The sequence below is a fragment of the Streptomyces sp. NPDC055966 genome (assembly GCF_042269865.1).
In the GTDB taxonomy this organism is placed as follows: Bacteria; Actinomycetota; Actinomycetes; order Streptomycetales; family Streptomycetaceae; genus Streptomyces.
In genome coordinates, this window is the sequence record NZ_JBHJYK010000032.1 from 1 (window position 1) to 96,694 (window position 96,694).

Here is a 96,694-nt window from a genome sequence, read left to right on the forward strand (position 1 = left end):
CGGGGTTTCTTTTTCTCCCGTTTGTGCTGGGTGTGGGGCGGGCTGGGGTCGCGCGCCGGGGGGGGGCTCCGCCCTTTCTCTATGACTTCTAACACCCGGGGGGGGGGGTTTCTTTTTTTCCCGCCACCCCCACCCCGTGAATGTTTCCTTACCGGATGCCTTGACAGTATCTGCGGGCAACCCGCAGGATCGTCACTCGTGAACCTGTCAGACAGCCAGACAGGTGGTCGGAGCCCCCGGCGCGTGAGCGCCATGGAAGCTGTACTCGGCCACCTCCGCGGCGCCATCGAACGCGGCGACTACGCCATCGGCGACAAGCTCCCCTCCGAGGCCGAGCTGTGCCGCACCCTTGAGGTGTCGCGGCCCGTGCTGCGCGAGGCGCTGCGGGCCCTGCAGACGATGGGCCTCACGGTCTCCCGGACCGGCAAGGGCACCTTCGTCGTCGCGAACGCCGTCGAGGACCCCACCTTCGGCGACTACGCGGCCAGCGACCTGCTGGAGGTGCGCCGGCACATCGAGATCCCGGTCGCCGGGTACGCGGCCCTGCGCCGCACGCCCGAGAACCTGGACCACCTGGCGCACCTGCTCGACCGCATGGAGCGGGAGACGGACACCACCGCGTGGGTCGCGATGGACACCCTCTTCCACCTCGCCGTGGCCGAGGCCGCGCAGAACCCGGTCTTCCGCCGGGTCATCGAGGAGATCCGCGACGCACTGGCGCGTCAGTCGGCCTTCCTCAACGAGCTGGGCGGCCGCCGCGAGCAGTCCAACCGCGAGCACCGGGAGATCGTCGAAGCGCTGATCGACGGTTCCGAACCCGACGCGGTGGAGGCGATGAGCCACCACCTGGACCGCGTCGAGACGACCCTCACCGACATCGTGCGTCCCCAGCGGACGGACGACCTCCCCACGGAAGGCGGACCCGAGGCGTGAGCGAGCAGCACCTCAAAGACGAGACGCGCCCCTCGTCCGGCCATGTCGACGCCGGAGACGCCGGCTACAGCAAAGGCCTGAAGCACCGGCACGTCAACATGATCGCCATCGGCGGAGCCATCGGCACCGGCCTCTTCCTCGGCGCGGGCGGCAGGCTCGCCGACGCCGGACCCTCCCTGTTCATCGCGTACGCCGTCTGCGGCCTCTTCGCCTTCCTGGTCGTGCGCGCCCTCGGCGAGCTCGTCCTGTACCGCCCGTCCTCCGGCGCCTTCGTGTCGTACGCCCGGGAGTTCCTCGGGGAGAAGGGCGCGTACACCGCCGGTTGGATGTACTTCCTGAACTGGGCCACCACTGGTATCGCCGACATCACCGCGGTCGCCACGTACACCCACTACTGGGGCATGTTCTCGGACATCCCTCAATGGTTGATCGCATTGATCGCGCTGGCCGTTGTGTTGACCGTCAATCTGATCTCGGTCAAGATCTTCGGCGAACTGGAGTTCTGGTTCGCGATCGTCAAGGTCAGCGCGCTGGTGATCTTCATGTGCATCGGCATCTTCCTGCTGGTCACCCAGCACCCGGTCGACGGCCACCAGCCCGGCCCGTCCCTGATCACCGACAACGGCGGCATCTTCCCCAACGGCCTGCTGCCGATGCTGCTGATCATCCAGGGCGTCGTCTTCGCCTACGCCTCCGTCGAACTGGTCGGCGTGGCCGCCGGCGAGACCGAGAACCCCGAGAAGATCATGCCGAAGGCGATCAACTCGATCATGTGGCGCGTGGGCCTGTTCTACGTCGGCTCCGTCGTCCTGCTCTCGATGCTGCTGCCCTGGAACGTGTACAGGTCCGGCGAGAGCCCCTTCGTGACGGTCCTGTCCCACATCGGCGTCCCGGCGGCCGGCGGCGTGATGAACCTCGTCGTCCTCACCGCGGCCATGTCCTCGCTCAACTCCGGCCTGTACTCCACCGGCCGCATCCTGCGCTCCATGGCCATGAGCGGCTCGGCGCCGAAGTTCACCGGGAAGATGAGCAGCAGTCAGGTCCCGTACGGCGGGATCCTGCTCACCAGCGGTATCTGTGTCCTCGGTGTGGGCCTCAACTACGTCGTCCCCGCCGACGCGTTCGAGATCGTCCTCAACTTCGCGGCGATCGGCATCCTCGCGACCTGGGGCATGATCATGGTCTGTCACGCGCTCTTCTGGCGGAAGACCCAGAAGGGCGAGCTGACCCGGCCGTCCTACCGGCTGCCGGGCTCCCCCTGGACCGAGATCGTGACGCTGGCGTTCCTCGTCTCCGTCCTGGTCCTCATGTACGCCGACGGCGGCGCCGGACGCACCACCGTGCTGTGCCTCCCGCTGATCGTCGCAGCGCTGGTCGCGGGCTGGTACGCCATCCGCGGCCGCATAGCGCGCTCGTCCACCGGCGCCGACGCGTGACCCGCGAACCGGCCCGCACCGACCCACCGATACAGGCAGTGATGTACAGCAGTTCCCCCGCCGACGCACCCGTCGTCCGCGAACCCCTCCACGCTCCCGTCGCCCACCTCGTCCGCGGCGGGGTCGTCGAGGGCATCCACTACGGCTCCGTCGTCGTCCTCGGCGCCGACGGCCGGGTGGAGTTCCAGCTCGGCGACATCGAGGCCGCCTTCTACCCGCGCTCGGCCGTCAAGCCGCTGCAGGCCGTGGCCATGCTGCGGGCCGGGCTGCCCCTCGACGGCGACCTGCTCTCGCTGGCCGCCGCGAGCCACTCCGGCGAGGAGCGCCACCTCGCCGGCACCCGGCGCATCCTCGAACTCGCCGGACTCACCGAGGACGACCTGCGCAACGTCCCCGACATGCCGTTCGACCCGGTCGTCCGGGACGCCTGGGTCCGCGAGGGCCGGCTGCCCTCCCGGCTCGCGCAGAACTGCTCCGGCAAGCACGCGGCCATGCTGTGGACCGCCCGGCTCAACGGCTGGACGCTGGAGGACTACCTCGACCCGGCGCACCCGCTCCAGCAGGCGATCCAGGAGATCGTCGAGGACCTGACCGGCCAGCGCGTCGCCCGCGTCACCGTGGACGGCTGCGGGGCGCCGCTGTTCTCCATCTCCCTGCACGGACTCGCCCGCGCCCTCGCCCGGATCACCTCGGCCGCGCCCGGCACGCCGGAGGCCGAGGTCGCCGACGCGATGCGCGAGCACGCCGAGATGGCCTCCGGCTCCGGCCGTGACGTGGCCGCGCTGATGCGGGCCGTGCCGGGGCTGCTCGCCAAGGACGGCTTCGAGGGCGTGCAGGTCGCCGCGCTGCCCGACGGCCGGGCCATCGCCGTGAAGATCGCCGACGGGGCGAACCGGGCGCGGATCCCGGTCGCCGCGGCCGCGCTCGCGCGCGCGGGCGTCGATCCCGGGCTGCTCACCGAGTTCGCGGGCGAATCGCTGCTCGGCGGCGGGAAGCCGGTGGGGTGCGTGCGCGCTGTCCGCGCACTGGACCCGGTTTCGCAGCCCGCGTGTGCGTAGTCCGCCGTCACTGAACCCCGATCACCCTCACCCCCTCAGAAACAGAGGACCTGAACCCTCATGACCGCCGCCACCCGCAGCGAGCACGATCTGCTCGGCGACCGTGACGTACCCGCCGACGCCTACTGGGGTGTGCACACCCTTCGGGCCATCGAGAACTTCCCCATCACGGGTACGCCGATCTCCGCGTACCCGCATCTGATCGACGCCCTGGCCGCCGTCAAGGAGGCCGCCGCGCTCGCCAACCAGGAACTGGGGCTGCTGGCGCCCGAGAAGGCCGGGGCGATCGTCGCCGCCTGCCGGGAGATCCGGGCGGGCGCGCTGCACGACCAGTTCGTCGTCGACGTCATCCAGGGCGGCGCCGGTACGTCGACCAACATGAACGCCAACGAGGTCGTGGCGAACCGGGCGCTGGAGCTCCTCGGGCACGAGAAGGGGCAGTACGCGTATCTGCACCCCAATGAGGACGTCAACCTGGGGCAGTCAACCAATGACGTCTACCCGACCGCCGTCAAGGTAGCGACGGTGTTCGCGGTACGTGGACTGCTCAAGGCCATGGCTGTACTGCAGGACTCGTTCGCCCGCAAGGCCGTCGAGTTCCGTGACGTGCTCAAGATGGGCCGTACACAGTTGCAGGACGCCGTGCCGATGACGCTCGGCCAGGAGTTCTCGGCCTATGCCGTCATGATCGAGGAGGACCGCAGCCGTCTCGCCGAGGCCGTCGAGTTGATCCATGAGATCAACCTCGGCGCCACGGCCATCGGCACGGGACTCAACGCGTCCCCGGGCTACGCCGAGGCCGCCCGCGGGCACCTGTCGACGATCACCGGGCTGCCGCTGGTCACCGCGGCCAACCTGGTCGAGGCCACCCAGGACTGCGGTGCCTTCGTCCAGATGTCCGGCGTGCTCAAGCGGATCGCGGTCAAGCTGTCCAAGAGCTGCAACGACCTGCGGCTGCTCTCCTCCGGACCGCGCGCGGGCCTCGGCGAGATCAACCTGCCGCCCGTCCAGGCCGGTTCGTCGATCATGCCGGGCAAGGTCAACCCGGTCATCCCCGAGGTGGTCAACCAGGTCGCCTTCGAGGTGATCGGCAACGACGTCGCCATCACGATGGCCGCCGAGGCCGGACAGCTCCAGCTCAACGCCTTCGAGCCGATCATCCTGCACTCGCTGTCCGAGTCGATCACGCACCTCCAGAGCGCCTGCCTGACGCTGGCCGAGCGCTGCGTGAACGGCATCACCGCCAACACCGAGCGGCTGCGCGCGAGCGTCGAGAACTCCATCGGCCTGGTCACGGCGCTCAACCCGCACATCGGCTACACGGCGGCGACCGACATCGCCAAGGAGGCTCTCGTCACGGGCCGCGGCGTGGCCGAACTCGTGCTGGAGAAGGGCCTGCTGCCCGCTGAGCGGCTGGCCGACCTGCTGCGCCCCGAGGTCCTCGCGGGCAGCGGAGCACCGGTCGCCTGACCTGCGGCAACGCACGCTCGATTACGCTCCGGGACCGGCTGGGAGGCACAATGGCGATCATGACAACGACGTCGTCCCACACCTTCCTGCCGGTCCTGGAGCGCATCGCCGAGGAGATAGGCCACACCCCCGGCCGCGGCCGTCCCGCCGACTACATCCCGGCTCTCGCCGCCCGCGATCCGCGCAGCTTCGGCATGGCGGTCGCCGAGCTGGACGGCACCGTGTACGGGGTGGGGGAGTGGCGCGAACCGTTCTCCACGCAGTCGATCACCAAGGTCTTCACGCTCGCCCTCGACCTGGCCCGCGAGGGCGACGAACTCTGGGAGCACGTGGGCCGCGAACCCTCCGGCAACCCGTTCAACTCCCTGGTCCAGCTGGAGTACGAGAACGGCATCCCGCGCAATCCCTTCATCAACGCGGGCGCGCTCGTCGTCACCGACCGCCTCCAGACCCGTACCGAGGACGCCGCCGGACAGCTCCTGGACTTCCTGCGCGCCGAGAGCGGCAACCCGGCACTGGACTTCGACCACGAGGTCGCCGCCTCCGAGACCGCCTACGGTGACCGCAACGCCGCGCTCGCCCACTTCATGGCCTCCTACGGCAACATCGACAACGACGTGACGGTGCTGCTCGACCAGTACTTCCGGCAGTGCTCCGTCGCCGCCTCCTGCGCCGACCTGGCCCTCGCCACCGGCTTCCTCGCCCGGCACGGTATCCGCGCCGACGGCTCCCGGCTGCTCACCCGCAGCCAGGCCAAGCAGGTCAACGCGGTCATGCTGACCTGCGGGACGTACGACGCGGCCGGCGACTTCGCCTACCGCGTGGGCCTGCCCGGCAAGAGCGGAGTGGGCGGCGGCATCATCGCGGTCGTCCCGGGCCGCTGCACGCTGTGCGTGTGGAGCCCCGGCCTGGACGAGCGCGGCAACTCGGTGGCCGGAGTGGCGGCGTTGGACCGCTTCACGACGCTGACTGGTTTGTCGGTGTTCTGAGCGGTTCGGGAGGTTCGGTTCGGGAGATCCGCGCTGGGTGGGGCACTGTTCCTCACACGCCGGACACGTCCGGGCCGCCCTTCGGTGGTGGGACCGTAGTCTTCCGGCCACCCGACGTCGACACGCTGACTCAGTGTTGGCCATGGCATTCCCCGTCGATCTCCGCCGCTGTCAGCTGCTCGGGCTGGCCGGTACCGCCTTCCTCGCGTTGGGCGGTGAGACCGCCGGTGCGCTGCCCGTGCAGGATCTGCTGGCCCCCGCCTCGGCGCAGGCGGCGCTCGGGCTGGTCGGCGTGTACTTCGGTGTCGTCCTGCTGATAGCGGCCTGGGTGCTGCTCGGCCGCCTGGTGCGCGGACCCCGGCCGCCCAGCCCGCGCGCCCTGCTGCTCGTCCTGGCGGTGTGGACGGCCCCGCTGCTGCTCGCGCCGCCGCTGTTCAGCCGGGACGTCTACAGCTATCTCGCGCAGGGCGCCATGGTCGACGCCCACATGGACGTCTACGCCCATGGCCCGGCCCAGCTCGGCGGCCCGCTCGCCGACGAGGTCGCGCCCATGTGGCAGCACACCGGCGCCCCCTACGGCCCCGCCTTCCTCGGGCTGGCCTCCGCGCTGTCCGGGCTGACCCGCGGCGAACTGCCCGCGGGCCTGCTGGGCATGCGTCTGGTCGCGCTGCTCGGCGTGGCGCTCATGGCGCTCGCGCTGCCCCGGCTCGCCCGGCACAGCGGCGCCGACCCGGCCGCCGCCCTCTGGCTCGGCGCCCTCAACCCGCTGGTCCTGCTGCACCTGGTGGCGGGCGCCCACAACGACGCCCTGATGCTCGGTCTGCTGGGGCTCGGCCTGGTCGCCGCGCGCGGCCGCCGGCCGGCCGCCGGGATCCTCGCGGCCACTCTCGTCACACTGGCCGCCCTGGTCAAGGCGCCGGCGGCGCTCGGCCTGCTCGCGGTGCTCGCGCTCCAGCTCCGCTCCGGCCGCCGCCCGCTGCCCGCCGTCCTGACCACAGCCGGCGCCGCTGCCGCGACGACAGTCGCCGCCACGGCCGTCGCCGGCACCGGCTACGGCTGGATCGGCGCGCTGGCCACCCCGGTCTCCCCGCAGAACTGGGCCCTGACGAGCCTGCTCGGCCGGGCCACCGGCGCACTGCTCCACCACCTCGGCAGCGGTCTGGCCCCGCTCGCCGTCCCGGCCTGGCACCTGCTGGGCCTCGCGGTCACCGCCGTGGTCGTCGCGCTGATATGGCTCCGGCTGCGCCTGAAGCCCGTGTACGCGCTCGGTCTGAGCCTGCTGACCGTCGCCGTCTTCGGCCCGGCGATCCGCCCCTGGTACCTGCTGTGGGGGCTGTTCCTCATCGCCGCCGCCGCGCCCGAGACCTCGGTACGGCACCGGGTCGCGGCCCTGGCCGGCGTGCTCGCTCTCGCCGTCCTGCCCAGCGGCGGCCCCGCCGACCTGGGGCAGCTGGTGCTCGCCGTCTCCGGCGGGGTCCTCGGCGTCGTCGTGCTGTGGCAGGCCCACCAGGCGGCGCAGGCCCCGGCCCCGGGACGTCCCGCATGAGCGCGCTGACCGGTCCGATCGGGCCGCGTACCCGCAGGGGCCGGCTGCTCCTGGTCCTCGCCCTCGCCGCGGCGGTCACCGTCTTCACCGCGACCGTGCCGCTGCTGCGCGACTTCTTCGACCTGCGCGTCTACTACGGCACCGTGCACACCTGGGTCCGCCACGGCGGCCGTATCTACGACTACCACGTGCCCGGCACCGCGTACGGCTTCACCTATCCGCCGTTCGCCGCCCTCACCATGCTGCCGCTGGCCCCGCTGGGCCGGACCGCCGCGATCGCCTTGTCCCTCCTGATCAACCTGGCCGCGCTGGTGGCGGTCCTGCGGATCCTCGCCGGTGCCGGCTGGCGACGGCACGGCTGGTACCGCTGGGCGCTGCTGCTCTGTCTGCTCGCGCTGTTCGAGCCGCTGCGGGACACCTTCAGCTTCGGCCAGGTGAACCTGGTGCTCCTCGCCCTCGTCCTCGCCGACTGCTGGCTGCTGGCCACCGGCCGGGGGCGCTGGGCCGGTGCCGGGATCGGGCTGGCCGCCGCCGTGAAGCTGACGCCCGCCCTGTTCATCGGCCTGCTGCTGCTCGCCGGGCGCCGCCGCGCGGCCGCTGTCGCGACGGCTGTCGCCGCCGCGGCGACCGCGCTCGCGGCCTGGGCCGACCCGCGGGCGTCCCACTACTACTGGACCGAGGCCCTGTGGGACACCAGCCGGGTGGGGCGGCTCGACTACGTGTCGAACCAGTCGCTCCAGGGCGTGCTGGCCCGCCTCGGCGAGACCGGCCGCCCGCTGTGGGCGACGCTCGTCCTGCTGACGCTGTGCGTGTGGGCCTGGCGGACCCGGCGGGCGGTGACGGCCGGCGACTGGACGGCGGCCTTCGCGCTCACCGGGGCGGCGGCCTGCCTGGTCAGCCCGATCACCTGGGTGCACCACCTGGTGTGGCTGCTGCCGTCCTTCGCCGTGCTGGTCCGCGCAGGGCGCCCGCGGATCGCGGGCGCCCTGTACGCGGTGCTGTGCACGAGCGTGGTGTGGCTCTGGTACGACGGCGCCTCGGGCGTCGGCGGCTTCCTCGGCAGCAACGCCTACACGTGGATCACGCTGGGCCTGCTGCTGGGGTTGCCGACGGGTCAGCGGCGCGCGGCCTTGTTCCTGGCCCGCCGCTGGAGCACCAGGGTCAAGGCGCCCGCGCCGAGCCCGGAGAGCCCCGCGATGACCGCCGTGCGCGGCCAGTCCACGCCGTCGCCCGGTGCCTGCGACGCGGCGGCGGCCACCGGTGCGGCCGGGGGCTTGGCCGGGCGGGACGTGACACGCAATCCGTCCAGCGAGCCGACCGGATCCACCCGCCCGGCCGCGTCGAAGCCCCAGTCCAGCAGTTCGCGGGCCTCGTCGTACACCGTGAAGCCGCCGCCCTGAGGGTTCATCACGGTGACGACGAGCGTGCGTCCGCCCCGGGCGGCCGCGGCCACCAGGGTGTTGCCCGCGTTGCTGGTGTAGCCGTTCTTGATGCCGATCAGGCCCCGGTACGGCTGCACGCCGTTCGCGCCGGTCAGCAGGCGGTTGGTGTTCTGGATCCCGAACGACCAGCCGTCGGCCGGGAATGTGGCCTGGGCGGTGGAGCAGTAGCGGGCGAAGTCGGGGTTGCGCAGTCCCTCCCGGCCGAAGACCGCGAGGTCGTACGCCGAGGACACCTGGCCGTCCGCGTCGTAGCCGTCCGGGGAGACGACATGGGTGTCCAGGGCGCCGACCGAGCGGGCCTTGGCCTGCATCCGCGTGGCCGTGGCGTCCCAGCCGCCGGCCATCGAGGCGAGCACGTGGACGGCGTCGTTGCCGGAGCGGAGGAAGACCCCGCGCCACAGGTCGGCCACCTGATAGGTCTGGCCCTCCTTGATGCCGACCATGCTGCTGCCCGCGCCGATGCCCGCCAGGTCCTCGTTCCGCACGGTGTGCCGCATCCCGCTCGGCAGCGTCGGCAGCACCGTGAGGGCGAACAGGGTCTTCAGCGTGCTGGCGGGCGGCAGTCTGCGGTGGGCGCCGCTCGCGGCCAGCACGTCCCCGGTGCGGGCGTCGGCCACCACCCAGGACAGCGCCGACACGTTCGGCACCTCGGGCGCGTCGCGGTGCGGCCGGACCTGTGTGCCGGAGCCGTAGAGCAGGGACGGTCCGGGCATCCTCGCCCGCGGGCCGGCCGGGGCCGGCTCCCCGGGGGACGGGACGGGGGCCGCGGCATGGTGCCGGGCGGAGGCCGCGGCCGGTGTGAGCGTCAGGACCCCCGCCGCGCACAGGGCACAGGCCGTGACGGCCGCCCGTTGAGAAAGTCCGTTGAACATACAGATCAACGTACGAATGGGGCTGCCGCTCCTCGCGCGCTGCGGTCCGTTCGGCCCATGCGAGCAACCCGGACGAGGCACCCCGGGCGGGTTCAGCCGGCGGGCAGGGTGGGCCGGATCTGCCGCAGGAACGTGGCGTTGTCCGGTGTGGCGCGCAGCCGGTCCAGCAGGGTCTCCAGGCCGGACGGACCGCCCTCGCGACCGCGCAGCACCCGGCGCAGACCGTGCGTGGCCGTCAACTCGGCCGGGGCGAGCAGGAGTTCCTCGCGGCGGGTGCCGGTCGCGTCGATGTCGACGGCGGGGAAGTGGCGGCGGGCGGCCGCCTCCCGGTCGAGCCGCAGCTCCATGTTGCCGGTGCTCTTCAGCTCCTCGAAGTAGTACTGGTCGGCACGTGAGCCGGTGTCCACCAGCACGGTGGCGAGGATGGTGAGCGAGCCGCCCTCCTCGGCCTGGCGGGCGGCGCCGAAGAACCGCTTCGGACCGAGCAGCGCGCCCGCGTCGACACCGCCGCTCAGGGTGCGCCCGCCGGCAGCGGAGGCGTTGTTGTGGGCCCGGCACAGCCGGGTGAGCGAGTCCAGCAGGACGACGACGTCCTCACCGGCCTCGACCAGGCGCTTGGCCCGCTCGACGAGCAGCTCGGCCAGCGCGATGTGCTCCCTGGGGCTCCGGTCGAACGTGGAGGCGTACACCTCGCCGCGCACCGAGCGGCGCATCTCGGTGACCTCCTCGGGCCGCTCGTCCAGCAGCAGGACCATCAGCCGGCACTCCGGGTGGTTGCCGGCCACGGCCGCGGCGAGCTGCTGGAGCAGCACCGTCTTGCCGGTCTTCGGCGGGGCCACGACGAGTCCCCGCTGGCCCTTGCCGACCGGCGCGAGGAGATCGGTGACGCGGCCGGCCAGCCCGGCCGCGGGGTGTTCGAGGCGGATGCGGTCGTGCGGGTGGAGCGGGGTGAGGTCGCGGAAACGGCGCCGCTCGCGCACGTCCGCCGGGGCACGGCCCTCGACGCGAGAGACCTCGGTCAGCGCCCGCTTCTCGCCCCGGACGCCCTCGACGAGGTCGCCCTTGCGCAGTCCGTGGCGGCGGATCAGGGCCGCCGGGACCTGGGGGTCGGCGGGGGTGGCCAGGAGGTTCACGGGCCGCAGGTGCCCCTTCCCCTGCGCGTCGATGTCGAGGACACCGGTGACGAGCCGGGCGGCCGGGGCCTGCGGGGCCACGGGAGGGTGTTCGAGTGTGGTGGTCATGGTGCGGAGTCCTTTCGCGGACGGAAGAGAAAGCGTGGGAAGGGGGGAGAGGCCGCGAACGGGAGGCGCGTACGGCGGGTACGGCATGCCTCCGGGCGGCGGGAACGGCACCTCGGGTACGGCGGAAACGCCCTGGTCACGAGGTGGTGCTGAGAGGAAGCCCGGGCCGGTCGAACGCCATGGCCGAGGGGCTGGCGGAGAAGTGCGCGACACCGGTGTCCGTACGACGGGACACGCACATGCGCTGATCGCACTATACCCGTGCGTCCGCTTCGGTCAACATGATGGCGTCCGCGTTCATTCCCGGCCCGCCCGACCGTCAGGAGAATCCGTGGAGACCCCTCCCGCCCGGCCCCCGTACCGTCTGGACCCCTCCGGCGGCTGCCCGCACGCCGTCAACGCGCGGCTGCTGGCCGACGGAGCCGTGGCCCCGGTCGAACTGCCCGGCGGCATCGAGGGGATGGCCGTGCTCGGGCACGAGGCGCTGAAGGAGTTCCTCCAGCACCCAGAAGTCGCCAAGGACGCACGGCACTTCACGGCCCTGCGGGAGGGCCGGATCGGCCCCGGCTGGCCGATGCTGACCTTCGCGACCGTGCGGGGCATGACCACCGCGGACGGCGACGACCACCGCCGCCTGCGGTCCCTGGTCAGCCGGGCCTTCACGCCAGGCAGGGTGGCCGAAGTCCGGCCTCGGATCGAGGAGTTGACCGAACTTCTGCTCGACGATCTCGCCCGCGCCGCCGACGCCGGTGACGGTGTCGCCGATCTGCGGCGGCACTTCGCCCTGCCGCTGCCGATGGCAGTCATCAGCGAACTCCTGGGCGTGGACGCCGAGTTCCGCGACCGGCTGCACCACCTCAGCAGCCAGGTCGTCGCCACCGACATCACACCCGCCCGGGCCGTCGCCGCCAACCGCGAACTCGTCGCCGTACTGGACCGGATCGCGACGGCGAAGGCAGCGCACCCGGGCGACGACCTCACCAGCGCGCTGATCGCCGCCCGCGACGAGGGCGGCGACCGGCTCAGTGACCAGGAGCTGATCGGCACCCTCGTCCTGATGATCGTCGCCGGACACGAGACCACCCTCAACCTCGTCACCAACGCCGTACGCGCCCTGTGTGCCCATCGCGACCAGCTCGACCTCGTGCGCGCGGGCAGGGTGCGCTGGGCGGACGCGGTGGAGGAGACGCTGCGCTGGGACGCGCCGGTCAGCTACTTCCCGTTCCGCTATGCGGTGCGGGACCTCACCGTCGACGGCACCCGCATCCCCGCGGGCTTCCCCGTCCTCGCCGGCTACTCCGCCGCCGGCCGCGACCCGGCCGCGTACGGTCCCGACGCCGACCGCTTCGACGTCACCCGCCCCGCCCGGACCGACGCCGTGCGCCATCTCTCCCTCGGGCACGGCGCGCACTACTGCCTCGGCGCGCCGCTGGCCCGGCTGGAGGCCGCTGTCGCGCTGGAGCGGCTGTTCACCCGCTTCCCCGGCCTCGAAGTCGCCGCGGCCGAAGCCGATCTGCTGCCGCACTCCGGCTTCGTGGGCAACAGTGTGCGCACCCTGCCCGTCCGGCTCGCCCCCGCCGGCGCCCGAGGGTGACCTCTACAACGGCGTGCGCACGGGCGGGAACATGGTCCTGGCCTTCGAGAAGGCGACCGCCGAGGGCGTGCTCACGCCGACCGTGCCTCCGCCTCCGCCTCCTTCACGATCCGGTCGAACCGCGCCCCCATGGCCTCCGCGAGCGCATGGGCGCCGGACAGCGGACGGACCATGACCATGAAGTCGTCGATCAGCCCGTCCTCGTTCACGTGGATGAAGTCGCAGCCGGTCAGCTCGCGGTCGCCCACCCGGGCCCTGAAGACCAGCGCGTGGTCGGCGCCGTCCGGGGCGCCGATCTCGCGGACGTACCGGAAGTCCTCGAAGACCTGGGAGACCGTGCGCAGGATCGCCGCGGTGATCGCCTTGCCCGGGTACGGCTTGAAGACGACCGGGCTGCTGAAGACGACGTCCTCGGCCAGCAACGCCACGGCGGCGTCGATGTCCCCGGCCTCCACCGCCTCGCGGAACGCGCGCATCGGATCACCTCGCATAATCAATTAATTGAATAGGTGCGGATGAGATTAATCAACGGCTGCTAGCCTGTCCACATGTCGCTCAAGTACGCCGTCCTGGCCGCCCTGCTGGAGGGCGAGGCCTCGGGCTACGAGCTGTCGAAGGTGTTCGACGTCTCGCTCGCGAACTTCTGGCCCGCCACCCCGCAGCAGCTCTACCGGGAACTGGAGCGCCTCGCGCAGGACGGGCTCGTCGAGGCCCGCACCGTGCAGCAGGAACGGCGGCCCAACAAACGGATGTTCACGCTCACGTCGACCGGCCGGGCCGAGCTGGGCGCGTTCGCCGCCGAGCCGCCGAAGCGGCCCACGGCCGTCCGCGACGAGCTCCTCATCAAGATCCAGGCCATGGACGGCGGCGACCCCGAGGTCACCCGGGCGCTGATCGAGGAGCGCAGGGGCTGGGCGCGCGGAAAGCTCGACCGCTACCGGCGGGTGCGCGAGCGCCTGCTGGACGGGCGCGGCGAGGAGGAGTACCTGCGCACCGCCGAGCGCGTCGGGCCGTACCTCACCCTCATGGCCGGAATCTCCTTCGAGGAGGAGAACCTGCGCTGGTGCGAGCGGGCCCTCGCGGTCCTCACGCGGCGGGTGAGCCTAGGCTGAGACGATGTTCGGTCCCGAAGGCCCCACCCTGCGCGAACTCGCGGTCCAGGCACTGTCGTCCGTCGAGCGGGGCTACGACCTGCTCGCCCCGAAGTTCGACCGCACCCCCTTCCGGACACCGGACGCGGTGCTGGAGTCGGTCGCGACGGCGCTCGCCCCGCTCGGCCCGTTCGCGGACGGGCTCGATCTGTGCTGCGGCACGGGTGCGGGAGTGGAGGCGCTGACCGGACTGTGCGACCGGAGCGTCACCGGCGTCGACTTCAGCGCGGGCATGCTGGACGTGGCCCGGCACCGGGTACGGCCGCCCGCCGGCGGGCCCGGGGTCGCCTGGGTGCGCGGCGACGCCCGTGCCCTGCCGTTTGCGGCCGCCTTCGATCTCGTGGTCTCCTTCGGCGCGTTCGGCCACTTCCTGCCGAGCGAGCTGCCGGGGCTGTTCGCACGGGTCCACGCGGCCCTGCGGCCCGGCGGCCGGTTCGCCTTCCCGGTGCTCGCCCCGCCCCGCCCGACGGGGCCCGGCTACTGGGCCCTGCTCGGCTTCGACACGGTGATGCGGGTGCGCAACGCCCTGTGGCGGCCGCCGTTCGTCATGTACTACCGGTCCTTCCGACTCGGCGACGTCCTGCGGGAGTTGGGGGAGGCCGGCTTCGTGACCGAACTGCGGGCCCTGCCGGAGTTCGGGCGGCGCGGCGACGGCGGCCCGCGGGTCCGGCTGGTGGTGGCCCGCAGGCCTCAGCCCGCGGCGGGCAGCGTGAACTCGTAGACCAGCATGTCCTGTTCGTTCACGACCAGGTCGGTGATCTCCAGCGGCCGGGCGTACTGGTCGTGCACCCGGCGGGTCACCCGCACCGAGGAGGCGTCGCCGACCTGGCTGATGGCGTCCCGGTGGTGCAGGGTCAGACCGGCCCTGCGCATCCAGTCGTAGGCCCGTCGCAGTTGCGCCGGGGTGGCCCCGTCGGCCCGGCCCCGGTAGCGGGCCAGCTCCGCGACCTCGGCCAGTGCCACCGCTGAGAACGACGTCACCGCGGTGCGCAGCGACCGGCCGTCCGGGGTGGCCGACCGGTAGCGGTGCACCAGCGTCGGCCGCTGCGGGGCGAGGCCCAGCGCCCGCGCGTGCTCCGGCGGCGGCGCCTCCCAGGTCACCGTGGCCCGGTCGACCGCACACGGGTCCGCCGAGCGGGCGCCCAGCGGGAAGACCGGGGTCCCCGGCGCCTCGACCGGCCGGCCGGGCAGCGTGACATGGCTGCCGCGCCGGTCGGTGGCGACCAGACCGCCCCGGCGCAGCACCTCCAGCGCCTGCCGGACGGTCTCCCGGCTGACCTGGTAGTGGGCGGCCAGGTGCCGTTCGCCGGGCAGCCGTTCGCCGGGCGGAATGGTGCCGGCGCGCAGTTCGTCGAGCAGCAGAGCCGCGATCCGCCCGTACAGGGGCCGGTCGTCGAGCCGTGCGGGTTCGTGGCTCTGCTCGGGTTCGTGCGGGGTGGTGCGGGCCATGCCGCGCCCTCCTGTGGTGACAAGACGTAGCCGTGCGGGCTCATTGCGCGACCACCATTGCATTGGTCTAAACCACAAGGGAAGAGCGGTATGGCGGTTCGGCCGAAACCCGCCCCGCGCTGTCAGACGGACGACGCGCCGTCAGGCGTACGACCGCAGCCAGCGCACCTTCGCCGCCTCGTGGAACGGCCCGCCGCCCTCGTGGTCGTTGAAGTCGTACACCTCGATCGCCTTGTCCTCCTGCGCCCAGGAGTTGAAGGCCGCGAACACCGTCGACGGCGGGCAGGTCTGGTCCTCCAGGGCGGCGGAGAACAGTGCCGGCGCCCGGCCGCGGGCCGCGAAGTGCACACCGTCGAAGTACGACAGGGTGCGCTGCACCTCCGCCGAGCGGCCGCGGTGCGTCTTGAGGAACTGGCCGATCTCCCGGTAGGGGTGACGATCCGTCAGCGTCGTGGCGCGCGGGAAGTCGCACAGGAACGGCACGTCCGGCGCGACCGCGACCAGGTCCGGGACCAGGCCGCCGACCGCCAGCGCGATGCCGCCGCCCTGGCTGGCGCCGAGCGCCACCGTGCGCGCGGCGTCGGCCAGCGGGTGCGAGCGGGCGGCCTCGACCGCGCGTACGGCGTCCGTGAACACCCGCCGGTAGTAGTAGTTCTCGGGCGCGTCGATGCCGCGCGTCATGAAGCCCGGGTACGCCGGTGCCGCGCCGACCGGGTCCGCCGTGCCGCCGCCCGCGCCCCAGGCGCTGCCCTGGCCCCGGGTGTCCATCGTGAAGTGCGCGCGGCCCGTCGACGCCCACAGCAGGTTCTCGTGCGGGAGCCCGCGCCCGCCGCCGTACCCGATGAACTCCACGACCAGCGACAGGGGTTCGGTGGCGCCGGCCGGCAGCCGCAGCCAGCCCTTGACGGGGTGGCCGCCGAACCCGGCGAAGGTCACGTCGTACACCTCGACCGTCGACAGCCCGGTGTCCACCGGCTCGAAGCGGGCGTCCAGTTCGAGCTCGCGCGCCTGCTCCAGGGTCTTGTCCCAGAAGGCGTCGAAGTCCTCGGGCTCGGTGGACTCGCTTCGGTACGCGTGCAGTTCGTCGAGGGAAAGGTCGAACAGGGCCATCAACAACCGCCTTGGTGAAGGGACAGTGCGTCGACTCACCGTACGTGGATGATCGGAGGACCGGCCAGGCCCAAGGGGGCATGCCCTACGGTTTCCTGATGGGCGACACGCCTGCTCACGCGATGAGTAAGCGCTTGCTCCAGGGTGGTCACGGTACCCCGGCCGGACACAGTGGTCGGGTCGCTGTCACGTCCTGGGCTGGGTCCACTTCGGCCCGGTGCGCGCCCACCCGCGCTCCCACTCCGCCATCCGGTGCCGCAGCGCGATCCGGCGCTCGATCGCGTGCCCGAGGAGCACGACGGCGGCCGCGCCGCCCGCCGCGCACACGCCGACGGTCACCGAATGCTGCACGATCGCCGCGTCGTCCGGCGGCGGGGCGACGTCCCGGCCCCGCGTGTCGAGCCACACGGAGACCGTGTCGCCGGCCCGGGTCCCCGCCGGCACCCGGGTCCACGCCGTCCGGGTCCCCCTGCCGGGTTCGGTCCAGCGCACCTGGGCGCGGTAGGGTCGCTCACGGTCGCCCTCCACGGCGGACACCCGGCGCGGCGGTTCGCCGATCACCCGGGCGCGCACCTGGTGCCGTTCGGCACGGGCCGCCGCGGCGAGCGAGCCGGCCTGGTCGTACGCGCGCAGGCCCGCGGCCACTCCGGCCAGGGGCACCACCACGAACAGCAGGACGGAGACGACCAGCACCGTCCACGCCTCCACGACGTCCGAGCGGCGCCGCAGCGGATTGCGCTGCCAGCGCCAGCCATGAACCCGGGTCCGCATGTCCACCTCCTCGCCCCGTAGGAGCCGGAGCGCCGGACGGACCGCTTCACGGGCCCGCCGTCCCCCATCGCTCACGCACACGAGCGTCCACACCCGTCTCGTACCCCGTACGGTGCCCCTCGCTCACGCCGCGAACCGCGAGTTCAAGCCCGCTTGGAGCGCGGAACGAGCCATGCGCCCCACGGTCGCGCGCCCGGCCCCGGCGCGCGACCCGGACAGGTGTTCCAGGCCTGCTCCCGACGGTGTTCCGGAGGATGTCTCGGGCCACGTTCCGGACCGTGTTCCGGACGGGGGGTCAGCCGAAGCGCTCGATGCGGATCCGCTCCACCGGCTGCCCTGCCGCGACCAGCAGCCGGGAGGCGTGCTCGGCGAACGCGTTGGACCCGCACACATAGGCCTCCCACCCACCGGAAGGCCGCTCGGCCAGGAGCGGCGCCACATGTGCCGCCGCCATACGTCCCACCAGCACCCCCTGTGGGGCGCTCCGCGTGAACACGGGCGTCGTCTCCGCGCCCAGTTCGGACGCGTAGATCAGCTCCTCGGGGCTGCGCGCGGACACCAGCAGGCGCAGCGGCACGTCGAGGCCGCGCAGCCGGTGGTGGCGCACCATCGACATCAGCGGTACGACGCCGGAACCGGCGCCGACCAACAGCGCGGGCCGGTCGCCCGGCCAGGCGAAGAAGCCGCTCAGCGGCCCGCGCACCTCGACCGTGTCACCGGGGCGGGCCACCGTGTGGAACCAGCCGGAGACCTCGCCGCCCGGGACGTGGTCCAGGGTCAGCTCGATGTGCCCCGAGTCGTCGGGCGCCGACGCGAGGGAGTAGTGGCGCTGCGCGATGTAGCCGTCCGGCGCGGTCAGCCGCAGCATCAGGTGCTGGCCGGGCAGATGCCCCGCCCAGGCGGGCACGGCCAGCCGGAAGGTGGCCGTCCGCGGCGTCTCGCGCCGGATCTCGGTCAGCGTGGCCGTCTGCCACACCGCGGCCGCCGGGTCGCTCACCTCGATCCGCCCCGGCACGGCGAACCGTGTCGCGGGGACGAGGGGGCCGCCGGCCGTGGCCGTCGGGTTCGTCGTCGCCGTCTCAGTCACCGGAGTACCGCTGCTCCTCCCAGGGGTTGCCGCGCCCGTGGTAGCCGTTGCGCTCCCAGAAGCCGGGTTCGTCGTGGTCGAGCAGCGTGAGACCGGCGATCCACTTGGCGCTCTTCCAGAAGTACAGATGGGGCACGATCAGCCGCGCCGGGCCGCCGTGCTCGGACGGCAGCGGCTCGCCGCCGTACTCCCAGACGATCCAGGCGCGCCCGCCGGTGAGGTCCGCGAGGGGCAGGTTCGTGGTGTAGCCGGTGTGGGAGTAGGCCACGGCATGGGTGGCGGACCCCTGAGGCCGCACCACGTCGAAGAACGCGTCCAGACTGACGCCGCCGAAGCGCACGCCGAACTTCGACCAGCCGGTCACACAGTGGATGTCGCCGGCGTACGCCGACTCCGGCAGCCTGTGCGCCGCGTCCCAGTCCCAGCTGTGCGGCCGCTCGACCAGGCCGTCGATACGGAAGGACCAGTCGGCCGGCGCGAGGTCCGGGGTGACCTCGGCGGACAGGACGGGCCAGTCCTCGCCCGCGTCGTACTGCCCGGGCGGCAGCCCCGGGTTGTCGACGCGCGGACGGCCCGTGAAGCCTCGCGTGACGTTCATGGTTCAACCGTACGCCGTCGTTCCGGGTGCTCCGTCCCAGGTCACCGCGTGATCATTGCGCCCGCATGAACTCTTTCGGGCCCCGGGAATAGCTCTGCGGCGCTTCTCCTTTGCGCTCGATGCGGGTGCCGGTACACCGGTGGGAGCGCGAGAGAAGCGAGGAAGAGAACATGCCCAAGGCGTATGTCTACACGCGGCACGGCGGACCGGAGGCCGAGGCGCTGACCGAACTGGACCGTCCGAGCCCCGGCCCCGGCGAGATCCTGATCGCGGTGCGCGCGGCAGGGGTCAACCCCGTCGACTGGAAGCTGCGGAAGGGCTTCCGGCGCCCTGGTGAGAGCGAGCGCCCCTTCCCCCGGGTCTTCGGCAGCGAGGCCGCGGGTGTCGTGGCGGAGACCGGCCCGGGCGTGACCGGCTTCGCGGTGGGCGACGAGGTGTTCGGCAGCACCGCCAGCGGCGGGTACGCGGAGTTCGCCCTGCTCACCGCCGACGTGACCGTCCACAAGCCCGCCGCGCTGTCCTACGCCGACGCCGCCACCCTCCCGGTCGCCGCGGCCACCGCCTACGACGGCATCCGCCAGCTCGACCTGCCGGGCGGGACGACACTGCTGATCACGGGCGCCGGCGGCGGGGTCGGCAGCGCGGCCGTGCAGATCGCCCGGGCCTTCGGACTGCGGGCCGTGGGCGTGGCGAGCGAGGGCAAGAGGGAGTTCGTGGAGTCGCTCGGCGCCGTCCACGTCCCCTACAGCCCCTCCGGTCCCGGCCTCGTCGAGCGGGTGCGCGCCGCCGTGCCCGACGGGATCGACGGGGTGTACGACCTGGTGGGCGGGCCGGTGCTCGCCGAGGCCGCCGAACTGCTCAAGGACCGCAGCAAGCTGGTCACCGTCGGCTCCCCGCTGGAGACCGTGGCCGAGCTCGGCGGTGCGCAGGTCCAGCGCGCCCGCACCGCCGCCGTCCTGGAGGCGGTCGCCGACCTCGCCGTGCGCGGCGAGCTGAAGCCGTACGTCACCCGCACCTTCCCGCTGGAGCAGGCCGACCGGGCGCTGCGCGCCGTCGAGGACGGCCACACCCTCGGAAAGATCGTGATCGAGGTGGCCGCGTGAGCCTCATAGCCGGACCGGGCGGCGGCGACCGGACGTCCGCCGCCGCCCCGCACGTCCTCGACCGCCCCGCCCTGGCCGCGCTGACCGGCCCGCACGCGCGCTTCGCCGAGTGGCGCGGCCGGGTGGTGCGCTATCCCGTCGACGTCACCCCGTGGCTCGCCCTGCCCGACGAGCCGGACGCACGGGACTGGGCGGACCTCGCAGCGCTGGCGGGTCCCGGCGCGGAGGTTCCGCTGCTGGGCTACCGTGGCGAGGTCCCCGACGGCTGGGAGATCACCTTCCGCGTCGAGGGCGTGCAGCTCGTGGACGACGGTCTCGACGCCGCGCCGGACCCGGAGGCGGTTCCGCTCGGCCCGGCGGACGTGCCCGAGATGCTCGACCTCGTGGCACGCACCCGGCCCGGACCGTTCCTGCCGCGCACCATCGAACTCGGCACCTACCTCGGCGTCCGCCGCGGCGGGGCGCTGATCGCCATGGCGGGGGAGCGGCTGCACCCGCCGGGCTGGACCGAGATCAGCGCGGTCTGCACCGACCCGGCCCACCGCGGCGAGGGCCTCGCGACGCGGCTGATCCGCGCTGTCGCCCACGGCATCCGGGAGCGCGGCGAGACGCCGTTCCTGCACACGGGCGCCCAGAACACGAACGCGATCCGGCTGTACGAGTCCCTGGGCTTCCGGCTGCGCCGCCGCACCGCGTTCGGCGCGGCCCGTGTCCCCGAGCGCCTGGCCGAGGACGACCACGCGGCGGTGCCGGTGGCGTAGCCGTAGCCGTCGCGGGAAACCGGCGTGCACCGCGCCGCCGCACCCGGAGTCTCACTCGGCCCCGGAGTCGCCCCGCCCCGCGTTGTACCGCTCCAGATAGGCCGCGAAGCGGACCAGGTCCTCCTGAGGCCAGTCGGCGAGCCGCTCGTGGAAGGCGGCCCGGCGGCTGCGGGTCACCTGGGCGAGGATCTCCTCGCCCGCCTCCGTGAGATGGAGCACCTGGACCCGGTGGTCCTCCGGGTCCAGCCGGCGCTCGATCAGCCCGGCCCGCTCCAGCGCCGCCACCTGCCGGCTCACCGTGGACTTGTCGAGGGCGTAGTGCGCCGCGAGGTCCGTGGCCCGGCAGCCGCCCTGCTCCTCCAGGTGGCCGAGCAGGGTGTACGAGACCAGCGACAGCTCGGGGTGCATGCGGCCCGCCGAGGCGCGGGCCCGGCGGGCGAAGATCGTCATCTCGCGCTGGATCGTCTCGACGGCCGACTCCGCTGAGCTCACGGGAATACCTCCTCAGGCGTTCTAGTTGTATAGTACAACTTGAAGCTGAAGTTGTATAAGCCAACCATTGGAGGTCGCCCGATGAGGTCACCGGCACTGCGTCACGTGCTCACGCACCTGATCACCCCGCTGCTGATGTGCATCGGCATGGGGCTCGCGTACATGGGGGCCTTCGTCACCCCCGAGCCGCACCACCTGCCGGTCGCCGTCGTCGGCACCACCCCGCGGGCGAAGGTCTTCGCCCAGACGGTCAAGGACGCCGCGGGGGACAAGCTCGACGTCCGTACGGTCGCCACCCGCGCCGACGCCGTCGAACTGCTGAAGTCCCGGGACGTGACCGGCGCCTACGTGCCGAGCGCCAAGGCGCCCGAACTGCTCGTGGCCAGCGCCGCCTCGGACATGGGCGCGACCGCCGTCGAGAAGGTCTTCACCCCGGTCGCCGCCCGGCAGGGCCTCCCGCTGAAGATCACCGACGTGGCCGAGCCGGTCTCCGACGACCCCACCGGCCAGGGCCTGTTCTTCCTGCTGATCGCGGTCAGCATCGGCTCCTACGCCTCGGTCGCCGCCCTCGGCGCCGCGGGCGGCGCGCTCCCGATGCGGATACGGGCGCTGCTCGCGCTCGGCGTCTCCGCCGTCGTCGGCGGCATCGGCACCCTGCTCGCCGGGCCGGTGTTCCACCTCGCGCACCACGACCTCGCGAGCCTGTTCGGCATGGCGTGGCTGTACTCGGCGGGCATCCTCCTCATCGGCGTCGGTCTGCACACCTTCCTCAAGCGCTGGACCACGCTGGCCATGATGGTGCTGTTCGTGATGCTCAACTTCACGAGCTCCGGCGGGTTGTTCCGCCCCGAGCTCCAGAACGGCTTCTTCGGCACCCTGCACGCCTTCTGGAACGGCGCCGGCTTCGTCGAGGGCATCCGCAGCCTGCTGTACTTCGGCGACGACGGCCTCGGGCGCAACGTGTGGACCCTCGTGATCTGGCTGCTGGCCGGCCTCGTGGTGACCGGGATCGCGGCCCTGTACGAGCGCCCCCGGCACGCCCGGCACGCGGCCGGCCACGGCGAGACCACCGCGGTCCAGCCGGCCACGGCGCCCGCCGCCCCCACCGCCCTCGCCGGGCCCGCCGCGCCGCGGACGCCGGCGGACCAGGCGAAGGCACAGGCCGAGGAAGAGATCGAGGAAGAGGTCGAGGAGACGGTCGGCGTCTGATCCGGCACCGGCCGCCGACGACAGGGAGCCAACCGCCCGGCCGCGGGCGGTGCCCCTGCCGGCGCCTCATCCCGACGCCGAGCCGATCGTCACCACCCGCGCCCACGCGGGCGGTGTGTCCGGCCGGTAGCCGGGATCGTTCTCGTCGTACGACCCGCCGGCCCGCGGGAACAGGCCCACCACCGTCCGGCAGGGCGGCCGTGCCTCGGGCCACGGAGTCTGGCCGTCCGTCAGGACCACCACCACGTCGGGCCGCATGCGCAGCGCCCGGGCGAACCCGGTGCGCAGGTCCGTCCCGCCGCCGCCCACCAGCTCGATGCCCTCCGTGCGGTACAGCGGCTGCACCGTCTGGGCCGCCGCGTCGCAGGACAGCACGGAGACCAGGTCCCGCCGCCCGCCCGACGCCCGGCAGATCGCGGCGACTTCCAGCAGTGCGCTGCCCAGTTCGGCGTCGCTGACCGAGCCCGAGGTGTCCACCACCACACAGACCCGCGGCGGACTGCGCCGCAGACTCGGCAGCACCACTTCGGGCAGCCCGGCCGAGCGCCGCGCCGGACGCCCGTAGCGGTAGTCCTCGCCCACGCCCGACGCCGAGACGGCCGAGCGCAGCGCCGAGCCCAGCAACTGGCGCCAGGGCTGCGGCGGATGGAACACCTCCTCGGCCCAGCGCCGCCAGCCCTGCGGGGCATTGCCCGGTGCGCCCCTGATGCCCTGGGCCACCCGGAACCGGACCGCGTCCCGCTCCTGCTCGCTCAGCCCGTGCGCGCCGCCGGGCCCCAGCTCCCAGGGCCGCTCCAGCCCGTCGGCGCCGCTGCCGCAGTCCAGCCAGGCCTGCCGTGCCAGGCGCGGCCCGAGCCGGAACTGCCGCAGGTAGTCCTCCATCAACTCGCCCGGGCGCAGCCCCAGTTTCCCCGGTGTCACGGCGTCCTCGGGGCACACCAGACCGTCGCCGTACACGTCGTCGTTGATCTCGCAGTCCGCGGCGATGTTCATCCGCAGCCGCTCCGCCGGACCGGTCAGCCCGCGCTCGCGGGCCACCCGGTCACCGCGCCCGTGATGGTCGCGCAGCAGATGCGCCACCTCGTGCACCCACACCGCCGCCAACTCCGCCACCGGGGTGCGGTCCACGAACGCCGCGGAGACGTAGCACCGCCAGTACCGGTCGACGCCCATCGTCGGCACCTGCCGCGACTCCACCGGGCGCAGCGCGAACAACGCCGTCGCCAGATAGGGCCGGACCCGGGCCGCGTGCAGCCGGGCCGCGAACAGCTTGCCGAGGTCCAGCGCCCCGGGCGCGTCCGCCGTCATCGCCGGGTCCCCGCGGTCCGCGCGGGGCGCCGGGCGGCCTCGTCGGCCCGCCGGGACAGCGACACCACCCCGGCCAGCCGCTCGATCGCCGCCGGCACGTCCCAGTCCTCCCGGCGCAGCGCGGCCAGCGTGGCCGCCGGGACGACCACCACGTCCGGCGCGCCGGTCTCCATCGCCCGCACCAGCAGCGCCCAGGCCGCGTCCCAGCGGGCCCGCTCCGGCCGCGCCCGCACCGCGGCCACCACCCCGTCCAGCGCGGCCTGGCGCAGATCCCCGCGCTCGGGCAGCACGGCACCCGCCGGGTCGGCCAGCAGCGACTCCGGGTCGGGCAGGTCCATCCGGTCCAGGCTCGCCAGCAGCTCCAGCCCGGGTCCGTCCCCTACGGTGCCGCGGACCAGCAGCGACAGCACGTCCCGCGCGGAACCGGCGGCGGTCGCGAAGGCGATCAGCCGCAGCGTCGCCTCCCAGCTCCGGGGTGACGGCCACGCCCCGCCCCGCCGGCCCTCCCCGTTCGGCAGCTTGTGCACGAGCCCCGGCCGCGCGCCGAGGAACGCGCACACCGCGCGCCGGGCGAAGGCCACGGCCTCGGGCAGCCGCGCCGGGTCGAGCCGGGGCAGGGCCGCGCGCGGCCAGGTCCCGCCGAGACCGCGTACGACGACCTCGTGGTCGTGGGTCCACTGCAGGTGCACGAACCGGTTGGCCAGCGGCGGGCTCAGCTCCCAGCCGTCGGCCGCCGAGGAGCGCGGGTTGGCGGCGGCCACGATCCGCACCCCGGCCGGCAGCCGCAGGGCGCCGATCCGCCGCTCCAGCACGAGCCGCAGCAGCGCCGCCTGCACCGCCGGGGGAGCGGTGGACAGCTCGTCCAGGAACAGCAGCCCCCGCCCGGCGCGCACCAGCCGCACCGCCCAGTCCGGCGGGGCCATCGGGACGCCCTGCACGGCGGGGTCGTCTCCTACGACGGGCAGCCCCGAGAAGTCGGACGGCTCGTGCACGCTCGCGATCACGGTGGTCAGCGGCAGGTCCAGCGCCGTCGCGAGCTGGGTCAGCGCCGCCGTCTTGCCGATGCCGGGCTCACCCCACAGCAGGACCGGAAGGTCCGCGGCCACGGCCAGGGTGAGCGCCTCCAGCTGGATGTCGGCGCGCGGCTCGGTGGTGGTGTCCCGGAGCAGCGTCAACAGGGTTTCGGCGACGTCGAGTTGAGGGGCGGGGGAGACGGAGACAGACATGTGTCATCACCTTGAGGGTTGTGAAGTCGGCTGGAAGGCAAGGGATGTTCGCCAAGTGGGCGTGGTGGGTGGGCGGTTCAGCGCAGCCTGTGGTGGGACTTCCGGTGCCGGGTGTGCTTGCGGTACGGGTCGGCGGGGGCGTGCTCCGGGCCGGTCAGGCTCGCGCGGTACAGGCCGTAGGCGATGCGCCGCTCGGCCGCGGCCGTCAGCTCGTCCCGCAGGGGACCGTCGCGCAGCACCGCGCCCGGACCGAGCAGCGCCTCGACCACGGCCAGGGCCCCGGCGCTGTCGCCGTGGTCCAGCCGTTCCCGGACGCCGGTGAGACAGTCCGGGCGCCGGTGCGCCTCGTCGATGGCCCGCAGACACGGCAGCACCGGGCCGCCGAGCGAGGCCAGCAGCTCCTCGCGCCGGATCTCGTCCGGTCCGTGGTCCAGCGGGACCAGGACGCCGTCGACCAGACCGATCCGGTGCCGTGCACCCCGGCAGTCCACGGCGGGTGCCTCCGCCACCGGATCGGCGCCGGGCGGCGGCCCGTCCGGCCGGTGCCCGGGGACCAGCGCGGCGGCCACCAGCGGATGCAGCCCGTCCGGCGTGAGCAGCCCGGCGCGGAGCAGCTCCAGGTCGGGCGGGATCCAGGTCGCCGCGTCGGGCAGCACCGGCACGGCCGAGAGGCCGCCCGGTACACGCCCGGTGACGATCCGCAGGTCCGCCCCGCCGACGTCGTCCACGACGGAGTACGGCCGGTCCCGGGGCCCGCGCCCGGACGGACCAGGGGGCCCGTCGGTCCGGTCGGCCGCGCGCAGGTGGCCGGCCGGACCGGGGACGTCGCCCCCGTCCGCGGCCACCGCCAGGACCAGCCGGCGCCCGCCGCCGAGCCGTACGGCGAAGGCACCGGCCGGCCGCCCCTCGGCCGCCAGCAGGAGGCGTGCCTCGGCCGCCCACCGGCCGACGGCACAGCCGTGCCCCGGCGGGGCCAGTCCCAGCGGATCGGCGTCCGGCGGCGCAGGCCCGCCGGCCCCCGAGCGGTCGCGCAGCTCGGCCGACCTGCGGGCGTCCCACAGATGCCGGTGCAGATCGAGCCGGTACCGCCGGCTCGGGCGCGGGTGCGGATGGCGGCTGGTCATGGCCCCGGCCGGATCCCACAGGGCGAGGCCGATCCGCTGGCCGGCATCCGCCCAGGCCGGCGGCGTGCGGACCACGAGGTGCAGCGGACCGGCCCGGCCGGACCCGTCGTACCGGGCCAGTGTGAGGGTCAGCCCGGGGCGCAGCAGGCCGTCGGGCGCGATCCTCGGCATGTGCCAGCGCAGCAGGTCGGGGGCGAGATGCCGGAGGTCGGCGCGGAGCCGGGCCGCGAGGTCGTGGCCGTGGGCGCGGGCGACGCGGCGCAGATCGAGGTCGACGTCGATCCGGGCGGCGGCACAGGCCCCCGCCCAGTCCCCGGCGGCACGCCGGGCGGTGGCCGGCTCGATCATGGACGGTGGCACGGCGTACGCACGCACGCGCTGCCACAGGGAAAGACGGGAATTCCCGTACGCGGTCGACGTGAGCATCAGCGCTCACCTTGCGCGGACGGGACCCCCAATCGCAGAGTCGGGTGAGTCGTCATCGCGGGGATCGTAACCACGGCCCGGGCGGCGCGTCACCCGCTTTTCCGCAGGGTCCGCCGGGGCGGCGCCGCGCGGCCGTTGGGGTAGGGTGGCCGTCCGGTCGCGAACGGTCGCGGCCCCGACGGACGAGGAGGTGGGACCCATCACCGCTGTGTCAGCCGGGGTGCTCTCTCCTCAGGACGGCGCGGTGCACCGCTAGCGGTGACCGCGGGGAGCGCCCACCGGTCAAGCGCTCCCGAAAGGCTCACGCCCTCCGTGCACTCTCCTTTTCCTCCTGACGCCGTTTCTCCCGATGCCGTTCCTCCTGAAGCCGTCGTCTCGGCGCTGCGCGCCGCCGGGTGCGTGTTCGCCGAGGACGAGGCGGAGTTGATCCTCGCCACCGCCCGGACCGACGCGGAACTGACCTCGATGGTGGACCGGCGCGTCGCGGGGCTCCCGCTCGAACAGGTCCTCGGCTGGGCCGAGTTCCACGGGCTGCGCATCGGCGTGGCACCGGGGGTGTTCGTCCCCCGCCGCCGCACCGAGTTCCTGGTCGACCAGGCGCTGGTCCTGGCGCCGCACGCGTCCGTCGTCGTGGACCTGTGCTGCGGCTCCGGCGCGCTCGGCGCGGCCCTGGCCGCCGCCCTGGACGGCGCCGAGGTGCACGCCGCCGACATCGCCCCGGCCGCCGTCCGCTGCGCCCGCCGCAACCTCGCCCCCTTCGGCGGCCGGGCCCACGAGGGCGACCTCTACGACGCCCTTCCCGCCGGACTGCGCGGTCGCGTCGACGTCCTGCTGGCCAACGTGCCCTACGTCCCCACCGCCGAGGTGCCGCTGCTGCCGGCCGAGGCCCGCGACCACGAGCCACTGGTCGCCCTGGACGGCGGTGCGGACGGCCTCGACGTGCTGCGCCGGGTGGCCGCCGAGGCGCCCGCGTGGCTCGCACCGGGCGGCCGCCTGCTGTCCGAGACCGGCGAACGCCAGGTCCCGGCCGCCCTGCGCGCCTTCGCCGACGCGGGTCTGACGGCCCGTCTGGCGGAGTCGGAGGAGCTGTACGCGCACGTCGTCATCGGCGAACGGCCGTAACGTCCGCCTCCGTTATGGCAGTTCCTGGGCCCGGGCGATGAGCAGGGCGACGTCGTCGTGGTTGTCGGGGTGGTGCAGGGTGCGCAGGAGGAGGTCGCAGGTCTCCTCCAAGGGGCGGGCGGGGTCGTCGAGCAGGGACAGCAGGAAGTCCAGGCGCTCGTCCAGCGAGTGGCAGCGGGTCTCCACCAACCCGTCGGTGTAGAAGACGAGTTCGTCGCCGGGCGCGAAGTCGACGGTGACGGTGGAGAACTCGATCCCGCCCACTCCCAGCGGTACCCCGGTCGGCAGGTCCAGCAGCTCCGGCGGCCGGCCGGGGCGGACCCGGGCGGGGGGCAGATGACCGGCGTTGGCGATCTGGCACTGCCGCAGATGCGGGTCGTGGACGGCGTACACACAGGTCGCGATGGAGTGGTCCAGGGCGGACGTCGTCTTGTCCAGGTGTTCCAGCAGCAGCGCCGGGTCCAGGCCGAGGGGGGCGAGCGTGGTGGTCGCCGTGCGCAGCCGGCCCATCGTCGCGGCGGCGCTGATCCCGCTGCCCATCACGTCGCCGACCACGAGCGCGGTCCTGCCGCCCTCCAGCGGGATGACGTCGAACCAGTCGCCGCCGACCTCGCTCGTCGCCCCGGCCGGCTGGTAGCGCGAGGCCACCTCCAGGCCGGTGGTGACCGGCGGATGGCTGGGCAGCAGGCTGCGCTGGAGCGTGAGGGCGGTGTTGCGGGCGTTCTGGTACCAGCGCGCGTTGTCGATCTGCACCGCCGCGCGGGCGGCCAGCTCGCGGGCGAGCAGGACGTCTTCCTCGTCGAACGGCGCGGGATTGCGGGTGCGTTTGAGGTCCAGGGCGCCGAGTACCTCGCCGCGGGCGATCAACGGGACCGCGAGATACGAGTGCAGGCCCGCCCGGCCCAGGAGCCCGGCGGCCTCGGGGGAGCGGGCGATGCGCGGCAGGTCCTCGTCCTTCACGTGCGGCACCAGGACCGCCTCGGCCGAGCGCACGCACTCGGTGACCAGCCGGTCGGGCTCGTACCGGGCGGTCGCGCCGGGCAAGTCCGCGGCCCGTACGGCCTCCGAGTCGTCCTGGGGGCGCACCGCGAGGGCCCGGATCACCGCCGGCTCCGTCGGGCCCAGCGTGCTGCGCCGGCCCTCCACCACCGTGTCCAGCAGGTCCACGGCGGCCACGTCGGCCAGCTCAGGCACCGCGACATCGGCCAACTCGCAGGCGGTGCGGTCCAGTTCGAGAGTCGTACCGATCCGGGCGGAGGCGTCGGCGATGACCGCGAGGCGGCGCCGCGCCGTCTCCGCCTCCACGGAGGCCCGGTGCTGCTCGGTGATGTCCATCACGGAGGCCGCGACGCCCAGCACGTTGCCCAGCGCGTCCTCCAGGCGGTACAGCGACATCGACCAGGTGTGGTCCTGCTCCGGGTCGGCCGACGTACGGCCGACCACGGGCCGGTCGATCACCGGCACCCCGGTCCGCAGCACCTGCCGGGCCTCCGCCTCCAGGGGCTCGGTCGCCAGCAGGGGCAGGACCTCGGCCAGCGGGCGCCCCACGTGGTCGGCGGCGGGCAGTCCGTTGATCCGCTCCAGCGCCGGGTTCACCGAGACGAACCGCAGCTGCGGGTCCAGGACGGCGAGGCCGCTCGGCGACTGCTCGACCATCCGCTCGGAGAGGGCGACGTCCTGTTCGAGGCGCCGCACGGTCGACTGGTCGGCGGCGAGACCGAGCGCGTACACGTCACCTCGGTCGTCCAGCAGCCGCATGTTGCGGAACTCCACCAGGCGGGTGCTGCCGTCCTTGTGCTTGATCGGGAAACCGCCGGCCCAGCTCTGCCCGGTGCGCATCACATCGGCGAAGAGCTTGCCGACCAGCTCGATGTGGCGCTCGTGGACCATCAGCCGGGCGGCGTACTGGCCGAGGGCCTCGTGCGCGCTGTACCCGAACAGCTCCTCCGCCTGCGGGCTCCACAGCACGATCCGGCCGGTGGTGTCCAGCACCACCGACGCCACGCCCAGCACGTCGAGCAGGCCGCCCGGCCGTACCGGCCCGCGGGCGGCATCGCCGCCCTGCGTCACCGGAGCCTCGGCTGCACTCATGCACTGCACCGCCTTCGCCCGTCGGCTCGGCACGTGGTCCCCCGTGCCGGCTGCCCTTGGTCCACCGCGTCACACCCGACTCCCCGGCGCGTTCGCCGGCTACCTCCACCATCTCTCACCGCGGCGGCACGCGTCCGCCGAAGCCGCCGTACCGGGTGCCTCCGCCGCGGCGGTGCGGCCTCCCGGACATCCTGCACGCGTTGTGCGCGCACCGGGAGTGTTCACGCTCATGTTGCTCGATTGGCCTGTACATGACTACGTGGCCGGGTCAGACTGTCCGCCGACCGAGTGCCCCCGTACGCAGCCCCCACCCCACCCGAGGAGTCGGCCATGCCCGTGTCCGCCTGGCAACGTTGTCACACAGTCCTCGCCGGACTCGTCACCCTGGCCACCGCCGCCGTGGTGTCCCTGGCCGCACCCGTGCCCGCCTCCGCGGCCGACACCTGGACCGAGACCGGTTCCGACCGCGCCGACCCGCTGACCGAGAGCCAGGGGCTGACCTCGGTGGAGGTGCCGGCGAACAGCCCCAACCACTACACCGGTATCGGCACCATCCCCCTCAGTGTCTCCGTTCGTGGCTGGAACCACGTCGGCGACCCCGACGCCTCGTACAACGGCTACTACGTCGAGCCCTACCAGCAGGACTCCGGCAACTCGAAGATGTACCGCGTGCAGGCGCCCGACGGCACCTGGTCGGAGTACGTGCACACGCTCAGCTCCGGCGAGGCCCTGAACAACTCGTGGGACGCGATCTCCCCCGACGGCCAGTGGATGCTCTCGGGCGAGTGGGGCACGATGAACCGCCTGCTGGTCTTCCCGACCCCCGGCGTCAACGCGAGCACCTCGCCCTCGGCCGACCTCCCGCTGGCCTCGAAGGTCGACCTGGACCACCCGGTCCGTGACGTCCAGGGCTGCGACTTCTCCGGCCCCACCACCCTGCTGTGCTCCTCGGACGACCCCGACGGCAGCCTGTTCGGCATGACCAAGCCGCTGCTCCAGATCGACCTGTCGGCCACCCCCGGCTCCTCGGACGTCACCGGCCACGTCACCGCCCTGCGCCAGCTGCCGCTGCGCAGCTCCTGCTCGGGCACCTTCGAGGTGGAGGGCATCGACTACGACCGGCGCACCGGCATCCTGCGCGTGATCGTGATGTCGCCCGGCTTCTGCATCCTCACGGACAGCAAGACGTACAAGTTCACGCGCGGCTGAACCCCGGCTGGGGGTGTGCTCACGGGCCCGTGGTGCTTTCCTGAGGGGGGACGGGGATGGGCGGGGCTCGGCGGGGTACCCCGTTCCACCGCAGCGCGGCCACGAAAGGAGCGATCAATGGCACACACGGAGCGGTCGCATCCGGAAACCGTCACGGTGGAGATCAGCGGCTCCAAGGAGGACGCCCGCATCGTCTTCGACGCCCTGAGGTCCTGCTTCGCGTCCGACCGGGGCGCCGAGGAGGTACCCCAGCAGTTGCACGAGGTCCGGCCGATGGTGTGGCTCGGCACCTACGACATCGCGGACGAGCATGTGCCGCACTGTGCGCCGGTCCACCTCGGCTCGCCCGTCCAGGCGGACGTCCAGGGCGGCTACTGGGCCGTGGACCGGTTCCGGCACACCCTGGACTCGATCTTCACCGTCCAGGAGACCTGCACGGCCTCCGGCGACCAGGAGCGGGATCTGCACCTGCGCCTGGAGAGCGCCTGACACCGATCGCGCAGCGTCACCGCAGCGCCCCGGCCGGCCCCTCGCCGTCCGGGGCGTACTGCGCCACGCCGTTCCCGAAGGACCAGTCGACGGACGCGTTCTCGGTGAGGGTGACGAGCACGTTCGCCGGGTCCGTGCCCGTGCGCTCGTGCACCAGCTCGGCGATCCGCCGGTACAGCGCGCGCTTGCGGTCCGGGGCGCGCCCGGCGCGCAGGGTGATCGCGACGAACACCACCGAGTCGTCCTTGGGCACGCCGAGGTGGGCGTCGTAGCGGAGCGTGCCGGTCACGCCGTCGTGGCCGGTCAGCACCTGGAAGCGGTCCTCGGGCGGGACGCCGAGCGTCTCCCCCAGGGCGTCCTGGACGGCCTGGCCGAGCGCGTCGAGCCGGGCGGGGTCGGTGCCGAGCGTGTCGATCCGGACGAAGGGCATGGCGGTCCTCTCGGAGGCGGGTGGCGGTCCGTGCTGTGCCGTGCGACTGTACATACTAGTAGGTACAGAGTGGTCGGTGTCACCCTCCCCCAGTTGTGCAACTAGTTGCACAAAGGCTCGGGTGTCCTCTACAACAAGGAGTGACGACACCCGTGCACGGAGGGCCCGATGAGCCGTTACCCGCATCTGATGACCCCGCTCGACCTGGGCTTCACCACCCTGCCCAACCGCGTGCTGATGGGCTCCATGCACGTCGGCCTGGAGGAGGCCGAGCGCGGCTTCGAGCGGATGGCGGCGTTCTACGCGGCCCGCGCGCGCGGCGGCGTCGGCCTCATCGTCACCGGCGGCATCGCGCCCAACGACGAGGGCCGGCCGTACGAGGGCGGCGCCAAGCTCACCACCGAGGCCGAGGCCGAGCAGCACCGGACCGTCACGGAGGCCGTGCACCGCGAGGGCGGCCGGATCGCGATGCAGATCCTGCACTTCGGCCGGTACGCCTACCACCAGGACCTCGTCGCGCCGAGCCCGCTCCAGGCGCCCATCAGCCCCTTCGTGCCGCGCGAGCTGAGCGACGCCGACATCGAGCGGACCATCGACGACTACGCCCGCGCCGCCCGCCTCGCCCGGCAGGCCGGCTACGACGGCGTGGAGATCATGGGCTCCGAGGGCTACCTCATCAACGAGTTCATCGCCCTGCAGACCAACCGGCGCACCGACCGCTGGGGCGGCTCCTACGAGAACCGGACGCGCTTCCCCGTCGAGATCGTCAAGCGGGTGCGCGAGGCCGTCGGCGAGGACTTCATCGTCATCTACCGGCTGTCCATGCTGGACCTGGTTCCGGGCGGTTCCTCGCTGCCGGAGGTCGTCACCCTCGCCAAGGAGATCGAGGCCGCCGGGGCGACGATCATCAACACCGGCATCGGCTGGCACGAGGCCCGCATCCCCACCATCGCCACCTCGGTGCCGCGCGGCGCCTACACCTGGGTCACCAAGAAGCTGATGGGCGAGGTGTCCGTCCCCCTGGTGACCACCAACCGCATCAACACCCCCGAGGTCGCCGAGGAGTTGCTGGCCGGCGGCTTCGCCGACATGGTCTCCATGGCCCGCCCGATGCTCGCCGACCCCAACTTCGTCGCCAAGGCCGCCGCCGGCACGCCCGAGGCCATCAACACCTGCATCGGCTGCAACCAGGCCTGCCTCGACCACACCTTCAGCGGCAAGATCACCTCCTGCCTGGTCAACCCGCGCGCCTGCCACGAGACCGAGCTGGTGCTCGCGCCGACCCGGCTGAAGAAGCGCGTCGCCGTCGTCGGCGCGGGACCGGCGGGCCTCGCCTGCGCCGTGAGCGCCGCCGAACGCGGACACGCGGTCACGCTCTTCGACGCCGCGAGCGAGGTCGGCGGTCAGCTCAACGTCGCCCGCAAGGTCCCCGGCAAGCAGGAGTTCGACGAGACCCTGCGCTACTTCCGCCACCAGCTCGACGCGCACGGCGTCGACGTACGCCTCGACACCTGGGTCACCGCCGAGACCGTCACCGGCTACGACGAGGTCGTCGTGGCGACCGGCGTCACCCCGCGCACCCCCGACATCCCGGGCGTCGACCACCCCCGCGTCCTCGGTTACCTCGACGTGCTGCAGGGCGGCGCCGCCGTCGGCGACCGGGTCGCCGTCCTCGGCGCCGGCGGCATCGGCTTCGACGTCGCCGAGTACCTCACCGACGGCGGCGACAAGGCGAGCGAGGACCCCGCGACGTACTTCCGCGGCTGGGGCGTCGACATGGACTACCGGACGCCGGGCGGCCTCGCCGCACCCGAGCGGCCCGCCCCGCCCCGCCAGGTCCACCTGCTCCAGCGCAAGACCAGCAAGGTCGGCGCCGGGCTCGGCAAGACCACCGGCTGGATCCACCGCACCGAGCTGAAGCACCGGGGCGTGACCATGGTCCCGGGCGTGCGCTACGACCGCATCGACGACGCCGGACTGCACATCACCGTCGGCGAGGAGAGCACGGTCCTGGAGGTCGACACGGTCGTCCTGTGCACCGGCCAGGAGCCGCGCCGCGACCTGTACGACGAGCTCGCCGCCGCCGGGCGCAGCGTCCATCTGATCGGCGGCGCGGACGTCGCGGCCGAACTGGACGCCAAGCGGGCGATCAAGCAGGGCACGGAGCTGGCGGCGGCGCTGTAGGGCGCCTGCCGCACCTGCCCGCCTCCCTAGGATGAGCCCATGTCACTCCCGCACGCGATCCTCACCGCCCTGCTGGAAAAGCCGTCGTCGGGACTGGAACTGACCCGCCGCTTCGACAAGTCGATCGGCTACTTCTGGTCCGCGACGCACCAGCAGATCTATCGCGAGCTGGGGAAGCTGGAGGCCGACGGGCTCATCCGCGCGCTGCCGGCGCAGGCGCCGGCCCGCGGGCAGAAGAAGAGCTACGAGGTCCTGCCCGCCGGCCGCGCCGAGCTGGCCCGCTGGACCGCGGCCGCGCAGGACCCCAAACCGCAGCGGGACGTGCTCCTGCTGCGGCTGCGGGCCGCCGCGGTGGTCGGCACGGCGGGTCTGGAGGCGGACCTGCGCCGCCATCTGGAGCTGCACCGGTGGCAGTTGGCCGAGTACCGGGGGATCGAGCAGCGGGACTTCCCGCCGGACCGGGACGCCCCCGAGGACCGGCTGCGCCACCTCGTGCTGCGGGCCGGCATCGACCTGGAGACCTTCTGGACCCAGTGGCTCACCCACGCGCTGAGCGAGCTCGCCGACCTGCCGGACGGCGCCTGAGCCCCGCGCGGGGCGGGCGCGCTGGTACGGCAGTGTCGAACCGGAACGGCGTCAACGGCGGCGCAGGTACCGGCCCGTGGCGGCCACCCCGCTGCCGACCAGGGCCGCGCCGATGCCCAGCGTCAGCGGGCCGTAGTCCCGGGCGGCGCCGCCGAGGCCGCCCATGATGCCGAGGGACGGCGCGGCCGAGGACGACGGGACGCGCACCGACCGGGTGCCCGCCGTGCTGCCGCCGGAGCAGACCACGACCACGGTGTACGTCCCCGGGCGCACGCCCGACCAGGTCGCGGACTGGCCGGCGGCCGTGCCCGCCAGGGCGCTCCGCCTGCCCGCCGAGACGTTCGTCTGCCGCCCGGTCAGCAGGGCGGCGCTGCCCCAGCTGCCGTCGGTCCGCGTGCACGCGCTCGTGACCACCGAGACGGTGGACCCGACGGCGCTGACGGAGATGCCCGGCTCCGCGACGGCCTGCCCGCCGGGAAGCGCGAGGGCGGCCGCCAGGACCGGTCCGGAGCGGAGCAGAAGACGCGTGCAGCACATGGCCGGCCTCCGGCGGCACGGTCGGCGGTGCGTCCCATGGGCCGCCGAGGGTCGGGTACGTCCGTGCGCCTGGGCAGCAGCCAAGGCGCCGGCGCGGGGGCCTGCATGCGGGAGGCGGCCGGTCAGGTGACGGTTTCCTCCGTGCGGCGCAGCATCGCCCGCTCGTCCGCCCCGATCACCGGTGTCAGGTGGTCACCGTTCGTTCCTGTGACCAGCCGCCCCAGGTGCCGTCCGGCAGCCGGGCCCGTAGCCGTACCCGGTGTTCCGCGCCGGGGCCGGTGCCGGAGCCGCCGTAGAAGCTGTAGCTCGACCGCCCGGTCGGCGGTGTGCCGCCCCACACCAGCGAGGTGGCCGCCCTGCCGTCGAGCTCGATCTGGTACTCGGTGATCACCCCGTCCGCGGCCGGCGGGTCCCAGGACAGATCGATGTAGGAGGCCCCGCCGGACCGGTGGGTCCCGGCGGTGAAGCCGGTGGGCGCGGTGGCGCGGCCGTCGTCGGTACCCGGCGTGGTGAGGCGGACCGGGCCGCTCGCGGGGGAGAGGTTGTCGGCCGCGTCCCGGGCCCGGACCGTGAAGACGTAGGCGGTGCCCGGGCGCAGCCCGGTGACCACGGTCGCCGTCCGGCCGCCGCCGACGGTGTGGATCCTCGCCCCGCCCTGGTAGACGTCGTACGAGACCACGCCCCGGTCGTCCCGGGAGGCGCCCCAGGACAGCTGGACCGCGCGGCTGCCCACGACCCGCCCGACGGGCGCCGACGGCCGGGTCGGGGCCGAGCGGTCGGCCGCCACCCGGGCCGGGGTCCGCGCCGGCACCGCGCGGCTCGGCGGACCGAGGCGGCCCTGGTCGTCCCGGGCCCGCACGGTGAAGGCGTACCGGGTGGACGGCCTGAGCCTGACGACGTCCACCATGTGCTGCGAACCCGGCACTTCGGCCGCCTTCGTGGTGCCGCGGTACACCTCGTAGATGCGGATGCCGGGACCGCCGGTCACCGCGTTCCACATCACGTGCACGCTCGTGGCGCTGCCCGCCAGCGCGGTGACCCCGGTCGGCGCGCCGGGGGCCCGGCCGTCGTCGGCGTCGTCGGCCCGGCTCCAGCCGCAGGACGCGACCAGCAGCAGGGCTCCGCAGACCAGAACGAGCGGCAGGGGTGCGCGTCGCACGGCTCTGCCTCCCCTCTGCCTCCCCGGGGACGGCATCGGCATCGACCTCAAAGGTCCGGACCAATATGCCCGGCGGGCGCGGCGGCGGCAAGAGGGTCGTACGGGGTGACCGGCGGGCGGGACCCGTGTTGGTGACCATCCGGGAGAGTTACGTATGCTGAGGCTCCCTGCGGCTGAACTGACCGAGAGGACACGGGAGTTCACGCCGCCGGCGCGGACACGCTGTCGTCGCCGGAGCCGCGCCGACGCGGGCGGCCGGGGGATCCGGGCCGGCTTCGTGCCCGGATCCCCGGCCCCCTGTGGTCACAGATAATCCTCTTGTCCCTCACGGGGCGTCAGAAGCGTGCTCCATACGGCCCCTTCGGAGCGGCCCGAACGGTCGCGGGCACGAACCCGCAGCACAGTGGCGCGGGTCCGCCCGTCCTCGACGAGAGGGTCCCCCATCGTGCGTGTCCAGTCGCTGACGCTGGCCGCGGCCGGCGTAGCCCTGCTCGCCCCGGCCGCGGTGCCCGCGGCCGCTGTAGCCGTCCCGCCGCGGGAGCGCCCCCAGGCCCGGAGCGAGGGCGCCGTCGCCGCCACCGAACTGCTGTCCCGGGTGGGCGAATGCCACCAGATCTCCCGGGGCCGCTATCGCACCGACGCCGACCGCCCCGCGACCGTACCCGTGTGCGGGACACGGGACGCCGTGTTCTGGAAGGCCGACCTGGACATCGACTGCGACGGCCAGAGCACCGCCCACTGCAACCGCGGCACCGACCCGGGGTTCGCCGCCACCACCGCCTACCCGCAGTCCAACGGCCGCGGCCTGAACGCCGAGACACTGCCCTACATCGTGATTCCGGCACCGAGCCGGATCTGGGACCACCGCGACGACGGCGTGCGCGGCGGCGCCGTCGCCGCCGTCGTCTACCGCGACCGGGTGCAGTACGCGGTGGTCGGCGACATCGGCCCGCGCGACCTCATCGGCGAGGCCTCCTACGCCACCGCCCGGGGTCTCGGCATCAGCACCGACCCGAACGACGGCGGCGCGCCCTCCGGCGTCACCTACATCGTGTTCAAGGACTCCCGCGTGAAGCCCGTCGAGGACCACGCGGCGGCGGTGGCGACGGGAGAGCGGCTGGCCCGCCTGTTCGCGACCGGCCAGTGACCGCCCCGCCCCTCCGCCCCCCGCCGCCCGCGCGGCCGTCATGCCTTGCGGTAGGTGTACGCCTCCGCCGCCGCGGCCTCCACCGCGTCCAGGCCCGCTCCCGCGGCGGCGGTGACCACCGCGGCCACCGCGCCCTCGACGAACGGCGCGTCCACCAGGCGGGTGCCGTCCGGCAGTTCGTCGCCCTCGGCGAGCAGTGCCTTCACGGTCAGCACCGCGCTGCCGAGGTCGCCGAGCACCGCGACCCCGGCGCCCCGGTCGACGGCGGCAGCCGCGGCGGAGATCAACTCGGCGCTGGTGCCGAGCCCGCCGTCCTCGGTGCCGCCGGCCGGGGCCACGAGCACCTCCTCGGCCCCGCCCGCGAGACCCTTCGCCAACTGCGCGACCGACGCGGCCACCTCCGCGCTGTGCGACACGAGCACGATCCCGACCAGCTTCTCGTCGCTCACGACCGGCCCCCCGCCGGCGAAGCGGCTGTTTCGAGTGCGGCGATCAGCAGCGCCGACGAGGTCGCGCCCGGGTCCTGGTGGCCGATGCTGCGCTCGCCGAGGTAGCTCGCCCGGCCCTTGCGGGCCTGCAGCGGTGTGGTCGCCTCGGCGCCCTGCTCGGCGGCGGTCCGCGCGGCGGCGAAGCCGTCCCCGAGCGCGGCCACGGCCGGCTCCAGGGCGTCGATCATGGTCTTGTCGCCGACCATCGCCCCGCCGAGCTGCTTCACCCCCTCCACCCCCGAACCCAGCGCCGCGGCCAGCTGCTCCACGCCGACCTCGGCGGCCTCGCCGAGCGCCTTGCCGGTCCGGCGCAGCAGCGTGCCGTACAGCGGCCCGGACGCGCCGCCGACCGTCGAGATGAGCTGCCGTCCGGCGAGCGTCAGGACCGCGCCCGGCGTGGCGGGCTCCTCCTTCTCCAGGGCGGCCGCCACGGCCCGGAAGCCGCGTTGCAGATTGCTGCCGTGGTCGGCGTCCCCGATGGCCGAGTCGAGTTCGGTGAGCCGCTCCGCCTCATGGTCGACGGACGCGGCGGTCACCGCCATCCAGCGGCGGAAGAAGTCGGCGTCGAGCACTGGATCTCCTTGCGTGGTGAGGGGGTTGAGCAGTGGAAGCCGGGGGTGGGAGGCGCTCACATGCCCCAGCGCAGCGCCGGGGTGCACACCGGTGCGTCCCACAACCGCAGGAGCTCTTCGTTGATCTGACACAGCGTCACCGAGGCGCCCGCCATGTCCAGGGAGGTGACGTAGTTGCCGACCAGCGTACGGGCCACCGCGACCCCGCGCTCCGTGAGCACCCGCTGCACCTCGGCGTGGAAGCCGTACAGCTCCAGCAGCGGGGTGGCGCCCATGCCGTTGACCAGCAACAGCACCGGGTTGTGCGGCGGCATGTCCTCCAGGATCGCGTTCACCGCGAAGTCGGCGATCTCCCCGGAGGTCATCATCGGCCGCCGCTCGCGGCCCGGCTCGCCGTGGATGCCGACGCCCAACTCCAGCTCGCCGTCCGGGAGATCGAAGGTCGGGGTGCCCTTCGCCGGGGTCGTGCAGGCGCTCAGGGCCACGCCGAAGCTGCGGGAGTTCTCGTTCACCCGGCGGCCGATGGCCTCCACGCGCTCCAGCGGCTGCCCCTCGGCCGCGGCGGCGCCCGCGATCTTCTCCACGAACAAGGTCGCGCCGGTGCCGCGCCGGCCGGCGGTGTAGAGGCTGTCGGTCACGGCCACGTCGTCGTTCACGAGCACCTTGGCGACCTGGATGCCCTCGTCCTCGGCCAGTTCGGCCGCCATGTCGAAGTTCAGCACGTCGCCGGTGTAGTTCTTCACGACGAACAGCACCCCGGCGCCGCTGTCCACGGCGGCCGCGGCACGCGCCATCTGGTCCGGCACCGGCGAGGTGAACACCTCCCCGGGGCAGGCGGCGGACAGCATGCCGTGGCCGACGAACCCGCCGTGCAGCGGCTCGTGCCCCGACCCGCCGCCCGACACCAGCGCGACCTGCCCGGCAACGGGAGCGTCCCGGCGGACGATCACCCGGTTCTCCACGTCCACGGTCAGATCGGGATACGCCGCCGCCATCCCGCGCAGCGCGTCCGCCACGACGGTCTCCGGCACGTTGATCAGCATCCTCATCGGTATCTCCTAGTGCGCCTTGCGGGTGGGCTCGGGACCTGCGGTTTCCGCCGCCGGGCCGGGTTCACTGGTGGTGCTGGAGGGATCATTCGGATGGAGCTAAGGGCAGTATCGACCTTGGACCGGACGAGGTCACGCGATCCGGGCGCACCCCGCGGCGGCGGGAGAGGCCGGCGCGGGAACTCCGGGTGCGCGCACCGCCCTTCGGAGCCTCCCTGCGGCCGCTGCCGGCCGGGTCCGCGCGGGGTGCGACACGCCTGGGGAAAATCGTTGCATCGGCGGCACGGGCGGAGCACAGTGAAGCCCCGGTCAAGACGCGGCTGGCTGATCCTTCTCCACCCAGGAAGCCCGATCCCATGGAAAACGGCCGGCCGTCCCGTGCCCGCGCCCGCCCTCGCGGCTCGGCCCCGCTGCTCGTGCAGACCGTGCACGAGCGACGCCCCGAGGTGGGCGGGATCAGCGTCCTGAAGGCCCGGGGCACGGTCGACGTCACCAACGCCGTGGAGTTCTCCGAGGCGCTCGCCGAACACATCGCCCACGCCGACCGGACGGCGGAACACCCCTTGCTGGACATGACCGAGATGTACCTCGCCTGCCCGGCCGCCGTGCGCTCCCTGGACCGGGCCACCGGTGCCCTCGCCTTCTCCGGCCGCGCCCTGCCCGTCGTACAGCCCCGCCCGCACGCCCGCGACGCGCTGCGCACCGCGGGACTGCCGGGCATCCGCGTGCACGCCACGATGGCGTCCGCGCTGGAAGCACTGGGAGCGCGGGGAGCAGGGGAAGCGCCGGGGACCCGTGCGGCGCCGGAGGCCCGCGGGGACGCGGTGGAGGTTCGCGACGACCGCGAGAGGGCCGGGAGCGGGCGGGACGCCCCGGCGACGCGCCGACGGGCCGGGCCATGAAGCCCGCCTCGGATTCCGACGCCGATTCCGACGCCGGCCCGTCCGCCCCGACGGGCTCGTCCGCCGACCCCGCCGTCTCCTCTCCTTCCGCCGCCGCGTCCGCCGCTGCCGGTCCCTCTGCCGTCCTGCCCGCCTCCGCCGTTCCGTCCGCCCCGGTCGTCCCGTCCGTCCCGGCCGTTCCCGTCGGCAGGCCGGCCCCGCTCCTGATCGAGTCGTCCGTCGTCGAGGGGCTGCCCGCCGAGGGGGCGGTGCTGCTGCGTATGTCCGGCAGCCTGGACACCGAGGGCGCCCAGGCCTGGTCGGCGCAGCTGCGCGGGCATCTGGAACAGGCGGATCTCGCGGGGCTGCGGCCCGTCCTCGACATGGCCCATGTGCAGCTCGGCGGCGCCGCCGTACTGCGCGCGCTCAGCGAGACGACCCGGGCCCGCACCGGCCGTCCGGACCTGGTCATCGTCCGGGCCCGGCCCGGGCTGCGCGAGGCCGTGCATCTCGCGCGTCTCGACGGCGTCCGGCTCTACGCCACCCTCGACGACGCCCTGCGCGAGCTGGCCCGGGCGGCCACCCACGGGGCGGACCTGCCCGCCTGGCGGTCGCAGATCTCCGATCCGCTGCGGCCCAGTTACGAGGACCTGCGCAAGGAGGTCCGCGCGCTGCGGGCCCGGGTGCGCTCCGCTCCCGTCATCGGTATGGCGCAGGGTGTGGTCATGGTCCGCTACGGCCTGCCGGACTCCGCCGGCGCCTTCCGGGTGCTGCGCGAGGTCTCGCAGCGGTTCAACGTGCCGCTGCGGGTGCTCGTCTCCGCCGTCGTCGTGGCCCGGCCGCCGGACGGCGCGGTCTGGTTCCCGGGGCGCCGGTCGCTGCCCGTGCCGCAGCTGCGGATCCTGGCCCGGGAGGGACGGGACCCGCGCTACCGACGGCAGATGATCGACGCCGTGCTGCACGAGGCGCTCGCCGCCGGGCGGGCCTGTGCCGGATACGTGCGGTGTGTCGACCCGGCCGTGAACGCGCTCGTGCTGGAGTCCGACCACGGCTGTGCGGATACGTTTCTGGACCACCTGGTGCGCGGCTGGGACGAGGGCACGCCGGACACGGTCGCCCGGCTGCTCGGCCGCCGGGTGAGCGTGCCCGACGTGGCCGCCGACACACTCCTGTCCGAGGAGTCCCGGCGGGTCCTGCTGGGCACCGGCACCCGCGCCGTGGACAGCGTCCCCGTACTGTCGCGGTCCGGGTCGTGCACCGGCGTGATCACGTTGCACTGGCCCGAGGCCGGGCACCGCCCGACCGGCGACCAGAGCCAGGCCCTCGCCCTGCTGGCCTCCGACACGGCGGCGTGGCTGAGCTGGTACCACCGCTCGGTGCTCCTCGACGCCCTGGAGGAGCTGCACCGGGAGCTGACCGGCCTGGCCGCGCGGCCCGACGACGCGCGCGGAGCACGGCACTCCCAGCACTCCTAGGCGGGCGTCACGCGCTTCCGGTGGAGCCGCTACGCTCGCCGGTATGCGGATCTCCGTCTCCTCCGACATGGACGAACCCGTCGCCCGGCTGCTCCTCGCCGAGCTGGCACGACGCGGCCACGAGGTGCGGGCGCACGGCGCGCTGCGCCCGGGGGCCGACCCGCAGTGGGCGGTCTGCTCGGAGGCGGCCGCCCGGGAGGTCGCCGAGGGCACGGCCGACCAGGCGGTGGTGTGCTGCTGGACCGGCACGGGCGCGTCCATCGCGGCCAACAAGGTGCCCGGCGTCCGCGCGGCCCTGTGCACGGACGCCGTGACGGCGGACGGCGCCCGCCGCTGGAACGACGCCAACGTGCTCGCGCTCAGCCTCCGTCTGACCTCCGCACCGTTGCTGAAGGAGATCCTCGACGCGTGGTTCGCCGCCGAGCCCAGCCAGGACGCCGAGGACCGGCAGAACGTGGCCCGCGTCGGCCGCCTGGACGCCGCCCGGAGGGACTCCTAGGGGCGTAGGGCGACCCGGCGCGGGCCGGGACTGCTGTGCGGGGTGGTGGCGGTGTGGTCCGGTCGGCGGGGTCGTTCGGGTCGGGGGTCAGTGGGCGCCGAGTCCGCCGCCGCCGAACGAGCCGCTGGACCCCCGGCTCCAGCGCGGACGTTCCTTCGACGCGCTCGGCCTGGTGTCCTGGTTGCTCAGCTCGTACGGGGTGAGCGGGCGACCGCCCTTGGGGATCACGGGGACGTCCTGGGATTCCCTGTTCTCCCGGACTTCCCGCACCGGTCCCTCCGGCGGCAGCGTGGGCTGCTCCTCGGGGCGGGGGCGGGGGGACTCGCGGTACTTGACTCGGGAGTTCATCCAGAATCCGCCGGCGAGCAGCGCGAGGACACCCATGGCCACGATGAACAGGACGAGGCTCATGAGGCCGCTCGCTGCGGCCAGCTGCGTCGATGCGGTACTCATAGGACAGGGATACCCCACTCAAACCCGGGCGAACCGGACACAATGCGTGACCGGTGATGGACGGACGGCGATGCCGCCGGCGCCGGGCCGCCGCCGGAATTCGTCCCGAGCGCGTCATTCCCTATTTCTGAAACACGTTCTACGGTGTGCGCCGTCAGGACCGCCCTTGGGGAGCCTGGAGGCGCCGTGCATCTCGACCACACGCCCGAGCAGCAGCGACTGCGCACCGAGCTGCGCGCCTACTTCGCGCAACTGGTGCCGGACAACGCCTACGCCCGGTACGCCGACCCGGCCGCGCAGAAGCGGTTCTACCGCGACACCGTCCGCCGGCTCGGCACCGACGGCTGGCTCGGCGTGGGCTGGCCGAAGGAGTACGGCGGGCGCGGCATGACGGCGATGGAGCAGTTCATCTTCTTCGACGAGGCCGCCCAGGCCGGCGTACCGCTGCCGCTCATGGCGCTGAACACCGTCGGCCCCACGCTGATGCGCTTCGGCACCGAGGAGCAGAAGGCGTACTTCCTGCCGCGCATCCTCTCCGGCGAGATCGACTTCGCGATCGGCTACAGCGAGCCCGACGCCGGCACCGACCTGGCCGCGCTGAAGACCAGGGCCGTACGCGACGGGGACGCGTACGTCGTCAACGGGCAGAAGATCTGGACGACGAACGGCGACACCGCGGACTGGGTGTGGCTCGCCACCCGCACCGACCCCGCCGCCCCGCCGCACAAGGGCATCACCATGCTGCTGGTGCCGACCTCCGACCCCGGCTACTCCTGCACCGTCATCAACACCCTCGCCTCGCACGACACCACCGCCAGCTACTACGAGAACATCCGCGTCCCGGTCTCCCGCCGCGTCGGCGAGGAGAACCAGGGCTGGCGGCTGATCACCAACCAGCTCAACCACGAGCGCGTCACCCTCGCCGCCCACGGCACGATGGCCATCCGCGCCCTGTACGACGTCCAGCGCTGGGCGCGCGAGACCAAGCTCGCCGACGGCCGCCGGGTCGCCGACCTGGCCTGGGTGCGCCGGCTGCTGGCCCGCACCCACACCCGGCTCGACGCGATGAAGCTCATGAACTGGCAGATGGTCACGGCCGTCCAGGAGGGCACGCTCACCCCGCAGGACGCCTCCGCCGTCAAGGTCTACGGCTCCGAGGCCCGCCGGGACGCGTACGCCTGGCTCATGGAGATCATCGCGGCGGCCGGACCCCTCAAGGAGGGCTCCGCGGGCGCCGTCCTGCACGGCGAACTGGAGCGCGGCTACCGCTCGGCGGTCATCTTCACTTTCGGCGGCGGCAACAACGAGATCCAGCGCGAGATCATCTCCTGGATCGGTCTGGGGATGCCGAGGGTGCGGCGTTAGCCTGCGGACATGGGCGATCCCGGGCTGTTCACGCCGAACTCCGTGACCTGGCAGATGCACGGCGACCCCATGATGTGGGTCGCCGGCGTCCGTGCGCTGTACCTCCAGGCGCTGCACCCGCGTGCGGTGCGCGGCGTGCTCCAGAACTCCACGGCGTTCGATCGTCAAAAGGGTGGCCGGCACGACGCCTGGGGCCGGCTCATGCGCACCGCCGGCTTCGTCGGCACGACGACGTACGGCACGACCGAGGCGGCGGAGCGGGCCGGCGCCCGCGTCCGGAGGATCCACGGCATGCTCGGGGCGACCGACCCGGACACCGGCGAGCGCTACGGCGTGGACGAACCCGCGCTGCTGCTGTGGGTCCACTGTGCGGAGATCGACTCGTATCTGCACGTCCTGCGCCGCTCCGGCTTCCCTCTCACCGACGCCCACGCCGACCGCTACATCGCCGAACACCGCGTCAGCGCACGCCTGGTGGGCCTCGACCCCGGGACCGTACCGGCGAGCCGCGCGGAACTGGCCGCGTACTTCGAGAAGGTGCGCCCGGAACTGGCCGCGGGACCCGAGGCGCATGTGGTGGACGACTTCCTCCTCCGCCCGCCGACGCATCCCCTCCTCGTACCGGCGCGTGACGTGCTCTGGCGGCGCGTGGCGCACCTGGCGTACGCCGCTCTGCCTCCGTACGCCCATGAGCTGTACGGCAGACCGGCCCCCGCACCTGCGGTCGTCACCCGCCGGCTGCGGGCCACGGGCAGGCTGTTGCGCGCCGTTCCCGCACGTCTGCGCTGGCAGTTGCCGCCCAAACACGTCCTGCGCGCGATGGCGAGGCTCGGCCCGGACGCGCGTCCGGCACCGTACAAACTTGGACGATAGGCCGCCATACTGGACGAGCAGGGGGGGTGTGGCGCGGATCGGGCCGGCGCGGTGCGGCCGGATGCGGTCCGGGCCGGTCTCCGGGGGGCGGGGGCGGACGGCGACGGGGCGGCGGATCGCGATGGGGGAGAACAGGCTCGTTCAGGGCCGGTACCGGCTGCTCGAACTGCTCGGGCGGGGCGGGATGGGCGAGGTGTGGCGGGCCCGGGACGAGTCCCTGGGCCGGCAGGTCGCGGTGAAGTGCCTCAAACCGCTGGGGCCTTACCACGATGCGGCCCTCTCCGGAGTGCTGCGGGAGCGGTTCCGCCGCGAGGCCCGGGTGGCCGCCGCGCTCTCGCACCGCGGGGTGACCGTCGTCCACGACTTCGGCGAGTGCGACGGTATGCCGTACCTGGTGATGGAGCTGCTGGACGGCCGCGACCTGAGCCGCATGCTGGAGGAGAACAAGGGGCATCCGCTGCCCGTGGACGAGGTGGCGGACATCGCCGACCAGATCGCCGCCGCCCTCGCCTACACCCATCAACGCGGCATCGTCCACCGGGACCTGAAGCCCGCGAACATCGTGCGGCTGGCCGACGGCACCGTGAAGATCTGTGACTTCGGCATCGCCCGCCTCGGCCAGGACATCGGCCTCACGGCCCGGCTGACCGGCACCGGCGTCGCCCTGGGCACCCCGCACTACATGTCCCCGGAACAGATCGGCGGCGGCGAGGTGGACCGGCGCAGCGACCTGTACTCGCTGGGCTGCGTGCTGTACGAAATCGCCACCGGGGCGCCGCCGTTCGACCTGCCGGACGCCTGGGCGATCCTCATCGGGCACCGGGACACCCCGCCGCGGCCGCTGCGCGAACTGCGTCCCGAACTGCCCGCCCACCTGGAGGAGATCATCCTCGACCTGCTCGCCAAACGACCGGAGGAACGGCCGTACGACGCCGGGGAGTTGGTCCGCCGGATCAGGGCGGGGCGCGTACCGGCCCGGGCCGGCGCACCGGAGGCGCCCGGAACGAGCGCGCGGTCGCGCCCGGCGAGCGGCGACCGACGCGTGGGCGCGACCGGCCCCGACGTCCCCGGCGGCCCCGACGCGCCCGTGGACGATCGACGGTCCACGACCACGACCCTCGCCGCGGAGCGCCTCGTTCGCGGCGGCCGTTTCACCGACGCGCTGGCGGCCTACACGGACGTCGCCGAGGCGAGAGCGCGCGTGTTCGGCGCCGACCACCCCGACACGCTCGCCGCCCGCCAGGAGACCGCCTACGTCCTCGGTCGGCTGGGCCGCCACTTCGAGGCCCACCAGGTGTACGCCGCCGTGCTGGCCGCACGGGTGCGGGCCATGGGCCCCGATCACCCGGACACGCTGCGCTGCGGGCACAATCTCGCCTGCACCCTCGGCAGACTGGGCCGCCTGGACGACGCGCTGCGCACGGCCCTCGACGTGGCGGCGGCGCGGGCGCGCGTGCTCGGTGCGGACCATCCGGACACCTTGGTCTCGCACTGCGAAGTCGCCTATGCGCAGGGGCAGTTGGGACGCTGGGAGAAGGCTCTCGCGCTGTACCGAGAGGTCGCCGCGACCCGGGCGCGGGTACTCGGTCCGGACCACGCCGACACCCTCGCCGCCCGCTACGAGACGGCGCTCAGCCTCGGCCGGCTGGGCCGCAGCACGGACGCCCTGCGGCTGTACCGCGAACTGATCGAGGACCGCACCCGCGTCCTGGGGCCGGACCACCCCGACACCCTGCGTGCCCGGCACGGCCTCGGGGTCAACCTCGGCCGGCTCGGCCGCTGGGAGGAGGCCCTGGCCGAGGCCCGCGACGTGTGCCTGCTGCGCGAGCAGGCCCTCGGGCCCGCCCACCCGGACGCGCTCGTCAGCCACCGGGAGGTCGCGGTGGCCCTGGGCTGGCTGGGCCGGTGGGGCGAGGCCCTCGCCGGGTACCGCCGGGTCGCCGCCGCCCGTGAGCGCGTCCTCGGCCCCGACCACCCCGACACCCTCGCCAGTCGCAACGACGAGGCCCACTGCCTGGAGCGCCTCGGCCGGGGCACCGAGGCGGGCGAGCTGTACCGCCGGGTCGCAGTGCTCCGCCAACGGCTCGCGCCCGGCAGTGCTTGACCTTCGACGACGCTTGGTTCCCGGGACGCTTGGGCTCTGACGGTGCCACCGGTTCGCGGGGAGTGCGTGGCTCCTGGCGGTGCTTGGTCTCCGGGGGGCTTGGTCTCCGCGAGTGCTTGGGCCCGGGTGGTGCCTGGCCTCCGGGGGGCCCGGGCTCTGGTGGTGCCCGGGCTCTGGTGGTGCTTGGCCTCCGCGGCGCCTGGTCTCCGGCGGTGCCGGAGCTCCGGGAGCGCGCGGTCTCCGGGGGAGCGTGGCTGTGGCGGCGCCTGGCTTGTGGCGGTGCCCGGTTTCTGGTGGTGTCCGCCTCCGGCAGTGCCAGGTCTCAGGGAGCGCCCGGGCTCTGGCGATGCCTGGTCTCCGGCGGCGCTTGACCTCCGGCTGCATCTGGCCGCTGACGGTACCTCCTCCCGGCCGTGCTTGATCTCCGGCCGTACTTGATCTCCGGCGGTGCCCGGACTCCGCCGTGCCCGGCTTCCGCTGTGCCCGCCCTCCGCCGTGCCCGTCCTCCGCCGTGCCCGGCCCCGGTGCGGCCGCGTCAGCCGGGCCTGACCTCGGCCGGAGCGTGCCTCTGGTCGCCGTGGATCAGTACGTGTTACGAAGGACCATGCCTGCCACCGAGGGAACCCGCAGCTACGACGCCGTCATCGTCGGCGGCGGACACAATGGCCTGGTCGCCGCCGCCTACCTGGCCCGGGCGGGCCGCTCCGTCCTGGTGCTGGAGCGGCTGGGACACACCGGCGGTGCCGCCGTGTCCACCCGTGCCTTCACCGGCGTCGACGCCCGGCTGTCGCGCTACTCCTACCTGGTCAGCCTGCTGCCGCAGAAGATCGTGCGCGATCTCGGCCTCGACTTCCGGGTACGCTCGCGCACCATCTCCTCGTACACCCCCGCCGAACGGGACGGCCGGCCGACCGGACTCCTCGTCGGCGGGGGCGAGGAGCGCACCCGGGCGGCCTTCGCCCGGCTGACCGGCGGCGAGCGCGAGTACGCGGCCTGGCAGCGCTTCTACGGCAGGACCGCCCGCGTCGCCGAGCGCGTCTTCCCGACCCTCACCGAGCCCCTGCCCACCCGGGACGAACTGCGCCGACGCGTCGACGACGAGACCGCCTGGCGCGCGCTGTTCGAGGAGCCGATCGGTGTCGCCGTCGAGGAGAACTTCGCCGACGACCTGGTGCGGGGCGTGGTCCTCACCGACGCCCTCATCGGCACCTTCGCCGACGCCCACGACCCGTCCCTCGTGCAGAACCGCTGTTTCCTCTACCACGTCATCGGCGGCGGCACCGGCGCCTGGGACGTGCCCGTCGGTGGCATGGGCACCCTCACCGACGCGCTGGCCGCGGCGGCCCGCTCGGCGGGCGCCGAACTGCGCACCGGGCACGAGGCGGTGCGCATCGCCACCGACGGTGAGCGCGCCGAGGTCGCCTACCGCACCGCCGACGGCGAGGGAGTCGCCGCCGCCCGGCACGTCCTCGTGAACGCCTCCCCGCAGGAACTGGCCACGCTCACAGGGGACTTGGCACCCGATCCCGCCGAGGGCGCCCAGCTCAAGGTCAACATGCTGCTCACCCGGCTGCCGAAGCTACGCGACCCGGACACCGACCCGCGCGAGGCGTTCGCCGGCACCTTCCACGTCGCCGAGGGCTACCGGCAGCTCGCCACCGCCCACGACCAGGCAGCCGCCGGTGAACTCCCCGACGCGCCGCCCTCGGAGATCTACTGCCACTCGCTGACCGACCCCTCGATCCTCGGTCCCGAACTCGCCGAGCGCGGCTACCAGACGCTCACCCTGTTCGGCCTGCACACCCCGGCCCGGCTCTTCGACCGGGACAACGACGCCGTACGCGAGGAACTGCTGAAGTCCACCCTCGCCCAGCTCGACGCCCACCTCGCCGAGCCGTTGGCCGACTGCCTGGCCACCGACGCCGACGGCCGCCCCTGCATCGAGGCGAAGACCCCGCTCGACCTGGAACGGGACCTCGGGCTGCCCGGCGGCAACATCTTCCACCGCGCCCTGTCCTGGCCCTACACCCAGGAGGGCACGGGACGATGGGGCGTGGAGACCGGGCACGCGAACGTCCTGCTGTGCGGCGCGGGCGCGGTGCGCGGGGGAGGGGTGAGCGGGGTGCCGGGGCACAACGCGGCCATGGCGGTGCTGGAGGCCACCACCCCGTGACCGTCCGGCAGTGAAAAGAATCTGACGGAACGTCAGAAAGCTCTTCCGTCGGCACGGCGGCTGCGGCATCCTGCGCCCATGCAGACGGAGCTGAGCAAGAGACTGGGAGTCGAGCACGCCGTCTTCGGCTTCACGCCGTTCCCTGCCGTCGCCGCGGCCATCAGCCGGGCCGGCGGCTTCGGCGTGCTCGGCGCGGTTCGCTACACCGCCCCCGACGACCTCAAACGCGACCTCGACTGGATCGAGGCACACGTCGGCGACCGGCCGTACGGGCTGGACGTGGTGATGCCCGCGAAGAAGGTGGAGGGCGTCTCCGAGGCGGACGTCGAGGCGATGATCCCCGAGGGACACCGGCAGTTCGTGCGGGACACCCTCGCGGGGCACGGGGTGCCGGAGCTGGCCGAGGGCGAGGCCTCCGGGTGGCGCATCACCGGCTGGATGGAGCAGGTCGCCCGCACCCAGCTCGACGTCGCCTTCGACTATCCGATCAGACTGCTCGCCAACGCCCTGGGCTCCCCGCCCGCCGACGTCGTCGCCCGCGCCCACGACCGGGACGTCCTGGTCGCCGCGCTCGCCGGCAGCGCCCGGCACGCCCGCAAGCACCAGGAGGCGGGCATCGACGTCGTCGTCGCCCAGGGATACGAGGCCGGCGGCCACACGGGGGAGATCGCCACGATGGTGCTCACCCCCGAGATCGTGGACGCCGTCGACCCGCTGCCCGTCCTGGCCGCCGGCGGCATCGGCAGCGGACAGCAGGTGGCGGCCGCCCTCGCGCTCGGCGCCCAGGGCGTATGGCTGGGCTCCGTCTGGCTGACCACCACGGAAGCCGATCTGCACGCGCCCGCGCTGACCCGCAAACTGCTCGCCGCCGGGTCCGGGGACACCGTCCGCTCCCGTGCCCTGACGGGCAAGCCCGCGCGGCAGCTGCGCACCGAGTGGACCGACGCCTGGGACGACCCGGCCGGCCCCGGCACCCTGCCCATGCCGCTCCAGGGGCTGCTGGTGGCCGAGGCGGTCTCCCGGATCCAGAAGTACGAGGTCGAACCGCTGCTCGGCACGCCCGTCGGCCAGATCGTGGGCCGGATGAACAGCGAGCGCAGCGTCCAGGCCGTCTTCGACGACCTCACCCGCGGCTTCGAGCGGGCCGTGGACCGCATCAACCGCATCGCCGGAAGGAGCGGCCGGTGACCGGCACACCCCCCGCGGGATCCAGCACACCCCCCGCCGGATTCTGGGCCCAGGCCACGCACGACCCCGGCCGCACGGCCCTGATCGCACCCGACGGCGAGGAGTGGACCGCCGGACGTCTGCACGCCGCGGCCAACCGGCTCGTCCACGGCCTGCGCGCGGCCGGCCTGGAGCGCGGCGACGCCTTCGCCGTCGTTCTGCCCAACGGCGTCGAGTTCTTCACCGCCCACCTGGCCGCCACCCAGGCTGGCCTCTATCTGGTCCCGGTCAACCACCACCTCGTCGGCCCCGAGATCGCCTGGATCGTCGCCGACTCCGGGGCGAAGGTGCTCATCGCCCACGAGCGGTTCGCCGACGCGGCACGCGCCGCCGCCGACGAGGCGGGCCTGGCGCCGACCCACCGGTACGCGGTCGGCGCGATCGAGGGCTTCCGGCCGTACGCCGGGCTCCTGGACGGGCAGCCGGAGTCGGCGCCCGCCGGCCGCGAGCTCGGCTGGGTCATGAACTACACCTCCGGTACGACGGGACGCCCGCGCGGCATCCGCCGCCCGCTGTCCGGCAAGGCCCCCGAGGAGGCCTACCTGGGCGGATTCCTCGGCATATTCGGCATCCGGCCGTTCGACGACAACGTCCATCTCGTCTGCTCGCCGCTGTACCACACGGCCGTCCTCCAGTTCGCGGGCGCGTCGCTGCACATCGGCCACCGGCTGGTCCTGATGGACAAGTGGACTCCGCAGGAGATGCTCCGCGTCATCGACGCCCACCGGTGCACGCACACGCACATGGTCCCGACCCAGTTCCACCGGCTGCTGGCCCTCCCGGACGAGGTGAAGGCCCGCTACGACGTCTCGTCCATGCGGCACGCCATCCACGGCGCCGCGCCCTGCCCCGACCACGTCAAGCGAGCCATGATCGACTGGTGGGGGCACTGCGTGGAGGAGTACTACGCCGCCAGCGAGGGCGGGGGTGCCTTCGCCACCGCCGAGGACTGGCTGAAGAAGCCCGGCACGGTCGGCAAGGCCTGGCCGATCAGCGAACTCGCGGTCTTCGACGACGACGGCAAGCGGCTGCCGCCCGGTCAACTCGGCACCGTCTACATGAAGATGAGCACCGGCGGCTTCGCCTACCACAAGGACGAGGCCAAGACCCGCAAGAACCGCATCGGTGACTTCTTCACGGTGGGAGACCTGGGTGTCCTCGACGAGGACGGCTACCTCTTCCTCCGCGACCGCAAGATCGACATGATCATCTCCGGTGGGGTCAACATCTACCCGGCCGAGATCGAGTCCGTGCTCCTCGCCCACCCGGCCGTCGCCGACGCCGCCGCCTTCGGCATCCCGCACGACGACTGGGGCGAGGAGGTCAAGGCCGTCGTCGAACCGGCCCCGGGCCACGAGCCCGGCCCGGCGCTCGCCGCCGCCCTCCTCGATCACTGCGCCGAGCGGCTCGCCGGCTACAAGCGGCCCAAGAGCGTCGACTTCATCGCCGAGATGCCCCGCGACCCCAACGGCAAGCTCTACAAGCGGCGACTGCGGGATCCGTACTGGGAGGGCCGCACCCGCCCGGTGTGACAGCGGTGCGGTCCCGCCCGGAGACGTTCCCGAGCGGGACCGCACGGTCAGTGTTCGCTCACGCGGACCACCCGGAGCGCGGGCGAGGACAGCACGTCCCGCTCGCAGAACCGGGCCGTCACCCACTTCTCACCGGAGAACAGCCGGGTCTGGTCGCTGAAGTGGGACGAGTTCGGATTCGAGGACTGGGAGTACGTCAGCAGCGTACGGGCCACCGGGCACCCGCTGCCGTCCCAGCCGACGGCCTGGATGTGGCTGGAGCCCGTCGTCACCTCCGTGTAGCCGCCCTGCGCCGCGTTCCACACCCCCTCGACCTTGTTCCACACGCCGAGCCGCTCCGAGCCGCCGGGCACGGGGATGCGCTCGCCGCCGCGCACCACGAACTGGTGCTCCCCGAGCGGGGCGTCGAGGGCGATGCCCGCCGTCCGCAGCTCCCGCACCGTGTCCGCGAGCGCCGTGGCGAAGGCGGGCGCGGCGGTGTCCAGGGTGTTCGGGGTGTGCACCGGGTCCGCCGCCGAGAACGGCACCCTCCACAGCCGCTCGGCCGGCACCGCGGCCGTCAGCTTGCGCCAGAACCGGTCGAAGAGCAGGGCGCCCCGGATACCGGTGCTCATGGTCCGGTCCCAGGCGCCGAGCACCGGACAGGCCGCACCGACGTCGACCTTCGTGCCGTCGCTGGCCGTCGCGGTGCCGCCGGGCAGCGCGGCACAGGCCCGGGACGCGTCACCCGCGGCCAGGTCTCCCGCGGGCGCCCGGTTCGTGAACTCCTGGTCCTGGAGGTCACGGACGGTCAGCCCGCCCCGCTGCGCGAGCGCCGCCACCTGCTCGATCGCGCCGCGGGTGCGCAGCGAGCGCGCGGTCCCGACGTCGCCGAAGATCCGCTCGTACCCCGTCAGCGGCCGGTCGGCGTTCGCCAGCCAGGCGCTGTTGGTGGAGTTGTCCAAGGTAGGGAGCGTGGAGAAAGGCGCTAGTCAACCTGGCTGTTAACCCTGGATGTGTAGACCTCTCCGCACTACTCGCACCGCCGACGCAGCTGCCCATCCCAGACAAGATCAGCTCCAAGGAGATCCGCCAGCTACAGGACATCGCCGCCAGCCTGCAGAGTTGGGATAACACCCACGGCGGCGGCCTGATCGGACAGTTGGCCACGAACTTGATTCAGTGGGCCACCAGCCTTCTGTCGGCCGACTGCCCGCCGTGGGATCGCGTATACGCGTTCTTCCGCCGCTGGCGCGACCACGGCTTTGTCAAGGAGTTCCACGACCGGCTATGTACGCAGGTCCGCGAGGAGGCGGGCCGCGACGCGGAGCCGACGGCCGCAGTGATCGACTCGCAGTCGGTGAAGGCGGACGGGGTCGTCGGCTCCGACAGCCGCGGCTTCGAGGGCGGCAAGCTGATCAACGGCCGTTATCTTGAGCTGCCGCGACTTGCGGCCTGCTGACCTGGGGCGATGTGTGGTGGACGGTGTCCTCAAGGCTCCCGTCAGCAGGGCCCGATGACAGCGGAAGATTTCTTCTTCGGCGTGTCGCGGTGTCGGTCCGGCAGGTCGGCGGTGCGTCGTTCCCCGAGCGCGAGGGCGAGTGCCTCGCGCAACTCCCTGTTCTCGGCCTCCAGTTGCTGGTTGCGCTTGGTGGCCGCCTCCAGGCGTCGCAGCAGGGAAGCGTCGGAGGCTCGTTGCCGGTCAGGAACAGGCCGCGTTGCGGGGACGCGGTGGCGGGCTCGGAGGCGTTCGATCTCGGATCTCAGGTCTGGCTGGTTGTAGAGCCAGGAACGGGAGACGCCCGCTTCGCGGGCGACGGTCTCGAAGGTGATCGCGGCGCCGGTGGCGTCCATGCGACACAGGGCTGCGACCGCCCGTCGGCGGGTCGCCATGGACCGGCGACGGGCCGCGGCGACGATGAGGTGGGAGTTGTCAGCCGACATCCGCGGTCTCCTCTCCCTCGTCCCGGCCGTCTTCCAGCTCGCCGATCATGCGGTCGAGGTTGTCGGCGACCTGCTGGTTCATCTCGGCGACGCGGGTGTGCCCGCAGCCGGTGGCGTTGTCGATCAGCGTCAGGGTGCGGGTGCGCTGTTCCTTTAGTTCTGGCAGGAACTCGGGGCCAGTGAGGAAGACCGGGCAGGTCAGGCAGGCTTCTCTGAACTAGGAGGTCCGCCCGTTTGGGCTGTTGGGTAGCCTGCAGTCGTGGGGATAGAACCGAACACCGACGGCTGGCTGGAAGACACACGGACGTCTTACGACACCGTGGCTGCTGGTTATGCAGACCTGACGCGTCACCTCCTGGATGAAACACCCGAGGAGCGCGCTGTCCTGGCGTTGTTCGCCGACCTGGTGCGCGCCCAGGGTGGGGGGCCGGTTGCTGACGTGGGATGTGGGACGGGGAGGATCACTGCTCACCTGCATCAGCTGGGCGTGGACGTGTTCGGGATCGACATTTCGCCCGGGATGATCGAGGTGGCCCGGCGTGACTACCCCGGTCTCCGGTTCGATCTCGGCTCCATGACCGACCTCGCCCTCGCCGACGCCTCGATGACTGGCCTGGTCGCCTGGTACTCGCTGATCCACGTCCCCGACGACGAGATCAGCTCGGTCTTCGCGCACTTCCAGCGCGTGCTTCAGCCTGGTGGGCCGCTGCTACTCAGCTTCCACGTCGGTGATGAGTCGCAGTTGAAGACCCAGGGCTATGGCGGGCACCCGATGAAGGTCTATGTCCATCGGCGGCAGCACAGCCAACTGATTGCATGGCTCAACGATGCTGGCTTCGCCGTCGAGTCGCACAGAACTCTCACCTCAGCCGAAAGCAAGCTCGGGGGGATAATTCTCGCGCACCGCCAGGCTATCGACCCAGAGAAGTGAGTCGCTCGCTTGGAGAAACGGCACTCCTCTGAACTTCTTGCGTCAGGGCTCGTGTTGTCTGGTCATGGCGGTCAGTTCGGTTCTGGTGGAGGGAGTTGGCGGGGGGTGATGTTGGGGCCGGTGACCGCGGGAATGCCCAGGTCGACGGTGCCGTGGCTGGTGGGGCGACGGTCGAGCTGGGTGAGTTTCTCCACTGCTCCGGCGAGACTCACCTGGAGTCCTTCGACTTCGCCGAGCCAGCCTTCCCGCTCGGCCTCGCCAATGCGGGCGATGAGGTTGTCGCGGATGTCGACGAGCCGTGCCCGTTGGGCCGGATCTGGTCGGAGGAGTGAGCATCTGACACAAGCGTGCTCATGGACGCACGGGGTTCCGAAGGCGCGTGCGCAAGTGCCGATGGACACCTTTCGTTTCTCGAAGTGGGCCAGGAAAGCGTCCCATTCCTCGTCTGTCGGGGTTCGATACTCTTCGCTGGGGCGGGAGGTTCGTCGTCGGCTGATGAACGCGCGGTGGGCCTCGATCGTCTCGGCGGGATAAACCGCTTTGTACCCCATTGTCGTATCAATGCGCCTGTGCCCGCATATCACTTGGGCAATATGCGGCGGTAGTCCGTTCATGATGGCGTCCGTGACGAAGATCCTTCGGAAGTCATGGGGCGAGAAGGTGAGAACCTCGCCGTCGGCGTTGGTCAGGCCGGTGACGGCCAGGGCATTGATCAGCAGTTTTCGGATCGCGGTCGGTGTGAACGCGCGGTGCTCGGAGCCGATGTCGCGCTGGAACAGCAGCGGCATCGGTGGGTTCCAGACCTTCTCACGGACGTCGTAGGAGGCCACCAGCGGGAGCCCCCCGCTGGGTCCGCGCAGGCGGCTGATGATGCTGCTGAGGACGTCGGCGAGTTCCGGGCTGACCAGCAGGAGTCGTTCGGTGTCGGTCTTGGACGGGGCGATCTGCAGTAGTGGCACGACTTCGCCGGTGGACGGGAGCCGGTACTGGGTGACGCTGTGGTGCGTCAGCTCCAGGAGTTCCTCGTTGCGGATGCCGGTCAGGCGGAGGACCTCGATCGCAGCGAACGCCCAAAACGCTTCCTCTTCCTCGTAGGTCAGGTTCCGCCGCCGTCCGCCGGACGTCTCTTCGGCCCAGGTGAGGTGACCTGCAGCCTTGGGCGCGATGGCTCTGCGTAGTGCCCCGTCGGTGCCGGGGATCATGGCCCCGGGCTCAGTGCTCTTCGCCGCCCGGAGCAGGTTGGCGGCTGCGCGTCGCCGACGATCGGCGGTGCTGACCAGCACGGGTAGGACAGGCAGCCGCTCGCGTGTGCGCTGGTCCATCCGGGCCTTGCGCCGCTTGCGGTCCTTCGCCTTGTGGATCTCGTCATCGCGGATCGGGCAGGGCACGGCCCATGGCCCCCAGCGGGCTGGTTCCTCTGCCGCCCACTGCGCAATGTCGAGGTAGAACGCCCGGACTCGCATGAGCTCGTCCTTGGCATTGAGTCGCGGGCTGGAAACCTCGACGCTCTTCCCATCGAGCCCGGTGACGGTGCGCTTCTTGACCCTCAGCTCCGCTTTCCACTCGCGGACCACTGCCGGCGGCAGCCGCAGCGAATCGGTCCCCGGCGCCAGGGCTTCGATCCGGGCCCAGAACAAGCCCGCCAGAGTGCGTGAGATCGCGTCCAGGCTGGCGAAGTCCAGGGAGGGCTGCCGCTCTCGCAGGTAGTCGACGATCAGGTCTCGGACTGGCCGGCACTGGAGCCGGTAGCGGTCCACCAGTTCGTCGATGCTCAGCTGGCCCAGGGCAAGCCCGAAAGCCCGGATCGTGGCCGGGGCGTCCTCGGGGAAGATCCCCAGGGCCCGCAATCGCAGATAGAAATCGACCTTCTTCTGCCCGCCGCGGGCATGTACTTGGCGCTGGGCATCGACGAGTTCCACGCAGTCGCCGACCGTGATGTCGCGGATCAGCCCGCCCTTGCAGGCCAGCATGGTCGCGATGCGTGTCGCGGCGATCTGGGCGTCCTTGCGCGAGCTTGTCGGCCCGGACTCGGCCAGCTTGCGCAGTCGCGCAAACCCTTCGGGATCCCGCGCCTCGGCCATGACGGAGGCGAGATATCGATGCGTGCGGGTGAGCATCCACGGCAGACCAGGACGGATGACGTCTCCGCAGATCAGCATGAGCAGTCCCGAGGACAGGTCCTCACGGTCATACGACGGCGAGGTGCCGTGCTCGCGCAGCCAACGCAACGGAAGCTCCACCCAGGCGGCTCCAGGGAGCTCCTCCGCGCCGCTGGACGCCCACCGCTGTTGCCACGTCTCTCCAGGCTGATTCGACAGCCAGCGCAGCAGCTTGGCCACACCTCGTCGACGACCGGCTCGGGTGGCGTTGACCGTCGGAAGAAATGGCGGCGCCGTCAGGCGCCGCAGCGTCTCCTCCGATGGCCGTGCGGTGTGCGGCCACCGCGGCTCGGCCAGCCGGGCCGGAAAACGCGCCCGCAACTGGCTGTTCCTCGTCTGGGCCTGCTCCTCCGTCGCGTTCGAGACCTCCAACGGCTTGCGAGTCACGTGCTTGGCGACGGCGGTCACGACAGCCGGCCGAACAAGACGTCCAGCGACGCCGGGTTGTAGCCCGGCGCCGGAGGCGGCGGCACCGGCTGGCTGTACTCACGGGCCTGCCGCGCGTGGTGGGCCAATACTCCGGCCACGACCTCGTCCTTGCGTGGCGTCAGATACAGCTCCGTGGCGGACAAATGCGCATGTCCGAGGACCCATTGCACGTCGGCCAACGTCAGCTTCGGGTCGCGCACCATCCGGGCGGCCGCACTGTGTCGCAGGTCGTGAAGGGTCCAGTCAGCGCCGAGCGAGGCGTTGACCCGCTCGAACATCCGGTGGGCACCGTGATAGGTCAGCGGCCGTAGCGGACATCTCCGTGTCCACCACACCGGCTGCGTACGACCACGTGGCACCTGACCGTGTACCTCCTGCTGATAGAGGCGCAACCACACGAATGCGTCCGCCGACGCCGGCACTTGCTGCACCGCCCGCGTGCCCTTACGGACCACACTGATCAACTGCTGGCCGGGGTCGACATCACGTTGACGGACACCGATCAGTTCCGAGGCGCGTACCCCGGTGGAGATCCAGAACGCGATCAGGGCCCGATCGCGGTTCGAGGGCAGCGCGGCGAACAGCGCGTTGAACCACTCGTCGGGAATCGAGCGCGGGATCCGTCGCGGAATGCTGGGCCTGTAGCGCCCCACCCGCTCTGGCTTCCAGCCGTCCATCGGGTTGTGGTGGGCGTGTGGTCGGCCGGAGCGACGCGAGAGATCCAACGGGAACGGGTTGAGCAGCGGGCCGGACCCCGCGTCGCGGTGGATGTCGTAGAAGCGTCGTAACACCGTCTCGCTGTGCGCGACGGTGGCCGGCGCGTAACCGGGCCCGGCCGACGGCTTCCCCGTCACAGGGTTCGGCGCGTTGGCCGCCTGTACTGGCTGCTGAGTCGAAGTCTGCGCTCGCTTTGGCTTGACCGTCAGCTGAATCCAGCGGCTGAAGTCCCTGGCCTCTGCCCGGGTCGCTCGGTCCCAAGAAATGCCCACTGCCTGCAGGAACCGCCACCACCGGAGCACATCCATTCCGTAGGAACGGACCGTCGACGGGGCTTTCCCGGCTGCCAACAGCTCCTGGAAGTAGACAGTGACCGCTTCCTCGACCACACCATTGGGGTTAACGAGCCGATAGGGCTCGTACCGATCGCCGGTCTCCACCAGGCGGCCCCACCGAGGAACCACCAACGTCGCCAGATCCCGCTCGGGGACATCGTCCATCACGACCGGTGACCGTAGCGACCGCAGGCCGCATGTGCCCCCTGAACTGCTCAATCCCCACTGTTCGTTCAGTCAACGGGGCGTTCGCATGCGGGCAGGTCTTCTGGACGGGCAGCCCGCAGTAGCCGTTGGGCAGAGTTTGGGTGGCGACGCCGTAGCGGGTCTTGGCCCACTGGGCCTGACCGAGCGGCCCGTCGCCGTCGAGCGCGACGCGCTAGCCCTTGATGTTGACCTTCATCGCCGCTTCCCAGCGGCGCCGGACGGTCTGGTCGGTGATCCGCGCGTAATGGGCGGTCATCCGTGACGATTCGTGGTCGAGGAGAACGCGTACGACTTCCTGAGGGACGTCACGATTGATCAGTCGGCAGGCGAAGGTGTGCCGCCACTGATGGGGCGTCAAGTGGACGGGCCGGCCGTGCTCGTCGCGGATGTCGCAGGTGGCCAGCCAGCGGCGGAGCATCTGCCGGTAACTGCCGTCGGACATCCGCAGCCGTCCCGAGGCGTTCGCGTGCGGTCGGGGGAAGAGGACGCCGGTGCCCTGGGGCCAGCGTTGAAGCACGCGCTGCTGATGGTCACGGATGGCCTGCTCGAGCTCCTCGTCGATCGGAACGGCCGCCTCGCGCTTCATCTTGGTGTTGAAATACCGCAGGTAGGGGGCGCCTTGACCGTCGTGGAGGAGGCAGTCGAAGTCCAGGCAGATGACGCTGGAGATCCGCAGACCGCCGCGGATGAGGATGAGCGTGATCAGGCGACCGGACGGATTGTCCCAGCGATCCAGGTTCGCCTCGGACTCGACCTGGGCCATGACGTGCTCGGCCAGCCGTCGGGAGACCGTGGCGGCCGGCTCCGGTGGGATGTCGCCGGGATAGAACGCGGCGGTGCCCTGCAGGGAGTCGTCCCAGCGGTGTTGCCGGATGGCCTGGAAGAACAGGTTCAGGCTGCTGATCCGGCCCTTCTTCAGCCCGTGTCCGCCCGGTTGGGAGACGACGTGGGTGAGGTGACGCTCCAGCAGCGGACGGTCGATGTCGGCGAGACGGTCGACGCCGATGTGCGCCAGGAAGCCGCCGAAGCAGACCAGCGCGTCCAGTCCGGTATGCGCCGCGGTGGTGCTCAGCCCGCTGGTCAGCCTCAGCCGCAGCCACCGTTTGGCCAGGTCACGCAACCACGGCTGGTCGATCCGCTCGAAGTGCAGGCGAACGCGTGGTCGAGGGACGGTGGCGGTGGCCGGGGTGGTGATGCCCGGCAGTCGCTCCAGCCGCCACACATCCCGCGAATACTCGCTCTCCCAGCCCGCGCCGTCGCGCAGGACCTCGACGGCGTCGCGAACCTCGATCAGGAACAGCACCGGCTCCCGGACCCGGCCCGAAGCCGCGTCGTGCCGCCATGTCTCTTCGGCGAGGTCGAGCAGGGAGGAGACGCCAGCGGCTCGGGCGAGCCGGATGGCCTGCATGACGATGCGGGGCGGTGTCGTGCGGCGGTGGGCGTCGGCCCGGCACTGCAGCCCGTACTGAAATTCCAGCCTCAGCTGACGGGGCAGGTTACGCAGATCGATGTGCGCGGTGCCAGTCAACTCGCAGTCTGTGGCGAACCGTTCAGGATCTGGGCAGCCGGCGTTCGCCCACCGCTCGTGGTGGCTGCGGCAGAAGATCTTCTGCGGGCCCTCCGCCCACAGGGTGCAGAACGACAGTCGGCACTCGGCCGCTGTGGCACCAGGCGCGACCAGATTCGGCGCATCCCAGACGTCCGGACTGGGCCGTCCGGCCCGAACCCACCGGTCGTAGTGCTTGCCGCAAAACCCTTTCCCGAAGTTCCCGTAACGGCAACCGGCGATCGTGCAGACCATCAGGGCCTGGCGCCCACGAACGGGAAGTCCGGGATCGGCGAGGAACTCCTTCATGTCCGGACGGCCGCGGTGGCGCCAGCGGATCACGTGCCCGTTGCAGAGCCCCCGCATGCTGACGATGCGGTCGCAGTCGGCAACGGCGCAGGCCGGGGCGACGAACACCGGGTCGTCGGGGGCCGGACGGTAGATCTCGGTGCGGAACTCGGCCCGGACTGCGGCCAGGAGCTTCTCCAGCAGTCCGGCCCGGCCGTGCCCGGCAGGCAGGGCATGAGGTGTCACAGCCGCACCTCCCGTCCGGTGAACCAGCCCGCGTTCTCCAGGGCGCGCCGGGCGTCCTCGACGGTGAGGTGACCGTAGGTGTCGATCGTGGTGCTGATCGAGGCGTGTCCGAGGAGTTCCTTGACGTTCTCCATGCCGGCCCCGCGACGCAGCAGCCAGGTGGCATAGGTGTGGCGGTATTGGTGGGGCTCGAACTCGATGCCGGTGGTCTTCCGAAGCCGTCTGACCAGGTCATAGACGGCCGGGTAGGCCCAGGGGTGGCCGTGTGGCTCGGCGAAGAGGTTCACGAAGACGTAGTCGGAGTCCAGGGCGCCGTACTCGCGGTGCAAGTAGTCGGAGTGCAACCGCATCAATTCCGCGCTGGCCGGGATGGTTCGCGTTCGGCCAGCCTTGGCGCGGGCCCGGTTGTCGTTCTGCCGCGGCACCACGATCACCTGCTTCTCGGCGATCGCGATGTCGTCGTGCCGCAGGCCCAGGGCCTCGCCGATACGGACCCCGGTGTCGAGGAGCAGGGCGAACAGCAGCCGGTCTCGCAGGTGTTCGCAGCCATCGAGGATCTTCTGGGCCTGGGCGGCGGTCAGGACACGGGGACGCTTGCGGCCGGACTTGAGCTTGATGGTCCTGGTCCGCTCGGGCCTGCCGGAGGCGATGTGCTGCAAGAACGGCTTGTAGGAGGTGGCCGACGAGCGGTGCCGCCCGGCCGGACGCATCGTCACCAGCAGTTCGGCGACCTCGATGCCGCTGCGGGCATGGAACTCGTAGAACGTGCTGACCGCGGCGAGCTTGCGGTTCACGCTGGAGGCTGTGCAGTGGTGCTCGACCGTCGGTAGCACCGCCACTGCCCCGTTCCGGGCCATGGGCGGCAGCCGCAGCCAGGCCACGAAGGCGGCCACCGCCTCCAGATCGACCGCTTTCCAGTCCAGGTCGCGGCCGACGAGGTAGACCCACCAGTCCTTCAGGTCGTGGGCATACGCCTTGACGGTGTTCGGCGACCGCTCGATCGCCGTCAGGTAGGCCAGGAACGACTCCACCGGATCGACCGGCCGTAGATCATGCCCCAGCAGCGTCCACGACTCCGTCGTCGACCCGGATGTCAGCACCCTCTGTACGCGCATCGCGTATCCACCCCTTCCGTGTTGGACGGCGGCAGATAACCGCATCTACCACGGGAGTTGGGGGAACTTCAGAGTGCTTCACGCACATGAAGGACACGCTCGCGTGGGCTCAAGATAACGGCCTCGCACCTTCTTCCCACCGTCCCACCCGGACGTCGAGCGCGGAATGTTCGCCGCTGCCCGCAGTGACTGCGAGTCCACAACGGCGGCCGTCGGGTCCGGCGAACGGCCGTCCTTCTGACGCACCTGGTTGCGCAGCCGGTCGTGGAGCTCGGCAAGCAAGCCTGTCACCTGCCAGCGGCGGGTGAACGCGTGCACCCGCCGGTACGGCTGGACAGCTGGCAGCGGGTCGTCCGACGCCGGCACGCGCACGACGAGAAGGCCGGTCAGGTCCGCCGTCGCCGGCCCGCTGTCGAACCGGCGGTAGACGTCGACGTAGTCGCCCTCCTGGAACGGGTCCATGCCCGGTACTAGACGCTCCAGTGCCGAGGCATCCTCGTGCTTGTCTACGAAGCGGCGGAGGTTGGCCTTCCAGCCGGCGAACGCTCGGCTGTCATCGTGCGGTCATGGTGCAGGTGCGCGCCCGAGGCGGCGCGAGAGTAAGCCCATCGCGCACCGTGCCCGGCGAGCCGGTAGGCAAACTCCTGGTCCTCGAGGCCCCAGCCGACGAACGACTCGTCGAATCCGGTCGGCGCGGCCCGCTCCAAAAACCACCGGTCGACCGGATCGAATCTGGAGCCTGACCTGGGCGGACATGGGTGTGGCCGCCTGGAGAGCGCTTCTGCAGGCAGTGGGGTTCTGGCTGGTTAGTGGGGCGCGGGCTGGAGGTCGAGGCCCTGTTTGAGGTGGGGGAGACCGAGCTTGGCGAGCAGGTCTCGCCGGGGCTTGGTGAGGCCGGTGACCTGGTGGAAGGTGCCAGTGAAGGTCCTGGCGTGGAGGCGTTGGAGCTCGCGGTGGGTCTGGTCCAGGTCGTCCCGGCCTGGGTCGCGACGATGCGGATGAGGATGAGGGCGAGCCAGCAGAGGAATCCGTGGGCGCGGATGCGTTCTCCGAGCCGGTGGTAGACGCCGCTGGTCGGTCATCTGCTTCATGTCGCGCCAACCGCACTCGACTTCCAGGATCCGCTCGTACCCCAGGGCGATGGCCTCGGCGCTGAGGTGGGGGTCGGAGCAGCGCACGAGGTACTTGACGTCGAGGTTCTCCTCCGACTTGATCCTGGTGTTGTCGATGCGGAGCTTGCCAGGGGGACCCGGTTGCTTCGTCCGACTGCAGCCTGTCGAAGTGGGCACCCACCAGCCGAAGGAGTCTGTCGGGCTAGCTCCTGGGCAGACGACGCAACGGCCCGTGCAAGGCCCTGTTCGAGTGCGTCAAGAGCATGGCGAGCCCGCGATGCGCTCGAACAGGATCCTGCCGCACCAGCCGAGCACGATGAAGCAAGTAGTTACGACGATGCAATCTGATGCGCAGCTCGGCCGGGTGCGCCGGGCAGTTTCCGCGCCGATGGCAGAAGAATTCCCTGCTGATTGCCATGATGAGGCCGGGACCATGACAGGGCTGGCGCACTCTTGACGTACACCAAACACAGCAGAACTCTGCGACTTGAAAGGCTGTAGGTGCCTGGGATGAACCACCCCCACGACATGGCCGCTCCGCTCCTGGCCGGCGGAGGGCTCCGGATCGTTCTCGTCGTCGCGATCGTGGGCATCGCGGTGACCGCGGTGCTGTTGCTGCGCGGTTACCGCAAGTAGAGGTGTCTTCGCTCAGGCCCTGCATGGCAGAGCCTGCCCGTTCCCACCAACTGAGTTGCCGATGCCGTCCGACCTGTTGCCGACGCTCCAGCAGCCGGGAGACGGCTGAACTCGTTGCTCCCGCCGCCCGGTCCGGCGTGCGGCGGGAGCCGCTGGGGCGAGGGGTCAGCTCAGGCCGACGGCCTGCAGGGCGGTGGTCCAGTCGGTGGCGATGGCCTGCTGTGCCGGGGTGAGCTGGATCGTTCCTGCACAGACCGCCTTGTACAGCTTGTACTCGACGGTGTCCTTGTCAGCGGAGGTGTAGCCGCCGACGTCGTAGCGGGGTTCGGGCCACAGGTTCTGCTCGCTGGTCGGGTTGCCGCCCAGCGACAGGGGTATGAGGTGGTCTTCCTCGTAGTCGGCGGTGCTGGTGTCGCTGTAGCCGTACTCGGCGATCTGCTTCACCTTCAGGGCGTTGGTGTAGCTCGTGGGCGGGCGGATCGAGGAGCTGTAGCCCGAGACGCAGATCGTGGAGTCGATCGTGGACTGGCTGACCGCGGAGTTGAGCGCGCCGGGCTGGCAGGCGGCGTCCTGCAGCGGCAGGTAGGACTGCGAGCAGCTGGCTGCCTGGGCGGTGCCGGTAGTGGTGACGATCAAGCCACCGGTGGCCAGGGCCACGGACGATACGACGACGGCGAGTTGGCGCATGTGGGACATGGGGCCTCCCGAGTGGTCGAAGGGGCACTCCGGCGGATCGTCAAAGTGTCAATTACATGACAACACTGATTCATCTATGCGGGTAGATCCGTGAAGTGAACAGCCCATTGCCGACAGGTAACCCTGACGACCAGTTGACGACGAGTCACCTTGGAGTCCCGGCAGTCGACGCGCAGGCGGCGTTCTCCGTCGCCCGGCTCGGGCGCGATGACCGAGCTGAGCCGGCCGGACATCGAACACTTCGGCGTTCTCCAGCGGCAGTTCATGTTGAGGGCCTCGCCGACATCACAGGCCCGCAGGGGGCCACCGGCACCGTTGAAGACGGCGCGGATGCGAGGACTTGCTGCAACACCCGCGGACGCCACTCCCGCCTTTCGGGCGTCAATGGCCGATGAGCAACGGTCAGTTATCATCACGTAAGCCGCAAAATGCGACAAAAGATGTCTGCCCTTCAGAGACAGGGCCCATCGTCGACACAGCACCAGTCAAGGGAGCAGCACGCCCATGCTCACTTCCCCTGCCCGTCACGTCGTCGTGGCCGCACTCGCTCTCGCCTCACTCGGTGCAACGAGCACACCCTCGGCCGCCTCGCACGCACAACCGCGCGCAGCCTTGGCCGCCGACAGATTGCCGTCCGCCCAGGACCTACTCGATGCAGCTCGGAGTTGCCGACGGGTGTCCCACGGAACATTCCGGGCCTCCCTGCCCGGCCATGCTGACGTGCCTGTCTGTCGGGCCGGCAACGCGTACATCTGGCGCTCCAGCATGAGCATCGACTGCGACGGGCGGACCGCCGCGCAATGCAACCGCAGCACCGACGGCGACGCCTTCGCCCCCGAGACCGCCTTTCACCAGTCCGACGGGCGTCCCTTCAACGCAGCAACTACGCCCTACGTGGTCCTTCCCCGACCGGACAACCCCACCTGGAGCTATCGTGACGCCGGCATTAGCCCGGGGGACGTGGCGGCCGTCATTTACAACGGACACGTCGAGTACGCCGTCTTCGCCGATGTCGGACCCCGACAGCAGATCGGAGAAGCGTCCTACGCCACCGCTGCGGCCCTGGGTATCGACCCCGACCCCGGTAACGGCGGCACCCGCGGCGACGTCACCTACGTCCTCTTCCCCCACACCCGGCCCAACCCCGTCGAAAGTCACTATCAGGCCGTCCAGAGGGGGCGAGCAGCCGCCGCGCAACTGGTCAGCCGTTGAAAGCAAGGCGCTGGCTCAGCTTCGCCGCGGCGGTGGGGCAGCCGAAAGAGCGGCCCCCTGCTGGGCTGGTGGTCGGAGCGGCACAGGCGAGTGAGCACAGAGAGCGCGGAATGCCAGGTGCCGGGGCGGAGTTCGCCGCTGCCGTCTCCCGGCGGCGGGCCACAGAACTGTCTCGCCCCGAGCCCGGGCGCGACTCCAGCCACGGTTTCACCGGAATCCTCGCGTCGGAGAGGGTGCAGGGCGGTTTACCACCCAGCCAGCGCCGAGCGCGACGGGCACGGCTGATGGGAGCAGGAGGACGAGTCGGTGGCCGCCGACCTCTGGTTTGGGCCACACTTGTTCTCCGGTATCCGCGTCGTCGCGAGTAAGGGCAAGCTTCCGGGCCGGGCCCGTCGGAGGTGAGCGGCATCGTGGCAACCGTACTTACGGCGGCGGGGCTGTTCGCCGGGACCAACATCGACGATCTGGTCGTGTTGGCGGTGCTGTTCTCATCGGGCCGGGCCACCGGCGCGCTCAAGCCGTGGCAGATCTGGGCTGGGCAGGCCACTGGATTCGCCGTCCTGGTCGGTGCCTCGGCGATCGCCGCGCTCGCCTTGGATGTTGTCCCCGGCACGTGGGCCGGCCTGCTCGGCCTCATCCCTCTGGGCATGGGTGCCCTGGGGCTGGTCAAGGCCGCACGGGCCCGCCAGTCCGGCGAGCAGGTCTCCGCGGCGCCAGCCACCGGGCTGGTGTCGGTCAGTGCCCTCACCCTCATCAACGGAGCCGACAACCTGACCGTCTACCCCCCGGTCTTCCGCACTGTCGGCACGGATCCGGCCCTGATCGCGATCACCGTGTTCGCTGCCGGGATAGTGGTTTGGTGCTTGGTCGGCTCGTGGCTCGGAGGCCACGAGAACGTCATCGAGATCATCCGCCACTGGGGACACTGGATCGTCCCGGCGGTCTTCGTCGCCATCGGTGTCACCATCCTGCTCGGTTCCGGCGCCCTCACCCATGTCCTCTGAACTCGTCCGGGCCTTGGCGGACCTGACGGGCCATCTGGTCGCGCTGCGGGCACTCACGATTACGACGGGAACTCCCCGAGCGCGAAAGCCGGTGTGAATCCGGGCCGACTCTGACTGGATTGACTGGATCGATCGGGTTGTGCGGCCTTGGCAACGGCTTCCATGGCTGCGGCCTCGTGGGGTGTGCGGGGTCGGGCGCCGAAGCCGAAGAAGCCGCCCTCATTGTTCGCGTCGGCGACAGCCGCGGCGATCTCCATCAGGAACGCGCGGAAGTCGGCCAGTTCCGCAGGCGCGGTCCGTGCGATGACGGCGGTGGCAGAGCGTATCGCGTGCAATGCCGGCGCCTCGTAGTCGGCGTACTTGGTGCCCGCCTTGAGTCCGGTGTCGAACGTCGAGGTCGCGGCGAGTTCGCGAATGAGGCGCCGGGGATAGGTGAAGCCGGCTTCCCGCAACAGATGGACCAGTGCGTCGATCTCCTCGGGGTCGACATCGCCCTCGGCGAGCGACACCAGTACCCCTGAGGCCATCAGCGCCCTCTGCAACAACGCCCATTCCTCAGCGGTGAAGTCCGACTCGCCCGCCCCGTCGATGCTTGTGCCGGTGCGGAGAATCTGGAAGCCGATGTCGGCCAGCACGGAAGGAAGGTACCTGACGGCTTCCACGGCCTGCGCCCGCTCCTGGTCGGACAGCTCATCCCACGGCACCAGGTCGCCCTGCTGGTCGTTGCAATGTTGCCCGTGCAGCTGGTGCTCGTACTCGAGCCGGGCCAACACCAGGGACTCCCGATCGTCGAAGGTGACGATCGGGGCTGAGTCCTGTTCCGTCCCGGAGGCCGGGAACATCAGGCAGCCGATCGCGGTCAGCCGCTCGCCGACCTGCCGCGCCCGGTGGCGGCCGGCATGCCTCAATTCCTCCGGCAGCTCGTTCCAGGCGCGCAACGGGGGGCGTCCGCCCGGCTCTTCGTGCCCGTCGGTGGGCGTCTGTGTCCTGCTGTGATGGAGGGCTTGCGCGAGGTGCTCCGTGACCTGGGCGGAGGTGTAGTTCGTGAGGCTGTCGATGATGCGGTCCTGCACCACCAGGCGCTCCTTCATCCGGCGGCACTCGTGCAGGATGGCCTCGGCGTCCAGGAACGTCTGCTCGGAGCGGCGGTCGGCAGCCAGGCCCAGCACTTTCTGCCCCACCATGATCACAATCATGAAGATGAGCTGGGCGAAAGTGGACAGGAAGGTCATGAAGGCGAAGGGGTACGGATCGAACCGTTGCAGGCCGGACTCGGCCATCCCGATCCAGACCATCTGTGTTCCGACAGCAAAGTAGAAAGCACCCATGCTGCCCAGCCGCTGCGTCAACCAGGCGGCGATCCGGCCGTTGAGGCCCACGACGTGGTCGATGGCCTGCGGCGCCGGCTGGACTCGATGCTTGTGGATCCAAGGGTGCGGACTCGATTCGAGCAGGCTCACCCCGCGGCCGAGCGCACGGTCGTGCCGGTCCAGATGCGCCTGCAGGTCCGCCACCCGCGCAAAGATCGCCTCGGCGCTCTCATACGTCTGCACCGCCCGGCGGTCAGCGGCCACACCCAGCACACGCTGACCCACCAGGATCACCGCACACAGGACAAGCTGCACCACGTTGTTCAGGAACAGCAAAAACCCGAACGGGTACGGGTCGACCCGGTGCAGCGGGCCCCAGGTCGCCAGGGCCATCCACCCGCCAGAGACGATCAGCGCGAGATACAGGGCGGGCATCGAGCCCACACCCCGCGTCAGCGCGGCCGCGATAGCCCCGTTGACCCCCACCCGCTCGTCGGCAACCGTGACCGGCTGGCGCGACATGCCGGCCCCCCTTCCGGCTTCACTCACAGGCGCTCCCCGAGACAGATCCAAAGCTTGCCGCCGAAGCCGTCACCTGACGACGCACCGCCTGCGGGGCCGACCGGCCTCTGGACGCACCAGCCCGAACAGACGTAAGCACCTCAGCACAGCCACACCTACCCATAATCACACCCGCATATGACTTACCGTCACCTGAAGCAGGCCTTCTCGACGGCGCGGCCCTGGCAGGCTTCACCGCCGCGACCTGCCGGGCCGGGTGAACTTCGGTGACTTCAGGCGGGAGTGCAGGCCGAGTTGCCGCATGTCCCCCCGAAGGCGGCCAGTGAGAGCCGAAGCTACGCGAGGCACCGCCTTCATCGGAGCAGCCGGCGGTAGCAGACGAGGGCGGCGGCTGCGCCGAGGCAGACCAGGCAGTTGCGGGGATGTCGCACATAGCGGAGTAACAGGCGGCGGTAGCCGGTCAGCCGACCATGCAGGACACAACAACAAGAAGGCATGACATGTCTCGAACAAAGTGACTAATCGTCACCGAAAACGTTGTCGCTTACCCAATGTCCCTCACCGCGCTAAACCGTCCGGCAGTGCGGCCCATTGTGTGGGCTGTTCAGCCGGATTGCAGTCACCGCTCCAGGAAGGAGCCTCGGGCATGGCACACGGCCCTCACAGACGTTTCGCGTTTGCGTTCATCTCGGCCGTCGGAGCACTGAGCACGATCATCGCGGGTGCAGCAGTCAGTTCGGCGGCCGCGGCTTCCCCAAGGGCCGCCCTGGTTGGGGATCCGGCGTCGCTGGTCAACCCACTCCTCGACACAGGTGATGGTGGTGCGGGCGGAAGCGTGAACAGCTTCCCGGGGCCGGATGTGCCCTTCGGGATGGTCCAGTTCGGTCCGGACACCTCCCCCCACCGGCAGGACGGCGGAGGCTACTACTACGGCGACAGTCAGATTCAGGGGTTCAGCCTGACCCACCTCGACGGTCCCGGATGCAAGGCGTTCGGCGATGTGCCGATCCTGCCGACGGTGGGCGCACTGCCGTCCCGTCCGGGCTCGGCGACCGTACCGTTCAGCCACTCAGCCGAATCCGCGTCGGCGGGATACTACGAGGTGCAGACCGGCTCACCGGCGGTGAAGACCGAGCTGACCACCTCCGCGCGCAGCGCGCTCGGCCGCTTCACCTTCCCTGCCACGACACAGGCGAATCTGCTGCTGAAGCTGGCTGGCTCGCAGGCGGGCAACTCGGCCACGGACGCCCAGGTGATCGGCGACAACGAGGTGCAAGGCACCGTCAGCAGCGGGCACTTCTGCGGCGGCCCGGACACCTACACCGTCAACGTCGACATCACCTTCGACCACTCCTTCACCGCGCACGGCACCTGGAGCGGCTCAACCATCACACCCGGCAGCCAGCAGGTGCGCGCCAAGGCCACCAAGCCCGCCGCCGTTCGCGACGGGAGCAAGGGTGGGGCCAGCCCCGCGCAGCCGCATCCGACCTACCCAGGTACGGCACCGACCGGGCGGTCTCTCAAGTCGGCCGTCTCGGGACCGGATGGCGTCTACCTGACGTTCGATACCACCCAGAACCAGAGGGTGCAGGCCAAGGTGGGTATCTCCTTCGTGAGCACGGCCAACGCCGCCCGCAACGCGCACACCACGCCCGGCTTCGGCTTCGACGCCATGCATGCCGCGGCGGTAGCCGACTGGAACAAGGAGCTGTCCAGGCTCCAGATCGGTGGAGGGTCGACAGACCGGCAGCAGGTGTTCTACACGGCCTTGTACCACTCCCTGCTGCACCCGAACATCTTCTCGGACGCCAACGGCCAGTACATGGGCTTCGACAACAAGGTCCACACCATCCAGCCCGGGCACGTGCAGATGGCCAACTACTCCGGCTGGGACATCTACCGCTCCCAGGCCCAGCTCGAAGCCCTGGTCGATCCGCAGGCGGCCTCCGATTCGGCGCAGTCGATGGTCAACGACGCCGCGCAGAACAACGGGATGCTGCCCAAGTGGGCGCTCGCGAACGGCGAGTCGTACGTGATGAACGGCGACCCTGCCGACGGCATCCTCGGCGGCTACTACGCCTTCGGCGCAAGGAAGTTCGATACCCGGAGCGCCCTGTCCTACGCGCTGGCCGAGGCCGACAAGCCGAGCCTCATCCGGCCAGGGCTGAACTACTACACCTCGCTCGGCTACCTGCCCTCCGACGGCACCTACGGCTGCTGCAACTTCTACGGCTCAGCCTCCACCACGCTCGAGTACGCGGGGGCCGATTTCGAGCTCGCCCACTTCGCCTCCGCCCTGGGCGACAGGGCGGACGCCGACAGGCTCACCCGGCGATCGCAGAACTGGCAGAACCTGTTCAACCCGGCCACCGGCCTGATCCAGCCCAAGACCGCCTCCGGCACGTGGGCGCCCGTCACCCCCACCACCCAGAGCAACTATGTCGAAGGCAACGCCTCCCAGTACCGGTGGGAGGTCGGCTGGAACGAGGCCGGGCTGTTCAACGCCCTGGGCGGCAACAAGGCCGTGAACCCGACCCTGGACACCTTCTGGACCCACCTCAACGACGGACCCGGCTCCCCCTACTCCTTCTGGGACAACCAGTTCGAGTACGCCTACCCCTGGAACTACGACTTCACCGGCCAGCCCTACAAGACGCAAGCCCTGGTCCACCGCATCCGCACCCAGCTGTACCTGGACTCGCCCCAGCACAGCGAAGGCGACAACGACGACCTCGGCGCCACCGCCTCCATGGGCGTGCTGACCATGCTCGGCTTCTTCCCCGAGTACACCTCCACCGCTGACGTCACCCTCAACAGCCCCGAATTCCCCCTGGAGATCATCCACCTGGCAGGCGGGCGCACCCTCACCTTCAACGCGCCCCATGCGTCCGCCAGCAACATCTACATCCAGTCCATGCAATTGAACGGTAAGGCGTACACCAAGCCGTGGCTGCCCGGCTCAATCTTCACCACCGGCGCCACCGTCGCCTTCACCCTCGGCTCCACCCCCAACACCAGCTGGGGGTCCCGCCCGCAGGACGCACCCCCCTCCTACAAGCAGGGTGAACTGCCCGCACTGGGATACGTCTCCAGCCAAGCGGAGGCCATCCCTACGAGCAGCAGCACCAGGGCCGCCCTCGGGGCCCGCGAGGTCACCGGCACCAGGCAGAGCGTCACCTGGAGCGCCACCGCATCCAGCGGGGTCACGGTCAGCCCCGACCACGGCACCCTGTCCACGGCTCCCGGATCGGACGGCACCGAGCCGATCACCCTCACCGCCGGCCCCGCCGAAGGCCGCTACCAGGTGACCTTCCACATGAAGACCGCAGGCGGCACGAAGCTGCCCGACGTCTCGATGAGCCTGGCAGTGGCCAGAAGGGGCGAGCTGTGGCCGTACGAGACCTACGAAGGCATCTACCCCGACGGAAGCACCTTCCGAAGCGGCTTCAACGGCGGCGCCTTCGCCTACTCCCAGGACGCACTCACCGCGGCCGGCTCACCAAGCGGGGGCACGGTGACCTCGCACGGCATCACCTACACCTGGCCCATCACCGCGGCGGGCCGACCCGACCACATCACCATGGCCGGCCAGACCATCCCGCTCGACGCCCCCGCAGGAGCCACGACGCTGGGACTGCTCGGCGCGGCCACCAACGCACGTGCAACAGGGGCCCACGGCCAACTCGTCATCCACTACACCGACGGCAGCACCTCCACCGCGACCATCGGCCTCGCCGACTGGACACTCGGCGCCGGAAAGTATCCGCCGATCCCCGGCGACACCGAGGCGATCACCACCCCGTACCGCGACACAAGCAGCGGCGGCAAGGACGCGACTGCCGCCCATGTCTACGCCATCACCGTCCCGCTCGATCCGGGCAAGCAGGTCGCATCGATCACTCTCCCGTCGATGACCGGGGGAACGGGCAGCCTGTTCGCCCTCGGCTACCAAAGCTGACCGCTCCGAAGCAAAATGCGATAGATCCACATAATTGGGCGACGGTGTCGGTTCCCGGTACGGCTTGCGTACCGGGAACCGAACAGAGATCCGTCCACCTATGCTCCGCCGGTGCGGGACAACCCGACCTCCTGCACCGGCAGCCCCGCTCCCTGTTCGTTGCGGCTGCCATCCCGTTCTGCTCGCTTGCGGCGGCCGCCTCAGGCTGTCCACCGCCCGCGGATGCCACCGCGCAAGGCGCCGCGCGCCCCTACCGCAACCAGCCCTCTCTTCCCATATGCCGCGTCAGTGGCGTCCCCTGCCGCCGCCGGAGCAGCCGATTCAGAGCCGCCGGGTTGTGCCTACCGCTGTGGCGAACGGGGCCCGACTACTGGCGTTCCGATCTGACGCCGTGCGGTCACCCGGAGGCGTATGCCGGCCGCGAGCCTGGGTGCAGCAACGTCTCTGCGGAGCGTGCGGCAAGTTGGCCGAACATCACGTGGATGACGGTGACGATCTCTGGGTCGTCGACGTAGTAGACCTGTCGCCGACCGTCACGCCGGGAGCGGACGAGGCCGGCGCGCCTCAGCCTCGACAGGTGTTGGCTGACCGCGGGCAGTGCTCCGCCCACCCGGGCGGCGAGATGGCTGACGTCGCTCTCACCCTGGGCCAGGACCCACATGATGTGCAGCCGGGCCGGTGAGGCGAGCAGCCAGGACGCCGCAGCGGCCGCCGCCAGCACTTCGGCAGGCGGGTCCTGAAAGCCCTCGGCGTTCGCCGCCACCGTTCTCTCCCTCTCACGCCCGCGTTGCAGCCGACGCATGCACGTTCACCCAGTGAAGGCGTCGAGGTCGGGACGACCGCGGCGCACTCGATGCATACCCCCTTGGGGTCGGCCTGAACAGCCCGCGGTGCTGCGTGGTGCTGCCGTCTCGCGTTGTCGTCGAAGTGCGGATCGGCCGGGGTGCTCAGTGCGGCACGGTGGCCAACGAGCGTGTCTCTTTCGCCAGGTGACTGCGACGGCACTGCGGGCCGACCGTCCGATCGGGGCCCGAAGACCGGCCGTACGACCAGGACACCGTCGGCAGCGGACGCGTCACCTCGCTCCGGGGTCGGTCGCTCCGTCGGCGAACTGGACCTCACTCCGGAAGCCATCGGCGCACCCGAACCCGCGAGGGTCGACCGCAGACTGCCGGAACAGACATGCGCCGTAGCGGAGTTGGCCGACTGCTTCGACGGCGCGACCTGACACAGCGCGCGGGCCGCACCCCGAAAAGCATCAACAGTTGCGCAATAATGAAATCGTCGCTTGAACGGAGCCAGGGGGAGAACCGGACCATGCGAGATACATCCACAGCTGAGCGCCTGCTCGAAGAACTGGCGAAGGGGTGCCCGCCACCTCCCCCGGACGACCAGGTCCAGCTCACCTACCGGCCGGTGGCCGTGGACGACCAGGCCGGATGGTCGTGCCCCGGCGCCATCACCGCATGGTGGACCAACCTGGACGGCGCCATCCTGTGCCGCCTGCGCCTGTCCGGTGTCCCGAGGCCACGCTGGGTGGTCTACGACCCCGACCGGATCGCCCTGCTGGTCCAGGACAGCACCTGACGGTCCCGGGCAGCAAAAACGTTGCCGCGTAACACAACAGCCGAAGTCAGCCTGAGGCGCGAGAAGCCTTCTGAGGGAGGAAGAACATCCATGGCGCACCGAGACGTTCAACGGCGCGACGCAAATCTCCGGCTGGGAGCCGCCGTAGCCGAGATCGAAGGGCTCTGTACGGCTCTGCTGAAGACCACGTCTCCCGGACGGGTCGGCGGCTGCGGGCCGAACTTGGTCACGGGACGCCGCCACTGCGAGGGAGACGTGGGGTCCCCTCGGCGGCATGGATGGGAAACGGGTCACGGCAAGCCGGCCGTGACCCGTTCTCCCGTCTCACGAGCACCCCTGATGGCAGGCAATCGAGGCGCAGCCAAAGGTCACCGACCTGCGTCGTGCTGCGCTTCCACTCCGCTACCCGTCGGGGAAAGCGAGGAGGCGTGGGCACCGCGTTTCCACCTCGTTCCGGTACCGGGCGGCGCGCGGCGGCTCATGCCTACACTGGGCGGACGCGGGTTGCGGGGCTGTGATGCGGCGGACGGGAGAGGACTGTGAAGCACGTCGTCGGGGGCTTGGAGGACCCGTCCGCCGAGGTACTGGCTGACGTGGCCGCCGCCTTCGGGCTGCTGGCGTCCCCGGCACGGCTGCACATCATGTGGGCCCTGTCCGAGGGCGAGAGCGATGTGAGCCATCTCGCCCATCGGGTGGGCGGCGCCCTGCCCGCGGTCAGTCAGCACCTGTCCAAGCTGAAGCTCGCGGGTCTCGTCCGCTCCCGCCGAGAGGGACGGCGGCAGGTCTACTACCTCGGAGACCCTGACGTCGTCACCGTCGTCCGCCTCATGGTCGGCCAGCTGGCCCTGCGCACCGAGGGCTCGCTCGTACCGGTGGGCCTGCGCCAGGGGACCAGTGCTTAGGACCGCAGACTGGGGAGAGGGCGCTGAGTCGTCGTTTTCCGGAGTGGCTCCAGGACCATGGGAGGCCGGTACTTCCGGAACGGATGTTCTGGAGCCGGACGCTGCGACCGCACTGCAGGTGCTGCGGCGGCTGGACAGCGGACCGCGCGGGTTGACGGAGGATGAGGCCACACTTCGCCTGGCCCGATTCGGGGCGAACACGCTTCCGGCCCGGAAGAACGCCTCCTGGCCACGCCTCGTTGTGGCCAGCCTGCGCGAACCGTTCACCGTGGTGCTGCTCTGCCTCGGCCTGGTCTCCGCCGCCATGTTCGCCTGGTCCACCGCCTCCGTGATCCTCGCGCTGGTCGCTGCCAGCAGCGTGCTCCGGGCTTCGGGCGAGCACCGCGCCGACCGGTCCATGGCCCAGCTGCGCGAGCTGGTCGCCACCACCTCCACGGTGCTGCGTCGTACTCACGACCACGCCGCACCGGTGGCCCATGAGATTCCGGTGGAGGACCTGGTCCCCGGCGACATCATCAGGCTTGGCGCGGGCGACCTGGTCCCGGCCGACGTACGGCTGCTGCGCGCGCGGGGGCTGACCGTGCACCAGGCGGTGCTGACCGGCGAGTCCGCCCCCGTCACGAAGTACGCGGCGGACCTCTCCCGACCGGCCGGGACCGCGGTGTTCGAGCAGCCGCAGATGTGTTTCCAGGGCAGCAGCGTCGCCTCCGGCAGCGGCACGGCGGTCGTCGTGGAGACGGGCGGGCGGACCCGGTTCGCGGCCGCACACGGACGTAGGGTCGGTCAGCGAGAGGCGAGTGCCTTCGACCGGTCGGTGCGCAGCATCTCGTGGATCCTGATCCGGTTCATGCTGCTGACCCCGCCGCTGGTGCTGATGGCCAACGCCGCGCTGCGCGACCGCGGCCTGGAGACACTGCCGTTCGCGGTCGCCGTGGCCGTGGGGCTGACACCGGAGATGCTGCCGGTCGTCGTCACCACCTGCCTGGCGCGCGGGGCGGCGCTGCTGGCGCGCGCCCACGGAGTGATCGTCAAACGGCTCCCGGCGCTGCACGACCTGGGCGCCGTCGACGTACTGTGCCTGGACAAGACGGGCACCCTCACCCAGGACCGGCCGGTCGTCGAACAGGGCCTGGACGCGGCCGGCGGCACCGATCCCGACGTGGTGCGCTGGGCGGCCGTCAACGCCTGGTGGACCCTCCAGCTCGCCGAACTGCCCGAGCCCGACGCCCTGGACGAGGCAGTCCTGGACGCGGTGGACGAGGACGACCTCATGGCGTACGACGGGGTGGCGGCGCTGCCCTTCGATCCCGTGCGCCGTCTGTCCACCGCTGTCGTCCGAATACCCGGCCGCCTCGGCACGCACACGCTCGTCGTCAAGGGAGCCGTCGAAGCCGTACTGGAACGCTGCGCCCTGGAGCCGGACGAGCACGAACGGCTGACAACACTCGCAGCCCGGGCGGCGCGCGCCGGCCTGCGGGTGCTGGCGGTCGCCACCGTCGAACGTCCGGTTCGCCTGCGCGACTACTCCCCGGCCGACGAGCGCGTACTGGAATTCCGCGGCTTCGTCACCCTGCGCGACGCCCTCGCGCCCACCGCCCCGCCCGCCCTCACCGCGCTCGCCGAACGCGGCGTCACGATCAAGATCCTCACGGGCGACCACCCCGGCACCGCCGCCCGCGCCTGCCACGACCTGGGTATCCCGCTCGCCCCGGACCAAGTCCTCACCACCGACCGCATCGACGGCCTGACCAACGCCGAACTGGCGGAACTGGCCGCCCGTACGACGGTCTTCGCCCGCTGCACCCCGGAGCACAAGGCGCGGATCACGGCCGCGCTTCGCACCGGCGGGCACACGGTGGGCTTCCTCGGGGACGGCGTCAACGACCTGTCCGCGCTGCGCGCCGCCGATGTCGGCATCGCCCCCCGCGACGCCGCCGACGTGGCCCGGGAGGGCGCCGACGTGGTACTCGCGGAGAAGGACCTCACCGCGATCGACCATGCCATCACCGCGGGCCGTCGGAGCGCCGGCAACATCGCCACCTATCTGCGCATCACCCTGTCGTCGAACCTCGGCAACGTGATCGCGATGCTCGCCGCGGGCCTGCTGCTGCCCTTCCTGCCGATGCTCCCGGCTCAGGTGCTGGTGCAGAACCTGTGCTTCGACACGGTGCAGCTCGCCTTCGCCTACGACCACCCCCACCCGTCGATGCTGCGCCGCCCGACGATGCTCGATCCCCGCTCGATCCTCCGTTTCATCATGGGGTTCGGCGTCCTCAACGCCACCGCCGACCTGGCGACATTCGCCATCCTGACCCTCGCCCTCCACCGCCCGGGAACGAGCGACGACGGGGCGGTCTTCCACTCCGGCTGGTTCACCGAGAACCTGATCACCCAGGGCCTGGCGATGGTGCTCCTGCGCGTCGGCCACCGCCTCTTTCAGGACCGTGCGCCCGGCCCGGTCGGCTGGACCGCGGCCGCCCTGGCGGTCATCGGCATAGTGCTCCCGCCGTCACCACTCGGCCCCCTGCTCGGTCTGACCGCCCTCCCGCTGGAGTACTACCTCCTCCTCGCGGCCGTCCTGGCGCTGTATACCGCCGCACTCCTGCCGACCCGGGCACGTTACGAGCGGAGGCTCGGCAGCCAGGGGTGAGCGTCTTGAGGTCTTGCCTGTCGCGGCGTCAGGTGGTGTCGGGATCGAATGCAGGATGTGAGACCGGATCGGACGGCGTCTCCTCGGACGGGGACACGCCGCTTCTCGTCGGCGGTTCCGATCGGCCGGCATTCCCCGCGTCGCGTACAGCGTCGGCGAGGTCCGACAGCTCCGCGCTCGGGTCCAGGGCGGCACGGATCTCGTCGATCCCGAGGTTGTCGCCGTCGAGGACGTGCTTGCGGATGAACGTCTTGGGGTGCAGGTCCTCGAACTCGAAGTCTTTCAGCTCCGGGCCGAGTTCGGAGCGGATCTCCTCCTTGGCGCTGTCGGAGAACTCCCGCACCTTGCGCAGGAATCCGACCATGCTCTGGATGACCTCGGGCAGCTTGTCCGGACCGAAGAGCAGAACTACGAGGATCGCCAGCGTGAGGAGGCCCATAGGGCTCACGTCGGGGAACATCCGATGCCCTCACCCCTTCGTCTCCGTCGGTCCGCCCCGCCGCGGAACCTCTGCGTAACACTTTAGAAGTTGCGCAGATGATGGAATCTCCGGGCTTCGGTGCGCTTTGAGCCGCCCTCTCGACGTGGCGTGCATCACGGGGGCTTGACGTCAGGACAGCCAGTCACTTTCCAAAGTCTTGATACTTTAGCGATTGCGCAAGTGAGCGAATGGCTGCCGCGGTGGCAGCCGCCCGCCCTCACTCTCCAAGGAGGTCGTCTTCATGCCTGCTTCGTCATGGGCCCGCCGTGCCGCCCGCCCTGTCCGCGGCCTGGTCGTGCTGGCCGCAGTCACGGTGCTGGGACTTTCGGTGTCGGTTCCCGGTGCTTCCGCAGCCACAGGTACCGGCACGGGGGTGGTGGCGGAGGCGTTCAGGAAGGGCCCGGTGTACGTCGACCCGCGGGCCCAGGACCAGTTGCCGAAGGCCGCGGCCGACAAGCTGGCCGCGAAGATCGAGGATGCCGACAAGCCGGTCTTCGTTGCCGTGCTGCCCGAGTCCGCCGATTACCCGCAGGCGTCCCTGATGCGGGATCTGCGGTCGCTGACCGGCATCACCGGCGTGTACGCCGTCCGCCTCGGGACGCTGTTCAACGCCAAGGCCGACCATCAGGTGATGTCACCGGGCGCCGTGGCCAATCTGAGCGGCGCGGTGCAGCGCGCCGACGCCTCGAACACGGAGGCGCAGCTGAACACCTTCGTCGACCAGGCCGTCCAGCAGGCCAGGGGACACGCCCCGGCCTCGTGGGCGCAGGCCGGCGGAGGTGGCTTTGGCAGTGGCGGGCTGCTGGCCGGCGGTTTGATCGCGGCCGGGGCGGCCGGGGGCGGGTACGCGCTGTACCGGCGGGTGAAGAAGCGCCGGCAGGCGGAGCGTGTGGAGCTGGAGGCTTTGCGGGTGGTGGTGGACGAGGACATCACCGCCTTCGGCGAGGAGCTGGACCGGCTGGACTTCTCCCCGTCCGAGCCCGGCGCCACGGATGAGATGCGTGCCGACTACGGCTTTGCCCTGGACGCCTATGAGCGGGCCAAGGAGCAGATGGCCGCTGCCGCCCGGCCGCAGGACGTGCGTTCTGTGACCGCCGCGCTGGCCGACGGCCGGTTCGCGCTGGCCACCCTCACCGCGCGCCGCACTGGGGCGCCGCTGCCGCAGAAGCGCCTGCCCTGCTTCTTCGACCCGCGGCACGGCCCGTCGGTCAGCGACGTCAACTGGTTCCCGCCCGGGGGCGGATTCCGTATGGTCCCGGCCTGCGCCGAGGACGCCGTCCGTGTCAGCCAGGGCCAGCAGCCCATGACCCGCATGGTCCACACCGATGCGGGCGCCCAGCCCTACTGGAACGCCGGCCCCGCCTATGCCCCGTGGGCGGGCGGCTATTTCGGCGGGGCAGGCGCGGTGGTCGGCGGGCTGCTCGCCGGGACCCTGCTGGGCAGCCTGCTCAGTGCATCCTCCGCCTACGCCGACTCCGGCGACGTCTTCTCGTCCGCTCCGGATCTGCCGGAGGGCGGCGACTTCTCCGGTGCGGACTTCAGCGCCTCCGACTTCTCGGGCGGCTTCGGCGGCGACTTCGGGTCGGACGGCGGGGGCGATTTCGGCGGCGGCGACTGGGGGTGACCCTGCACCCCACGCCGTCGTGAACCCTCCTTGACACCGCTCACCCTGTGAATCCGGGCAGGTTGGATGATGAACAGGCTATTCGTTTGCTAGGTTGCGCAACTATGCAACAGAGGTGAAGCCCTGCTTCGCCCGACGGATACGGCCGTGCTCGCCCGCCGCATGCCCGAGGGACGGATGGGCCCGACCGTTCGTGGGAGTGGGAGATGAGTGACCTGAGGGACGACTCCGTAGGCCGGGCCACGCGCAACCGCGCCGGCCGGGTGCCCCTACAGCGCGCGGGCGAACCCGCCCGCGGCCGCTCGTCCGGCGGACGAGCGGCTTCCCGCGCGCAGGGACGCGCCCAGGCGCGGGGCCGAGCCAGGCCGGCCTCGCGGGGCAGGCGCGTGCTGCGGATCAGCGGGATAGCCCTGGCGGTGATCCTTCTCGCTGCCGCCGGTGGCGGCTGGTGGCTGTACCAGCACCTCAACGGCAACATCCACAGCGTCTCGCTCGACGGCAAGGGCGGCAGCGAGAAGGCGGACGCCTTCGGCCGCACCCCGATCAACATCCTGGTCATCGGCTCGGACGGCCGCACCAGCGCGGAGGACTGCAAGCTCGGCGGCGGCTGTTCGCAGACCGGCGTGCAGTCTGGCAACGGGAACGCGGACGTGGAGATGATGGTGCACATAGCCGCCGATCGCTCCAACGCCACCGTGATGAGCATCCCCCGCGACACCATGACCAACGTCCCCGCCTGCACTGACCCCACGTCGAAGCAGAGCACGACTGGCTACTACGGCATGATCAACAGTGCCCTGTCGTACGGTCCGGCCTGCCAGGTCGCCACCATCCACCAGCTCACCGGCATCCCCATCGACCACTTCGTCAAGCTCGACTTCGCCGGCGTGGTCAGCATGTCCGACGCGGTCGGCGGGGTCTCGGTATGCGTCAGCGACAACGTCTACGACACCTACTCCCACCTGAAGCTGGCCAAGGGCACCCACACCCTCCAGGGCGTCGCCGCCCTGGAGTTCGTCCGCTCCCGGCATGGCTTCGGCGACGGCAGCGACCTGGGCCGCACGTACGCCCAGCACATGTTCCTCAGCTCGATGCTCCGCAAGTTCAAGAGCGCGGGCACGCTGACCGACCCTACTGCGGTCTACGGGCTCGCCGACGCCGCCACCAAGGCACTCACCGTCGACACGGGTCTCGGCAGTATCAGCAAACTGATCGGCCTGGCCTCGGACGTCGACAAGGTGCCCACCAAGCGGATCACCTTCACCACCATGCAGACAGGCCCGGATCCGAACAACAACGAGCGACTCGTCGTGGGGCAGGGCGCGAAGTCCCTGTTCGCGACGATCGCCAACGACCAGTCCCTGAGCGGCGGCTCGGACAGGAAGTCGACTACGGGCCCTGCCTCTCCGACGCCGGTCAACACCGCCCAGATCGCGGTGAAGGTCGAGAACGGCACCGGCATCGGCGGCCGTGCCTCCGACATCGCCACCGCCCTCACCGGCAAGGGCTTCGGCTCGGGCACGACGGCCAACGCACCCGGCGCGACGACTACCACCCTTACCTACGGCCCTGGCGAGAAGCCGCAGGCCCAGGCGGTGGCCGGCACGCTCGGCCTGCCCTCCTCACACCTCAAGCAGGGCACAGGCACCGGTCTGACCCTGGTGATCGGCAGTGACTGGCCCAGCGGCACCACCTACGGCTCCGGCTCATCCTCGCCAGCCCCGGCCGACACCCATGCCGCAGTCTCCAACGCCCACGCCCAAACCGCTGACCAGTCCAAGACCTGTGCTCAGGTCAGCCCGTACAGGACTGTCTCCCTCAACGGCGTCAGCATGACCCCGGCCCAGGCCTACGCAGCCGCGCGCAGCCAGCCCGACTCCGACGCGTGACCCGGGGCGAGCAGTTGACCCAGGAATTCGACGCGTCGGTACCGGCGGACTGGTTGCGGGAGTTCTTCGGGTGGTGGCGCTGGAAAACCGTCAGTGCGCTCTACGGGTACTTGAGAAGGCGCTTGGCCGTTCGCCTGGTGCGGAGTGCGCCCCATATGAGTGGGGAAAAGGATGTAACGGGGGCCAGTTGGCTACCCGGATGACGCCTGAAGGAGGCACGGGGGAGTGAGTGAGCGGGTCAGCGGTGTGGTCCGGTGGTTCAATCAGGTGAGGGGCTACGGCTACATCGACGGGGACGACGGCCGTGAGGCACGGGTGCGGCGCGAGGACATTGAAGGCGGCACGTTCGTTACCGAGGGCCTTCGCGTCACCTACGAGGTACGCGAGGGTGCCGCGGACGAACTGGAGGCCGTGCGTGTGCAGATAGCGGAGCATGTGCATTAAGGGGGTGATCCGCCTTGGCGCGCTTGCCGAGCCGGTGCTACTGGCGGCCGACTACGCGGACGGACGCCATTGACCGGACCCGGCTCCGATCCCACTCACCGTCGGGAGACTGCGAGCCTGATCTTGCGGAAGGGCGGCAGGTCGTCCATCTGGCGGAGCATTCCGCCTTCCGGCACAGGGGACCGACGGGCCGTGCGCCCCGGCGATACACGCACCGACGCCTACACTGGGTGTGTGTGCGTGTGTCGACTGTGACCTGTGAAGCGGCGGGAGAGGACCATGACGGTTGACGTCGGTGGCCTTCAGGCTCCTCCCGCCGAAGCGGTAGCGCAGGCGGTCACCGCGTTCGGGCTGCTTGCTTCACGTTCCAGACTGCACATCATGTGGGCTTTGTCCCAGGGTGAGAGCGATGTCACCGGCCTGGCCGGCCGGGTGGACATGGCGCTGCCCGCGGTCAGTCAGCACCTGGCGAAGCTCAAGCTCGCCGGTCTCGTCGCCGCCCGCCCCGAGGGCCGACGGCAGGTCTACTACGTTGATGACCCCGACATTGCCGCCACCATCGGCGCGATGGTCGCACTGCTCGCCGCGCGAGCAGAACAGAGGCCACTTCAGCCGTTGCCGCCGCTGGAATTCACCCTGGGGAGACCGGACCACAAGTCGGCATGACGTTCACCTGCGACGGCAGCGGACTGACGCTGGATGCTCGAACTTGACGTATGCCATGGGCGGCTGACGGAGTGCCTATTGTGTTGTTCAGAGTGCAGGCACCGTTGGCCGCCCAGCGGGTACCGCGGTCGGAGAAGACCTCCGTTCGGCAGGCGGATGGACCTCGACACCATGCGCCTGCTTGTTGTGGGGCCCGTTGCCGGGGGCGCGGGTCAGTTGACGCAGGGGATACCGCCCATTTTCACCGAGTCGCCCGCGAAGGCCGTCGACGGAACGGGCGAGGGCTCGCTCCCCGGTGTCGTGGCCTTGGTTCCGGAGGAGCCGGACGAGTTCGAGGCGGGCGGGGTGAAGTCCGTGCCGAGAGTGATCTGGACTCGGCCGGCGGGGACCGAGGGGCTGGCGACGGGCGCCGCGGTGCCCAGGCGGTCGGCGATCTGCCGGGCCGCCGCCTGCGCGCCGGAGCCGTAAACGATCGTGGTGCCGTGCCGAGTGGCAGCGTTGGACGTTCGCCCGGTGGTGTAGCCCAGAGCCGCAAGAGCTCGTAGTTCACCGGCTGCGGCGCCGGTTCTGCCGGAGCCGTTGAGGACATCCACGGTGGCGGGGGCGGCAGACACGGCAGGGGACGGCTTCCCGGCCCCCGCGCCGTCGCTGGGCGAGGCAGACGCATCATGACCGATCATCGCCTGCACGATCGACCTTATCCGCTCAGGGTCGACGAGGTTGACCTCCTCGTTGTTGCGGTGGGCGAAACCGGCGATCGGCAGGGTGTGGAACTCCACTTTCCCTCCGGTGAGGTTGGTGGCCTGCTGGGCGAAGTCCAGCACGTTCAGCTTGCTGTCGATGACCAGGTCCTTCTTCACGACGTCGAACAGGCCCTGCAGCTTGCCGAGATCGCCGAACACCCCGTCGGTCTTCAGCTTGTGCGTGACGGAGGACAAGAACGCCTGCTGGCGGTGGGTGCGGTCCAGGTCGCCCATGAGGAGCCCGTGGCGTTGGCGGACGAAGGCCAGGGCCTGTTTGGGGTTCAGCTCCTGGAGTCCGGCGGGGAAGTTGGCACCGGAGTAGCGGTCGTGCACCGGGTGCTGGAGGCAGACCTGGATCGGCTGGACCACCTTGGCGATGTCGTAGAAGCCCAGCAGGTTGACCTCGGCGAAGTGGTCGACCGGCACGTCGAGGAACTTCTGCACCGTGACCAGGGTGGCTTCCCGTCCGGCTTCCCTGCTCTGCGCTTCCAGGTCAGAGCCCTTGACGCCCTGCGCGCTCAGCCTGTCGTGCGCGCTGGTGTAGGCGTTGGCGTAGGCTCCCTTGATCTTGTAGTGGCCCTGGACGGTTCCGTCGCCGTTGAATGTCTGGACGTAGTCGTCGCGCGGGACGGAGAACGCTGTGACCTTCCCGCCGTCGGCGGGGATGTGCATCAGGATCAGGGTGTTGGTGTTGTAGTACCCGATGTCGCTCGATCCGGCGTGCAGCTGGTCCTGCACGAACTGCCTCGGTAGATCGTTGCCGTTCATGTCCTTGCGTGAGTCCAGGCCGATCAGCAGCAGGTTCACCGAGTTGTCCAGATGGCGTGGCGCCCCCTTGTTGGCTGCGTCCAGGGCGTCGGAGGTGTTCAGGCCTCCGTTGATCCAGGTGTAGGTGGCCCACGTGACCCCACTGGCCAGCAGAATTGCCGCCGAGGTCGCACTGACCGCGACCCGCCCGGCCTTCACCCACGGCGAGCGTCGGGCTGGCCTGTGGCCGCGCACCGTCCTGCCGTCCGTCGCGCCGTTGCGGCGCCGACCCGGCTCCGTCCTGCCCCGGCCCGCCCCGCTCCGGTGTACCTCAGGCACCGCTGCCCCTCCTGCTTCGCTGGGACCGGATCATGCGCACCACCAGCACAGCGATCACAGCAAGTTCAGCCCCTGCCATCGCCGGGAACGCGTCGATGCCCCAGTGCACCGCCGACGTGGTCAGCACCCTGCGGGCACTCACGCCCGCGACCTGCTCGGTGACGACGGTGACCGCCATCAACACCAGCGGCGGCGTACACAGCACCCACCAGGCGCCGGCCCGGGAACACATCCCCGCAGTCACGCTCCCCGCGATGACCGCAGTGAGCGCGAACGCCCCTCCGAGTCCTGATGCGAGCAGTTCGTCCACGCCGGCACCGACAACTGGCAGACCCCACACGAGGAGTCCCGCCCGGCGCGACCCTGCCGAGGGGACGCCGGATCTACGACGTGACGACGCTGCCCGACGCGCCCGCGGGCCTGGCCCACTGCGTGCTCCACGGGACGCCGCAGAAGACCTAACGTCGCTGCGGGAGAGATACGTGTCCTTGCCGACAGCGGCGATGCGCTGGCCTGTCATCCGCATTCCTCGTCCGAATCCGCTGACGGTCATGGTGGACCGGGTCCGACTCGCGTACGCAGCGCGCCGCGACTCACGCCCTCGGTTTCCAAGACGTTCCGCACCCAATGAAGGTTGCACAGTTGCGCAATATTGCAAGCATGGAGGTTACGTCATGCGAGCGAGCAGCAGCAATTCCTGCATGTCGGCGCCGCAGGAGACTTAGGGATGAGCATGCACAGCGGGGGTATGCAGCGATCCCCGCCAGGGACGAGGGAAGCCTGTGCAAGACAGGTGGTCCATCCCGGCGTCAGTCCTCCTTTAATGTGCTGTTATCACCCATCTGCATGCATATCGCGTAACTTCTGACACTACACGACAGGGTAGTCGGCAACATCTCAGCCAGGCTCAGCAACCCTGCGCCGACCGCTCGACAGGGTTGATCAAGCGGCTTCCGAGTTGACAGCTGAACAGGAAGCTGTTGCCGACACGGCAGGCGCCCCGGGCGGATCATCCGCCACACCTGAAGACGGCCGGCCGCCCGTCCGGTCGACCCTCACTTCGGACCGCGGTGGCCGCGCAACAGGAGCCGGGCAATGAGCGGGAGACCGACGAGCAGTGCGCCGAGGACGATCGACAGGAAGTGCGTGCCGAACGGCGCAGGGTCATGGCCGCCCGCAGCAACTGCGGAAAGGTGGTCTCGGTGGCGAATATCGCAGCAAGGCGCATGACGTCGACTTCCCGGCTTGCTACAGCACCTCCCGTGGGGCGCGCGTGCCCGGCAGATCGAGCGGAAACGCCGGCGCAGGGTCGAACGGCAGTGGTGCACAGGGATGGCGGGCCTGCGCGCCAACGCCCTGGTCGCCGCCTGCGCCACCCTGTGCGTGCTGTACAGCGCCGCGGTCATCCAGCGCTGGCTCGGCGACCTCGGCCAAGCGGCCTTCTACCGCCAGATCGCCCAGGCCGACCAGCTCTACACCGACGAAGTGCAAGACAGGTACGGGGAGATCGACTTCCCGACGCTGGTGTGCTGGGGCCAGGACGACACCTGGATCCCCGTGCTGGATTCCCCGTGCGTTCAACCGCGTTCGTCCTCCAATGCCGTGAGCAGCTCGGCGAGGGCAGGGAGCGCCTGATCGAGGGCCTGCCGGCTCTCCGGCGCCAGGTCGGCCAAGGCGCGGCGGAGCGCACCCGTGCTCACCCGGTCGTACCGATCGAGCAGGTCGAGGGCGTGGGGCGAGGCCGTGAGCTGGACGGTGCGCAGATCGGTGGATGACGGCGTGCGCTCGATCAGGCCGGAGGCGGTCATGGTGCGGACCAGGTTGCTGACCGTGGAGGGAGCGACCCGCAGGCGAGCAGCGGCCTCGCGCGGAGCGAGCGCGCCGGCTTCGGAGAGCACCCTCAACAGTTCGATCTGAGCCTCAGGGAGATCAGGCAGGGCCTCAGCCCGGCGGGTGCGCAGTACGGCCCGGCGAAGCGGGCCGATGAGCCGGCCGAACTCGGTCGCAGTGTCCATGGACTCATTGTGCCGCAATACACATTTTGCAGCAAAACTATTTTGTGACAAAATGAATGGGACGTCGCCGTGGCGACACAGCAAGGAGGCAACCACATGACCAGCAGCGCAACACACGAGACCACCGTCCACCACCCGGTCCCCCCGCAGGACCTCTCCGGAATCGTCGGCCACCGCTTCATCTACACCTACGCCAACGGCTGGCAGTACGAGATGTACGTGAAGAACGCCACCACCATCGACTACCGGATCCACTCCGGCATGGTCGGCGGGCGCTGGGTCAAGGACCAGAAGGTCGACCTCGTCCAACTGGACGACGACAGCTACAAGGTCTCCTGGAACGAGCCCACCGGCACCTCGGTCTCCGTCAACGTCATGCCCGCGAAGCGCCGCCTCCACGGCGTGATCTTCTTCCCGTACTGGGTCGAGGAGCACGGCGAACGCACCGTCTGCTATCAGAACGACCACCTCGACCAGATGCGCAAGTACCGCGACGAGGGCCCGACCTACCCGATCTACGTGGTCCCCGAATTCGCCAAGATCACCCTCTTCGAGTTCGTCGGCACCGACGACGACACCGTCGTGTCCACCGCCCCCGAAGCCCTCCCGGCAGGCTGGTCCGACCGCACCAACTGACCTCCGCAGAGCCATTGCGATCGCCCCTCCAGGGTACCGGGCGAAGGGCGCTCACCGCCTGCATGCCGTCCCGCTGCGACGGGACGACGGCGCGGGTCTCACACCCGCACGCGGATCATCAGCGCCTCGTGGCGCACAGTCCCACACCTCCACACGAAACACAGCGCCTCACGGCGCAACTCGAAGACCAGCCACGCACCGAGCTCCGCCCGTACGACGCCGGGTCAGGCGACCACCACGCCGCTGGGGCCCGTGGACAGTCCCAGTTCGATGCGGGCGAGCACTCGCAGGCTGGTGGTGTCGATCGCGTCCACCGTGGCGCTGGCATTCGTGCATACCCAGACGGTGTCGACGGTCGTCGTGATGCCGGTCGGGATGTGGCCGACCCGGACGGTGCCGACCGCCTTCGCGGTTGCCGTGTCGAGGATGGTGACGGTGTCGTCGTTGGCGCCGCTGACCCAGGCTCGTGTTCCGTCCGGGCTCAGCGAGACGTGCCACGGAGTGCGGCCCACCCGGACCCGGGCGACGACGCGCAGCGAGGCGGTGTCGAGAACCACGAGGGTGTCGCTTGACGAGCTGACCACGTAGACGCGCATGCCGTCTGGGTGCACGGCCACACTGTTGGCCTTGGCCAGTTCGGGCAGCCGCCTGCGCGTCATGCCGGTTTCCGCGTCGAGCACGGTCAGGCCGTCGTGGCAACTGACGTACACGATCCGGCCGTCAGGGCTGACGGCGACGGAGCGCGGGGCAAGGCCGGTCTGCCAGGTCGTGGTGGCCTTGTCCGCGCCGGTGTCGATCACTGTGAGCGTCCGCGATCCGCCGGCGCCGGTGTTCGGGCCAGTGTTGGCGACGTAGACGGTGCGGCCGTCCGGGGAGGAGGCCACGCCGTGCGGGTAGAGGCCGACGTCGACGGTGCCGGTGATCGCGCCCTTGGTGGTGTCCAGCACGGAGACGTCGCCGGCGCCGGAGTTGGTCACGTACAGCTTTCCGGTCCCCGGAGCGGAAGCGATCCCATAGGGGTTGGCCCCGCCGGGGATGCTCGCGACCAGCCTCCGGGTGGTGGTGTCGATCACCATGATGGAATAGCTGACCAGTGCGGTCGCGTAGGCGTGGAGGCCGCTTGTGGGCCCGGTCTTCGGCACGGAGTCCTGGATGCCCGGGAAGTTCGAGCCCCGGATGCCGGCGCCGCGGGTGGGTGCGTCACCGGCGAAGTCGCCGAGGTGGCTGGTGGCGTTCTCCACCAGCCGGCTCATGACGTATGGCCGCCGCCCCGCCAGGGGCTCCGTCTCGCGCGCGGTCACGGCGGGGCCGGCCGGAGTGGGCTCGGGACCGGTGGTCTCCTGGTGGGGCGGGGTCTGGTCCGCTCCGGGGAACGTGGCCCGCGGCAGGGTGCCCACCTCGTGCTCCGCCGTCCACAACTGGCCCTTGGTGGGCGGCAGGTGCGGGAAGAATCGCTTGCTGGGGAAGCCGAGCGCCGAGGTCAGGTCGCCGAACGTACGGCGGCGCCACTGACTGATGTTCTCCTCGCGCACTCCCGTGACCCGCTCCAGGAACCGCAGCACGGAGGTGTGATCAAAGGGCTCGCTGCACACGAAGCCGCCCTGCGTCCACGGCGAGACGATGATGCACGGCACCCGGATCCCCGCGCCGATCGGCACGCCGCGGACGAACTCGTCGGGTGTCCCGGCCGGCGGGACCGGCGGGATGACGTGGTCGAACAGGCCGTCGTTCTCGTCGTAGTTGAGGATGAAGACGGTCTTGCGCCACAGCTCGGGGTTGGCCGCGACCGCGTCAAGTTGCCGGGCGACGAAGTCGGCACCGGAGGCCGGCAGGTAGTCGGGGTGCTCGCACTGCGCGGCGGTCGGGATGATCCACGACACGGTAGGCAGCCGTCCGGCCAGGGCATCGCGGGCGAACTGGTCGGCGGGGCCGATGGTCAGGCCGTGCTCGTACAGAGGGTCGCCCCGCTCGGCGTCCTGGTACTGCTGGAAGAACTCCAGCGGGTTGCAGCCGTAATCGTCCTCCTCCTGGTAGACGTGCCAGGACACGCCCGCTTTGGTGAGCCGCTCGGGGTAGGTGGTCCAGCGGAACGGCTCGGGGATGACGTTGCTGATGACCGGCCCGCCGGCCAGGCCGTTCGGGTCGATCGTGCCGGTCCAGTGGTAGAGCCGGTTGGGCCAGGTAGGGCCGAGCAGCGAGCAGTGGTAGGCGTCGCAGATGGTGAAGGACTCGGCGAGCGCGAACTGGAAGGGGATGTCGGCGCGCTCGTAGTAGCCCATGGTGAACGGGCCGTTGGCTTCGCCGTCCGCCTGGCGATGCGCTGGCACCCAGTTGTCCATCTGGCCGTGGTTCCAGGCCTTGTGCTGCACCGACCAGGCGTGGCTGGTGGACGGGATGGCCTGGGAGCTGGTGGTTTTGGTGTCGAGGTGGAACGGGAGAAGGTAGCCGTCAGGGTTTTCCGGGTCTGGCTGGTAGAACACCGGTCTACCGGTCGAAAGGATGGCCGCGTCCGGGTCGTCGAAACCCCGCACCCCACGCATGGTGCCGAAATAGTGGTCGAATGATCGGTTCTCCTGCATCAGGATCACGACGTGTTTGATGTCGTGGAGCGATCCCGGCCGCCGCGCCGTGTCGGCCATGGCCCGTTGCAGGTTGGGCGGGAGTAAGGACGCGGCAGCGGCGAGCCCACCGAGGCCCAGTGCGGAGCCGAGGAGCCTGCGCCGGGACAGTTCAGCCATCGTCACCCCTGTACCGAAGATTGGGAACGCACGTCAGCACATCACATCGTCCCCAAGACGCAGCAGGGGGTGACGCAGCTTGAGATATGTGGCGAAATCATGTCGCTGCGCGGCAAACGGAGTTAGGGCGCATATCGAAAGTGTGTGCGGCGGTGGACGTGTCGCAGTCCTGGGGAGACAGAGTCACTTTCCTTCTTGTCGGAGTCGCCGATGGCCGTTCGCCGTGTCGTGCCCAACATCCAGTCGCAGTCCGGAGTCTCTATTCGAGCAGGGGCGGTTCAATCGCTCCATCGTGTCCCGGATGCCAATGGATCTCACCTCTTGGCACAATGCCCTGGTGCAGCCGCTGCCGGTTCCCTGCCCCGCCCACCTGATCCCCGATGCCACCGGCACTGACGCCTTCCACGACGTCTACCGGAATGCCATGGCGCACAACGTTGTGTTCGTCGCCATCGAATTCGAAAGACGCCGAGGGTGGATCGTGAAGGCGGACACGCTCACCGCTGGCTCCCGCCATGCTGTCACCGATGACCTCAACGAGGCGGTCCGGGCCGCGATCACTCGCCTGGTCCAAAACCGCGAGGTCGACCTGGATGCCTACACGGGACCGATCTACTTCATGATGCACGGCGTTCAGAGGGAAGAACGAGCCCGCGAACGCGCCGCCGCACTCCATGCCGCCCTGTACGGAGACCTGGAACCTTTGGCCCGCGCCGTCCCACCCACGCCGTGACTGGCATGCACTCAGCACCCGTAGCCCGCGAAGGCCACGCTACGAGTCAGTTCGTGATCACGTCACGCTGCCACGCCCTGCTCGCCGCGCCCACGTTTGGCCCCATCGAGCAGGGTTGGGTCAGCGGCGTTAAACCCTTTGGCTGTCCTGGTCGGCGAGCGTGGGCGGGAGGTCTCGGTGTCGGACGAGCAGGACGCACAGGGCCCCCGGTCACGGGCTGAGGAGGCCGGGCCACGCGTAAGGCGCGGAGGGAAGAAGTACGCGGAGACGGCCGGCACGTGGGTGCCGCTGGTGGCTTCTCTGACCGCCCTGGTCATCTCCGTGTACAGCTTCATCGCCGTGCGTTCCGCCCCGGGCATCACCGTGGTGATGCCGGACATGATCCGCCTCGCTGTCGACAGCAAGGGCACCTACTCGAAGATCCTCATGCAGCCGGTCATCGCCGTCCTGGGTGAGACCCAGCGGGCGGAGACGGTCACCGGGCTCGCCATGCAGATGCGGCGCGAGGGGGCTGCAAAGTCGCCCGGCGGCCAGGCCGACTTCCTGTAATGCCGGCCTCAGACGTGGACGCCGTAGTCCTGGGCGATCCCGTGCAGACCGGAGGCGTAACCCTGGCCGATGGCGCGGAACTTCCATTCGCCGCCGTACCGGTAGAGCTCGCCGAAGACCATCGCGGTCTCGGTGGAGGCGTCCTCGGTCAGGTCGTAGCGGGCGATCTCGCGGCCGTCGGCTTGGTTGATGACGCGGATGAAGGCGTCGCGGACCTGGCCGAAGCTCTGCCCGCGTTGCTCGGCCTCGTAGATGGAGACCGGGAAGACGATCCTTTCGACCTGGGGTGGAACCGTGGCGAGATCGACCTGGATCTGCTCGTCGTCGCCGTGACTGCCGCCGGTGAGGTTGTCACCCGAGTGCAGGACCGAACCGTCCGGGCTGCGCAGGTTGTTGTAGAACACGAAGTGCTGGTCGGACACGACCTTCCCCGACGCATTGCACAGCAGTGCGGAGGCGTCCAGGTCGTAGGCGGCACCGGTGGTGGTGCGTACGGCCCAGCCGAGACCGACGGTTACGGCGGTCAGTCCCGGCGCCTCCTTGTTCAGTGAGACATTGCCGCCCTTGGCCAGGGTCACGCCCATGAGATGTCCTCCTGTGATGGTGGTGGTGGGGCTGTTGCCCCTGCGGCATTCCTTGCCTGGGTGCTACCGCAGTTGCGGAGGTGTGGGGCCGGTGAAGCCCGGCCTGCCAGGATCGCCGCCGTCGGTGCCTGCCCCGCCGGCGGCGTCCTGAGCGGAACGGACGGTTTCCTCTGCCATGTGCGCCCGCTCCAGGAGGCCGAGGAGGAACGGCATCATGCCGCGCTCTAGCAGCGCCACCTGCCACGTATCCCATGCCTGACGCACGCGCGGATCCCTGTCACCGGGATCCGCGTCACCCGCTGACGACCGGTTGTGCGCCGCAGCGACCAGCAGCCATATGAGATCGACAACGCCGGATCCAACGGACAAGACGGCGGCGACCGCGCCTGCGGTGACCAGGTCATCGCCGATGCGCCGGGCCTGATCCAGAGCACGCAGTCCGTACCCGAACACCAGGAACACGGCCCCCGCCATGGCCGAGAGGCTCGGCACGAACACGGCCAGCACCGGCAGGATTCCGCCTGCCGAACGTGCGGCAGCGCCTTCGTCGCGCTTGGCGGACGCTTCCTTCAGCTCAAGGTAGTCGTGGTACTCGACTCCGGCTGTGGCCGTGATCGTTTCTCGTGCCGCCACCGCACGGGCACGGAGGTCTTCACGGCCGGCCCTCCCTCCATGGCGGCGCAGTGCCTGGCTCACTTCCGGGGAGTCCAGGGCTCGGTCCAGGATCCGTTCGAAGACGGCCTCGCTGCCTGCCGGTAAACGGTCGGACGTGGACATGTGTTGCTCCCGCTGGAAGTGAAGAGGGTCCCGGAGATGGCAGGCAAACCTGAAGGGAGGTGCCGCACCGTCTTCTGGGACCGACGCGATGGGCATCGTAATGGTTCTCTAATTGCGCAACTGTGAAACCTTAGTCAAGCACGAACGACGCGCCGCCGGACAAGAGGCGCGACCGGGGTTGGACACGGGGAGCTGTCGGGCCACTGGGCAGATGCATCGACCAGGGCCGCCAATCTCCGAGCCTCCGTCCGCCCTGACATACACGAGCCCAGCTTTCAGTTCCTCATCCGACCGCACTGGATCCACTCACACGAGTCACACCGGTATCGCCATGCGGGCGTCCGACACCCGAGGCGGGTCAGTTGACGCATGGCACACCGCCCGCCTTTACAGCCGGGCCGGAGTCGTCCGCTGTTGCCGTGCTCGACACGGAAGCGGTCGGCGTCGGAGTGGGAGCTGCCTGGCCGGGATGCGTGTAGTCCTCGCCGAGGGTGACGACGACGTGGCCTGCGGAGACGGCGGGGCTGGACATGGCGGTGCCGGCGTGGAGCCGGCCGGCGATCTGCTGGGCCGCCTGCTGGGCCCCGGCGCCGTAGTGGACGGTGGTCGCGGGCTGCGTGGCGGTGTTGCTCGTCGTACCGGCTGTGTAGCCGAGTTTGACAAGGGAGGACAGGGCCTCGGAGGCGAGTCCCCGACCGCCGTTGCCGTTGATGACATCCACGGTGGCGGGTGCGGCCGCGGTAGTGCCGGAGGCCGCGGGGGACGGGGCGCCGGCCGTTCCGAAGGCTTGCTGCACGATCGACTTGATCTTCTCCGGGTCGACGAGGTTGACGTCCTCGCGGCTGCGGATCCCGAAGCCCTCGATGGGCAGGGTGTGGAACACGACGTTGCCGCCGGTGAGGTCCGGAGCCTGCCGCGCGAAGTCGAGCACGTTCCAGCTGCTGTCCAGGACGACGTCCTTCTTCACGACGTCGAACAGCCCTTGAAGCTTGGACGGGCTGCCCCACACGCCCTCGGTCTTGAGCTGATGCGTGACCGTGGAGATGAACGCCTGCTGCCGGCGCGTACGGTCCAGGTCCCCGGCGTCCAGCCCGTGCCGCTGCCGTACGAAGGCCAGCGCCTGACGGGCGTTCAACTGCTGCACCCCAGCGGGGAAGTCGGCACCCGAGTACCGGTCCTTGACCGGGTGCTTGAGGCAGACCGTCATGGGCTGCAGGACCTTGGCGATGTCGTAGAAGCCGAGGAGGTTGACCTCGGCGAAGTGGTCGATGGGCACCCCGGTGAACTGCTGCACCGTCGCAAGCGTCGCCTCCCGCCCGGCCTCACGGCTCTTCGCCTCCAGATCCGCGCCCTTGACTCCCTGTGCGTAGTACTTGTCGTGGGCCGTGGTGTACGCGTTGGCGTACGCCTCCTTGATCTTGAAGTGGCCCTGTACCGAGCCGTGGCCGTTCAGCGTCTGTACGTAGTCGTCGCGCGGGATGGAGAACGCCTGCACCTTGCCGCCGTTCGCGGGTATGTGCATGAGGATCAGGGTGTTGGTGTTGTAGTACCCGATGTCGCTCGACCCGGCGTGCAGCTCGGTCTGCACGAACTGCCGTGGCAGGTCGTTGCCGTTCATGTCCTTGCGCGAGTCGAGACCTATGAGCAGCAGGTTGACCGAGTTGTCCAGATGCCGGGGCGCCCTGCCGCGGACCGCGTCGAGCGCGTCGGAGGTGGTCAGGCCGTGCGTCAGGGATCGGTACGCGTACCAGGTGGCACCGCAGCCGAGCAGCAGAGCCGCCGAAACCACCCACGTCGCCGCACGCAGTACGAAGAGCCAGGGAGCCCTGCCTCCGCGTCGGACAGCGGCCGGGTGCGGACGGTGTCGCATCTTCTCAGGCACGATCCCTCCGCTTCATCCCGGACCCGAGCGCGGCTGCCGCCAGCGCCACGACGACCACCGCGCACTCGGCCGCGGCCATGGCCGGGAACACCGCCACGGCCCACCGCACCAGCCGCGTGGCCAGCGAACCATGCGACGTCAGCACCGCCCCCGCCGTGACAACGGCCACAGCCAGGGCCGGCAGCGGTGCCACCGACCCCAGACTGCGGCGACGAACCGCCGCCAGGGCCGCGAGCAAGGCTCCCGCCGTCGCTCCGACCGCCACGCCCCAGCCGGGCTCCCGGCCGACCAGGGCGTCCACTACGTCCCCCAGGAGCAGCGGCCCCAACAGCATCGCTGCGATGGCCCCTGCCCCGGGGCGACGTACGGGGGGTGCGTCGCCCCCGCCCCGCTGCGAGCGTCGCGCACGGGGCGCTCCGACGGACGGCGCCCGCTCTCCGGCCCGGCCCTGCGGGACCACCCGACCGTGCGTCACAGAGCTGTGCCGCCCCTGCGCGCCGATGGCGCCAGTGACGCGTTCCTGCTGATGGCGCATACGCTCGCTCTCGCTCATCTCGACGCGGGGCAACACGGCTGATTCCGGAGTTTCGCCCCGACTGCTACCAGTGAGACGAAGAAGCAGCCCGAATAGTTGCACGGTCGCGCAAGTGGGCAAGTGTGGGAGCTGAGCGGTCCCCGTAGGTGTCGGACGATGAAGGGGCACAACCGCGCCCGGAACCGAGCGACCTCGTCGGCAATGACGCGCACGGGACGGCGACGATAGCCGCGCTCCGGCTGGCAGGGGCCGCGATCCATGCAGCCCGGCGTTACCCAGAGCGCGGGATGCACGTATTGATCGCAAGACTGAGACTGCGCGGTACTCCCGCCCGAGTACATGCGAGAACGACGGTCCTGGTGAACACGTTCAGAATTGCGGAGGGGGGTGTTTACCCGAGTCGGACATCCCGCGGCGGGCGTTTCCGCGATCGCGTGTGCCCCGTTCTGCCCGGGGTTACTGCAGGACCCCGACCGCGCGCGAGATGATCAGCGCCAGGGTCAGCAGCGAAATCGTGGACTGTGTCGCCATCAGCAGTTTCGCCCACCGGGACAGCGGCATGGTGTCGGTGGGGCTGAAGGCGGTGGCGTTGGTGAGAGCGACGTAGAGGTAGTCCATGTACTGCGGCTCCCAGTCCTCGGGCGCGATGCCCTCCTGTTGCATCTGGGGGAAGAGGAAGTCCGGGTGCTGGTGCGTGCCCAGGGCGCGGGCCACCGGGCCGCCCCGGTCCCACTCCCAGTACCAGAGGCTGAAGGCGATGACGTTGGTCAGCCAGATGCCGCCGCCGGTCGTCAGCAGGGCCGCGGCATTGGAGCCCTCGGTGCCGTGCAGCAGGTCGCGAACCAGGATGACGGCCGACCAGCCGTTGGCCAGGCTGACCGCGGCGGCCAGCAGCACGCCCAGTGCGCGCAGCAGACGGGAGCGATGCTCGATCCGCCGGTGCGGATGGGCTATCCACAGCGCCGCCATCATGACCAGCTCCAGGGCGGGCAGCAGCCAGTGCGGGTGGATGCTGAGTCGTGCAGGAAGCGCCCACTGCACCCAGACGGCGACCAGCAGTGCCGCCATCACAGCCCAGCGTTGCTCGCCCTGGGTGCGCCGCTGCCACGCGGGACGCTCGGACTCGGATACCTGATCGGCCGGAGCGAGCAGGCCCTCGATCCGTTCCATGCGGATGTGCAGCAGCTCGGTCCAGTGCTCGGGGCCAGGACGCTGCGGGTTCGAGGTGTCATGGGTGGTCACGGGCCCATTCTCGGCAGATGCTTGCTGCATTACGCAAGTCTGCAACTTTTCTGGTCGCGCGGGAGTCCAAGCGCGCAGCGCCTGTAACCGGCTGCCCGGTGGCAGGCAGGGGTCCGAAGCTCGTCCGATGGCTCATTGAGAAGTACTAGCAGCAGACCGACTTCGTCTTCACGGTCGCCTGCGAGGAGCTGGGCTTCGCCGGCGGCATCCTGATCATCGGCCTGATCGGGGTCATCCTGTGGCGGGCCTGCCGGATCGCACGCGAGGCGACCGAGCTGTACAGCATGATCGTCGCCGTGTGGGTGGCCGTGGGACTCCTCCAGTCCGTCAAGGTCCAACGGTCCGTGCAGGCTCAGCCCAGGACCACGCCCAGCCCGGTCACCACCGCCCACGCCTTGCGGCGCCCCCTCCCGCGTGCCGCCACGCCGACCCTCCTCTTACCCGCCCTCGGCTACAGTTCAGTTGCGTTATTGCGCAACCATATAACTCTGATCGCCGGGCCCCGGAGCGGGATGCGGGGCGGCGGACCCGATCAAGGGGGAAGG

The 96,694-nt window shown here is 71.1% G+C and carries 84 protein-coding genes and 6 pseudogenes; 46 read left to right on the plus strand and 44 right to left on the minus strand.

Going from position 1 to position 96,694, the window contains the following annotated elements; genetic code table 11:
• The first annotated feature begins 252 nt into the window (after positions 1 to 252).
• From ACFC8N_RS43175 to ACFC8N_RS43205, 7 genes are all read left to right on the plus strand, one after another.
• Positions 253 to 933: a FadR/GntR family transcriptional regulator gene (locus ACFC8N_RS43175; RefSeq protein ID WP_071374550.1), complete on the plus strand. Its 681-nt coding sequence runs from the start codon at positions 253 to 255 to the stop codon at positions 931 to 933.
• Positions 930 to 2,369 carry an amino acid permease gene (locus ACFC8N_RS43180; RefSeq protein ID WP_356023631.1) on the plus strand — a complete coding sequence of 480 codons (1,440 nt, stop codon included), beginning with the start codon at positions 930 to 932 and terminating at the stop codon, positions 2,367 to 2,369. The genes ACFC8N_RS43175 and ACFC8N_RS43180 overlap by 4 nt, the downstream gene beginning before the upstream one ends.
• 41 nt (positions 2,370 to 2,410) lie before the next feature.
• Positions 2,411 to 3,427 carry an asparaginase gene (locus ACFC8N_RS43185; RefSeq protein WP_356023633.1) on the plus strand — a complete coding sequence of 339 codons (1,017 nt, stop codon included), beginning with the start codon at positions 2,411 to 2,413 and terminating at the stop codon, positions 3,425 to 3,427.
• A 60-nt stretch (positions 3,428 to 3,487) separates the two neighbouring features.
• Complete coding sequence (gene aspA, locus ACFC8N_RS43190; protein WP_376295174.1) at positions 3,488 to 4,897, plus strand: aspartate ammonia-lyase; 1,410 nt, start codon at positions 3,488 to 3,490, stop codon at positions 4,895 to 4,897.
• A 50-nt stretch (positions 4,898 to 4,947) separates the two neighbouring features.
• Positions 4,948 to 5,886, plus strand: coding sequence for a glutaminase (locus ACFC8N_RS43195; protein WP_356023637.1), 939 nt, complete (start codon positions 4,948 to 4,950; stop codon positions 5,884 to 5,886).
• A 142-nt stretch (positions 5,887 to 6,028) separates the two neighbouring features.
• The gene (gene mptB, locus ACFC8N_RS43200; protein ID WP_362822921.1) at positions 6,029 to 7,432 is read left to right on the plus strand and encodes a polyprenol phosphomannose-dependent alpha 1,6 mannosyltransferase MptB; all 1,404 of its coding nucleotides are present in this window, start codon (positions 6,029 to 6,031) and stop codon (positions 7,430 to 7,432) included.
• Positions 7,429 to 8,832 carry a glycosyltransferase family 87 protein gene (locus tag ACFC8N_RS43205; RefSeq protein WP_376295175.1) on the plus strand — a complete coding sequence of 468 codons (1,404 nt, stop codon included), beginning with the start codon at positions 7,429 to 7,431 and terminating at the stop codon, positions 8,830 to 8,832. Before mptB ends, ACFC8N_RS43205 begins: the two co-directional genes overlap by 4 nt.
• Positions 8,833 to 8,891: 59 nt before the next feature.
• Here ACFC8N_RS43205 and ACFC8N_RS43210 read toward each other — a convergent pair.
• Together ACFC8N_RS43210 and rho are read right to left on the minus strand one after the other, a co-directional pair.
• Positions 8,892 to 9,746 (minus strand): annotated as a pseudogene (locus ACFC8N_RS43210) (D-alanyl-D-alanine carboxypeptidase family protein); the annotation flags it as partial.
• A 92-nt stretch (positions 9,747 to 9,838) separates the two neighbouring features.
• Positions 9,839 to 10,987, minus strand: a complete 1,149-nt coding sequence (rho, locus tag ACFC8N_RS43215) for a transcription termination factor Rho (protein WP_376295176.1) — start codon at positions 10,985 to 10,987, stop codon at positions 9,839 to 9,841.
• A 331-nt stretch (positions 10,988 to 11,318) separates the two neighbouring features.
• On the opposite strand from rho, the gene ACFC8N_RS43220 reads away from it, so the two are divergent.
• On the plus strand, positions 11,319 to 12,581 hold the full coding sequence (locus ACFC8N_RS43220; RefSeq protein ID WP_376295177.1) for a cytochrome P450: 1,263 nt from the start codon (positions 11,319 to 11,321) through the stop codon (positions 12,579 to 12,581).
• Positions 12,582 to 12,652: 71 nt separating this feature from the next.
• Here ACFC8N_RS43220 and ACFC8N_RS43225 read toward each other — a convergent pair whose 3' ends face one another.
• Positions 12,653 to 13,057 (minus strand): nuclear transport factor 2 family protein, encoded by a 405-nt coding sequence (locus ACFC8N_RS43225; RefSeq protein ID WP_356023646.1) that lies wholly within the window; start codon positions 13,055 to 13,057, stop codon positions 12,653 to 12,655.
• A 72-nt stretch (positions 13,058 to 13,129) separates the two neighbouring features.
• Here ACFC8N_RS43225 and ACFC8N_RS43230 point away from each other — a divergent pair, with 72 nt between their 5' ends.
• Both ACFC8N_RS43230 and ACFC8N_RS43235 read left to right on the plus strand, forming a co-directional pair.
• Complete coding sequence (locus ACFC8N_RS43230) at positions 13,130 to 13,693, plus strand: PadR family transcriptional regulator (RefSeq protein ID WP_376295179.1); 564 nt, start codon at positions 13,130 to 13,132, stop codon at positions 13,691 to 13,693.
• Between the two features lie 4 nt (positions 13,694 to 13,697).
• Positions 13,698 to 14,453: a class I SAM-dependent methyltransferase gene (locus tag ACFC8N_RS43235; protein ID WP_356023650.1), complete on the plus strand. Its 756-nt coding sequence runs from the start codon at positions 13,698 to 13,700 to the stop codon at positions 14,451 to 14,453.
• Here the strand turns inward: ACFC8N_RS43235 and ACFC8N_RS43240 are convergent.
• The 5 genes from ACFC8N_RS43240 to ACFC8N_RS43260 form a co-directional block, all read right to left on the minus strand.
• Positions 14,423 to 15,181 carry a GntR family transcriptional regulator gene (locus tag ACFC8N_RS43240; RefSeq protein ID WP_356023652.1) on the minus strand — a complete coding sequence of 253 codons (759 nt, stop codon included), beginning with the start codon at positions 15,179 to 15,181 and terminating at the stop codon, positions 14,423 to 14,425. The two genes, ACFC8N_RS43235 and ACFC8N_RS43240, sit on opposite strands and share 31 nt — an antisense overlap.
• Before the next feature lie 141 nt (positions 15,182 to 15,322).
• Positions 15,323 to 16,291 (minus strand): acetylxylan esterase, encoded by a 969-nt coding sequence (locus tag ACFC8N_RS43245; RefSeq protein WP_376295181.1) that lies wholly within the window; start codon positions 16,289 to 16,291, stop codon positions 15,323 to 15,325.
• Between the two features lie 186 nt (positions 16,292 to 16,477).
• Positions 16,478 to 17,062, minus strand: a complete 585-nt coding sequence (locus ACFC8N_RS43250; RefSeq protein ID WP_356023656.1) for a DUF3592 domain-containing protein — start codon at positions 17,060 to 17,062, stop codon at positions 16,478 to 16,480.
• Between the two features lie 295 nt (positions 17,063 to 17,357).
• Positions 17,358 to 18,149 carry a ferredoxin reductase gene (locus ACFC8N_RS43255; RefSeq protein WP_376295183.1) on the minus strand — a complete coding sequence of 264 codons (792 nt, stop codon included), beginning with the start codon at positions 18,147 to 18,149 and terminating at the stop codon, positions 17,358 to 17,360.
• Positions 18,142 to 18,747 (minus strand): sulfite oxidase-like oxidoreductase, encoded by a 606-nt coding sequence (locus ACFC8N_RS43260; RefSeq protein ID WP_376295185.1) that lies wholly within the window; start codon positions 18,745 to 18,747, stop codon positions 18,142 to 18,144. Before ACFC8N_RS43260 ends, ACFC8N_RS43255 begins: the two co-directional genes overlap by 8 nt.
• A 170-nt stretch (positions 18,748 to 18,917) precedes the next feature.
• Here ACFC8N_RS43260 and ACFC8N_RS43265 point away from each other — a divergent pair, with 170 nt between their 5' ends.
• Both ACFC8N_RS43265 and ACFC8N_RS43270 read left to right on the plus strand, forming a co-directional pair.
• On the plus strand, positions 18,918 to 19,850 hold the full coding sequence (locus ACFC8N_RS43265; RefSeq protein WP_376295186.1) for an NADP-dependent oxidoreductase: 933 nt from the start codon (positions 18,918 to 18,920) through the stop codon (positions 19,848 to 19,850).
• A complete protein-coding gene (locus tag ACFC8N_RS43270; RefSeq protein WP_356023662.1) occupies positions 19,847 to 20,611 on the plus strand; it encodes a GNAT family N-acetyltransferase in 765 nt (254 codons plus the stop codon). Before ACFC8N_RS43265 ends, ACFC8N_RS43270 begins: the two co-directional genes overlap by 4 nt.
• A 51-nt stretch (positions 20,612 to 20,662) precedes the next feature.
• On the opposite strand, the gene ACFC8N_RS43275 is transcribed toward ACFC8N_RS43270, so the two are convergent.
• The gene (locus ACFC8N_RS43275; RefSeq protein WP_356023768.1) at positions 20,663 to 21,061 is read right to left on the minus strand and encodes a MarR family winged helix-turn-helix transcriptional regulator; all 399 of its coding nucleotides are present in this window, start codon (positions 21,059 to 21,061) and stop codon (positions 20,663 to 20,665) included.
• Between the two features lie 123 nt (positions 21,062 to 21,184).
• Here ACFC8N_RS43275 and ACFC8N_RS43280 point away from each other — a divergent pair, with 123 nt between their 5' ends.
• A complete protein-coding gene (locus ACFC8N_RS43280; protein ID WP_376295188.1) occupies positions 21,185 to 22,312 on the plus strand; it encodes a hypothetical protein in 1,128 nt (375 codons plus the stop codon).
• A 66-nt stretch (positions 22,313 to 22,378) separates the two neighbouring features.
• On the opposite strand, the gene ACFC8N_RS43285 is transcribed toward ACFC8N_RS43280, so the two are convergent.
• The 3 genes from ACFC8N_RS43285 to ACFC8N_RS43295 form a co-directional block, all read right to left on the minus strand.
• On the minus strand, positions 22,379 to 23,620 hold the full coding sequence (locus tag ACFC8N_RS43285; protein ID WP_376295190.1) for a VWA-like domain-containing protein: 1,242 nt from the start codon (positions 23,618 to 23,620) through the stop codon (positions 22,379 to 22,381).
• Complete coding sequence (locus ACFC8N_RS43290; RefSeq protein ID WP_362822933.1) at positions 23,617 to 24,846, minus strand: MoxR family ATPase; 1,230 nt, start codon at positions 24,844 to 24,846, stop codon at positions 23,617 to 23,619. The genes ACFC8N_RS43285 and ACFC8N_RS43290 overlap by 4 nt, the downstream gene beginning before the upstream one ends.
• 77 nt (positions 24,847 to 24,923) lie before the next feature.
• A complete protein-coding gene (locus ACFC8N_RS43295) occupies positions 24,924 to 26,396 on the minus strand; it encodes a hypothetical protein (RefSeq protein WP_376295191.1) in 1,473 nt (490 codons plus the stop codon).
• Positions 26,397 to 26,708: 312 nt separating this feature from the next.
• Here ACFC8N_RS43295 and ACFC8N_RS43300 point away from each other — a divergent pair, with 312 nt between their 5' ends.
• A complete protein-coding gene (locus ACFC8N_RS43300; protein ID WP_376295193.1) occupies positions 26,709 to 27,518 on the plus strand; it encodes a putative protein N(5)-glutamine methyltransferase in 810 nt (269 codons plus the stop codon).
• Between the two features lie 12 nt (positions 27,519 to 27,530).
• Here ACFC8N_RS43300 and ACFC8N_RS43305 read toward each other — a convergent pair whose 3' ends face one another.
• Positions 27,531 to 29,609 (minus strand): SpoIIE family protein phosphatase, encoded by a 2,079-nt coding sequence (locus ACFC8N_RS43305; RefSeq protein ID WP_376295195.1) that lies wholly within the window; start codon positions 29,607 to 29,609, stop codon positions 27,531 to 27,533.
• A gap of 330 nt (positions 29,610 to 29,939) precedes the next feature.
• Here ACFC8N_RS43305 and ACFC8N_RS43310 point away from each other — a divergent pair, with 330 nt between their 5' ends.
• Together ACFC8N_RS43310 and ACFC8N_RS43315 are read left to right on the plus strand one after the other, a co-directional pair.
• Positions 29,940 to 30,818 (plus strand): hypothetical protein, encoded by an 879-nt coding sequence (locus tag ACFC8N_RS43310; protein ID WP_376295196.1) that lies wholly within the window; start codon positions 29,940 to 29,942, stop codon positions 30,816 to 30,818.
• Between the two features lie 117 nt (positions 30,819 to 30,935).
• Positions 30,936 to 31,307: a hypothetical protein gene (locus ACFC8N_RS43315; protein ID WP_362822937.1), complete on the plus strand. Its 372-nt coding sequence runs from the start codon at positions 30,936 to 30,938 to the stop codon at positions 31,305 to 31,307.
• 16 nt (positions 31,308 to 31,323) lie between these two features.
• Here the strand turns inward: ACFC8N_RS43315 and ACFC8N_RS43320 are convergent, their stop codons facing one another.
• On the minus strand, positions 31,324 to 31,737 hold the full coding sequence (locus ACFC8N_RS43320; RefSeq protein ID WP_376295197.1) for a tautomerase family protein: 414 nt from the start codon (positions 31,735 to 31,737) through the stop codon (positions 31,324 to 31,326).
• 168 nt (positions 31,738 to 31,905) lie between these two features.
• Here ACFC8N_RS43320 and ACFC8N_RS43325 point away from each other — a divergent pair, with 168 nt between their 5' ends.
• Positions 31,906 to 33,921: an FAD-dependent oxidoreductase gene (locus ACFC8N_RS43325; RefSeq protein WP_376295199.1), complete on the plus strand. Its 2,016-nt coding sequence runs from the start codon at positions 31,906 to 31,908 to the stop codon at positions 33,919 to 33,921.
• Positions 33,922 to 33,960: 39 nt separating this feature from the next.
• Positions 33,961 to 34,506 carry a PadR family transcriptional regulator gene (locus tag ACFC8N_RS43330; RefSeq protein WP_356023684.1) on the plus strand — a complete coding sequence of 182 codons (546 nt, stop codon included), beginning with the start codon at positions 33,961 to 33,963 and terminating at the stop codon, positions 34,504 to 34,506.
• A gap of 51 nt (positions 34,507 to 34,557) precedes the next feature.
• On the opposite strand, the gene ACFC8N_RS43335 is transcribed toward ACFC8N_RS43330, so the two are convergent.
• Positions 34,558 to 35,043 carry a hypothetical protein gene (locus ACFC8N_RS43335; protein WP_356023686.1) on the minus strand — a complete coding sequence of 162 codons (486 nt, stop codon included), beginning with the start codon at positions 35,041 to 35,043 and terminating at the stop codon, positions 34,558 to 34,560.
• A 184-nt stretch (positions 35,044 to 35,227) separates the two neighbouring features.
• Positions 35,228 to 36,202 carry a fibronectin type III domain-containing protein gene (locus tag ACFC8N_RS43340; RefSeq protein ID WP_376295201.1) on the minus strand — a complete coding sequence of 325 codons (975 nt, stop codon included), beginning with the start codon at positions 36,200 to 36,202 and terminating at the stop codon, positions 35,228 to 35,230.
• A gap of 445 nt (positions 36,203 to 36,647) precedes the next feature.
• Here ACFC8N_RS43340 and ACFC8N_RS43345 point away from each other — a divergent pair, with 445 nt between their 5' ends.
• Complete coding sequence (locus ACFC8N_RS43345) at positions 36,648 to 37,349, plus strand: glycoside hydrolase family 75 protein (protein WP_356023689.1); 702 nt, start codon at positions 36,648 to 36,650, stop codon at positions 37,347 to 37,349.
• A gap of 38 nt (positions 37,350 to 37,387) precedes the next feature.
• On the opposite strand, the gene ACFC8N_RS43350 is transcribed toward ACFC8N_RS43345, so the two are convergent.
• Genes ACFC8N_RS43350 through dhaK form a run of 3 tightly spaced genes read right to left on the minus strand, consistent with a single transcriptional unit; the run spans position 37,388 to position 39,458 of the window.
• On the minus strand, positions 37,388 to 37,798 hold the full coding sequence (locus tag ACFC8N_RS43350; protein ID WP_356023690.1) for a PTS fructose transporter subunit IIA: 411 nt from the start codon (positions 37,796 to 37,798) through the stop codon (positions 37,388 to 37,390).
• Positions 37,795 to 38,409 carry a dihydroxyacetone kinase subunit DhaL gene (gene dhaL / locus ACFC8N_RS43355; protein WP_376295203.1) on the minus strand — a complete coding sequence of 205 codons (615 nt, stop codon included), beginning with the start codon at positions 38,407 to 38,409 and terminating at the stop codon, positions 37,795 to 37,797. The genes ACFC8N_RS43350 and dhaL overlap by 4 nt, the downstream gene beginning before the upstream one ends.
• Before the next feature lie 56 nt (positions 38,410 to 38,465).
• On the minus strand, positions 38,466 to 39,458 hold the full coding sequence (gene dhaK, locus ACFC8N_RS43360; RefSeq protein ID WP_376295204.1) for a dihydroxyacetone kinase subunit DhaK: 993 nt from the start codon (positions 39,456 to 39,458) through the stop codon (positions 38,466 to 38,468).
• A 356-nt stretch (positions 39,459 to 39,814) separates the two neighbouring features.
• Here dhaK and ACFC8N_RS43365 point away from each other — a divergent pair, with 356 nt between their 5' ends.
• The 3 genes from ACFC8N_RS43365 to ACFC8N_RS43375 are packed head-to-tail and all read left to right on the plus strand — an operon-like array spanning position 39,815 to position 42,313.
• Positions 39,815 to 40,360, plus strand: a complete 546-nt coding sequence (locus ACFC8N_RS43365; RefSeq protein ID WP_376295205.1) for an STAS domain-containing protein — start codon at positions 39,815 to 39,817, stop codon at positions 40,358 to 40,360.
• Positions 40,357 to 41,814 (plus strand): ANTAR domain-containing protein, encoded by a 1,458-nt coding sequence (locus ACFC8N_RS43370; protein ID WP_376295207.1) that lies wholly within the window; start codon positions 40,357 to 40,359, stop codon positions 41,812 to 41,814. The genes ACFC8N_RS43365 and ACFC8N_RS43370 overlap by 4 nt, the downstream gene beginning before the upstream one ends.
• 43 nt (positions 41,815 to 41,857) lie before the next feature.
• Complete coding sequence (locus ACFC8N_RS43375) at positions 41,858 to 42,313, plus strand: RpiB/LacA/LacB family sugar-phosphate isomerase (RefSeq protein ID WP_376295209.1); 456 nt, start codon at positions 41,858 to 41,860, stop codon at positions 42,311 to 42,313.
• 87 nt (positions 42,314 to 42,400) lie between these two features.
• On the opposite strand, the gene ACFC8N_RS43380 is transcribed toward ACFC8N_RS43375, so the two are convergent.
• A complete protein-coding gene (locus tag ACFC8N_RS43380; RefSeq protein WP_356023702.1) occupies positions 42,401 to 42,766 on the minus strand; it encodes a DUF6479 family protein in 366 nt (121 codons plus the stop codon).
• Positions 42,767 to 42,952: 186 nt separating this feature from the next.
• Between ACFC8N_RS43380 and ACFC8N_RS43385 the strand changes: the two genes are divergently transcribed.
• The 6 genes from ACFC8N_RS43385 to ACFC8N_RS43410 all read left to right on the plus strand — a co-directional run bounded on the left by ACFC8N_RS43385 (position 42,953) and on the right by ACFC8N_RS43410 (position 52,040).
• Positions 42,953 to 44,131, plus strand: a complete 1,179-nt coding sequence (locus tag ACFC8N_RS43385) for an acyl-CoA dehydrogenase family protein (protein ID WP_356023704.1) — start codon at positions 42,953 to 42,955, stop codon at positions 44,129 to 44,131.
• 9 nt (positions 44,132 to 44,140) lie between these two features.
• Entirely contained in the window at positions 44,141 to 45,004 is an 864-nt protein-coding gene (locus ACFC8N_RS43390) for an oxygenase MpaB family protein (RefSeq protein ID WP_356023706.1), read from the plus strand.
• A gap of 121 nt (positions 45,005 to 45,125) precedes the next feature.
• Positions 45,126 to 47,108, plus strand: coding sequence for a tetratricopeptide repeat protein (locus ACFC8N_RS43395; RefSeq protein WP_376295210.1), 1,983 nt, complete (start codon positions 45,126 to 45,128; stop codon positions 47,106 to 47,108).
• A gap of 604 nt (positions 47,109 to 47,712) precedes the next feature.
• Complete coding sequence (locus tag ACFC8N_RS43400; RefSeq protein WP_376295211.1) at positions 47,713 to 49,281, plus strand: phytoene desaturase family protein; 1,569 nt, start codon at positions 47,713 to 47,715, stop codon at positions 49,279 to 49,281.
• 78 nt (positions 49,282 to 49,359) lie between these two features.
• Entirely contained in the window at positions 49,360 to 50,469 is a 1,110-nt protein-coding gene (locus ACFC8N_RS43405) for an NAD(P)H-dependent flavin oxidoreductase (RefSeq protein WP_376295212.1), read from the plus strand.
• A complete protein-coding gene (locus ACFC8N_RS43410; protein ID WP_362822950.1) occupies positions 50,466 to 52,040 on the plus strand; it encodes an acyl-CoA synthetase in 1,575 nt (524 codons plus the stop codon). The genes ACFC8N_RS43405 and ACFC8N_RS43410 overlap by 4 nt, the downstream gene beginning before the upstream one ends.
• 47 nt (positions 52,041 to 52,087) lie before the next feature.
• Here the strand turns inward: ACFC8N_RS43410 and ACFC8N_RS43415 are convergent.
• A pseudogene (locus ACFC8N_RS43415) lies at positions 52,088 to 52,978 on the minus strand (penicillin acylase family protein); the annotation flags it as partial.
• A 203-nt stretch (positions 52,979 to 53,181) separates the two neighbouring features.
• Between ACFC8N_RS43415 and ACFC8N_RS43420 the strand changes: the two are divergent.
• Positions 53,182 to 53,481 (plus strand): hypothetical protein, encoded by a 300-nt coding sequence (locus ACFC8N_RS43420; RefSeq protein ID WP_376295213.1) that lies wholly within the window; start codon positions 53,182 to 53,184, stop codon positions 53,479 to 53,481.
• 41 nt (positions 53,482 to 53,522) lie between these two features.
• Here ACFC8N_RS43420 and ACFC8N_RS43425 read toward each other — a convergent pair whose 3' ends face one another.
• Complete coding sequence (locus ACFC8N_RS43425; RefSeq protein WP_376295214.1) at positions 53,523 to 53,963, minus strand: DUF6262 family protein; 441 nt, start codon at positions 53,961 to 53,963, stop codon at positions 53,523 to 53,525.
• A 259-nt stretch (positions 53,964 to 54,222) separates the two neighbouring features.
• Here ACFC8N_RS43425 and ACFC8N_RS43430 point away from each other — a divergent pair, with 259 nt between their 5' ends.
• Positions 54,223 to 54,894, plus strand: a complete 672-nt coding sequence (locus tag ACFC8N_RS43430) for a class I SAM-dependent methyltransferase (RefSeq protein WP_376295215.1) — start codon at positions 54,223 to 54,225, stop codon at positions 54,892 to 54,894.
• 71 nt (positions 54,895 to 54,965) lie between these two features.
• Here ACFC8N_RS43430 and ACFC8N_RS43435 read toward each other — a convergent pair whose 3' ends face one another.
• The 7 genes from ACFC8N_RS43435 to ACFC8N_RS43465 all read right to left on the minus strand — a co-directional run bounded on the left by ACFC8N_RS43435 (position 54,966) and on the right by ACFC8N_RS43465 (position 63,225).
• Entirely contained in the window at positions 54,966 to 57,461 is a 2,496-nt protein-coding gene (locus ACFC8N_RS43435; RefSeq protein WP_376295217.1) for a tyrosine-type recombinase/integrase, read from the minus strand.
• Complete coding sequence (locus ACFC8N_RS43440; RefSeq protein WP_376295251.1) at positions 57,458 to 58,699, minus strand: tyrosine-type recombinase/integrase; 1,242 nt, start codon at positions 58,697 to 58,699, stop codon at positions 57,458 to 57,460. Before ACFC8N_RS43440 ends, ACFC8N_RS43435 begins: the two co-directional genes overlap by 4 nt.
• Positions 58,700 to 58,913: 214 nt before the next feature.
• Positions 58,914 to 60,821 (minus strand): tyrosine-type recombinase/integrase, encoded by a 1,908-nt coding sequence (locus ACFC8N_RS43445; protein WP_376295218.1) that lies wholly within the window; start codon positions 60,819 to 60,821, stop codon positions 58,914 to 58,916.
• Positions 60,818 to 61,936, minus strand: a complete 1,119-nt coding sequence (locus ACFC8N_RS43450; protein WP_376295219.1) for a tyrosine-type recombinase/integrase — start codon at positions 61,934 to 61,936, stop codon at positions 60,818 to 60,820. The genes ACFC8N_RS43445 and ACFC8N_RS43450 overlap by 4 nt, the downstream gene beginning before the upstream one ends.
• Before the next feature lie 78 nt (positions 61,937 to 62,014).
• Positions 62,015 to 62,398: a hypothetical protein gene (locus ACFC8N_RS43455; protein ID WP_376295221.1), complete on the minus strand. Its 384-nt coding sequence runs from the start codon at positions 62,396 to 62,398 to the stop codon at positions 62,015 to 62,017.
• 44 nt (positions 62,399 to 62,442) lie between these two features.
• A complete protein-coding gene (locus ACFC8N_RS43460; protein ID WP_376295222.1) occupies positions 62,443 to 62,643 on the minus strand; it encodes a galactosyltransferase-related protein in 201 nt (66 codons plus the stop codon).
• Between the two features lie 99 nt (positions 62,644 to 62,742).
• Positions 62,743 to 63,225: a hypothetical protein gene (locus ACFC8N_RS43465; RefSeq protein ID WP_376295223.1), complete on the minus strand. Its 483-nt coding sequence runs from the start codon at positions 63,223 to 63,225 to the stop codon at positions 62,743 to 62,745.
• A gap of 333 nt (positions 63,226 to 63,558) precedes the next feature.
• Between ACFC8N_RS43465 and ACFC8N_RS43470 the strand changes: the two genes are divergently transcribed.
• Complete coding sequence (locus ACFC8N_RS43470) at positions 63,559 to 63,684, plus strand: hypothetical protein (protein WP_356036656.1); 126 nt, start codon at positions 63,559 to 63,561, stop codon at positions 63,682 to 63,684.
• Positions 63,685 to 63,849: 165 nt separating this feature from the next.
• Here the strand turns inward: ACFC8N_RS43470 and ACFC8N_RS43475 are convergent, their stop codons facing one another.
• Positions 63,850 to 64,380 carry a hypothetical protein gene (locus ACFC8N_RS43475; RefSeq protein WP_356036657.1) on the minus strand — a complete coding sequence of 177 codons (531 nt, stop codon included), beginning with the start codon at positions 64,378 to 64,380 and terminating at the stop codon, positions 63,850 to 63,852.
• A gap of 720 nt (positions 64,381 to 65,100) precedes the next feature.
• Here ACFC8N_RS43475 and ACFC8N_RS43480 point away from each other — a divergent pair.
• Together ACFC8N_RS43480 and ACFC8N_RS43485 are read left to right on the plus strand one after the other, a co-directional pair.
• Positions 65,101 to 65,592 carry a glycoside hydrolase family 75 protein gene (locus ACFC8N_RS43480; protein WP_376295225.1) on the plus strand — a complete coding sequence of 164 codons (492 nt, stop codon included), beginning with the start codon at positions 65,101 to 65,103 and terminating at the stop codon, positions 65,590 to 65,592.
• 410 nt (positions 65,593 to 66,002) lie between these two features.
• The gene (locus ACFC8N_RS43485; RefSeq protein WP_376295226.1) at positions 66,003 to 66,596 is read left to right on the plus strand and encodes a cadmium resistance transporter; all 594 of its coding nucleotides are present in this window, start codon (positions 66,003 to 66,005) and stop codon (positions 66,594 to 66,596) included.
• Positions 66,597 to 66,655: 59 nt separating this feature from the next.
• Here ACFC8N_RS43485 and ACFC8N_RS43490 read toward each other — a convergent pair whose 3' ends face one another.
• On the minus strand, positions 66,656 to 68,428 hold the full coding sequence (locus ACFC8N_RS43490; RefSeq protein WP_376295228.1) for a DUF1003 domain-containing protein: 1,773 nt from the start codon (positions 68,426 to 68,428) through the stop codon (positions 66,656 to 66,658).
• Positions 68,429 to 68,781: 353 nt separating this feature from the next.
• Positions 68,782 to 68,892 (minus strand): annotated as a pseudogene (locus ACFC8N_RS43495) (IS5/IS1182 family transposase); the annotation flags it as partial.
• A 182-nt stretch (positions 68,893 to 69,074) separates the two neighbouring features.
• Here ACFC8N_RS43495 and ACFC8N_RS43500 point away from each other — a divergent pair.
• Positions 69,075 to 72,386 carry a GH92 family glycosyl hydrolase gene (locus ACFC8N_RS43500; RefSeq protein WP_376295229.1) on the plus strand — a complete coding sequence of 1,104 codons (3,312 nt, stop codon included), beginning with the start codon at positions 69,075 to 69,077 and terminating at the stop codon, positions 72,384 to 72,386.
• A gap of 397 nt (positions 72,387 to 72,783) precedes the next feature.
• Here ACFC8N_RS43500 and ACFC8N_RS43505 read toward each other — a convergent pair whose 3' ends face one another.
• Complete coding sequence (locus ACFC8N_RS43505; RefSeq protein ID WP_376295230.1) at positions 72,784 to 73,188, minus strand: ArsR/SmtB family transcription factor; 405 nt, start codon at positions 73,186 to 73,188, stop codon at positions 72,784 to 72,786.
• A 515-nt stretch (positions 73,189 to 73,703) separates the two neighbouring features.
• Between ACFC8N_RS43505 and ACFC8N_RS43510 the strand changes: the two genes are divergently transcribed.
• The 3 genes from ACFC8N_RS43510 (at position 73,704) to mgtA (ending at position 77,525) form a co-directional block, all read left to right on the plus strand.
• Positions 73,704 to 73,973: a hypothetical protein gene (locus tag ACFC8N_RS43510; protein WP_376295231.1), complete on the plus strand. Its 270-nt coding sequence runs from the start codon at positions 73,704 to 73,706 to the stop codon at positions 73,971 to 73,973.
• A 539-nt stretch (positions 73,974 to 74,512) separates the two neighbouring features.
• A complete protein-coding gene (locus tag ACFC8N_RS43515; RefSeq protein ID WP_356036679.1) occupies positions 74,513 to 74,875 on the plus strand; it encodes a metalloregulator ArsR/SmtB family transcription factor in 363 nt (120 codons plus the stop codon).
• The gene (gene mgtA / locus ACFC8N_RS43520; protein WP_376295233.1) at positions 74,868 to 77,525 is read left to right on the plus strand and encodes a magnesium-translocating P-type ATPase; all 2,658 of its coding nucleotides are present in this window, start codon (positions 74,868 to 74,870) and stop codon (positions 77,523 to 77,525) included. Before ACFC8N_RS43515 ends, mgtA begins: the two co-directional genes overlap by 8 nt.
• Positions 77,526 to 77,553: 28 nt before the next feature.
• Here mgtA and ACFC8N_RS43525 read toward each other — a convergent pair whose 3' ends face one another.
• Complete coding sequence (locus tag ACFC8N_RS43525) at positions 77,554 to 77,964, minus strand: Sec-independent protein translocase subunit TatB (protein WP_376295253.1); 411 nt, start codon at positions 77,962 to 77,964, stop codon at positions 77,554 to 77,556.
• A gap of 283 nt (positions 77,965 to 78,247) precedes the next feature.
• On the opposite strand from ACFC8N_RS43525, the gene ACFC8N_RS43530 reads away from it, so the two are divergent.
• The 4 genes from ACFC8N_RS43530 to ACFC8N_RS43545 all read left to right on the plus strand — a co-directional run bounded on the left by ACFC8N_RS43530 (position 78,248) and on the right by ACFC8N_RS43545 (position 82,629).
• The gene (locus ACFC8N_RS43530; protein ID WP_376295234.1) at positions 78,248 to 79,630 is read left to right on the plus strand and encodes a hypothetical protein; all 1,383 of its coding nucleotides are present in this window, start codon (positions 78,248 to 78,250) and stop codon (positions 79,628 to 79,630) included.
• A 206-nt stretch (positions 79,631 to 79,836) separates the two neighbouring features.
• Positions 79,837 to 81,519, plus strand: coding sequence for an LCP family protein (locus tag ACFC8N_RS43535; RefSeq protein WP_376295235.1), 1,683 nt, complete (start codon positions 79,837 to 79,839; stop codon positions 81,517 to 81,519).
• 225 nt (positions 81,520 to 81,744) lie between these two features.
• Positions 81,745 to 81,963, plus strand: coding sequence for a cold shock domain-containing protein (locus ACFC8N_RS43540; RefSeq protein ID WP_071385093.1), 219 nt, complete (start codon positions 81,745 to 81,747; stop codon positions 81,961 to 81,963).
• A 279-nt stretch (positions 81,964 to 82,242) separates the two neighbouring features.
• Positions 82,243 to 82,629 carry a metalloregulator ArsR/SmtB family transcription factor gene (locus ACFC8N_RS43545; RefSeq protein WP_362823574.1) on the plus strand — a complete coding sequence of 129 codons (387 nt, stop codon included), beginning with the start codon at positions 82,243 to 82,245 and terminating at the stop codon, positions 82,627 to 82,629.
• A gap of 212 nt (positions 82,630 to 82,841) precedes the next feature.
• Here the strand turns inward: ACFC8N_RS43545 and ACFC8N_RS43550 are convergent, their stop codons facing one another.
• Both ACFC8N_RS43550 and ACFC8N_RS43555 read right to left on the minus strand, forming a co-directional pair.
• Entirely contained in the window at positions 82,842 to 84,458 is a 1,617-nt protein-coding gene (locus ACFC8N_RS43550; RefSeq protein ID WP_376295237.1) for an LCP family protein, read from the minus strand.
• Positions 84,451 to 85,011 carry a DUF6542 domain-containing protein gene (locus tag ACFC8N_RS43555; RefSeq protein WP_376295239.1) on the minus strand — a complete coding sequence of 187 codons (561 nt, stop codon included), beginning with the start codon at positions 85,009 to 85,011 and terminating at the stop codon, positions 84,451 to 84,453. The genes ACFC8N_RS43550 and ACFC8N_RS43555 overlap by 8 nt, the downstream gene beginning before the upstream one ends.
• Positions 85,012 to 85,859: 848 nt before the next feature.
• Between ACFC8N_RS43555 and ACFC8N_RS43560 the strand changes: the two are divergent.
• Positions 85,860 to 86,018: pseudogene (locus ACFC8N_RS43560) on the plus strand (alpha/beta hydrolase); the annotation flags it as partial.
• A gap of 17 nt (positions 86,019 to 86,035) precedes the next feature.
• On the opposite strand, the gene ACFC8N_RS43565 reads toward ACFC8N_RS43560, so the two are convergent.
• Complete coding sequence (locus tag ACFC8N_RS43565; RefSeq protein WP_376295240.1) at positions 86,036 to 86,473, minus strand: MarR family winged helix-turn-helix transcriptional regulator; 438 nt, start codon at positions 86,471 to 86,473, stop codon at positions 86,036 to 86,038.
• Positions 86,474 to 86,569: 96 nt separating this feature from the next.
• Here ACFC8N_RS43565 and ACFC8N_RS43570 point away from each other — a divergent pair, with 96 nt between their 5' ends.
• Positions 86,570 to 87,109, plus strand: a complete 540-nt coding sequence (locus ACFC8N_RS43570; protein WP_376295241.1) for a phenolic acid decarboxylase — start codon at positions 86,570 to 86,572, stop codon at positions 87,107 to 87,109.
• Positions 87,110 to 87,333: 224 nt separating this feature from the next.
• On the opposite strand, the gene ACFC8N_RS43575 is transcribed toward ACFC8N_RS43570, so the two are convergent.
• Together ACFC8N_RS43575 and ACFC8N_RS43580 are read right to left on the minus strand one after the other, a co-directional pair.
• Complete coding sequence (locus tag ACFC8N_RS43575; RefSeq protein ID WP_376295254.1) at positions 87,334 to 88,362, minus strand: cytochrome D1 domain-containing protein; 1,029 nt, start codon at positions 88,360 to 88,362, stop codon at positions 87,334 to 87,336.
• An 84-nt stretch (positions 88,363 to 88,446) separates the two neighbouring features.
• Positions 88,447 to 89,847: pseudogene (locus tag ACFC8N_RS43580) on the minus strand (alkaline phosphatase family protein); the annotation flags it as partial.
• Between the two features lie 301 nt (positions 89,848 to 90,148).
• Between ACFC8N_RS43580 and ACFC8N_RS43585 the strand changes: the two are divergent.
• Together ACFC8N_RS43585 and ACFC8N_RS43590 are read left to right on the plus strand one after the other, a co-directional pair.
• Positions 90,149 to 90,580: a hypothetical protein gene (locus ACFC8N_RS43585; protein WP_376295243.1), complete on the plus strand. Its 432-nt coding sequence runs from the start codon at positions 90,149 to 90,151 to the stop codon at positions 90,578 to 90,580.
• A 291-nt stretch (positions 90,581 to 90,871) separates the two neighbouring features.
• Positions 90,872 to 91,129 carry a hypothetical protein gene (locus ACFC8N_RS43590; protein ID WP_376295245.1) on the plus strand — a complete coding sequence of 86 codons (258 nt, stop codon included), beginning with the start codon at positions 90,872 to 90,874 and terminating at the stop codon, positions 91,127 to 91,129.
• A gap of 8 nt (positions 91,130 to 91,137) precedes the next feature.
• Here ACFC8N_RS43590 and ACFC8N_RS43595 read toward each other — a convergent pair whose 3' ends face one another.
• The 5 genes from ACFC8N_RS43595 to ACFC8N_RS43615 all read right to left on the minus strand — a co-directional run bounded on the left by ACFC8N_RS43595 (position 91,138) and on the right by ACFC8N_RS43615 (position 96,149).
• Positions 91,138 to 91,713, minus strand: a complete 576-nt coding sequence (locus ACFC8N_RS43595; protein ID WP_362823579.1) for a TerD family protein — start codon at positions 91,711 to 91,713, stop codon at positions 91,138 to 91,140.
• Positions 91,714 to 91,776: 63 nt separating this feature from the next.
• The gene (locus tag ACFC8N_RS43600) at positions 91,777 to 92,490 is read right to left on the minus strand and encodes a hypothetical protein (RefSeq protein WP_376295246.1); all 714 of its coding nucleotides are present in this window, start codon (positions 92,488 to 92,490) and stop codon (positions 91,777 to 91,779) included.
• 358 nt (positions 92,491 to 92,848) lie between these two features.
• Positions 92,849 to 94,279, minus strand: a complete 1,431-nt coding sequence (locus ACFC8N_RS43605; RefSeq protein ID WP_376295248.1) for an LCP family protein — start codon at positions 94,277 to 94,279, stop codon at positions 92,849 to 92,851.
• Positions 94,280 to 94,364: 85 nt separating this feature from the next.
• The gene (locus ACFC8N_RS43610; RefSeq protein ID WP_376295249.1) at positions 94,365 to 94,706 is read right to left on the minus strand and encodes a hypothetical protein; all 342 of its coding nucleotides are present in this window, start codon (positions 94,704 to 94,706) and stop codon (positions 94,365 to 94,367) included.
• A gap of 657 nt (positions 94,707 to 95,363) precedes the next feature.
• Positions 95,364 to 96,149, minus strand: coding sequence for a DUF1345 domain-containing protein (locus tag ACFC8N_RS43615; RefSeq protein WP_079173615.1), 786 nt, complete (start codon positions 96,147 to 96,149; stop codon positions 95,364 to 95,366).
• Between the two features lie 149 nt (positions 96,150 to 96,298).
• On the opposite strand from ACFC8N_RS43615, the pseudogene ACFC8N_RS43620 reads away from it, so the two are divergent.
• Positions 96,299 to 96,502 (plus strand): annotated as a pseudogene (locus ACFC8N_RS43620) (FtsW/RodA/SpoVE family cell cycle protein); the annotation flags it as partial.
• Between the last annotated feature and the right edge of the window lie 192 nt (positions 96,503 to 96,694).

Bases quoted from the DNA above. Each gene is read 5' to 3' on its own strand.
- ACFC8N_RS43325 (WP_376295199.1), top strand. From the start codon at position 31,906: ATGAGCCGTTACCCGCATCTGATGACCCCGCTCGACCTGGGCTTCACC.
- ACFC8N_RS43330 (WP_356023684.1), top strand. From the start codon at position 33,961: ATGTCACTCCCGCACGCGATCCTCACCGCCCTGCTGGAAAAGCCGTCG.
- ACFC8N_RS43380 (WP_356023702.1), bottom strand. From the start codon at position 42,766: ATGAGTACCGCATCGACGCAGCTGGCCGCAGCGAGCGGCCTCATGAGC.
- ACFC8N_RS43230 (WP_376295179.1), top strand. From the start codon at position 13,130: ATGTCGCTCAAGTACGCCGTCCTGGCCGCCCTGCTGGAGGGCGAGGCC.
- ACFC8N_RS43470 (WP_356036656.1), top strand. From the start codon at position 63,559: ATGAACCACCCCCACGACATGGCCGCTCCGCTCCTGGCCGGCGGAGGG.
- ACFC8N_RS43285 (WP_376295190.1), bottom strand. From the start codon at position 23,620: ATGACGGCGGACGCGCCCGGGGCGCTGGACCTCGGCAAGCTGTTCGCG.
- ACFC8N_RS43595 (WP_362823579.1), bottom strand. From the start codon at position 91,713: ATGGGCGTGACCCTGGCCAAGGGCGGCAATGTCTCACTGAACAAGGAG.
- ACFC8N_RS43455 (WP_376295221.1), bottom strand. From the start codon at position 62,398: ATGGACCCGTTCCAGGAGGGCGACTACGTCGACGTCTACCGCCGGTTC.
- rho (WP_376295176.1), bottom strand. From the start codon at position 10,987: ATGACCACCACACTCGAACACCCTCCCGTGGCCCCGCAGGCCCCGGCC.
- ACFC8N_RS43305 (WP_376295195.1), bottom strand. From the start codon at position 29,609: ATGAGTGCAGCCGAGGCTCCGGTGACGCAGGGCGGCGATGCCGCCCGC.
- ACFC8N_RS43320 (WP_376295197.1), bottom strand. From the start codon at position 31,737: ATGCCCTTCGTCCGGATCGACACGCTCGGCACCGACCCCGCCCGGCTC.
- ACFC8N_RS43245 (WP_376295181.1), bottom strand. From the start codon at position 16,291: ATGGCCCTGTTCGACCTTTCCCTCGACGAACTGCACGCGTACCGAAGC.
- ACFC8N_RS43265 (WP_376295186.1), top strand. From the start codon at position 18,918: ATGCCCAAGGCGTATGTCTACACGCGGCACGGCGGACCGGAGGCCGAG.
- ACFC8N_RS43365 (WP_376295205.1), top strand. From the start codon at position 39,815: ATGGAAAACGGCCGGCCGTCCCGTGCCCGCGCCCGCCCTCGCGGCTCG.
- ACFC8N_RS43185 (WP_356023633.1), top strand. From the start codon at position 2,411: ATGTACAGCAGTTCCCCCGCCGACGCACCCGTCGTCCGCGAACCCCTC.
- ACFC8N_RS43530 (WP_376295234.1), top strand. From the start codon at position 78,248: ATGCCTGCTTCGTCATGGGCCCGCCGTGCCGCCCGCCCTGTCCGCGGC.
- ACFC8N_RS43315 (WP_362822937.1), top strand. From the start codon at position 30,936: ATGGCACACACGGAGCGGTCGCATCCGGAAACCGTCACGGTGGAGATC.
- ACFC8N_RS43240 (WP_356023652.1), bottom strand. From the start codon at position 15,181: ATGGCCCGCACCACCCCGCACGAACCCGAGCAGAGCCACGAACCCGCA.
- ACFC8N_RS43440 (WP_376295251.1), bottom strand. From the start codon at position 58,699: ATGGACGATGTCCCCGAGCGGGATCTGGCGACGTTGGTGGTTCCTCGG.
- ACFC8N_RS43335 (WP_356023686.1), bottom strand. From the start codon at position 35,043: ATGTGCTGCACGCGTCTTCTGCTCCGCTCCGGACCGGTCCTGGCGGCC.
- ACFC8N_RS43565 (WP_376295240.1), bottom strand. From the start codon at position 86,473: ATGGACACTGCGACCGAGTTCGGCCGGCTCATCGGCCCGCTTCGCCGG.
- ACFC8N_RS43505 (WP_376295230.1), bottom strand. From the start codon at position 73,188: ATGCGTCGGCTGCAACGCGGGCGTGAGAGGGAGAGAACGGTGGCGGCG.
- ACFC8N_RS43570 (WP_376295241.1), top strand. From the start codon at position 86,570: ATGACCAGCAGCGCAACACACGAGACCACCGTCCACCACCCGGTCCCC.
- ACFC8N_RS43525 (WP_376295253.1), bottom strand. From the start codon at position 77,964: ATGGGCCTCCTCACGCTGGCGATCCTCGTAGTTCTGCTCTTCGGTCCG.
- ACFC8N_RS43260 (WP_376295185.1), bottom strand. From the start codon at position 18,747: ATGAACGTCACGCGAGGCTTCACGGGCCGTCCGCGCGTCGACAACCCG.
- dhaK (WP_376295204.1), bottom strand. From the start codon at position 39,458: ATGAGGATGCTGATCAACGTGCCGGAGACCGTCGTGGCGGACGCGCTG.
- ACFC8N_RS43405 (WP_376295212.1), top strand. From the start codon at position 49,360: ATGCAGACGGAGCTGAGCAAGAGACTGGGAGTCGAGCACGCCGTCTTC.
- ACFC8N_RS43395 (WP_376295210.1), top strand. From the start codon at position 45,126: ATGGGGGAGAACAGGCTCGTTCAGGGCCGGTACCGGCTGCTCGAACTG.
- ACFC8N_RS43610 (WP_376295249.1), bottom strand. From the start codon at position 94,706: ATGCTGTTGGGGCCGCTGCTCCTGGGGGACGTAGTGGACGCCCTGGTC.
- ACFC8N_RS43225 (WP_356023646.1), bottom strand. From the start codon at position 13,057: ATGCGCGCGTTCCGCGAGGCGGTGGAGGCCGGGGACATCGACGCCGCC.
- ACFC8N_RS43475 (WP_356036657.1), bottom strand. From the start codon at position 64,380: ATGTCCCACATGCGCCAACTCGCCGTCGTCGTATCGTCCGTGGCCCTG.
- ACFC8N_RS43390 (WP_356023706.1), top strand. From the start codon at position 44,141: ATGGGCGATCCCGGGCTGTTCACGCCGAACTCCGTGACCTGGCAGATG.
- ACFC8N_RS43425 (WP_376295214.1), bottom strand. From the start codon at position 53,963: ATGTCGGCTGACAACTCCCACCTCATCGTCGCCGCGGCCCGTCGCCGG.
- ACFC8N_RS43450 (WP_376295219.1), bottom strand. From the start codon at position 61,936: ATGCGCGTACAGAGGGTGCTGACATCCGGGTCGACGACGGAGTCGTGG.
- ACFC8N_RS43310 (WP_376295196.1), top strand. From the start codon at position 29,940: ATGCCCGTGTCCGCCTGGCAACGTTGTCACACAGTCCTCGCCGGACTC.
- ACFC8N_RS43250 (WP_356023656.1), bottom strand. From the start codon at position 17,062: ATGCGGACCCGGGTTCATGGCTGGCGCTGGCAGCGCAATCCGCTGCGG.
- ACFC8N_RS43295 (WP_376295191.1), bottom strand. From the start codon at position 26,396: ATGCTCACGTCGACCGCGTACGGGAATTCCCGTCTTTCCCTGTGGCAG.
- ACFC8N_RS43555 (WP_376295239.1), bottom strand. From the start codon at position 85,011: ATGACCGTCAGCGGATTCGGACGAGGAATGCGGATGACAGGCCAGCGC.
- ACFC8N_RS43400 (WP_376295211.1), top strand. From the start codon at position 47,713: ATGCCTGCCACCGAGGGAACCCGCAGCTACGACGCCGTCATCGTCGGC.
- ACFC8N_RS43585 (WP_376295243.1), top strand. From the start codon at position 90,149: ATGCCAATGGATCTCACCTCTTGGCACAATGCCCTGGTGCAGCCGCTG.
- ACFC8N_RS43510 (WP_376295231.1), top strand. From the start codon at position 73,704: ATGCGAGATACATCCACAGCTGAGCGCCTGCTCGAAGAACTGGCGAAG.
- ACFC8N_RS43290 (WP_362822933.1), bottom strand. From the start codon at position 24,846: ATGTCTGTCTCCGTCTCCCCCGCCCCTCAACTCGACGTCGCCGAAACC.
- ACFC8N_RS43195 (WP_356023637.1), top strand. From the start codon at position 4,948: ATGGCGATCATGACAACGACGTCGTCCCACACCTTCCTGCCGGTCCTG.
- ACFC8N_RS43275 (WP_356023768.1), bottom strand. From the start codon at position 21,061: ATGACGATCTTCGCCCGCCGGGCCCGCGCCTCGGCGGGCCGCATGCAC.
- ACFC8N_RS43535 (WP_376295235.1), top strand. From the start codon at position 79,837: ATGAGTGACCTGAGGGACGACTCCGTAGGCCGGGCCACGCGCAACCGC.
- ACFC8N_RS43600 (WP_376295246.1), bottom strand. From the start codon at position 92,490: ATGTCCACGTCCGACCGTTTACCGGCAGGCAGCGAGGCCGTCTTCGAA.
- ACFC8N_RS43175 (WP_071374550.1), top strand. From the start codon at position 253: ATGGAAGCTGTACTCGGCCACCTCCGCGGCGCCATCGAACGCGGCGAC.
- ACFC8N_RS43575 (WP_376295254.1), bottom strand. From the start codon at position 88,362: ATGAGCCGGCTGGTGGAGAACGCCACCAGCCACCTCGGCGACTTCGCC.
- mptB (WP_362822921.1), top strand. From the start codon at position 6,029: ATGGCATTCCCCGTCGATCTCCGCCGCTGTCAGCTGCTCGGGCTGGCC.
- ACFC8N_RS43375 (WP_376295209.1), top strand. From the start codon at position 41,858: ATGCGGATCTCCGTCTCCTCCGACATGGACGAACCCGTCGCCCGGCTG.
- ACFC8N_RS43370 (WP_376295207.1), top strand. From the start codon at position 40,357: ATGAAGCCCGCCTCGGATTCCGACGCCGATTCCGACGCCGGCCCGTCC.
- aspA (WP_376295174.1), top strand. From the start codon at position 3,488: ATGACCGCCGCCACCCGCAGCGAGCACGATCTGCTCGGCGACCGTGAC.
- ACFC8N_RS43490 (WP_376295228.1), bottom strand. From the start codon at position 68,428: ATGTCGCGCCAGCCGGTCACGGTTGCCGACGAGCGGGTGGGGGTCAAC.
- ACFC8N_RS43235 (WP_356023650.1), top strand. From the start codon at position 13,698: ATGTTCGGTCCCGAAGGCCCCACCCTGCGCGAACTCGCGGTCCAGGCA.
- ACFC8N_RS43205 (WP_376295175.1), top strand. From the start codon at position 7,429: ATGAGCGCGCTGACCGGTCCGATCGGGCCGCGTACCCGCAGGGGCCGG.
- ACFC8N_RS43545 (WP_362823574.1), top strand. From the start codon at position 82,243: ATGACGGTTGACGTCGGTGGCCTTCAGGCTCCTCCCGCCGAAGCGGTA.
- ACFC8N_RS43500 (WP_376295229.1), top strand. From the start codon at position 69,075: ATGGCACACGGCCCTCACAGACGTTTCGCGTTTGCGTTCATCTCGGCC.
- ACFC8N_RS43280 (WP_376295188.1), top strand. From the start codon at position 21,185: ATGAGGTCACCGGCACTGCGTCACGTGCTCACGCACCTGATCACCCCG.